108 protein-coding genes and 3 pseudogenes (2 of these 111 cut by a window edge) are annotated in these 112,217 nt (G+C 58.0%); 54 read left to right on the top strand and 57 right to left on the bottom strand.

Annotated elements, in window-relative coordinates:
* On the top strand, positions 1-751 hold the 3' portion of the coding sequence (locus tag RYB66_RS24120) for an exodeoxyribonuclease III (protein WP_002551505.1). The gene continues 29 nt to the left of window position 1, outside the view; 751 of the gene's 780 nt are visible here — the last part of the coding sequence; the start codon falls outside the window, past its left edge; it ends in the stop codon at positions 749-751.
* A gap of 68 nt (positions 752-819) precedes the next feature.
* Here RYB66_RS24120 and RYB66_RS24115 read toward each other — a convergent pair whose 3' ends face one another.
* Both RYB66_RS24115 and rph read right to left on the bottom strand, forming a co-directional pair.
* On the bottom strand, positions 820-1,188 hold the full coding sequence (locus RYB66_RS24115) for a DUF4870 domain-containing protein (RefSeq protein WP_003313990.1): 369 nt from the start codon (positions 1,186-1,188) through the stop codon (positions 820-822).
* 20 nt (positions 1,189-1,208) lie between these two features.
* Entirely contained in the window at positions 1,209-1,931 is a 723-nt protein-coding gene (rph, locus tag RYB66_RS24110; RefSeq protein ID WP_003313989.1) for a ribonuclease PH, read from the bottom strand.
* 310 nt (positions 1,932-2,241) lie between these two features.
* Here rph and RYB66_RS24105 point away from each other — a divergent pair, with 310 nt between their 5' ends.
* The 6 genes from RYB66_RS24105 (at position 2,242) to RYB66_RS24080 (ending at position 7,537) form a co-directional block, all read left to right on the top strand.
* Positions 2,242-3,105 (top strand): YicC/YloC family endoribonuclease, encoded by an 864-nt coding sequence (locus tag RYB66_RS24105; protein WP_002551502.1) that lies wholly within the window; start codon positions 2,242-2,244, stop codon positions 3,103-3,105.
* 13 nt (positions 3,106-3,118) lie between these two features.
* Positions 3,119-3,763, top strand: coding sequence for a guanylate kinase (gmk, locus tag RYB66_RS24100; protein WP_005744853.1), 645 nt, complete (start codon positions 3,119-3,121; stop codon positions 3,761-3,763).
* 147 nt (positions 3,764-3,910) lie between these two features.
* Positions 3,911-4,174 carry a DNA-directed RNA polymerase subunit omega gene (rpoZ, locus tag RYB66_RS24095; RefSeq protein WP_002551500.1) on the top strand — a complete coding sequence of 88 codons (264 nt, stop codon included), beginning with the start codon at positions 3,911-3,913 and terminating at the stop codon, positions 4,172-4,174.
* Positions 4,175-4,234: 60 nt separating this feature from the next.
* Entirely contained in the window at positions 4,235-6,340 is a 2,106-nt protein-coding gene (spoT, locus tag RYB66_RS24090) for a bifunctional GTP diphosphokinase/guanosine-3',5'-bis pyrophosphate 3'-pyrophosphohydrolase (protein ID WP_004655368.1), read from the top strand.
* Positions 6,341-6,364: 24 nt separating this feature from the next.
* Positions 6,365-6,745, top strand: a complete 381-nt coding sequence (locus RYB66_RS24085; protein ID WP_004655371.1) for a RidA family protein — start codon at positions 6,365-6,367, stop codon at positions 6,743-6,745.
* Between the two features lie 54 nt (positions 6,746-6,799).
* Positions 6,800-7,537 carry a hypothetical protein gene (locus RYB66_RS24080; RefSeq protein WP_004655373.1) on the top strand — a complete coding sequence of 246 codons (738 nt, stop codon included), beginning with the start codon at positions 6,800-6,802 and terminating at the stop codon, positions 7,535-7,537.
* A 51-nt stretch (positions 7,538-7,588) separates the two neighbouring features.
* Here the strand turns inward: RYB66_RS24080 and RYB66_RS24075 are convergent, their stop codons facing one another.
* The gene (locus RYB66_RS24075; RefSeq protein ID WP_005744854.1) at positions 7,589-8,437 is read right to left on the bottom strand and encodes an SDR family oxidoreductase; all 849 of its coding nucleotides are present in this window, start codon (positions 8,435-8,437) and stop codon (positions 7,589-7,591) included.
* 209 nt (positions 8,438-8,646) lie between these two features.
* On the opposite strand from RYB66_RS24075, the gene exbB reads away from it, so the two are divergent.
* The 6 genes from exbB (at position 8,647) to RYB66_RS24045 (ending at position 15,359) form a co-directional block, all read left to right on the top strand.
* Positions 8,647-9,600, top strand: coding sequence for a tonB-system energizer ExbB (gene exbB, locus RYB66_RS24070; RefSeq protein ID WP_046835111.1), 954 nt, complete (start codon positions 8,647-8,649; stop codon positions 9,598-9,600).
* A gap of 3 nt (positions 9,601-9,603) precedes the next feature.
* Positions 9,604-10,029 (top strand): TonB system transport protein ExbD, encoded by a 426-nt coding sequence (gene exbD, locus RYB66_RS24065; protein WP_002551495.1) that lies wholly within the window; start codon positions 9,604-9,606, stop codon positions 10,027-10,029.
* Complete coding sequence (locus tag RYB66_RS24060) at positions 10,026-10,772, top strand: energy transducer TonB (RefSeq protein ID WP_005731616.1); 747 nt, start codon at positions 10,026-10,028, stop codon at positions 10,770-10,772. The genes exbD and RYB66_RS24060 overlap by 4 nt, the downstream gene beginning before the upstream one ends.
* Before the next feature lie 92 nt (positions 10,773-10,864).
* Positions 10,865-11,788, top strand: a complete 924-nt coding sequence (locus RYB66_RS24055; RefSeq protein ID WP_002551493.1) for a hydrogen peroxide-inducible genes activator — start codon at positions 10,865-10,867, stop codon at positions 11,786-11,788.
* Positions 11,789-11,799: 11 nt separating this feature from the next.
* Positions 11,800-13,875 carry an ATP-dependent DNA helicase RecG gene (gene recG / locus RYB66_RS24050; RefSeq protein ID WP_005744857.1) on the top strand — a complete coding sequence of 692 codons (2,076 nt, stop codon included), beginning with the start codon at positions 11,800-11,802 and terminating at the stop codon, positions 13,873-13,875.
* A gap of 86 nt (positions 13,876-13,961) precedes the next feature.
* Positions 13,962-15,359, top strand: coding sequence for an aminoacyl-tRNA deacylase and HDOD domain-containing protein (locus tag RYB66_RS24045; protein ID WP_002551491.1), 1,398 nt, complete (start codon positions 13,962-13,964; stop codon positions 15,357-15,359).
* Between the two features lie 66 nt (positions 15,360-15,425).
* On the opposite strand, the gene RYB66_RS24040 is transcribed toward RYB66_RS24045, so the two are convergent.
* The gene (locus RYB66_RS24040) at positions 15,426-15,827 is read right to left on the bottom strand and encodes a GFA family protein (protein ID WP_005744858.1); all 402 of its coding nucleotides are present in this window, start codon (positions 15,825-15,827) and stop codon (positions 15,426-15,428) included.
* A 294-nt stretch (positions 15,828-16,121) separates the two neighbouring features.
* Here RYB66_RS24040 and RYB66_RS24035 point away from each other — a divergent pair, with 294 nt between their 5' ends.
* The 7 genes from RYB66_RS24035 to RYB66_RS24005 all read left to right on the top strand — a co-directional run bounded on the left by RYB66_RS24035 (position 16,122) and on the right by RYB66_RS24005 (position 26,525).
* Positions 16,122-17,429: a CitMHS family transporter gene (locus RYB66_RS24035; RefSeq protein ID WP_002551489.1), complete on the top strand. Its 1,308-nt coding sequence runs from the start codon at positions 16,122-16,124 to the stop codon at positions 17,427-17,429.
* 676 nt (positions 17,430-18,105) lie between these two features.
* Complete coding sequence (locus RYB66_RS24030; RefSeq protein ID WP_316895678.1) at positions 18,106-19,269, top strand: acetyl-CoA carboxylase biotin carboxylase subunit family protein; 1,164 nt, start codon at positions 18,106-18,108, stop codon at positions 19,267-19,269.
* 26 nt (positions 19,270-19,295) lie between these two features.
* Positions 19,296-20,381 carry a cupin domain-containing protein gene (locus RYB66_RS24025; protein ID WP_005744863.1) on the top strand — a complete coding sequence of 362 codons (1,086 nt, stop codon included), beginning with the start codon at positions 19,296-19,298 and terminating at the stop codon, positions 20,379-20,381.
* A gap of 5 nt (positions 20,382-20,386) precedes the next feature.
* A complete protein-coding gene (locus RYB66_RS24020; protein ID WP_316895676.1) occupies positions 20,387-23,755 on the top strand; it encodes an ATP-binding cassette domain-containing protein in 3,369 nt (1,122 codons plus the stop codon).
* A gap of 37 nt (positions 23,756-23,792) precedes the next feature.
* Positions 23,793-24,728: a hypothetical protein gene (locus RYB66_RS24015; protein WP_316895674.1), complete on the top strand. Its 936-nt coding sequence runs from the start codon at positions 23,793-23,795 to the stop codon at positions 24,726-24,728.
* Between the two features lie 12 nt (positions 24,729-24,740).
* Entirely contained in the window at positions 24,741-25,628 is an 888-nt protein-coding gene (locus RYB66_RS24010; RefSeq protein WP_005778484.1) for a hypothetical protein, read from the top strand.
* 48 nt (positions 25,629-25,676) lie between these two features.
* Positions 25,677-26,525, top strand: coding sequence for an aminotransferase class IV (locus RYB66_RS24005; RefSeq protein WP_316895673.1), 849 nt, complete (start codon positions 25,677-25,679; stop codon positions 26,523-26,525).
* A 60-nt stretch (positions 26,526-26,585) separates the two neighbouring features.
* On the opposite strand, the gene RYB66_RS24000 is transcribed toward RYB66_RS24005, so the two are convergent.
* Positions 26,586-28,079: a YifB family Mg chelatase-like AAA ATPase gene (locus RYB66_RS24000; protein ID WP_316886652.1), complete on the bottom strand. Its 1,494-nt coding sequence runs from the start codon at positions 28,077-28,079 to the stop codon at positions 26,586-26,588.
* 178 nt (positions 28,080-28,257) lie between these two features.
* Between RYB66_RS24000 and RYB66_RS23995 the strand changes: the two genes are divergently transcribed.
* Positions 28,258-28,800 carry a GNAT family N-acetyltransferase gene (locus RYB66_RS23995; RefSeq protein ID WP_057404318.1) on the top strand — a complete coding sequence of 181 codons (543 nt, stop codon included), beginning with the start codon at positions 28,258-28,260 and terminating at the stop codon, positions 28,798-28,800.
* 13 nt (positions 28,801-28,813) lie between these two features.
* On the opposite strand, the pseudogene RYB66_RS23990 reads toward RYB66_RS23995, so the two are convergent.
* The 3 genes and pseudogenes from RYB66_RS23990 to RYB66_RS23980 all read right to left on the bottom strand — a co-directional run.
* Positions 28,814-28,945 (bottom strand): annotated as a pseudogene (locus RYB66_RS23990) (oxidoreductase); the annotation flags it as partial.
* Positions 28,938-29,088, bottom strand: a pseudogene (locus tag RYB66_RS23985) (magnesium chelatase domain-containing protein); the annotation flags it as partial. The pseudogenes RYB66_RS23990 and RYB66_RS23985, both read right to left, overlap by 8 nt.
* A 367-nt stretch (positions 29,089-29,455) precedes the next feature.
* The gene (locus tag RYB66_RS23980; protein WP_057404317.1) at positions 29,456-30,136 is read right to left on the bottom strand and encodes a hypothetical protein; all 681 of its coding nucleotides are present in this window, start codon (positions 30,134-30,136) and stop codon (positions 29,456-29,458) included.
* 161 nt (positions 30,137-30,297) lie between these two features.
* Between RYB66_RS23980 and RYB66_RS23975 the strand changes: the two are divergent.
* Positions 30,298-30,462: pseudogene (locus RYB66_RS23975) on the top strand (permease); the annotation flags it as partial.
* 66 nt (positions 30,463-30,528) lie between these two features.
* On the opposite strand, the gene RYB66_RS23970 reads toward RYB66_RS23975, so the two are convergent.
* From RYB66_RS23970 to RYB66_RS23930, 9 genes are all read right to left on the bottom strand, one after another.
* On the bottom strand, positions 30,529-31,146 hold the full coding sequence (locus RYB66_RS23970) for a hypothetical protein (RefSeq protein ID WP_316895669.1): 618 nt from the start codon (positions 31,144-31,146) through the stop codon (positions 30,529-30,531).
* Positions 31,147-31,259: 113 nt separating this feature from the next.
* Positions 31,260-32,414 carry an acetylornithine deacetylase gene (gene argE / locus RYB66_RS23965; protein WP_316895667.1) on the bottom strand — a complete coding sequence of 385 codons (1,155 nt, stop codon included), beginning with the start codon at positions 32,412-32,414 and terminating at the stop codon, positions 31,260-31,262.
* Complete coding sequence (locus RYB66_RS23960; protein ID WP_316895666.1) at positions 32,411-33,088, bottom strand: DUF1028 domain-containing protein; 678 nt, start codon at positions 33,086-33,088, stop codon at positions 32,411-32,413. Before RYB66_RS23960 ends, argE (RYB66_RS23965) begins: the two co-directional genes overlap by 4 nt.
* Before the next feature lie 12 nt (positions 33,089-33,100).
* Positions 33,101-33,517: a RidA family protein gene (locus tag RYB66_RS23955; RefSeq protein ID WP_003408344.1), complete on the bottom strand. Its 417-nt coding sequence runs from the start codon at positions 33,515-33,517 to the stop codon at positions 33,101-33,103.
* A gap of 31 nt (positions 33,518-33,548) precedes the next feature.
* Positions 33,549-34,844 carry an NAD(P)/FAD-dependent oxidoreductase gene (locus RYB66_RS23950; protein ID WP_316895664.1) on the bottom strand — a complete coding sequence of 432 codons (1,296 nt, stop codon included), beginning with the start codon at positions 34,842-34,844 and terminating at the stop codon, positions 33,549-33,551.
* A 126-nt stretch (positions 34,845-34,970) separates the two neighbouring features.
* Positions 34,971-35,702, bottom strand: coding sequence for a class II aldolase and adducin N-terminal domain-containing protein (locus RYB66_RS23945; protein WP_316895661.1), 732 nt, complete (start codon positions 35,700-35,702; stop codon positions 34,971-34,973).
* Positions 35,703-35,760: 58 nt separating this feature from the next.
* Entirely contained in the window at positions 35,761-36,594 is an 834-nt protein-coding gene (locus tag RYB66_RS23940) for a transporter substrate-binding domain-containing protein (RefSeq protein ID WP_057405246.1), read from the bottom strand.
* Between the two features lie 26 nt (positions 36,595-36,620).
* Entirely contained in the window at positions 36,621-37,493 is an 873-nt protein-coding gene (locus RYB66_RS23935; RefSeq protein WP_044295729.1) for a phytanoyl-CoA dioxygenase family protein, read from the bottom strand.
* A gap of 24 nt (positions 37,494-37,517) precedes the next feature.
* Positions 37,518-39,038, bottom strand: a complete 1,521-nt coding sequence (locus RYB66_RS23930) for an amino acid ABC transporter permease/ATP-binding protein (protein WP_003435000.1) — start codon at positions 39,036-39,038, stop codon at positions 37,518-37,520.
* 475 nt (positions 39,039-39,513) lie between these two features.
* Between RYB66_RS23930 and RYB66_RS23925 the strand changes: the two genes are divergently transcribed.
* On the top strand, positions 39,514-40,428 hold the full coding sequence (locus tag RYB66_RS23925; RefSeq protein ID WP_316895658.1) for a LysR family transcriptional regulator: 915 nt from the start codon (positions 39,514-39,516) through the stop codon (positions 40,426-40,428).
* Between the two features lie 103 nt (positions 40,429-40,531).
* Here RYB66_RS23925 and RYB66_RS23920 read toward each other — a convergent pair whose 3' ends face one another.
* Positions 40,532-41,854 (bottom strand): 3-isopropylmalate dehydratase large subunit, encoded by a 1,323-nt coding sequence (locus tag RYB66_RS23920; protein WP_316895656.1) that lies wholly within the window; start codon positions 41,852-41,854, stop codon positions 40,532-40,534.
* Between the two features lie 157 nt (positions 41,855-42,011).
* Positions 42,012-43,256 carry an MFS transporter gene (locus RYB66_RS23915; RefSeq protein WP_019740751.1) on the bottom strand — a complete coding sequence of 415 codons (1,245 nt, stop codon included), beginning with the start codon at positions 43,254-43,256 and terminating at the stop codon, positions 42,012-42,014.
* 104 nt (positions 43,257-43,360) lie between these two features.
* Between RYB66_RS23915 and RYB66_RS23910 the strand changes: the two genes are divergently transcribed.
* On the top strand, positions 43,361-44,242 hold the full coding sequence (locus RYB66_RS23910; protein WP_316895652.1) for a LysR substrate-binding domain-containing protein: 882 nt from the start codon (positions 43,361-43,363) through the stop codon (positions 44,240-44,242).
* A gap of 41 nt (positions 44,243-44,283) precedes the next feature.
* Here RYB66_RS23910 and RYB66_RS23905 read toward each other — a convergent pair whose 3' ends face one another.
* Positions 44,284-44,550, bottom strand: coding sequence for an accessory factor UbiK family protein (locus tag RYB66_RS23905; RefSeq protein WP_316895650.1), 267 nt, complete (start codon positions 44,548-44,550; stop codon positions 44,284-44,286).
* A 99-nt stretch (positions 44,551-44,649) separates the two neighbouring features.
* Here RYB66_RS23905 and RYB66_RS23900 point away from each other — a divergent pair, with 99 nt between their 5' ends.
* The 5 genes from RYB66_RS23900 (at position 44,650) to sutA (ending at position 47,774) form a co-directional block, all read left to right on the top strand.
* The gene (locus RYB66_RS23900) at positions 44,650-44,772 is read left to right on the top strand and encodes a hypothetical protein (protein ID WP_255872753.1); all 123 of its coding nucleotides are present in this window, start codon (positions 44,650-44,652) and stop codon (positions 44,770-44,772) included.
* A 196-nt stretch (positions 44,773-44,968) separates the two neighbouring features.
* Positions 44,969-45,307 carry a P-II family nitrogen regulator gene (gene glnK / locus RYB66_RS23895; protein WP_002555808.1) on the top strand — a complete coding sequence of 113 codons (339 nt, stop codon included), beginning with the start codon at positions 44,969-44,971 and terminating at the stop codon, positions 45,305-45,307.
* Between the two features lie 33 nt (positions 45,308-45,340).
* Positions 45,341-46,678, top strand: a complete 1,338-nt coding sequence (locus RYB66_RS23890) for an ammonium transporter (RefSeq protein ID WP_004663188.1) — start codon at positions 45,341-45,343, stop codon at positions 46,676-46,678.
* Between the two features lie 242 nt (positions 46,679-46,920).
* Positions 46,921-47,346 (top strand): secondary thiamine-phosphate synthase enzyme YjbQ, encoded by a 426-nt coding sequence (locus RYB66_RS23885; RefSeq protein WP_005743175.1) that lies wholly within the window; start codon positions 46,921-46,923, stop codon positions 47,344-47,346.
* 98 nt (positions 47,347-47,444) lie between these two features.
* Positions 47,445-47,774, top strand: coding sequence for a transcriptional regulator SutA (sutA, locus tag RYB66_RS23880; protein ID WP_002555811.1), 330 nt, complete (start codon positions 47,445-47,447; stop codon positions 47,772-47,774).
* Between the two features lie 74 nt (positions 47,775-47,848).
* Here sutA and RYB66_RS23875 read toward each other — a convergent pair whose 3' ends face one another.
* The 6 genes from RYB66_RS23875 to lptM are packed head-to-tail and all read right to left on the bottom strand — an operon-like array spanning position 47,849 to position 52,422.
* Positions 47,849-48,541, bottom strand: a complete 693-nt coding sequence (locus RYB66_RS23875) for an HAD family hydrolase (RefSeq protein ID WP_004659608.1) — start codon at positions 48,539-48,541, stop codon at positions 47,849-47,851.
* Positions 48,534-49,433 (bottom strand): tyrosine recombinase XerC, encoded by a 900-nt coding sequence (gene xerC, locus RYB66_RS23870; RefSeq protein ID WP_005782331.1) that lies wholly within the window; start codon positions 49,431-49,433, stop codon positions 48,534-48,536. Before xerC ends, RYB66_RS23875 begins: the two co-directional genes overlap by 8 nt.
* A 2-nt stretch (positions 49,434-49,435) precedes the next feature.
* Positions 49,436-50,170 (bottom strand): DUF484 family protein, encoded by a 735-nt coding sequence (locus RYB66_RS23865; protein WP_002555814.1) that lies wholly within the window; start codon positions 50,168-50,170, stop codon positions 49,436-49,438.
* A gap of 13 nt (positions 50,171-50,183) precedes the next feature.
* Complete coding sequence (gene dapF / locus RYB66_RS23860) at positions 50,184-51,014, bottom strand: diaminopimelate epimerase (RefSeq protein ID WP_004659606.1); 831 nt, start codon at positions 51,012-51,014, stop codon at positions 50,184-50,186.
* Positions 51,015-51,018: 4 nt separating this feature from the next.
* A complete protein-coding gene (gene lysA / locus RYB66_RS23855) occupies positions 51,019-52,266 on the bottom strand; it encodes a diaminopimelate decarboxylase (protein ID WP_005743170.1) in 1,248 nt (415 codons plus the stop codon).
* A gap of 9 nt (positions 52,267-52,275) precedes the next feature.
* Positions 52,276-52,422 carry an LPS translocon maturation chaperone LptM gene (lptM, locus tag RYB66_RS23850; protein WP_002555817.1) on the bottom strand — a complete coding sequence of 49 codons (147 nt, stop codon included), beginning with the start codon at positions 52,420-52,422 and terminating at the stop codon, positions 52,276-52,278.
* Positions 52,423-52,660: 238 nt separating this feature from the next.
* On the opposite strand from lptM, the gene cyaY reads away from it, so the two are divergent.
* The 3 genes from cyaY (at position 52,661) to rnk (ending at position 53,771) form a co-directional block, all read left to right on the top strand.
* Entirely contained in the window at positions 52,661-52,993 is a 333-nt protein-coding gene (gene cyaY / locus RYB66_RS23845; RefSeq protein ID WP_002555818.1) for an iron donor protein CyaY, read from the top strand.
* Between the two features lie 2 nt (positions 52,994-52,995).
* The gene (locus tag RYB66_RS23840; RefSeq protein WP_044295754.1) at positions 52,996-53,226 is read left to right on the top strand and encodes a DUF1289 domain-containing protein; all 231 of its coding nucleotides are present in this window, start codon (positions 52,996-52,998) and stop codon (positions 53,224-53,226) included.
* A 137-nt stretch (positions 53,227-53,363) separates the two neighbouring features.
* The gene (gene rnk, locus RYB66_RS23835) at positions 53,364-53,771 is read left to right on the top strand and encodes a nucleoside diphosphate kinase regulator (RefSeq protein WP_005743168.1); all 408 of its coding nucleotides are present in this window, start codon (positions 53,364-53,366) and stop codon (positions 53,769-53,771) included.
* Positions 53,772-53,940: 169 nt separating this feature from the next.
* Here the strand turns inward: rnk and RYB66_RS23830 are convergent, their stop codons facing one another.
* From RYB66_RS23830 to RYB66_RS23800, 7 genes are all read right to left on the bottom strand, one after another.
* Entirely contained in the window at positions 53,941-56,787 is a 2,847-nt protein-coding gene (locus RYB66_RS23830) for a class I adenylate cyclase (RefSeq protein WP_316895647.1), read from the bottom strand.
* A gap of 183 nt (positions 56,788-56,970) precedes the next feature.
* Complete coding sequence (locus tag RYB66_RS23825; protein WP_002555822.1) at positions 56,971-57,219, bottom strand: TIGR02647 family protein; 249 nt, start codon at positions 57,217-57,219, stop codon at positions 56,971-56,973.
* A 217-nt stretch (positions 57,220-57,436) separates the two neighbouring features.
* Entirely contained in the window at positions 57,437-57,712 is a 276-nt protein-coding gene (locus tag RYB66_RS23820; RefSeq protein ID WP_005743165.1) for a hypothetical protein, read from the bottom strand.
* A gap of 91 nt (positions 57,713-57,803) precedes the next feature.
* Complete coding sequence (gene gltP, locus RYB66_RS23815; protein WP_002555824.1) at positions 57,804-59,135, bottom strand: glutamate/aspartate:proton symporter GltP; 1,332 nt, start codon at positions 59,133-59,135, stop codon at positions 57,804-57,806.
* A 456-nt stretch (positions 59,136-59,591) separates the two neighbouring features.
* A complete protein-coding gene (rimK, locus tag RYB66_RS23810) occupies positions 59,592-60,497 on the bottom strand; it encodes a 30S ribosomal protein S6--L-glutamate ligase (RefSeq protein ID WP_003318100.1) in 906 nt (301 codons plus the stop codon).
* Complete coding sequence (locus RYB66_RS23805) at positions 60,494-60,937, bottom strand: ATP-dependent zinc protease (protein WP_170947379.1); 444 nt, start codon at positions 60,935-60,937, stop codon at positions 60,494-60,496. Before RYB66_RS23805 ends, rimK begins: the two co-directional genes overlap by 4 nt.
* A 49-nt stretch (positions 60,938-60,986) precedes the next feature.
* The gene (locus RYB66_RS23800; RefSeq protein ID WP_002555827.1) at positions 60,987-61,769 is read right to left on the bottom strand and encodes an EAL domain-containing protein; all 783 of its coding nucleotides are present in this window, start codon (positions 61,767-61,769) and stop codon (positions 60,987-60,989) included.
* A gap of 170 nt (positions 61,770-61,939) precedes the next feature.
* On the opposite strand from RYB66_RS23800, the gene RYB66_RS23795 reads away from it, so the two are divergent.
* From RYB66_RS23795 to RYB66_RS23785, 3 genes are all read left to right on the top strand, one after another.
* Entirely contained in the window at positions 61,940-62,347 is a 408-nt protein-coding gene (locus RYB66_RS23795; RefSeq protein ID WP_316884784.1) for an RNA-binding S4 domain-containing protein, read from the top strand.
* A gap of 171 nt (positions 62,348-62,518) precedes the next feature.
* Complete coding sequence (gene hslO / locus RYB66_RS23790) at positions 62,519-63,421, top strand: Hsp33 family molecular chaperone HslO (protein WP_316884785.1); 903 nt, start codon at positions 62,519-62,521, stop codon at positions 63,419-63,421.
* A gap of 179 nt (positions 63,422-63,600) precedes the next feature.
* Positions 63,601-65,145, top strand: coding sequence for a phosphoenolpyruvate carboxykinase (locus RYB66_RS23785; RefSeq protein WP_005743163.1), 1,545 nt, complete (start codon positions 63,601-63,603; stop codon positions 65,143-65,145).
* 145 nt (positions 65,146-65,290) lie between these two features.
* Here the strand turns inward: RYB66_RS23785 and RYB66_RS23780 are convergent, their stop codons facing one another.
* The 3 genes from RYB66_RS23780 to RYB66_RS23770 are packed head-to-tail and all read right to left on the bottom strand — an operon-like array spanning position 65,291 to position 67,263.
* Positions 65,291-65,476 carry a T6SS amidase immunity protein Tai4 family protein gene (locus RYB66_RS23780; protein WP_316892709.1) on the bottom strand — a complete coding sequence of 62 codons (186 nt, stop codon included), beginning with the start codon at positions 65,474-65,476 and terminating at the stop codon, positions 65,291-65,293.
* 54 nt (positions 65,477-65,530) lie between these two features.
* Positions 65,531-65,953: a hypothetical protein gene (locus RYB66_RS23775; protein WP_081023582.1), complete on the bottom strand. Its 423-nt coding sequence runs from the start codon at positions 65,951-65,953 to the stop codon at positions 65,531-65,533.
* Between the two features lie 5 nt (positions 65,954-65,958).
* Positions 65,959-67,263 carry a DUF6402 family protein gene (locus tag RYB66_RS23770; RefSeq protein WP_316895645.1) on the bottom strand — a complete coding sequence of 435 codons (1,305 nt, stop codon included), beginning with the start codon at positions 67,261-67,263 and terminating at the stop codon, positions 65,959-65,961.
* 541 nt (positions 67,264-67,804) lie between these two features.
* On the opposite strand from RYB66_RS23770, the gene RYB66_RS23765 reads away from it, so the two are divergent.
* Positions 67,805-68,308: a GNAT family N-acetyltransferase gene (locus RYB66_RS23765; RefSeq protein WP_005782346.1), complete on the top strand. Its 504-nt coding sequence runs from the start codon at positions 67,805-67,807 to the stop codon at positions 68,306-68,308.
* A gap of 90 nt (positions 68,309-68,398) precedes the next feature.
* Here the strand turns inward: RYB66_RS23765 and RYB66_RS23760 are convergent, their stop codons facing one another.
* From RYB66_RS23760 to RYB66_RS23740, 5 genes are all read right to left on the bottom strand, one after another.
* Positions 68,399-69,106 carry a hypothetical protein gene (locus tag RYB66_RS23760; RefSeq protein ID WP_316895884.1) on the bottom strand — a complete coding sequence of 236 codons (708 nt, stop codon included), beginning with the start codon at positions 69,104-69,106 and terminating at the stop codon, positions 68,399-68,401.
* A 129-nt stretch (positions 69,107-69,235) separates the two neighbouring features.
* Entirely contained in the window at positions 69,236-69,685 is a 450-nt protein-coding gene (locus tag RYB66_RS23755; protein ID WP_046835163.1) for a hypothetical protein, read from the bottom strand.
* A 448-nt stretch (positions 69,686-70,133) separates the two neighbouring features.
* Positions 70,134-70,847 (bottom strand): cupin domain-containing protein, encoded by a 714-nt coding sequence (locus tag RYB66_RS23750; RefSeq protein ID WP_005745723.1) that lies wholly within the window; start codon positions 70,845-70,847, stop codon positions 70,134-70,136.
* A gap of 300 nt (positions 70,848-71,147) precedes the next feature.
* Positions 71,148-72,005 (bottom strand): GNAT family N-acetyltransferase, encoded by an 858-nt coding sequence (locus RYB66_RS23745; protein ID WP_005782352.1) that lies wholly within the window; start codon positions 72,003-72,005, stop codon positions 71,148-71,150.
* Positions 72,006-72,150: 145 nt separating this feature from the next.
* Positions 72,151-72,504: a hypothetical protein gene (locus RYB66_RS23740; RefSeq protein ID WP_223886690.1), complete on the bottom strand. Its 354-nt coding sequence runs from the start codon at positions 72,502-72,504 to the stop codon at positions 72,151-72,153.
* 35 nt (positions 72,505-72,539) lie between these two features.
* On the opposite strand from RYB66_RS23740, the gene RYB66_RS23735 reads away from it, so the two are divergent.
* The 11 genes from RYB66_RS23735 (at position 72,540) to RYB66_RS23685 (ending at position 85,557) form a co-directional block, all read left to right on the top strand.
* On the top strand, positions 72,540-73,208 hold the full coding sequence (locus tag RYB66_RS23735) for a haloacid dehalogenase type II (RefSeq protein ID WP_005745725.1): 669 nt from the start codon (positions 72,540-72,542) through the stop codon (positions 73,206-73,208).
* A gap of 66 nt (positions 73,209-73,274) precedes the next feature.
* On the top strand, positions 73,275-74,549 hold the full coding sequence (locus RYB66_RS23730; RefSeq protein ID WP_005782355.1) for an NAD(P)/FAD-dependent oxidoreductase: 1,275 nt from the start codon (positions 73,275-73,277) through the stop codon (positions 74,547-74,549).
* Positions 74,550-74,639: 90 nt separating this feature from the next.
* On the top strand, positions 74,640-76,277 hold the full coding sequence (locus RYB66_RS23725; RefSeq protein ID WP_044295762.1) for an ABC transporter substrate-binding protein: 1,638 nt from the start codon (positions 74,640-74,642) through the stop codon (positions 76,275-76,277).
* Positions 76,278-76,308: 31 nt separating this feature from the next.
* Positions 76,309-77,265, top strand: a complete 957-nt coding sequence (locus tag RYB66_RS23720; RefSeq protein WP_002555958.1) for an ABC transporter permease — start codon at positions 76,309-76,311, stop codon at positions 77,263-77,265.
* The gene (locus tag RYB66_RS23715) at positions 77,262-78,140 is read left to right on the top strand and encodes an ABC transporter permease (RefSeq protein WP_005782361.1); all 879 of its coding nucleotides are present in this window, start codon (positions 77,262-77,264) and stop codon (positions 78,138-78,140) included. Before RYB66_RS23720 ends, RYB66_RS23715 begins: the two co-directional genes overlap by 4 nt.
* A 2-nt stretch (positions 78,141-78,142) precedes the next feature.
* Complete coding sequence (locus RYB66_RS23710) at positions 78,143-79,984, top strand: ABC transporter ATP-binding protein (RefSeq protein ID WP_316895640.1); 1,842 nt, start codon at positions 78,143-78,145, stop codon at positions 79,982-79,984.
* Positions 79,981-80,292 carry a (2Fe-2S)-binding protein gene (locus RYB66_RS23705; RefSeq protein ID WP_002555955.1) on the top strand — a complete coding sequence of 104 codons (312 nt, stop codon included), beginning with the start codon at positions 79,981-79,983 and terminating at the stop codon, positions 80,290-80,292. Before RYB66_RS23710 ends, RYB66_RS23705 begins: the two co-directional genes overlap by 4 nt.
* Positions 80,271-81,680, top strand: a complete 1,410-nt coding sequence (locus tag RYB66_RS23700; protein WP_316895638.1) for an NAD(P)/FAD-dependent oxidoreductase — start codon at positions 80,271-80,273, stop codon at positions 81,678-81,680. The genes RYB66_RS23705 and RYB66_RS23700 overlap by 22 nt, the downstream gene beginning before the upstream one ends.
* A complete protein-coding gene (locus RYB66_RS23695; protein ID WP_004659574.1) occupies positions 81,677-82,831 on the top strand; it encodes an NAD(P)/FAD-dependent oxidoreductase in 1,155 nt (384 codons plus the stop codon). The genes RYB66_RS23700 and RYB66_RS23695 overlap by 4 nt, the downstream gene beginning before the upstream one ends.
* Positions 82,828-83,985: an acetylornithine deacetylase gene (gene argE, locus RYB66_RS23690; RefSeq protein WP_316895635.1), complete on the top strand. Its 1,158-nt coding sequence runs from the start codon at positions 82,828-82,830 to the stop codon at positions 83,983-83,985. Before RYB66_RS23695 ends, argE (RYB66_RS23690) begins: the two co-directional genes overlap by 4 nt.
* Before the next feature lie 114 nt (positions 83,986-84,099).
* Positions 84,100-85,557 (top strand): NAD-dependent succinate-semialdehyde dehydrogenase, encoded by a 1,458-nt coding sequence (locus RYB66_RS23685; RefSeq protein WP_316895634.1) that lies wholly within the window; start codon positions 84,100-84,102, stop codon positions 85,555-85,557.
* A gap of 192 nt (positions 85,558-85,749) precedes the next feature.
* Here the strand turns inward: RYB66_RS23685 and RYB66_RS23680 are convergent, their stop codons facing one another.
* Positions 85,750-86,679 (bottom strand): glyoxylate/hydroxypyruvate reductase A, encoded by a 930-nt coding sequence (locus RYB66_RS23680; RefSeq protein WP_316895632.1) that lies wholly within the window; start codon positions 86,677-86,679, stop codon positions 85,750-85,752.
* A 284-nt stretch (positions 86,680-86,963) separates the two neighbouring features.
* Here RYB66_RS23680 and gabT point away from each other — a divergent pair, with 284 nt between their 5' ends.
* The 4 genes from gabT to RYB66_RS23660 all read left to right on the top strand — a co-directional run bounded on the left by gabT (position 86,964) and on the right by RYB66_RS23660 (position 91,397).
* On the top strand, positions 86,964-88,268 hold the full coding sequence (gabT, locus tag RYB66_RS23675; RefSeq protein ID WP_005745738.1) for a 4-aminobutyrate--2-oxoglutarate transaminase: 1,305 nt from the start codon (positions 86,964-86,966) through the stop codon (positions 88,266-88,268).
* An 81-nt stretch (positions 88,269-88,349) separates the two neighbouring features.
* On the top strand, positions 88,350-89,006 hold the full coding sequence (locus RYB66_RS23670; protein ID WP_316895881.1) for a 2-haloalkanoic acid dehalogenase: 657 nt from the start codon (positions 88,350-88,352) through the stop codon (positions 89,004-89,006).
* Positions 89,007-89,053: 47 nt separating this feature from the next.
* A complete protein-coding gene (locus tag RYB66_RS23665) occupies positions 89,054-89,542 on the top strand; it encodes an Lrp/AsnC family transcriptional regulator (RefSeq protein ID WP_002555947.1) in 489 nt (162 codons plus the stop codon).
* Between the two features lie 358 nt (positions 89,543-89,900).
* Complete coding sequence (locus RYB66_RS23660) at positions 89,901-91,397, top strand: methyl-accepting chemotaxis protein (protein WP_057405259.1); 1,497 nt, start codon at positions 89,901-89,903, stop codon at positions 91,395-91,397.
* A 28-nt stretch (positions 91,398-91,425) separates the two neighbouring features.
* Here RYB66_RS23660 and RYB66_RS23655 read toward each other — a convergent pair whose 3' ends face one another.
* The 9 genes from RYB66_RS23655 to RYB66_RS23615 all read right to left on the bottom strand — a co-directional run bounded on the left by RYB66_RS23655 (position 91,426) and on the right by RYB66_RS23615 (position 104,398).
* Positions 91,426-93,009, bottom strand: coding sequence for an ABC transporter ATP-binding protein (locus tag RYB66_RS23655; protein ID WP_057405260.1), 1,584 nt, complete (start codon positions 93,007-93,009; stop codon positions 91,426-91,428).
* Between the two features lies 1 nt (position 93,010).
* A complete protein-coding gene (locus tag RYB66_RS23650; RefSeq protein ID WP_004663151.1) occupies positions 93,011-94,033 on the bottom strand; it encodes an ABC transporter permease in 1,023 nt (340 codons plus the stop codon).
* Complete coding sequence (locus tag RYB66_RS23645) at positions 94,033-95,100, bottom strand: microcin C ABC transporter permease YejB (protein WP_005745742.1); 1,068 nt, start codon at positions 95,098-95,100, stop codon at positions 94,033-94,035. Before RYB66_RS23645 ends, RYB66_RS23650 begins: the two co-directional genes overlap by 1 nt.
* A gap of 1 nt (position 95,101) precedes the next feature.
* Positions 95,102-96,985, bottom strand: a complete 1,884-nt coding sequence (locus RYB66_RS23640) for an extracellular solute-binding protein (protein ID WP_316895627.1) — start codon at positions 96,983-96,985, stop codon at positions 95,102-95,104.
* A 144-nt stretch (positions 96,986-97,129) separates the two neighbouring features.
* Positions 97,130-99,955, bottom strand: coding sequence for a TonB-dependent receptor (locus RYB66_RS23635; protein WP_316895625.1), 2,826 nt, complete (start codon positions 99,953-99,955; stop codon positions 97,130-97,132).
* Positions 99,956-100,054: 99 nt separating this feature from the next.
* Positions 100,055-100,456 (bottom strand): ExbD/TolR family protein, encoded by a 402-nt coding sequence (locus RYB66_RS23630; protein WP_002555939.1) that lies wholly within the window; start codon positions 100,454-100,456, stop codon positions 100,055-100,057.
* Positions 100,456-101,142 carry a MotA/TolQ/ExbB proton channel family protein gene (locus RYB66_RS23625; RefSeq protein WP_003435083.1) on the bottom strand — a complete coding sequence of 229 codons (687 nt, stop codon included), beginning with the start codon at positions 101,140-101,142 and terminating at the stop codon, positions 100,456-100,458. The genes RYB66_RS23630 and RYB66_RS23625 overlap by 1 nt, the downstream gene beginning before the upstream one ends.
* Before the next feature lie 74 nt (positions 101,143-101,216).
* On the bottom strand, positions 101,217-102,065 hold the full coding sequence (locus RYB66_RS23620) for an energy transducer TonB (RefSeq protein ID WP_410478420.1): 849 nt from the start codon (positions 102,063-102,065) through the stop codon (positions 101,217-101,219).
* A gap of 1,178 nt (positions 102,066-103,243) precedes the next feature.
* The gene (locus RYB66_RS23615; protein WP_005782396.1) at positions 103,244-104,398 is read right to left on the bottom strand and encodes a cysteine desulfurase family protein; all 1,155 of its coding nucleotides are present in this window, start codon (positions 104,396-104,398) and stop codon (positions 103,244-103,246) included.
* A 345-nt stretch (positions 104,399-104,743) separates the two neighbouring features.
* Between RYB66_RS23615 and RYB66_RS23610 the strand changes: the two genes are divergently transcribed.
* Both RYB66_RS23610 and RYB66_RS23605 read left to right on the top strand, forming a co-directional pair.
* On the top strand, positions 104,744-105,214 hold the full coding sequence (locus RYB66_RS23610) for an Lrp/AsnC family transcriptional regulator (protein WP_002555835.1): 471 nt from the start codon (positions 104,744-104,746) through the stop codon (positions 105,212-105,214).
* Positions 105,215-105,297: 83 nt separating this feature from the next.
* Positions 105,298-105,552 carry a hypothetical protein gene (locus tag RYB66_RS23605; protein WP_004659555.1) on the top strand — a complete coding sequence of 85 codons (255 nt, stop codon included), beginning with the start codon at positions 105,298-105,300 and terminating at the stop codon, positions 105,550-105,552.
* Here RYB66_RS23605 and RYB66_RS23600 read toward each other — a convergent pair.
* The 3 genes from RYB66_RS23600 to RYB66_RS23590 all read right to left on the bottom strand — a co-directional run bounded on the left by RYB66_RS23600 (position 105,549) and on the right by RYB66_RS23590 (position 108,079).
* On the bottom strand, positions 105,549-106,037 hold the full coding sequence (locus tag RYB66_RS23600; protein ID WP_005745753.1) for a DUF4411 family protein: 489 nt from the start codon (positions 106,035-106,037) through the stop codon (positions 105,549-105,551). The genes RYB66_RS23605 and RYB66_RS23600 overlap by 4 nt on opposite strands.
* Positions 106,037-107,173 (bottom strand): XRE family transcriptional regulator, encoded by a 1,137-nt coding sequence (locus RYB66_RS23595; RefSeq protein WP_057403965.1) that lies wholly within the window; start codon positions 107,171-107,173, stop codon positions 106,037-106,039. The genes RYB66_RS23600 and RYB66_RS23595 overlap by 1 nt, the downstream gene beginning before the upstream one ends.
* A gap of 231 nt (positions 107,174-107,404) precedes the next feature.
* A complete protein-coding gene (locus RYB66_RS23590) occupies positions 107,405-108,079 on the bottom strand; it encodes an HAD family hydrolase (protein WP_005782397.1) in 675 nt (224 codons plus the stop codon).
* Between the two features lie 459 nt (positions 108,080-108,538).
* Here RYB66_RS23590 and RYB66_RS23585 point away from each other — a divergent pair, with 459 nt between their 5' ends.
* Positions 108,539-109,429 carry a hypothetical protein gene (locus RYB66_RS23585; protein ID WP_316895620.1) on the top strand — a complete coding sequence of 297 codons (891 nt, stop codon included), beginning with the start codon at positions 108,539-108,541 and terminating at the stop codon, positions 109,427-109,429.
* 129 nt (positions 109,430-109,558) lie between these two features.
* Here RYB66_RS23585 and RYB66_RS23580 read toward each other — a convergent pair whose 3' ends face one another.
* From RYB66_RS23580 to RYB66_RS23570, 3 genes are all read right to left on the bottom strand, one after another.
* The gene (locus tag RYB66_RS23580) at positions 109,559-109,858 is read right to left on the bottom strand and encodes a hypothetical protein (protein WP_004659550.1); all 300 of its coding nucleotides are present in this window, start codon (positions 109,856-109,858) and stop codon (positions 109,559-109,561) included.
* A gap of 147 nt (positions 109,859-110,005) precedes the next feature.
* Positions 110,006-110,371, bottom strand: a complete 366-nt coding sequence (locus RYB66_RS23575; RefSeq protein WP_316884895.1) for a histone-like nucleoid-structuring protein, MvaT/MvaU family — start codon at positions 110,369-110,371, stop codon at positions 110,006-110,008.
* A gap of 442 nt (positions 110,372-110,813) precedes the next feature.
* Positions 110,814-112,217, bottom strand: the 3' portion of a protein-coding gene (locus RYB66_RS23570; protein ID WP_316895618.1) for a M10 family metallopeptidase C-terminal domain-containing protein. It continues 144 nt past the right edge of the window; the window shows 1,404 of its 1,548 coding nt (coding positions 145-1,548); its start codon lies off the right edge, out of view; its stop codon occupies positions 110,814-110,816.

The following is a 112,217-nucleotide window of genomic DNA, read 5'->3' as shown; positions in this document are numbered from 1 at the left end:
CATTCAGGCTGCGGTCGAGCGTGGTTTGCTCAGCTGGCTGCAAGCTCAGAATGCCGACGTCATCTGCTTACAGGACACCCGCGCCTCCACCTTTGAACTGGATGATCCAGCCTTTCAGCTGGACGGTTACTTCCTCTATGCCTGCGAAGCCGAGGTTCCCGCTCAGGGTGGTGTGGCGCTTTATTCGCGGTTGCAACCGAAGGCGGTAATCAGCGGTCTCGGTTTCGAGACAGCCGACCGCTACGGGCGCTACCTGCAAGCAGATTTCGACAAGGTCAGTATCGCTACCCTGCTCTTTCCGTCAGGGATGAATGGCGATGAAGACCTGAATCAGAAATTCAAGCTCATGGACGATTTCGGCAAGTACATGGACAAGCAACGCCGCAAGCGTCGCGAATACATCTATTGCGGATCGCTCTACGTCGCGCAGCAGAAGCTCGACATCAAAAACTGGCGTGACAGCCAGCAGTCTCCTGGCTTCCTGGCGCCTGAACGCGCCTGGATGGACGAGATTGTCGGCACCATGGGCTATGTCGATGCCCTGCGTGAAGTCAGCCGCGAAGGTGATCAGTACAGCTGGTGGCCGGATAACGAACAGGCCGAGATGCTGAATCTGGGCTGGCGCTTCGATTATCAGATACTGACCCCAGGCTTGCGCCGCTTCGTACGCAGCGCTCGCCTGCCGCGTCAGCCGCGCTTCTCGCAGCACGCGCCATTGATCGTGGACTACGACTGGACCCTGACTATCTGATCGTCAGGCGAACAGTGCACACGAAAAAGCCGACTTCAAGTCGGCTTTTTGCGTTGCCTGAAGTGATGCTACTTGATCAGGCGCAAAGTGAACGGATAGCGATAATCGACGCCGTCATTGGCTTTTATCCCGGCAATGATCGCAAGCACTGCGGCTCCGATCCCCACCAGGGTCAGTAATGCAAAGCCGATGATCAGCAGCACCAGCAGCATGCTGACGGTGGCCGCAATGGCGACTGTGATCTGAAAGTTCAGCGCCTCCTTGCCTTGCGCGTCGATAAACGGATCGGAGTCTTTCTTCAACTGCCAGATAATCAGTGGGCCCAGTAGATTGCCGAACGGAAACATCAGTCCGGCAAACGCCGACAAGTGACAGAACATCGCCCACTGGCGAGCGCTTTGGGGCGGTTTGCTGAACGGTTGCAAGCTGTCACTCATTATCGGACCCCTTCTGGATATCAGTCGGCCAACGCGGCGCGCTGCAATTCAAACAGCTCGGTCATGCCTTTCTGCGCCAGGGCGAGCATCGCGTTCAGCTCTTCAGGCTGGAACGGTGCGCCTTCGGCTGTGCCCTGTACTTCAATGAAGCCGCCTGCACTGGTCATGACCACGTTCAGGTCGGTCTCCGCAGCGGAATCTTCCAGGTAATCGAGGTCAAGCACCGGCTCGCCCTGATACATGCCGACCGAAACGGCTGCGATCATCTGCTTGAGCGGGTCACCGCCCTTCAGGCCGCCACGCTTCTTGATCACTTTCAAGGCGTCTGCCAGAGCAACCATTGCGCCGGTGATGGACGCGGTGCGAGTGCCGCCGTCCGCTTGAATGACATCGCAATCGACGTACAGGGTCACGTCGCCCAGCTTGGACATGTCCAGCGCAGCGCGCAGCGAACGACCGATCAGGCGCTGGATTTCGAGTGTACGACCACCCTGCTTGCCGCGACTGGCTTCACGCTGGTTACGCTCGCCGGTAGCGCGCGGCAGCATGCCGTACTCGGCAGTCAGCCAACCCTGGCCCTGACCCTTGAGGAAGCGTGGTACGCCGTTTTCGACGCTGACGGTGCAGATCACCTTGGTATCACCAAACTCGACCAGTACAGAACCCTCGGCGTGTTTGGTGTAGTTGCGGGTGATGCGGATCGAGCGGAGCTGATCGGCGGCGCGACCACTTGGACGTTTCATCTGGGATACCTGTACTGAGACGGAAAACTGCTGGGCATTATAGAGGTCACAGCTGCCGCTGGGCATCTCTAAAAGCCGCCAATGCCGATTTGCTACGAACAGAAGGCTCTGGATCAATACTTTCGACGCTCTGGCGTGATCGCAAGGAATGCCTTGTGTCACTTGTAACGCTGCCGGATTGGGAGCCTGCGCCGCACTGCGCTACAATCCTGCGCCTCTGCAGCCAGTCGGCTTTCACGACACCCATGAACGCCGATCCTGTGCACTCATGGGTTGAATCACGCTCCTGAATCGATAAGAGGTACTTCCCATGGTGCACAGCATGACTGCCTTTGCCCGCGTAGAGCGAGCCGGTGCCCAAGGCACACTGAGCTGGGAACTGCGCTCGGTCAATCACCGCTATCTGGAGCCGCACCTGCGCCTGCCTGAGTCATTCCGTGATCTGGAAGGTGCGATTCGCGAAGCGCTACGCCAGGGGCTGTCGCGTGGCAAAGTTGAATGCACACTGCGTTTTGTCGAGGAAACCGCCGGCAAACCGCTGCAAGTGGATCTTGAGCGTGCAGGCCAGTTGATCGCCGCAGCCGAATCGGTTGCCGGCCTGATCAAACAGCCTGCCGCGCTGAATCCCCTGGAAGTTCTGGCATGGCCCGGCGTACTGGTGGCCGACGCCAGCGATCCACAGGTGTTGAACACCGAGGCGCTGAAGCTGTTCAATGATGCACTGACTGAATTAAAGAGCGGGCGCGGACGCGAAGGTGCAGACCTGGCCAGACTGCTTGATGACCGGTTGTCTTCCATCGTCGAGGAGGTTGCCACCCTGCGCACCCTGGTGCCGCAGATGCTGGCAACTCAGCGCCAGAAAGTACTGGATCGCTTTGCCGACATGAAAGCCGAACTGGATCCGCAGCGCCTTGAGCAGGAAATGGTTCTGTTGGCACAGAAAAGCGATGTTGCCGAAGAGCTGGACCGCCTCAGCACACACGTCACCGAAGTGCGTCGCGTACTCAAGGCTGGCGGTCAGGCAGGCCGGCGCCTTGATTTCCTGATGCAAGAGCTTAACCGCGAAGCGAATACACTGGGCTCCAAGGCCTTTGACCCACGCAGCACGCAGGCTGCCGTCAACCTTAAAGTGTTGATCGAGCAAATGCGCGAGCAAGTGCAGAATATTGAGTAAGGCTGAACCTCACATGAACCATATCACTGGCACCCTGTATATCATTTCCGCCCCGTCCGGCGCGGGCAAGACCAGCCTGGTCAAGGCCCTGATGGACGCCCAGCAAGAGCCTCAGCACGGCGCGCAGGCGAAGATTCGCGTCTCGGTCTCGCACACCACCCGGGCCATGCGCCCCGGCGAAGTGAACGGCGTGAACTACAACTTCGTCGATCGTGCCGAGTTCGTGCGCATGATCGAGCACGGCGACTTTCTTGAGCAGGCCGAAGTCTTTGGCAATCTGTACGGCACCTCGCAGAGCCACCTGCAGCAGACCCTGGACGAAGGCCACGACCTGATTCTGGAAATCGACTGGCAGGGTGCCCGGCAGGTTCGTGCACAAATGCCGCAGGCCCGGTCGATCTTCATTCTGCCGCCTACCCAGCAGGCATTGCGTCAGCGTCTGACCAATCGTGGCCAGGACAGTGACGAGATCATTGAAGCGCGGATGCGTGAGGCGGTCAGCGAAATGAGCCACTACAACGAGTACGAATACGTTGTGGTCAATGACGATTTTGCCGGTGCACTGGAAGACCTCAAGGCAATATTCCGCGCCAATCGCCTGACTCAGCAGCATCAGCAAGAGCAATACAGCGAGCTTTTTCAGGAGTTGCTGGCTTGATCGAGTCGTTTCCAGACATCAGGCAACAGGTTAAAAGCATGCCGTTGGTGGCTTGCCGCTTGATGCCTGGTGCTGTCCGCTTGTAAACTATCGAGTCCGCTCGCCCATCCGGGCATCGCGCATCCGCATTTGCTACGAGGAATACCCATGGCCCGCGTAACCGTTGAAGACTGCCTAGAACACGTGGATAACCGCTTTGAGCTGGTCATGCTCTCTACCAAGCGTGCCCGTCAACTGGCAACCGGCGGCAAAGAACCAAAGCTGGCCTGGGAAAATGACAAGCCTACCGTTATGGCACTGCGTGAAATCGCGGCTGGCCTGATGGATTACGCTGTAATCGCAGAAGCCGAAATCGTTGAAGATGAACCATTGTTCGCAGCGTTCGAGGACGAGTCCAACGAGGCCGTCTAAGCCTATGCCAGGTCGACGTAGTACGGCGCAGGGTAAAAGCCATTGGCAAGGGGTAGCGCCTTGCCGAGCATAGACGCCCTCGCCGAAAGACTGTCGGCCTACCTCGGCAAGGACCAGGTCAACCTGGTGCGCCGAGCGTATTTCTATGCCGAACAAGCCCACGATGGCCAGCGCCGTCGCAGTGGTGAAGCCTACGTCACGCATCCTCTTGCGGTGGCGAACATTCTTGCAGACATGCACATGGACCATCAGAGCCTGATGGCTGCGATGCTGCATGACGTTATCGAAGACACCGGGATTGCCAAGGAAGCGCTCAGCGCGCAGTTTGGCGAGACTGTCGCGGAACTGGTCGACGGGGTCAGCAAACTGACCCAGATGAACTTCGAGACCAAGGCCGAAGCCCAGGCGGAGAACTTCCAGAAAATGGCCATGGCCATGGCGCGCGACATTCGCGTGATCCTGGTCAAACTCGCCGATCGCCTGCACAACATGCGCACGCTGGAAGTGCTGTCGGGCGAAAAGCGTCGGCGCATCGCCAAGGAAACCCTCGAAATCTATGCACCCATCGCCAATCGACTGGGTATGCACAGTGTGCGCATTGAATTCGAAGACCTCGGTTTCAAGGCGATGTACCCGATGCGCTCCTCGCGAATCAACCAGGCGGTCAAGCGCGCCAGGGGCAATCGCAAGGAACTGGTCAACAAGATCGAAGAGTCCCTTAGTCATTGCCTGGCCGTTGACGGCATCGAAGGGGACGTGAGCGGGCGGCAGAAGCATCTTTATGGCATCTACAAGAAGATGCGCGGCAAGCGTCGCGCCTTCAACGAGATCATGGATGTCTACGCATTCCGCATCATCGTCGACAAGGTCGATACCTGTTATCGCGTACTTGGCGCTGTACATAATTTGTATAAGCCGCTGCCCGGCCGCTTCAAGGACTACATCGCGATCCCCAAGGCCAACGGCTACCAGTCCCTGCATACGACCTTGTTCGGTATGCATGGCGTACCGATCGAAATCCAGATTCGCACCCGCGAAATGGAAGAGATGGCCAACAACGGCATCGCTGCACACTGGCTGTACAAATCCAGCGACGACGAGCAGCCAAAAGGCACTCATGCCCGTGCCCGGCAGTGGGTCAAGGGCGTGCTGGAAATGCAGCAGCGTGCGGGCAACTCTCTGGAGTTCATTGAAAGCGTCAAGATCGACCTATTCCCGGACGAGGTTTACGTTTTCACGCCCAAAGGCCGGATCATGGAGCTGCCCAAAGGCTCCACGGCGGTGGATTTCGCCTATGCGGTACACACCGACGTCGGCAATAGCTGCATCGCCTGCCGGATCAACCGCCGGCTGGCGCCGCTGTCCGAACCGCTGCAAAGCGGCTCGACCGTCGAGATTGTCAGTGCGCCCGGCGCACGTCCGAACCCGGCATGGCTGAACTTCGTCGTCACCGGCAAGGCGCGTACGCATATTCGTCACGCGCTCAAACTGCAACGCCGCTCCGAGTCGATCAACCTCGGCGAGCGCCTGCTGAACAAGGTGCTCAACGGCTTTGAATGCAGCCTCGACAAGATCACCCAGGAACGCATTCAGCTGGTGCTCAACGAATACCGGGTTGAAGTGCTGGAAGACCTGCTCGAAGACATCGGGCTGGGCAATCGCATGGCCTATGTCGTCGCCCGCCGTCTGCTGGGCGAGGGTGAGCAGTTGCCAAGCCCTGAAGGTCCGCTGGCGATTCGCGGTACCGAAGGCCTGGTGCTCAGCTACGCCAAATGCTGCACGCCAATCCCCGGCGACCCTATTGTCGGCCACCTGTCTGCAGGCAAGGGAATGGTTGTGCATCTGGATAACTGTCGCAACATCAGTGAAATCCGTCACAACCCGGAAAAATGCATCCAGTTGTCCTGGGCCAAGGACGTGACTGGCGAATTCAACGTCGAATTGCGTGTCGAACTCGAACATCAGCGCGGCCTGATCGCCCTGCTGGCCAGCAGCGTCAACGCGGCCGACGGCAATATCGAAAAAATCAGCATGGACGAACGCGATGGTCGCATCAGCGTGGTCCAACTGGTGGTCAGCGTGCACGACCGTGTGCATCTGGCTCGTGTGATCAAGAAACTGCGCGCCCTGACCGGTGTCACACGCATCACCCGGATGCGCGCGTAGGCCATCCCATCATCAGGAGTTCTCATGACCAAGACTGTCATCACCAGCGATAAAGCCCCTGCGGCAATCGGCCCGTACTCTCAGGCCATTAAAGCTGGCAATACCGTCTACATGTCCGGACAGATCCCGCTGGACCCGAGCAGCATGGAGCTGGTCGAAGGCATCGAAGCACAGATTACCCAGGTCTTCGAAAACCTGAAGTCTGTTGCCGAAGCGGCGGGCGGTTCCTTCAAGGACATCGTCAAACTGAACATCTTTCTGACCGATCTGGGCCACTTCGCCAAGGTCAACGAGATCATGGGTACCTATTTCACCCAGCCTTATCCGGCTCGCGCAGCCATCGGCGTTGCGGCATTGCCGCGCGGCGCGCAGGTTGAAATGGACGCGATTCTCGTCATCGAATAATCCCCCGACGGAGCGTGCCTTGCGCTCCGTTCTCCCTGAAGGAAGGAATCCGTTATGCGCTCCGCGCTCGCCATCTCGCTGCTCGCCGTCATTCTGGGCGGCTGCGCCAGCCACGCCGACCGCAATCCGGACGGCACCTGGATCAACCAGACCGCCATCGACGCCGCCGTCAAACAAGGCAACCTGCGTCAAGCCCTGCTCGCCAACGGCCCCAATCTGGAGTGGAAAATCAACTCCAAAGCCAATCAGGCCATCTATTCCAATGGTTTCGAGCTGGGTGAAGGCAAGATTGTCAGCGCCGCTGAAGGAAAGTTGCACATCGACTTCTACGGCAACTTCTTCGAAGACCTGAGCGTGAAAGGTGATGAGCTGGTTCAAGCTGCCAGCGAGTCAGGTCCTGAGCAGCACTTTCAGAAGCCCGAGAACCCGGCACCGGAAGGCGCTCAGCCTGGCACCAGTTTCGAGAAAGCCTTGTATGGTGCCTACATGGGCGGCAAATGGACCATCGTAGAAGGCGACGGCCAAGGCAGCACCGTGCAATTCATGCCTGACGGCAGTGTGCAGGGGCTTCCCGAAAACGATCGCTACGCACTATGCCTGGCGGGCGATTGCGCAGCCATGAGCGGCGAATACGACAGCATGTGGCTGGAGAAAGCCGAAAAAGGCAACCCGTGGATCTTTGCTCGCAAAGGCAAGCAGCTGGAGATATTCCAGGCTATGAACAATGCCGGTGCTGACCAGATGCCCGAGTTGCGTCCAGGCCCACGTCGCTGGTTGCTCGAACAGCAGTAAGCAACTCAAGCCTCGGGAGCGCCCTTCAAGGCGCTCCTGACTGCGACGTTTCTACCCCAACAAAGCCGCATAGCCAGCCCGATAATCCGGGTACATTGGCGTCCATCCCAGTGCGCGCGCCCTGGCATTGCTGCAACGCTTGCTGCCCACGCGCTGCACGCTGACCTCCTCCGACCATTCGGTCACCCCCAGATATTCACGTATCCACGCCACCACATCGGCCAGCGCGGCCGGATCGTCGTCAACGCCCAGATAGCAGCTCTCCAGTGCCACACCTCGTTGATCCGCCTGCAGCAGATGCTCCAGCAAGCTGGCGGCATCGTCGGCATGAATGCGATTGGCATAGACCGGCGGATCAATTCTGACACTGTGCCCCTGACGCACACGGTTCGACAGGTCACTGCGTCCGGGTCCGTAGATACCGGTCAGCCTCACCGCCGTGGCTGGCAGTCCGCTGTTCAGCGCGAGCTGCTCGGCTTCCAGCATCACAGTACCGGTGTAGTTGGCCGGTTCGGTGACGGAGTCTTCATCAACCCACTCCCCGTTCTGCTGACCGTACACACCGCTGCTTGAGACAAAGATCAACCGCTTTGGACGCTGCCCGGTCTGCTCAAGCCAACTCAATACATTGCGCAAGCCCTCGACATAGGCCATCCGGTAACCCGCCTCGTCACGCTGCGAAGGAGTTGCGCAATACACCATATAGTCCAGTGCCGCAGCGGGCCACAGGGCAGGCTTGCGGGTATCGAACAAATCGCCCGCCACACCGTGAACACCGGCAGGCAGCTCGGAAACAGTGCGCCGCAGCCCATGCACGGTCCAGCCGTGAGGCAGCAGGCGGCTAGCGAGTCGCGAACCGATGTCGCCACAGCCGGCGATTAGAAGCGAAGGGGCAGTCATTCGGTATCTCCATAACAGGTGGCGTCAGCGCCGTACAAAATGATCATCGACAGGCGAAAATTCGGGCGAATATGTAAAAAAGATACTGTATTACTTTTGTTAACAAGAACGATTTGCAATAATGGCAGCCCATTTGTTCCCCGTGAGCGTCGAGAGCACTGAACGACGCACTGGAACCATCCCCTATTTTTCTCTCAGGTCCGGCCAGCATGACACGCATTCAATCAATCGCTTCGCCTACCCGGATGCCTCGCCTGCCTCGTGCATGGCGCGGTGTCGCAGCCCTCGTCTTGAGCCTGATGTTCGTACCTATGGCGCTTGCAGATCAATCGGCACCTACTGCTGCACCTGCAGCCTCTGCCGCACCCGCGGCGACAGCTCCTGTCGCGCCTGATGCCGCTGCCCCGGTGCAGGCTCTGGAGCCTGCAGCCGAAGACAACAGCCTGGGCATGGCACATGACCTGTCGCCATGGGGCATGTACCAGAACGCCGACGTCGTGGTCAAAGCGGTCATGATCGGTCTGGCCATCGCATCGATCATTACGTGGACCATCTGGATCTCCAAGGGTTTCGAACTGCTGGGTGCCAAACGCCGGTTGCGTGGTGAAATCGTCAACCTGAAAAAAGCCCGCTCCCTGAACGAAGCGAGCTCGACCGCCAGCAAGGAAGGCACCCTCGCCCACCTGCTGGTGCATGACGCTCTTGAAGAGATGCGCCTGTCGGCCAACAGCCGTGAGCGCGAAGGGATCAAGGAACGTGTCAGCTTCCGCCTCGAGCGCCTGGTCGCAGCCTGCGGCCGCAACATGAGCATGGGCACCGGCGTACTGGCGACCATCGGCTCTACCGCACCGTTCGTGGGTTTGTTCGGTACGGTATGGGGCATCATGAACAGCTTCATCGGCATCGCCAAGACCCAGACCACCAACCTCGCTGTCGTGGCACCGGGTATCGCCGAGGCCCTGCTGGCCACGGCACTGGGTCTGGTTGCCGCAATTCCTGCGGTAGTGATCTACAACGTGTTCGCCCGCTCCATCGCCGGTTACAAGGCTCAGGTTTCAGATGCTTCGGCGCACGTTCTGCTGCTGGTCAGCCGCGACCTGGATCATCTGCCAGAACCGACCGAGCGCAATCAACAACAACCGCACATGGTCAAGGTGGGCTAACACGTGGGCCTGCATCTTAACGAAGGCGGCGATGACCTCGCCGAGAACCATGAAATCAACGTGACGCCGTTCATCGACGTCATGCTGGTGCTGCTGATCATCTTCATGGTGGCTGCACCGTTGGCGACCGTGGACATCAAGGTCGACCTGCCGGCATCCACTGCCACGCCACAGCCCAGGCCCGAGAAGCCGATCTTCCTCAGCGTCAAGACCGACAAGAGCCTGTATCTGGGTGAAGAGAAGGTTGCCCGCGAGCAGATCGGTCAGGTGCTGGACGCCCGGACCAAGGGCAAGAAGGACACCACGATCTTCTTCCAGGCCGACAAGGGCGTGGATTACGGCGATCTGATGGAAGTCATGAACACGCTTCGGGGTGCGGGTTACCTCAAGGTTGGTCTGGTGGGTCTTGAGACGGCTGGTAAGAAATGATCAGTACGCGCCAAAAACTGACGCGCTATAGCGGTAGTCTGTTGTTGGTGCTGGCCGTGCACGCTATCGCGATCATCATCGCCGTTCGCTGGCCCGCCTCTCAGGCGATTGAGCTACCGCCAGCGGCCATGATGGTCGAGCTTGCGCCTCTGCCTGAGCCCGCACCGCCGCCACCACCAAAAGTCGTTCAGCCACCTCCGCCGCCAGCCCCTGAAGAACCAGAGCCCATGCCGGAAGTCGCGCAAGCGCCGAAGCCGGAAATCGTGGTGCCCAAAAAGGTTGAAAAGCCCAAGCCAAAACCGCAGCCGCCAAAGCCGCAGAAGAAGCCTGAGCCACCTCAGGAAAAACCTGCTGACGAAAAACCGGTCGACACGCCGCCTACGACTGCCAAACCGGAAAAAGCAGCTGCTCCGAAGCCCGCTCCTGCGCCTGCGCCGCCCAGCAATGCGCTGCCAAGCTGGCAGGGTGACCTGTTAAGTCATCTGGGCAAGTACAAGAAGTATCCCGAGGATGCGCGTCGTCGTGGCATGCAGGGTGTTGCACGCCTGCGCTTCGTTGTCGATGCTGACGGCAACGTGCTGTCTTACTCGATTGCCAACAGTTCAGGCAGCCCGGCGCTGGATCGAGCGACCATGGAAATGATCCGTCGCGCTCAGCCACTGCCCAAGCCGCCCAAGGAAATCCTCAACAACGGCACCATTGAAATCCTCGCACCGTTCGTTTATTCGCTGGATAAACGCTGAATTGTACTTTTGTTACTTGTGAGTGCTTCTGATAACGTGCGTCTATCGATCGCACCCGCTATGCTGGGGTCGCAACTTCATGGACGCACGTTATGACTCTTACAGAATTACGCTACATCGTCACGCTTGCCCAGGAGCAGCACTTTGGCCATGCGGCTGAGCGCTGCCACGTCAGCCAGCCAACGCTGTCGGTGGGCGTCAAGAAACTAGAAGACGAACTCGGTGTGCTCATTTTCGAGCGCAGCAAGAGCGCCGTGCGCCTGACACCGGTCGGTGAAGGCATCGTTGCGCAAGCGCAGAAAGTGCTGGAGCAGGCTCAAGGTATTCGTGAGCTGGCCCAGGCAGGCAAGAATCAGCTGACCGCGCCGCTGAAAGTCGGCGCTATTTATACCGTCGGCCCTTACCTGTTTCCTCACCTGATTCCACAACTGCACCGGGTTGCGCCGCAGATGCCGTTGTACATCGAAGAAAACTTCACGCATGTGCTGCGCGACAAGCTGCGCAACGGTGAGCTGGATGCCGTCATCATTGCCTTGCCGTTCAACGAAGCCGACGTGCTGACCCTGCCGCTTTACGACGAGCCGTTCTCCGTCCTTATGCCGGCCGATCACCCCTGGACTCAGAAAGAGACCATCGACGCCTCGGCACTCAACGACAAGAGCCTGTTACTGCTGGGCGAGGGTCACTGTTTCCGTGATCAGGTTCTGGAAGCCTGCCCTACCCTGGGCAAAGGCAATGAAGGCGCCAAGCACACGACAGTAGAGTCCAGCTCGCTGGAAACCATTCGGCACATGGTCGCTTCCGGGCTGGGTATTTCGATCCTGCCGCTTTCGGCCGTTGACAGCCACCACTACGCGCCCGGCGTGATCGAAGTCCGCCCGCTGACGCCGCCTGTGCCTTTCCGCACAGTCGCCATCGCCTGGCGCGCAAGCTTCCCGAGACCCAAAGCCATCGAAATTCTCGCTGACTCTGCTCGCCTGTGCTCGGTGGCACGTCCGAAAACAGTCGCAAGTTAGGCAGAAAAGAAATGAGCGAGCTTTCCAGGGTCTCGGTCACGGCGCTCAAGGGCGTCGGTGAAGCGATGGCAGAAAAGCTGGCCAAGGTCGGGCTGGAAACCCTGCAGGACGTGCTGTTCCATCTGCCGTTGCGTTACCAGGACCGGACCCGCGTCGTACCGATTGGCGCATTGCGCCCTGGCCAGGATGCCGTGATCGAAGGCGTGGTCAGCGGCGCCGATGTGGTAATGGGCAAGCGCCGTAGCTTGCTGGTACGGCTTGGCGACGGCACAGGTGTCGTCAGCCTGCGCTTCTACCACTTCAGCAACGCGCAGAAAGAAAGCATGAAGCGTGGCACGCACCTGCGTTGCTTCGGCGAAGCGCGTCCCGGTGCTTCCGGCCTGGAAATCTATCACCCGGAATATCGGGCGATCACCGGTGATGAGCCCGCGCCCGTCGAACAGACCCTCACGCCGATCTATCCCACGACTGAAGGCCTTACCCAGCAGCGCCTGCGTCAGCTATGTCAGCAAAGCCTGGCGATGCTCGGCCCCAAAAGCCTGCCGGACTGGCTGCCGGATGAGCTGGCCCGCGACTATCAGCTGGCCCCTCTGGATGATGCGATCCGCTATCTGCATCACCCGCCCGCCGATGCCGATGTGGAGGAGCTGGCCCTCGGACATCACTGGGCGCAACACCGGCTGGCTTTCGAGGAATTGCTTACCCACCAGCTTTCCCAGCAGCGCCTGCGCGAAAGTCTGCGCTCACAGCGCGCACCGGCGTTGCCTGTTGCGAAAAAACTGCCGAAACAATTTCTCGCCAACCTCGGCTTCGCGCCCACGGGTGCCCAGCAGCGGGTCGGCAAGGAAGTCGCCTACGACCTGAGCCAGCCTGAGCCGATGCTGCGGTTGATTCAGGGTGACGTTGGTTCGGGCAAGACCGTGGTCGCCGCTCTGGCTGCCTTGCAAGCGCTGGAAGCAGGTTATCAAGTGGCGCTGATGGCCCCCACCGAGATTCTCGCCGAGCAGCACTACATCAACTTCCAGCGCTGGTTAGAGCCGCTGGGCGTTGGAGTGGCCTGGCTGGCGGGCAAGCTCAAGGGCAAGGCGCGCGCGACGTCCCTGGAGCAGATCGCCAGTGGCACCCCTATGGTAGTGGGCACCCATGCGCTGTTTCAGGACGAAGTGCAGTTCAAGAACCTCGCGCTGGTGATCATCGACGAGCAGCATCGGTTCGGTGTTCAGCAACGTTTGGCGCTGCGTAAAAAGGGCGTCGGCGGCCTGATGTGTCCGCATCAATTGATCATGACCGCCACACCGATTCCACGCACGCTGGCGATGAGCGCCTACGCCGATCTGGACACGTCGATTCTGGACGAACTACCGCCCGGAAGGACACCGGTCAATACCGTGCTGGTTGCCGACAGCCGCCGCCTGGAAGTCGTGGAACGTGTGCGCGCAGCTTGCGCCGAAGGTCGCCAGGCCTATTGGGTGTGCACGCTGATCGAAGAATCCGAAGAGCTTACCTGCAAAGCTGCTGAAACCACCTACGAAGAACTGAGCAGTGCCCTGGGTGAGGTTCGCGTCGGGTTGATACACGGGCGCATGAAGCCTGCAGAAAAGGCCGCGATCATGGCCGAATTCAAGCAGGGTGCGCTGCAATTGCTGGTGGCAACTACAGTGATCGAAGTTGGGGTCGACGTGCCGAACTCCAGCCTGATGATCATCGAAAACCCCGAGCGCCTCGGTCTGGCTCAATTGCACCAGTTGCGCGGGCGCGTCGGGCGCGGCAGTGCGGTCAGCCATTGTGTGCTGCTCTACCACCCGCCGCTTTCACAGATCGGACGGCAGCGGCTGGGCATCATGCGTGAAACCAACGATGGCTTTGTCATCGCCGAAAAGGACCTTGAACTGCGTGGTCCCGGTGAAATGCTGGGAACCCGACAAACGGGCCTTCTGCAATTCAAGGTCGCCGACCTTATGCGTGACGCAGACCTGCTACCGGCCGTACGCGACGCGGCTCAGGCCCTGTTGGAGCGCTGGCCCCAACATGTCAGCCCACTGCTCGACAGATGGCTGCGTCATGGCCAGCAGTATGGCCAGGTGTGATGCAGGCTACGCTTTGAACACCACGTGCGACCGAAAACGAATAACGTGGTTATACTTCAAAAAATGTAGGAATTTGGACATAGCTCATGACAGAAGTCGCCCACGTCAATGATCCGCAGCATGCGCCGTCGGTAATCCGGCAGTTGCTTGAAAAATTGGCTATCAGCTACAACGAAGTCATGGACAACAAAAGCTTGCCCCCGGCGCGCAAGGTTCAGGCTGTGCTGGTCGAGGACGCTGTCGGTGCGCTGCTTATCCTGTTCCCGCAGAGCCAGTTGCTCGACCTCAGCCGAATCACCGAGCTGACCGGGCGCCAGTTGACCGCTGTGCCGCATGATCGTTTGCAGCGCATGCTCACCAAGCACAACCTGCAAGTGCTGCCGGGGCTCCCGGCACTGACCAGCTCACCGTGCCTTTACGATGATCGCCTGCTGCAAGAGCCGACACTGCTGGTGGGCTCGGGCGAAAAGGGCCTGTTGCTGGAAATCAGCAGTGACGACTTCAAAGGCATGCTGAGCAAGGCCAGCGCCGCGCACTTCGGCCAGTCGGTCGCAGCCATTCGTCCGAACCTGGATCGTCCTGACGACGATCCGGCAGAAATCACCCAGGCCATGCATGTTTTCACGGCGCGTCGCATCCAGCAGCGTCTGGAAGCGACCCTGGAAATACCACCACTGGCCGGAACTGCACAGAAAATCATCAAGCTGCGGGTCGACCCCGATGCGACCATCGATGACATCACCGGCGTAGTCGAAACCGACCCTGCGCTGGCGGCACAGGTCGTGAGCTGGGCGGCATCGCCCTATTACGCGTCGACCGGCAAGATCCGCTCGGTAGAAGATGCAATCGTCCGCGTGCTGGGCTTTGATCTGGTGATCAACCTGGCACTGGGCCTCGCTCTGGGCAAAACCCTGAGTCTGCCCAAGGACCAGCCGCAACAGACCACGCCGTATTGGCAGCAATCGATCTACACCGCTGCAGTGATCGAAGGCCTGACCCGCGCCATTCCCCGCGCCAGTCGCCCGGAAGCTGGCCTGAGCTACCTCGCCGGTTTGCTGCACAACTTCGGCTACCTGCTGCTGGCCCATGTGTTTCCGCCACACTTCACCCTGATTTGCCGCCAGCTGGAAGTTAACCCGCACCTGCACCACAGTTTTATTGAACAGCATTTGCTGGGTATCAGCCGCGAGCAGATCGGTGCCTGGCTGATGCGCTATTGGGACATGCCGGATGAACTCGCCATCGCGCTGCGCTTCCAGCACGACCCGCACTACAAGGGCGAACATCACGTCTACGCCAACCTGGTTTATCTGGCCGTACGTCTGTTGCGGGTGAACGGCATCGGTGCCGGGCCAGAGCAGGAGATTCCTGACGAGTTGTTCGAACGTCTGGGCCTGAGTCGCGAAAAAGCCAACGAGTCAGTGAAAAAAGTGCTGGAGGCCGAGGTACTTCTGCGCGAACTGGCTTCGCAGTTCAGCAAGTAATGCGCTGATGTAATGTGCGAACAGTGCCTAAGGCTCTGGCTCAGGCACTATTTATCTCCTCAAACCTCAGAAAGGCTCGCCCTCTACCCCTGGCAGGTGCTCATCCAGGCGTAGCCAGGGAAGCCGGTTCTCTATCCAGATGTGTCGTGCGGGCGTTGCCAGCTCCGGTTGGTCAAGTGTCGCAATGGTGACGTCGATCTCGTCCGGGCTGTTGCGCGTGAACAACGCCAGGTGAGCGCCGCACTTGCCGCAGAAATAGCGTACGCAGCTGGGTGAGGAGTCATACGCACAGGGGCTGCCTGTCAGCCACGTGAACGAAGCCAGCGGCACACTTATCCAGGTTACAACCGTTGCACCCGAGGTGCGTCGACAGATGGAGCAATGACAGTGAGCGATGTCCCGCAACGGCGCATCGAACAGGTAACGCAGCCCGCCGCAATGGCAGCCACCCGAGTGTATCTCGCTCATCCATGCTTCTCCTTCATGCCCATAATCCGTGTGACAATAAAATTTCCACAATAGCTGATTGAAAGGTCGGTGAAAGCTTGGCCAATTAGCATCGCCTCACTTCCGGCAAAAAGACCGGCTAGCCAGGAACGGATTCCAACGTGTTTCAGGCCCAATTAACAACAATAATGGTGATTCCGATGCTTGCTGACTTCTCGTTCCACACCCTCCTTGCGCCTCCACTCCACGTACCGATCTGCTGAGCTGACTCGTTCATTTCACGTTCTGTAGCCGTATTACGTCTGGAGTATTCCCATGCTGACTTTCCTTGGCTTTGCCATGGTTATTGCGTTCATGTACCTGATCATGAGCAAGCGCCTGACTGCGCTGATCGCCCTGATTCTGGTTCCAATCATCTTCGCCCTGTTCGGTGGCTTCGCGGCCCAGATCGGCCCGATGATGCTGGCAGGTATCACCAAGCTGGCGCCGACCGGCGTGATGCTGATGTTCGCCATCCTTTATTTTGCGCTGATGATCGACTCCGGCCTGTTCGACCCGGCCGTGCGCAAGATCCTGAAAATGGTCAAGGGCGACCCGATGCGCATTTCGGTCGGCACCGCCGTGCTGGCGCTGGTGGTGTCCCTCGACGGTGACGGCGCGACCACCTACATGATCTGCGTCGCCGCCATGCTGCCGCTGTACAGCCGCGTCGGCATGAGCCCGCGCATCATGGCCGGCCTGATCATTCTGGCGGGTGGCGTGATGAACATGACCCCGTGGGGTGGCCCGACCGCTCGTGCGGCCAGTGCCCTGCATGTCGATGCATCCGACATTTTCGTACCGATGATCCCGGCAATGCTGGCTGGCGTGGTTGCGATCCTGGCAATTGCCTACTTCTACGGCAAACGCGAACGCGCTCGTCTGGGTGAACTGCACCTTAAGGGTGATGAAGTCGATCACAGCGAAATCAGCGTCTCGCAATTCCCGGATGCACGTCGTCCAAAGCTGATCTGGTTCAACGGCGCGCTGACCTTCGCACTGATGGTTGCCCTGATCATGGGCCTGCTGCCGCTGCCGGTACTGTTCATGATCGCGTTCAGTATCGCGATGATCATCAACTACCCGAACCTGCAGGACCAGAAGGACCGCGTATCAGCCCACGCAGGTAGTGTTTTGGCAGTGGTCGGCCTGATCTTCGCCGCAGGTATCTTTACCGGCATTCTGTCTGGCACCGGTATGGTCGACGCCATGTCGAAAAGCCTGCTGGCAGTGATCCCGGATGCGCTCGGCCCGTACCTCGCCGTGATCACCGCGCTGGTGAGCATGCCGTTCACCTTCTTCATGTCCAACGACGCGTTCTACTACGGCGTACTGCCAGTGCTCTCCGAAGCCGCTGCCCACTACGGCATCAGCCCGGTTGAAATGGCCCGCGCCTCCATCGTCGGTCAGCCGGTCCACTTGCTCAGCCCGCTGGTGCCATCGACCTACCTGCTGGTTGCCCTGGCCGGTATCGAGTTCGGCGACCATCAGCGCTTCACCCTGAAATGGGCGATTCTGGTGTGCCTGTGCATCCTGGTTGCCGCGCTGCTGATGGGGATCTTCCCGTTCTATAGCAGCATGTAAGCTTCTTTAGCTGTCCCAAAACTCGCCGTCGACTTGATCGTTGACGGCGAGTTTTTGCGTTTGGGCGGTCAATTAGTTGAGGGCCGATACTGCAACGCCTCGGCCAGATGACTGATCTCGCGGTTGATTCTGATTACACTTCTGACGGGTGTAAAAGGCCCGCCGAGGATCGCAGGCCCGGCGCATCGATTGTCATTAGCCCATTTCTATACTTGCCGAGGGATAGCCCATTCAGTTGGCAGACAGCGTTGACATTCAAACTGAACAATGAAACCATAGATGGCGCGTATGGAAAGCGCAAATAATTATAAATATCTAAAGGAATAGCATGCTTTATACCCTGCGTTCTCATTTGCACTCCCCTCAATTCAAGTGGCCCTCGAAAGTATCTCTTATACTGTCGGGCTCTGTGCGTCTCTCTTTCAACGATTATTATCATTCCGCCACCGGGGCGGGTTGATTTTCGACTGACTGAAATCTACTCACTATACAAACTCTCTACCGCATAGCGTTCTGCTATTTGTACGGTCGTGCACGCTACGTTTCTGTCGCAGAAACGTACGGCAACCGGTATTGAAAAAATATCAATACCGCCGCGTATAAACCACGGCAGAGGCCCAATGCGTTATTCCCTATGCGTTAATTTATTGGTCGGTTCGACCATGAAAGGTAGTGTATGAAGACTGTCGTAATGATCGGTGGCCATGATGAAACTTTTATGCATTATGATGGCTTGGGTTTTGACTTTACCGTGCTGCAATTGCCGGACTCGGTAGGTCCTAACCTCACCGCACTCACAGACAAAATTCATCTTGTCAGCGATTTCTCCGAGGCCATCGTACTCGGCAAAATCGATGAAATCCTTAAAAAGCAGACAGTCGATTTCATTTTTTCGTTCACCGAAGACGGACTGCTGGCAGCGGCACGAGCGAGCCAGCATTATGCTATTCCCGGCATGGACTTTGACGCATGCGAAGTCTGCATAAACAAGGCGCTGATGCGCACCAGGCTGGAAAATACAGAGTTTGCGGTCCATAGCGCAATCTGCAGAACACGCGCTGACGTTGAGCATTTTTTCAATTCCCGCAATGGCCCGATTGTCCTGAAAGACCCCACAGGCTCCGGGAGCGAAAACGTATTCATCATCAAAGATGCCACGTCTTTGCAGAGCACGCTGGAGGGGTTTTCTCAGGAAAATTTCGTTATGTTGGGGGAGGAGTTTCTGAACGGTCGAGAGGTCAGTGTCGAAACGTTGACCATCGACTCACAACATCGTGTTCTTGCCGTCACCAACAAGCGACTGTACAAGACCTCCCTGGCGGAAGAGCAGCACATCATCTCGCCAGATAATCTGGAGGCCGCGGTGTTCGAGCAGTTAGCTGGCTATTGCGAGCGGTTGTTGACTGCCCTCAATCATACACACGGCCCCTGCCATATTGAGGTGACCATCGCGGATGGACAGTTTCATCTCATAGAGGTCAATAACCGGGTCGGCGGCGATTATATTGGCTTGCTGGTTGAACTGACTACAGGCGTTGACCTGTTCAGGGAGACTTTGCAGTTCCATAGCTGTGCGGTGGATAAAAACAGTTTCGAACAGCCGGCCCGTTACACGTTCGCGGGCTCTCATCTTTTTTATGAGCCGCTGGACACTGCACTTCTTAATGATGTTTTACAGGAAGTGGATATCATCAGGTTGATCATGGGCGAAGCCAATCCGCCATTGAACAGATCGCACACCAATGATGACAAGGTCGGCATGGTGGTCATCGCTAGTCATGACCGGGAAAAGTTCTATGCCGCCATCGAACGTCTCAACACACTGAGTTCCGCCAACTAAGTTTATTACGCAAAGGAATAGCAGATATGGAAGTCATCTCTCGTAACGATATCGAGACCCTCAACAGCGTAGTGGTTGATGGCGCCTTGCACGATTTAGGCGTTGTGAAGATATTCTCCCAGCACCCTGCGCTGGCTGAATTCATCCCGTCCAACAGTGAGCTTGCTATCAGTTGGGTCCGGCTCGAAAAGGATCAGGAACTGTCGGTTCATCAGCATCCCGAAGCAAGCCTGATACTGATTTGTGATGGTTCGGGGGAAACGTTGGGGGCGACCGAGCGTGCGATAGAAGCGGGTGACATGGTTTTAGTGCCACCTCATGCCCTGCATGGCTTCAAAGGCACCCAAAATGGTTTTTGGGCACTTTCCATTCAGTTCAATGGCAAGGCCCTGTACGAAGACACGTCGCGACCGAGCGTCGTCTTCAAATCACAGGAATCCGATACCGCGAAGCCTGCCGATGTGCTGTTACGAGACAATCAGGCTTACCTGGATAGCTTCAAGAATAGTCGGCTGTTGTCGCTCATCAATTCGCCATCCATTGATCAACCGCAAGTGCGCGAAAAACTCCTCGACTGCCTGCAGACCTGGTCAGATATGTTTCAGGATTTGCTGCATATCCGAGTGGCGATGACGCTTGATCAGGCTCACAAAAAAATTGCTCTTGAGCACTTGATAGAAGAGCTGGGTCATAACAATAACCTGCGTCTTCAGCGCAACACCAACCCTTCCCCGGTTTCGGATGCAGCCTTTCATTCCACTATGGAATGGTTCAGGCACCAGATGCTTTATAAAAGCGATATGGTCAAGACGCTCTTGATGCACGTCGTACTGGAAGGCAGCGGTGAAATTTTCCACAGCGAAGCCGCTCGGGTATTCGCTGGCATGCCGCACTTTCAGGAACATGGCGAAGATGATGGTCATCACGTCAGTATGGGCATAGCGCTGCTGAACGACGCGTCGCCAAGAGAAGTCGAGGATTTACGCGTAGCGTTAAGTGAAGGCTGGGAGATGATCACACTGCTTTGCGATCGATTTGCCGATATTGCCTGTCAAGACTCACTGGGACGTGAGACCGTCACGGATCTTCAATCTGTGCCGGTATATAACTGATTCCTATGAAGATTGCAGAAGTCTTGAAAACCGTCCTTTGCTTCCGTACGCCTGAAGGCGCTCGAGGAGCGCATTTGGTCCACGCCTACCGCTGGCAACGCTGGTGCAAGGCCGCGATCGATGATGCAAGTAGAGCCGGAAACAGACGGCTTCATATCGAGATTTTTGCAGCCCTCAAACGGGATGTCATGTTAGCGCTGGTTGCAATCGGGGTGCATACTGCGGCGGCTTTTGGTGCCGCAGTCACCTTGAAATCATTGCTGATCCAACTGATGCGGGCTGACTCGTCCGTGCTCTCGAATATTACCCAAGGCACCACCTGTCTTCTGCTGATTTACTGTGCCTGGCTGGCGCTCAACCACACTTTCTTTCTGGCTGAGCTAGTCGGCGTAGGCAGTCGCTCCTATGTGGAACAAAGGGTATTAATCAAAAGGACTGTTGCGCAAAACGGCATCTTTGCGCTCAGCCTGACAACGTTGCTCGACCGAGAGGCCGCGCGTGTCGAATCCTCATGGTCAGGATTGATTACGATAGCGCTTGCGCTGGCAACGGTGCTTTTCACCTCCGCTTTTTTCTTTCTTGCTCTGGGCGCTAGTGCGGTGGCTGCCCTTGCGGTCATCGCTGGCAGTTCAATGATCGTGTTCTGGGTTGCTCAACGACTGGGCGCAACCTATGAACAGTTATCGTTGAGTGCGACTCAGCGCATAGAGGTGGGGGTATTCGCAACGAAAAATCGGCGTCAAGCTTGGCTGAAGAACTGGAATGCCGAACTGATCCGTGACTACGCCGCCAAACGAAACCTCGAAGAGGGCTCCTTGAAAAAAGCTGCTCGCCTGGTCGCGGCCATTAGTCTGATCTCGACCATGACGCCGATTACCGCACTGTTAAGCTCGGCGCTGCTACAACTAATCTATCTGGGCCAAGTCGATACACCAGGGGTGCTGGCCGCCATCGCGTTGATTGGGGGACTGAAGTCAGTCGCCAATAATATTCCAGACATTGTGCAAAGTATTTCCCAAGGCTTTGTAGGCCACCGTCATATCGAGCAATACCTTGACGCCCCTGAGCCCGTTAACCCCCCTTGCGCAACATCAATACCGCCCTCCACGAAGGCAAAGCATATTGCCATTGTCGGCGCCGCAGGCAGTGGCAAGACATCTATGCTGAGAAACTGTGCGCAACGCTTTCCCGGGGCTGACGATCAGGCGATTTTCATTCCGGACGAACCGTGGATATTCGCTGGCGGTCTTGGCGAAAATCTGAGTATCTATCGGCGTGAATTTTCAGACGAAGAGGTACAGGAGGCGATTGCGCTCGCACGCCTGCCCGGGGACTTTTATCTCGACTACATCAGAGAGCGGGATTGCGGCGCAATCAAGCAATGGGACGTTTCCAGAGGCCAGGGAAAACGAATAGAACTGGTCCGCGCCCTAGTGGCACGCACAGACTGGATCTACATCGACCAACCGACCTCAGGGCTGGATGACGCGCTGGCTGCGGGATTGTTGAGAACACTGCTGGATGGCCCATGGCGTGATACAAACGTAATGTTCGTCACGGATAAGCCGGAGGAAAGAGACACTGCCGAAGAAATCTGGACTGTTTCTGGCGGTAGGATTATCGACATAAAAACTCACCACGCTTGCGCTTCTTCGCGACCTCTCGCTTCACCGGTGGCAAGCTCTTTCTCTGCGTCCTCGCCGCCAAAGGCAGTACACAGTAAAAATGATTCGACAGAACAGCCTGAGCGGGTTTCCAGATCAATCACCAGCAGCCTGATAGCGTTCGGCACGGGCGCCATCACGTTGGTCGCATTCACCCTGATGGCACTCAAAGAAGTGCTCACTATTGCAGGCGACTACCTGATCGCTAGCGGTTATCTGGGTACGCATCTGAATGCATCTTTGCTCGGGCTGGCCGGCGTTTTGCTAGTGAGTGCTTTGCTGTCGATTTCCGGGGCGTTGGTCACGGCGAAGAAATGTATTGAGGCGGCGTCTGCACACTGTAATCGATACCTTTCTTATTTAATGAACCCGGGCCTTGATGAGCGTCTGACCCAGAAAATCAATCACGACAGCCAAAACAAGCTGACATGGGATCAGCGGCGCGTCGATGAAGTATTGCCCGTTCTGTTGCTGGAAACCATCGGCGCGGCAACCTTGCTGTCGGTCACGGCAGGGTATGTTGTGCTGAATAACATTTACGTACTGTTTCCGTTTGTTTTCATCAGCCTGTGTTATTGGCGGGGAGCACGACGCTCCGGCGAGTTACTAAAAAAATCCAACACTCGGGAAATCGACACCACCGCCCTATTGTTCACACGCATTCAAGCACTGAGTTGGGACGGCGGTCGATTTGAAAACATGGCCAGAAACTCCAGCATCCTGAACTGGTTGAGCGGCAACCTGGCCGCTCGAGCGTTTGCTTCTCTGGATAATGCTGCGATGCGTCGTTGGTATAGCTACAAACTGGATTTGATGGGTGTTTTCTTTCTTTCCGGCATCGTGGCATCAACCCTTTACTTTCACGCCATCGGCGTAGCCACGATGGCGAACGTTCTGGCTGTGAGTCTTTCATACAGCCTGATTGCGATTTTCGCGCGCTTGGGAAGGTGCGTGGTGGAGTTGCGACAAGTCCTCGACAGTGCCGATCGCCTGGTCGTGGCTGGCCTCTTGCCAACGGCAGCGCCGAGATGCCAATACGTTCAAAATGGTGCGCCATTGGTATCGTTTTCAAACGTCACATTCGTTAACCCTCACAGCGGAATAACGGTGCTAGAAGATTTCGACCATGCGTTTCACGAGAATGATGTCGTGGTGATCATGGGGGCAAGCGGTGTCGGTAAATCAACCTTCGCCAGTCTGGTAGTGGGCAGCCTGCTGCCAAGTCAAGGTCAGGTATCGACGCTGGGTGGCACTATCGGGTATCTGACACGGCCACATGCCGAAGACGTTCAGTTATTGACCTCCAGCCCGATATTCAAGCCGGGACCGCTGTTTGAACATTTCAATAGCACGTCTCAGGAAGAACTTTATCAGCAGGCCTCTTATCTGGGCCTCTCGAGCATTATCGAGCGCCTGCCGGAGGGCTTCAATCAAGAGGTTGCCTGGAGTGGTGACGTTAACCTAAGCAAGTCAGAGCTTCAACGACTTGCGCTGCTTGATTTGACCATCAATGCACCGTCCATCGCCATCCTCGACGAGGCCACCTCCGAGCTGGACAGCGTCGAAGAACTTCAGCTCATCAGGAAGTTGATGGCAGCCCTGCCAAAAACCTTGTTTTTCATCATTACTCATAACGCTGAGCTTTCTGCGCTGGGAAACAGAAACTTCACCTTCAACTCTGAAAAGCGATTGGTTGAAAAAACGATATAAGCCTATTCTCACACATTGTTATACAAGGATCGTAAGTATGGAGTTGCCTGCGCAGCGGAAGGCGTTTTGCATCAGTTATGGCGTCTCTAACCCACAGCTGCCCTTGAGCGGTATTGCCCACTGGGAGTCAATGCTCAAAGGGCTTGCGGAGCAAGACGGTATCCTGCATGAAGAGCAGGCCTATGTCGCACCCGGCTTCTTTTATATGCCTGTTACTGCGCAGCCGGACCCACCGTTCCTGAAGCAATTGATACGTCAGGCACATACAGCCGACTGGCTGTTGGTTCCCTCCCTGAAGAAAACCGATCACTCGCTGCGCCAGCAATATGAAACAGACATAATAGTGGTTCCCTTCATGCAGGTTGCCTATCTGCATGTTGAAGGAGAACTTGACGCTTGTTTGCTGACTGCCATGGGCAGAAAAGCATACAAGGAGATGGTACGCCTTACCCGAAGGACTGAAGAACTGTGCCATACGCGACTCTATCGCTTGGACGAACTGGTTGAAAACAATCAAGTATTGGAAGCGTTTTCAACACTGCAGTCGTTAAACGTGGACAAATACCAGCACGTGAGGAACCTGTACGCTCTTGAAACACTGCAGGCACTGGCACGCTCAACTGAAGGTCCAAAATACTATATAAAAATGAATTATGAAAAATTGAATAATGTCGCTGTCTACGGTTCCCTAAGCTACGCTGATCAGCAACAGGGCGTTTTCTCTCAGCTGGTGCAAGGTCAAGACCGCAGCCAGGTACCCCCCGGGCTCAACTTATACGTCAGCGATTACTATCAACTTTATAAAGTGGCTGATGAGCTTGGATTCAAGACAAGCTGTCTTGGCCGCGGCGCCATCGATATGAAAAAACGAATGGGTGCCAACCGGGTAGTCGACCTGGACAACTGGCTGATTCCTGTCAGAACGAATCGGCAAAAACAAATGCATGCATTTTCAGTCAGAGCATACGGTTAATAAGGAATTTTCGTGTCTTTCTTTGATCTCAATCGGCAACTTGATAGCCAGCACATAATAGAGAATGGTATCTCGATTATGGACTACTCGACATCGACCTTCGATTTGGCTGGTACACTTCAAAAAACGCTCGTCGGCCGCTATAAGCTCAGGGCTAACTTCCCGCTGGACAAGATTCACGAATGCCTCGAACACGAAGAAATCCAACGCCACCGAAAAGAGTCTGGCCACTGGTATGACCCGTTACAAACGCTGGGTGAGCCAATGATCAATGAATACTACACCTTTGTGAATGGGCTCAGTCAGCGTCTGGGTTTCGACTTTGTGTTCGAACATAACCCGCTGGTGCGCTACCACATTCCCACGACACTGGATGACCGTTACAGACTACCGGACGGCGAATTGTTTACTCACCACTCGGATACCTTACTGGGCGACTATTTCCAGCAAATCAATATATGGTTACCGTTCTGCGACGTTAAAAATACCGCAGCACTCAGCGTTTGCTCGAAGCGTGCCAGTCTGCGCGCTCTAAAAACGTTCGCCCATGAGCAGAGTTATAGCTACGACGAATATAAGGACAGTCGAATCGATTTCTTCGATTATGCAAAGCAACGTCCGCAGTTCATATCGGACCTCAGGATGGATGCCATGCCGACCAACCTTCGCTACGGCCAGTGCCTGATGTTTGATCCACGTGTACTGCACGGGACGGCAGAGAACTCGGAGAATGTAACGCGTGTGAGCATGGATTTCAGGATTATCCCGGTGGATGATTACGAGTCCATCATCAAGGAACTCCAGCTTCAAGGGGGTCGCCCTAATAGCTACGAAGGCGAAGGTTTGATCAAGGGCGAGTTCTACAACGCATTGACTGCACGTGAAGTCGTCAGCCGCTGATTCCTCTGCACTGTCATAACACCTCAATAATTAACCCGAGAACGGATCATGACGACGACAATCGCGTGGCTGGACGGCCAGTACCTCGAGATAGACAAAGTATCTTTTTCACCCGTCACTCACTCGCTTTCTTATGCGTCATCAGTTTACGAGGGTATGCGCAGTTACGGCTCAAGCATTTTCAAATGCGAGGAGCACTTGCAACGTCTGCAACGGTCAGCGCAGGTATTCAAACACGAAGTTAATTACAGCAACGCCATGCTGGCGGAAGCCTGTCATGAACTACTGAGACGAAATGAACTTATAGACGCTTACATTAAAATCGTCGTGTTCTATGACGATGTCGACGTCAGTTTTATGGGCCGAAACTGTCGCAGCAAAGTGGTAATATTTGTCCTTCCATTCGCCCCCAAATCCGCGACCACACCTTACCGGCTGACGATAGCCAATTGGCGTCGAGCCCCTGCTGCTTGTCATCCCTACCAAGCAAAAACCTCATCTACCTATGCGCTCAGTTTTTTGAGTTTTCGTGACAAGGGCGAGTGTTTCGACGACGTGCTGTTTCTTTCTACGATGGACACGGTCTGTGAGTCCAGCGGCTCGAACGTCTTTTTTGTGAAAGAAAACCTACTCATCACGCCGACCACTGACATGGCATTGGCGGGAATAACGCGCCAGGTTGTCATCGACGAGCTGTCTCAGTTACTGAACTTGCAAGTTGTGCAGCGGGATATTTCAAGCTTGGAGCTGAACCAGTTTGACGGTGCCTTTCTGTGCGGTACCGCTATGGAGATCACAGAGGTCAGTTGTATTGATGACGTCATCTACAAGAAAAATCCATGGGTCGAGTTATTGGCTACCGCGTATAAAAAAATGGTGATGAGCGCGTCGGGTTGACCCACACAGAAGCGAGTGCGCCCCTGTTGTTTATCCATGGTGGACTTACATTCTGCCGAGTCAATTATTCGAAGGCCGATATTGCAACGCCTCGGCCAGATGACTGCGGCTGATCGCGTCCACTTGCTCCAGATCCGCCAACGTCCGTGCCACTTTCAGCAGGCGATGCGCCGAACGTAATGAGAGAGTCAGGCGCTCGCAGGCCGTCTCCAGCCAGCGTTCATCGACACTGGACAGCGCGCAGTGCTCGCGCAGCCCCGGTAGGTCGAGAAAGGCATTGGCACAGCCCTGACGACGTTGCTGCCGTTCTCTGGCCTGCGCAACCACCGCTGCCGCGCTTGCAGTGTTCTCACTGGTGGTCGGGTCGGGGTTGAGGGCTGTGGCTTCGCGGGCAACGGTCAGGTGCAGATCAATCCGGTCCAGCAGCGGGCCGGACAGCTTGTTGCGATATCGCTGCACCTGCTCGGTGGAGCAACGGCAGCGCCCGGTCGGCTCACCAAGATATCCACAGGGACACGGGTTCATCGCTGCCACCAGTTGGAACCGCGCCGGAAAGCGCACGCGATCCCGAGCACGGGAAATCACGATATGCCCGGACTCCAGTGGTTCGCGTAAAACCTCCAGCACGCGGCGATCGAACTCCGGCAGTTCATCAAGAAATAAAACGCCGTGATGCGCCAACGTGATCTCGCCAGGTTGCGGACGACTGCCACCGCCCACCAATGCAGGCCCGGACGCCGAGTGATGTGGCTGGCGAAACGGCCGCTGCGGCCAACTGGTCAGCGGCACCTGACTGGCGACCGACTGAATCGCCGCCACCTCCAGCGCTTCGTGCTCGTCCAGCGGCGGCAACAAACCCGGCAGGCGGCTGGCGAGCAGCGTCTTGCCGGTGCCGGGTGGCCCACTGAACAGCAGGTTGTGCGCACCCGCAGCGGCAATCACCAACGCACGCTTCGCGGCGGTCTGGCCCTGCACTTCGCTAAGGTCCGGATACGGCTTGGGCTGATGCAGCAGGCCGCTGGACTGATACGGCGCAATCACCGTGCGCCCGTTGAAATGCGCGACCAGCTCCAGCAAGTGACTCACCGCAATCACCCGCAGCCCCGACGCCAGACAGGCTTCTTCGGCGTTCACCGCCGGAATGATCAGCGTCCGCTCCGCTGCACGTGCCGCCAGCGCAGCAGGCAGCACACCCTGAATCGGCCGAATCGCCCCCGATAACGCCAACTCGCCCAGACACTCGACATCCTGCAACGCAACCAGCGGCACCTGCCCGCTGGCGGCCAGCAAACCCAGCGCAATCGCCAGATCGAACCGCCCGCCATCCTTGGGCAAATCAGCCGGCGCAAGGTTGAGCGTGATCCGCCGCGCCGGAAAATCCAGCCCGGAATTGAGAATGGCACTGCGCACCCGGTCCTTGCTCTCCTTGACCGCCCCCTCCGGCAACCCCACCAGCGTCAGGGCCGGCAGGCCGTTGGCCAGATGCGCTTCAACAGTAACCGCCGGGGCTTCCACCCCGACCTGGGCACGACTATGGACGATAGCCAGCGACATGGATCATTCCTTGATATGAGCGATGGGCGGGTATCGTGCTTTATTTGTGGGATGGGGGTGAGGGGGGAATGGATACAGGGTGTGAGTGGGGCAAGGAAGACGGCTCTATATTTTGGATGTGTAGAAATGCCATGAACATTGCTTTAAATGCTCAAACACACCGAGCAGGAGCATTGATATGAGCATCCGCCTTGCCCTTCCCGAGGACTCGCTGCAAATAGCGACGATTCATCTGGAGTCATGGAGAAGTGCCTATGAGGGCATCATTCCCTCTGCCTATATCAATCGGATAACGCTTGAGGCAAGGCTGTCCCACTGGACCAAGGTGATCGCTTCGGGCGAATCTGGCCTGTACGTTAAAGTCGATAGGTTAGATCGAGTCTTGGGCTGGGTAGCCACGGGGGCTGACAGGGAACATCCCGAAGACCGCTGCGTCGCGGAAATACAGGCCATCTATGTCAGCCCAATGCACACACGCCAGGGTATTGGGCGAGAGCTGCTCGACCATGTGATGCCTCTCTTTCAATCCGCTGGCCGCACCAGACTTGTAGTCTGGGTGCTGGAGAGCAATGCCCCTGCCATCGATTTCTACCATCAGCAAGGGTTCGCAAAAGAGCCGATCAAAACCAAGACGATCGAACGAGACAATGCCAGGTTGGTCGAGATCAAACTTGAACAGCCCATCACGACACCGCCCTCAACTTTGCTCCGCTCACCTTAGTCAGGTCTGCCCCTCAATAAGCACGCCCCGTAAGCCGCACCACAATCTCGCTCACATCCGCCCCATCCGGCTGCTCGATCGCATAAACAAGCGCCCGTGCGATCGCTTCCGGTTCCAGCGCAACCGTTCGAAACGCTTTCATCGCTGGCGGCCAGCAAACCCAGCGCAATCGCCAGATCGAACCACCCGCCATTCTTGGGCAAGGCTGAGCGTGATACTTTGCGCCGGAAAATCCAGCCCGGAATTGAGAATGGCACTGCGCACCCGGTCGTTGCTCTCCTTGAGCGCGATTTAAAAGCGAGTTATTAACAGACAAAAATCAATAACTTTGCTGTCTTCAAGGAGTTTGACTGGAACGTTTCAGTCAGGGATGAAGGTCGGACCACAGGTAAATTTTGACACCTGCCAATACAGCTACTTCTAGTATTCTCGCCCACGCTTTCGACAAACCTATACCTGCCTGGTGGTTTGGTATTGGCGCAATAGTGTTGTTCTTTATTGTCTACGTCATCCTCCACGCCCGGTTACGCTCAACCAAAGTGGTGACCGCATTTAGATCTTGGGAAATACTCGCTTCGGTCGCCAATAGCAAACCTGCTCAATTTTTGATCACTACAGGCATTGAGGCTGTAGGCATATCATCATATCCTTGATATTAATATCTTACGTGGGACTCAACAAACGAATTGGCCTGTTCCAGTATTTTCTTCCAATCATCCAGGCAGCTACCTGGAATCGACAATATCATGAGTGCTTTCATGCTCTCACGGTAATACTCACCGTCGCAGCTACTTAATTCACCACTGGGAGAAGGTCTGCACATCATAAAAAACCAAGGGCGACCTTGCTCGTCGTTCGCCCAAAAGTATGAATAGGGCCTTTTCTCTACGCCGTGTGTACCTCTGTAGCCAAAAAGCGATTTTTTTGAATCGTATTGAACACTGTCTTTTTGCACCTGAGTTGCCGATGAGGTGTAAATGTCTTTCAGGTACCCCATGTCGGTCGGTGCTGTATCCATCGCTCTAATGGTCAATGATATTCTGTCACGAGCGGACGGGTTCGAAAAATAGCTTGCTCCTCCAGCAGGCATCATCGTTGGCCACTTAAAATGAACGGTGACCTCAGACGCTTGGTCTTCGCATGTAAGGTCCTTTTTTATTTTTGAGACGTTCCTACCCCAATAATCGACACCCTTCAGCGATGGCGGGAAGGCAAAATATTCTTTATCGATGCTGACTTTGTGATTGCCAACCGAGACACAGACTTCAGCCCCAACGCCCCAATTACTGAACATCAACAGAGCAAGGAAAACGGCTCCACGACCCACTATTTTCATCAATTCAAATCCTTTGATCGATGGTGCCTCCACTTGAGGCTTGCACCTTGACTCAGTATAAGGTGGCACAGCCCGATTGCGTTCAGGCGCCATGTGTTTTTTTGTTATATAAATTAGCTTTTTACTGCAATGGGTATCTAATCTTAAGTAGTAATCCATTAGTTATAGTTTTACACAAACGCCTCATCATCACGCACCGCACCGACATCACGCTCGGCTTGGAGACCCGTTTTCAGAACGAGGTATTGTTAAATAGGTACCTGAACTTCCTCCACACCGTATTATCCCCAACAACTGAGTTCACCGAAAAAGCCTGGACGTGGTAGCCGCCTTTGCAACCCACTTAATCGGGAGTGGGCCAAGTTCGCCAACGTGTCTGGTGCTGTCTGCAATCAGCGTCCGGGCGCGGCCAAACGCGCATATTGGTCCTGACTGATCCATCCAGTGAACGAACGATCATCCGCATTGATGAACTCGACCTGGGCCGCGCCATTCTTGAATGCCAGAACCCCGACTACGTCATCCTTGACGATATAAGCGCCTCGGGTGGCCTTGGCATTCGGCGTTTTCTGCAGCCAGGCCTTGTCCGCGGTGACGGTCACCAGACCTACCCACTGTTTGCTGGCGGTCCGGGTCAGATCCATGCCGGTGGCGATGTCCGGTACCAACACGTTCATGCAGCCAGGGTGCTGCCGGCCTTGCTCTATCGTTAGAACCACGCCATCAGCCGAGGCCTTCAGTGTTCCTGGGTAGACGTCATCAAGCCAGGACGACACCGCTGCGCCCTTCCCGGCCTCGACCTTGCCTTGCAGATAGAACGCACAGCTGAATGCCTCGCCGCGCGTCTCCAAGTAATAACCCTCGACCTGATGCTCGGGCGTTACGGCCAGCATCAACTGCTCGTATTTGCCGGAATGCAGTGCCGAGTCCTGAGCGAAAACCGACGTGCCAACACACAGCAATAGAGTTGCGGCCAGGGACCAGCGAGTAAGGGGAAGTTTGTCAGTCATGCTTCCATCCATAGAACGTTCGAATAGCCGGGAAGAGTGGCCAGTCCATGACTGGCGCGCCGAGTCGTTAGCGTATTTCGGCGCGCAACTGTATCACTGAAATCAGGGGCGATTCATGGCTGCGACGCGAACGCCAGTACACGTTTGAGCATCTCGTCACAGGCGTCAAGTTGCTCGACGCTGATGAATTCGTCCGGCTTGTGCCCCTGCTCCATGCTGCCCGGCCCGCAGACCACTGCCGGAATGCCTGACTGGTCGAACAACCCGCCTTCGGTTCCGAAGGCAACCGTGCCGAACGCCCGGGAGCCGCAAAAACCGGCAATCAATTCCGCAGCCTGGCTGTGCAGGGGAATATCCAGTCCCGGATAGCTCGACAATTCAGTGAAGCGAATCTCGCTCCGGGCACTGACCGCCTGCATGGCCGGCAACAGTTTTTGCGCGGCGTAGGCGTGCATGGCAGTGACGATCTGCTGCGGGTCCAGGGTGGGGAGCGCACGCACTTCGAAATCGAAACGGCACTGTTCGGGCACGATGTTCAACGCCGTGCCGCCGCTGATCACGCCGGTCTGAATGGTCGAAAACGGCGGATCAAAGCGCTCGTCAAGGGCATCAGCCACCCGTAACGCCTCGCCCAGGCGAACCAGTTCGCCGATCAACTGCGCCGCATATTCAATGGCGTTAACGCCGCTGGGCGCGTGGGCCGAGTGGCAGGCGGCACCCTGTACATCGCAGCGCATCGCGACCTTGCCTTTGTGGCCGAGTACCGGCTTCAGCTCCGTGGGTTCGCCAATCACGCATAGCATCGGCTTCACCGGCCGCGACCGCAGCGATGCCAGTAACGAGCGTACGCCCAGGCAACCCACTTCCTCGTCGTAGGACAGCGCGATATGCACCGGCATGTGCAGAGATGCCTGGGTCAGCGCCGGAACCAGCGCCAGCACGCAGGCAATGTAGCCTTTCATGTCCGCAGTGCCACGGCCGTAGAGTTTGCCATCCGCTTCGCTCAGTTCGAACGGCGGAAACGTCCATGGCTGGCCGTCAACCGGCACTACGTCAGTGTGGCCGGACAACACGATGCCTGGCACGTCAGCCGGGCCGATGGTGGCGAACAGATTGGCCTTGGTTTTCTGCGCGTTGTAGATCAACTCGCAGGAGACGCCGAAGCGCTCGAGGTATTCACCCACAAAGTCGATCAGGGCCAGATTCGATTCGCGACTGGTGGTGTCGAAGGCCACCAGCCGCGCCAACAGCTCGCGGCTGGAGCTCATCGCTCGTCTCCCGGCACGCCGTAGCCTGGTGCGCCAGCCGGGTTCAGGGCGCGGTCGAGGTAATCCTGCATTTGCGGCTGGTAGGCCTGCCAAAGACTTTTCAGCTCGCCTAGCGGGTCGTGCTCGGCCCAGTCCACGCGCAGGTCGACGATGGGCCAGGACTGCTCGCCCACGACTTTCAGCGCCGCCGAATGGACCGGCCCTGCTTCGCCGCCTGCTGCCAGACCGGCCTGCATCGCCTGTAACAAACGCTCTGCCAGGTGCCCGGTTGCCTGCTCGAAGGACTGAATCATCGCGTCGATGACGGCCTGGCCCGCGAGCATGTTGCCAGCCGCCACGCACTGATCGCCGCTGCCCGCGTTGTTGATGCCCAGTGTTTCGCTGCCGCTGAAATGCGCGACTCGCCCCTGATGATCAATCGCCGTGATCTGCCGATACTCACTGAACGGGCTGGCATTCATGACCTGGTCCAGCGATTGAGAAGCAGACATGCCCTGCTCCATCAGGTCCAGCGTTTGCGGTCCCAGGGCCGGCAGTGTGATGTTCTGCGACGACACCGCGCCGACACCCGCACGCAGCCAGGGGCAACGCGCGCCTACGGCAATGCTCGACGAGCTGATGGCAATGCCCAGCTGGCCGGTTTTGGCACAGCGGGCGGCAATGGAAAAAGTCATGGGCAACAGTCCTTATTCAGGGATCACGGCGATCACGTCGATTTCCATCAACCATTGCGGCTGCCCCAGCGCCGACACCACCAGCCCGGTGGAGATCGGGAACACGCCTTTCAGCCACTTGCCCACTTCGTGATAGACCGGCTCGCGGTAGCGCGGGTCGGTGATGTAAGTGGTGGTCTTGACGATGTGCGACAGGTCACTGCCCGCCTCTTCGAGCAATTGCTTAACGTTTTTCATCGCCTGCTGCGCCTGTGCCGCGGGGTCACCGAGGCCGACCAGATTGCCGTCGAAATCGGTGCCGACCTGGCCCCTGACGTACACGGTATTGCCCGCGCGCACCGCCTGACACAGGTCGTTGTTCAGGCTTTGATTGGGGTAGGTGTCCTTGGTGTTGAACATGCGGATACGAGTATGAGTCGGCGTAGTCATGGGTAACTCCTGTGGGCATTGAGCGCGATGATCAACCATTGACGTTGCGCAACGGCACGACGGGGGCCGTACGTTTGCCGGCGTCATAGGAACGGTATTTGTGCTGCGTGGCGATCTGATCGGCGACGTGTCTGGCGTCGTGCCATACGCCCCAGATAAACGCGGAGCCGCGGCGTGACAACCATGGCAGGCCGACGAAGTACAGGCCTTGCTCGCAGGACACGCCACGCTGGTGACGAGGTTTGCCTTTGCTGTCGAAGGCATCGACCTGCAGCCAGCTGTAATCCAGGGCATAGCCGGTGGCCCAGATGATCGACGTGACGCCTGACTCGATCAGGTCCAGCTCGCTGAGCGGATGGGTGATGCATGGCGCATCCGCCACCCGTTCACGGGCCGACGGCTCCAGCGGCAGGTCCAGGCCGTTGCGTGCAGCGTAGGCATCAGCGGCATCGAGCAGCGACAGGTAGTTCGCGTCGCCACTGTCGAGGTTGCTCACCAGATCATTCTGGAAGTGCACCTTGTTGCCGACGAAGCTTTCGGTCAGGCCCACGAGGTTCATTCCGGCCTGAGCCAGCCGGCGGAAGTCGACCGTGTAGCCGCCCCTTGCACCACTGACCGCGATGGTCACGTGCTCCTTGCCGGGCTGCATGGTTTCGCTGTCCCACAACCCCAGCACACCCATCCACCAGCAGAAGTCCCGGCCGCGATAGGCGCGCGGCGGACGGTCGTGAGGGCCGACCGACAAGTACACTTTGCGACCCGAGAGCAGCAGCTCCTCGGCGATTTGCACACCCGAGGAACCAGCGCCGACCACCAGTATGCCGCCCTCGGGCAGTTGTTGCGGATTGAAATAGTGCGCCGAGTGGATCTGATGAAGCGCCTCGTTAACCGGCGCAATCGGCGGGATGACCGGCTTCTGGAACGGCCCTGTCGCCGAGACCAGATGATTGACCACATAGGTGCCGGCACTGGTTTCGACGGTAAAGCCTGCACGCCCGGTATTGCGGGTAACGCGCTTGACCTCGACGCCGGTCTTGATCGGCGCATTGAATTTGCGGGCATAGCGCTCGAAGTACTCGGCCACTTGCTCCTTGCCCGCGAACCCGTCCTGATCCATGGCGAATTCAAGGCCGGGAAACCGGTCATGCCAGGCCGGACCATTGGCTACCAGCGAGTCCCAGCGGCCACTGCGCCACGCCTCGGCAACGCGGTGTTTTTCAAGCACCAGGTGCTCGATGCCAAGACGGCTCAGGTGTTCGCTGGTGGCCACTCCGGCCTGCCCTGCACCTACGACGAGCGTATCGATTTCTATGATTTTTTCTGTCATCTCGGCATCCCTCGACAGGTGGCTTACGACCTGTTGGACGTAATGAAAAGTGTTGAAACGTCGATGCGCGGGCGCAAAAATCCCTACGCCATCCGCAGACGCGCATCCAGTCAGTAGCAGGGGCGATCAGTCGACCAAAGAGGGGTCAGCCTGAATCATCAGCAGTTTCATTTCCTCGAAGTGCTGATGAGAGAAATCCGTAATCTTCTGCCAGTCACGAGCGGTCTTCTCGGCGACATCGTCCGCCAGCACCTTGAGCGGCTGGCCGGTGGACCAGGCCGTCACCAGAATCTGGCAGGCGCGCTCCAGGGTCCAGATGTCATCGAAGGCTTCGCCAACGGTGGGCGCGGTGACGATCACGCCGTGGTTGCCCATCAGCAAGCGGCTCTTGTCCTCCAGCAAACCGGCCAGTCGAGCGCCCTCGGCAGTCGTGTCGGCCATGCCGCCGTAAAGCTCGTCCACCGCGATGCGGTTGAAGTAGCGCGCAGTGTTCTGATCGATGGGCGGAATATGCGGCTTGGCCAGGCACGCCACGGCTGTGGTGTAGACCGGGTGCAAGTGCAGCACCACGCGCGCATCGGGCAGACGCTGGTGGACCTGGCCGTGAATGGACCATGCCGTCGCATCGACATCAGGGCGATGCGCTGCGTCGGCATCATCGGCGTCGAGCAGCAACAGATCGCTGGCACGTATGCGTGAAAAATGTTTCCACTTCGGGTTGAGCAAAAACTGTTTGCCATTCGCCGAAATGGCCGCGCTGAAGTGGTTGGCGACCGCTTCATGCATACCCAGATGGGCGATGATGCGGAACGTCGCGGCCAGGTCTATGCGCGTCTGCTCTTCGAAATTAAGGGCCATGCTAATTGCTCTCCGGTCGAGCGTGCCTGCCGAACCTGTCAGGCACGTCCTTTGGTTGTCAGGGCTTAGGCATCAGGGCGGCGATGTCATCGGCTGTCGGTGCCTGAAACTTGTATTTCTCCAGCAGCGCGGCGTATTCCGGGGTCTTGCTGTACTTCTCAAGGCCATCTTCCAGGGCCTTGCGGACCACATCGTTACCCTTCTTCACGCCAAAGCCGTTGAGCACCGGGTAAATCAGGGTTTCGGAAGAAATCACCACCCGGCTACCCAGTTTTTCGACCACGCCGCGTGCGACGGCTGCGTCAGTGATCTGCGCTTCGACGGCATGGGCCAGCATGGCCTGGGTGGTCTGTGGGTCGGTACCGTACTCGCTGATGGCAATCGGTTGCAGACCGTTTTTCACGCAGTAGTCGGTCGAGAGTTTCTGCAGTTGTTGCAGCCAGGAAGTGGCCGCCATGGAGCCGATCTTGTGGCCACAGAAGTCCTCTGGCGTCTTGGGCTGATAGGCGCTGCCCTTGACCGACAGAATCGCCTCACCGCTTTTCAGGTAAGGAATCATGTCGATGACTTTCAGGCGGTCGGCGGTGATGTACATCGACGAGTTGGTGATGTCGAAACGTCCGCCCTGCAGCCCGCCGATCAGATTGGGAAAGCGCGTGTCGATGTTCTCGGCCTTGAGCCCCATGACCTTCGCCAGACCGTCGAGAAACTCGATGTCGAAACCGGCTGGACGGTTTTTGTCCATGTATTCATAGGGGAAGAACGTCATGTCCGAGCCGGCGATGATCTTGCCGGGCTGCTGGAAGGCCGAAGCGGCAGACGAGGACATGGCAACCACCGCGCCCAGCAAAGCCAGGGCTACGGGACGAACAATCAGAGCTGACAGCTTCATAGGTATTCCTCGTGGGGTCATGGAGATCAGGCAACGGCGGCGTCTTTTCCGGCTTGCTGCACAAAAAATGAAGCACCCTTGGGTTTCTGCGGCAGGCGGATATGGTTCTCGGTGCTACGTACCAGACCGCTCTCCTGGCCTGCGACCATCAACCCGGCATGCTCGCTGGGCAAAGGGTTCTCACCGAACGGCAATGCGTCTTCAGCCGCATAGACGCTGATGAACAGCGTGCGCGGGAACTCGGTTTCATTGGGGCTTGAAGCATGCAGCAGGCGTGTGTGCATGAAGCACACCGAGCCCGAGGGGCCATAGCAGGCGACCGGTTGCTGGCAATGCTGTTCAACCACCGCATCTTCCACGGCACCGGTGAAACGCTCGTTCTGCCAATGCGACCAAAGCGCCTGCTTATGGCTGCCCGGCGCCACGTTCAGCGGGCCGTTTTCAGGGGTCACATCGCTGATCATCAGCAACGCGGTAACCAGGTCATCGTTGCTGTGCGGTGTGAAGAGGAAGTCCTGATGCCACTTCACCTGAGTCGCGGTGTGCGGCAGCTTGGAGTTGATCTTGCTGTGATGAAAACGGGTGCCATTGCCGCCGATCAGCTGCGCCGCGATGGCTGCCATCCGGGACTGGAACGCTGCGTGCTGGTAGGCCGGCGAGATCTCCGTGGGCGAAGCCACGCGGCGCAGCGACGGGTGATCCGGCCGATGATCGCTTTCGATGTCGAAGCGCGGACGCCCGTCCTGAGTCTGCCCCCACGCCTGATTCTGACTGCGGCTGTCGTCGACCCACTGGTCGAAGTCCTGCTGAAGCGCTGCCACTTCATCGGCTGCCAGCACGCCCTCCACTACCAGAAAACCCTGCTCGTGAAACTGGTCAATCTGCCATTGCTCGATCATGTTCCTCTCCTCTTCAACAAGGCCTCAGGCCAGTGAGACATCTTTAAGAAAGGCTTCCACGCGCGGGTGCTGGCCGTCGCGTAGCGCCTGGGGTTTGTCATCGCAGATCACGCGTCCCTTCTCCATAAAGACGATGCGGTCAGAGACCTTGAAGGCGAAGTTCATTTCATGGGTCACGATGACCATCGTGATGCCTTCCTGGGCCAGCGTTTCAATGACCTGCAACACCTCGTTGACCTTCTCCGGGTCCAGCGCCGAGGTGGGTTCGTCGAACAGCATGATTTGCGGGCGCATCATCAGGGCGCGAGCGATGGCGACACGTTGCTGCTGGCCACCCGACAACTGATGTGGGTATTTCCAGGCGTGCTCCAGCATCCCGACCTTGTTCAGCAATTCGTAGGCCTGCTGCTTGAGCTCGGGTACCGGCGCCAGGCGGTGATAACGCGGGGCCAGCAGCAGGTTGTTCAACACCGTCAGGTGCGGAAACAGGTTGAAGCTCTGAAACACCATGCCGATGTTCAGGCGGTAGGCGGCGTTCTCCACGTAACGCGGCTTTTGCGCGCCCTGGCGAACCAGGTGAATGAATGGCTGGCCGTTGATCTTGATGTCGCCGTTGTCGATCTGCTCAAGGCCATTGAGCAGCCGGATCAGCGTGGTTTTGCCCGAGCCTGATGGGCCGATCACCGACACCACCTCGCCGGAATTGATCTGCAGGCTGACCGCACCAAGCACTTCGATGTCGTTGTACGCCTTGTGCAGTCGTGTCGCTTGCAGTGCCGGCCCTTCGAAATCGATGACAGGACGAGCGACAACCGCCGATTTGCGGCTGGCCAGCTCAAGCATTTCGGCGTCCGGCGTGCGGGTCACCTTGTGCTGCGTGACGTCCAGATAGCGTTCCAGGCGTTTGAGCAGGAAGTCGAATACGGTCACGATCAGCACGTAATAGAACGCCACGGCCGCCATGGTTTCCATTACCAGAAAGTTCTGCGAATACAGGCGCTGACCGACCATCAGGATCTCGGTCAGCGAGATCACTGAAACCAGTGAACTGAGTTTGACGATGGAGATGTATTCGTTGGTCAGCGACGGCAGCGCCACACGCAGTGCCTGTGGGATCACGATCCGCCATTGCGTACCGACGAAACGCAGGCCCAATGCCCGGGCAGCTTCGGTCTGGCCCTTGGCGATAGACAGCAGGCCGCCGCGATGAATCTCCGCAACGTAGGCTGTTTCGCACATCACCATGGCAATCAGGCCGGCCCAGAACGGATTGGCCAGTACCGCAGAAGTGGCGGGCACTGCTTGCGGCAAGTTGTAGACAAAGATCAGCAGTACCAGTAACGGCAAACTGCGAAATAACCAGATATAGGCTTTGGCCGGCAAGTTGATCAGCGGCAACGATGATTGTTTGGCCAGCGCCAGAACAAAACCCAGAACAATACTGATAACCCAGGTCAATACACTGAGTTGAATGACCGTCCAGGTGGCCATCCAGAATTCCGTATCGCTGAACAGGCCAAACATGTATTTCCAATCAAACGTCATTGTCGGCTCGCTCGGCAAATTGAATAGTGATGGGCGACGTCCTGTTGAAGTTGAAACGGGACGCTGTCCGTTTGCCCTTCTGAAACCATCATGATTGATGCCAGGTCTGCCAGACAAATAGTAAGTTTTGGCCCGCAGCATAGGAAAATCCTAAGCAGAGACGCCGGTATTCATCTTCAGGGCTGCGTTGCGTTAAAACAGGTTAGTTGTGCTTTAGTGGCACAGCGGATTGATTGCACACTTTTAGGGCGATTGAATAAAGCGGCAGCGATAAGCGCTCGCAATAGGTGCGCAGCCCGGGTTTTCGGGCTTTTCTGGCAAGCGTCTATTATTTGCGGGTGTTACTGAGTGACCATGGCCAGCAGCGCGCCCGGTGAATCCGCCAAGGCGCGGGCGGCTGGCACGCTCCTCGCTAAGCATAGGTAAAAGCTATTCAAATGCAGCCGTTCAGCATTTGCTCATCACGAGGTATCACGTGGCTCACTTCACATTGAAACAGCTCAAGTATTTCGTGACAGCCGTCGAAGTGGACAGCATTGCCGAAGCCTCACGGCAGTTGCATATTTCACAGCCTTCCATCTCCGTCGCCATCAAGAACCTCGAAGAAGCCTTCAATCAGCCGCTGTTTGTGCGTCACCACGCTCAAGGTGTTTCGCTAACTTCCGGTGGCGGGAAAGTGTATGAGAAAGCCAAAGAGTTGCTGCGACTTTCCGAAGAGCTTGAACAAAACTCCCGGGCCGAAAACAAACACGTCTCCGGCACTATCGCCATTGGCTGTTTTGAATCGGCCGCCCCGCTTTACATGCCCAGACTGGTGGCCGGTTTCAAGCGCTTATACCCGGACGTCACCATTCAGCTCTATGACGGCGAGCAACATGAACTGATGCACGGGCTGCACCGTGGGCGCTTCGATCTGGCGTTTCTGTACGACCTGGAACTGGGAACCACGATCAACAAGGAGGAATTGAATGCACCGCACAAGCCCTATGCGCTGCTGCCGGCAGCCCACCCTCTGGCGAAGAAAAAAACCGTGACCTTGCTGGAGCTGAGCCACGAACCGATGATCCTGCTCGACGCCGTGCCCAGCAGGACCTACTTCATCAATATCTTCACGGAAAAGGGCTACACACCCGTAGTCGCTTACAGCTCCCCATCGATTGAAATGGTGCGCTGCATGGTCGGCCAGGGTCTGGGGTTTTCGGTCCTGGTCACACGCCCCAGAACCAACATGACCTACGACGGTGAGCTGCTGGTGCAGCTCGATATCGAAGACGACATGCCCGCCTCCACGCTGGTCATGGCCTACCTGCGCAACAACCAGCCAACCCGCGCCACTCGCCTGTTTATGGATTACTGCCGGACCATCGAACTGGCACCGCCTGCAGCCTGAATGGGCGCAGCAGTTCGCGTGCGGTCTGTGCAAAGCCTCGTCCACAGGAGGGTGCGAGCCTCGAAGTCAAAAAGGGTCAGATCCATAAAATGACGCCCCCCTGTCAATCGGCTCTGCAGGTCTGCAGCGCCGAGAAAGAGGAGATGTAACCTGCTATGGCGCTGGCCACTACGGTTAGCGGGCTTGCCAGCCATACTTGTCCCGGGCCGGAACGCCCTGGAAAGTTACGGTTGATGGCGCTGACGGTAACCTGATCCTTACTGGTCGAAGAGCCTGGGCCGCAGTTTGCGCACGCGCCGCATGCAGGCTGTAGCAGTTCTGCACCAAAGGTCTCGAATGCCGGAAGGTAGCCTTTTTGCTCACAGTAATCGCGCACGTCTACAGTACCGAACTGCAGATACAGCTTTACGTCGGGATGGCACCTCAGGTCATTTTCAAGCGCCCAGTTGATAACCTCGAAATAGTGATCGAAATCATCACGCTTGCCCGCCGTACAGGAGCCGCCATAGGCGATATCGACATGCACCCGATCTGTCAGATCGGTGAGTTGTCGTCCATTGCCAGGGTCTCCCGGAGAAGCAATCATCGGACGAACTAGATCGCAATCGAGTTCTATGGTGTCAGCATAGGCCGCATGCGGGTCACTGTGCATCCACGGTTCAAGAACGAAGTCGACGTTGCGTCGTTGCTTGAGAAAACTGACGGTTTCCTGATCGGGCACAACGATGCCGGTGAAACCGCCAAGCTCCGCGGTCATATTGGTGAGTGTTGTGCGCTCATCAGTCGATAAAAACGCGATGGCCGGGCCGCCGAATTCAAATACCTTGCCCACGCCATGACCTGCCCTGATACGCGCATCAGCCAGCAAGACCAGCACCAGATCCTTGGCTGTGACGCCTTCGGCCAATCTGCCGATCAGCGAAATACGCAGTATCTGTGGATACACGGCTCTGACCGAGCCCGTCATGAACGCGTTGGCCATGTCGGTAGTGCCAACACCAAACGCCAGACAGCCAAGCGCGCCACTGTGCGGGGTATGTGAGTCGGTACCCACTACAACTTGTCCAGGCAGCGCATAGTGCTCGGCCATCATCGCGTGAGAGATGCCCTCACTGCCCTCCGCAGGCAAGTAACCGTGTGCGGTGAGCTTATGCTTTTCGACGAAATCCCGGTGCGCGTGGGACAAGCCATCGAGCTCACCGACAAGATTTTGTTTCAAGTGCGCCGGGCTTCGATTTTTATAGGAAAGATGGTCCTCGAAAGCCAGTATGGAATCGGGCTCATACAGTTGAAAATCTTCGCCGAACGCATCATCAAGCAAGTGGGCGCACAGGCCTGTGTAATATTCGTGAATAAAACGCCAGTCCGCCTTTAAAAGGATCCCCGCGCCCTGCTCGACGCGTTGTGCACCATGCGCTTTGATCAAATGACGCTGAATGATTTTTTCAGCGAATGTCAGAGGCCCCATCAGTGCAGGGTGAGACGGGTCCGCAGGCAGCGCAGCCTCATGGCTCAGATGGTCGCGACCATAATTGAGTAGCCCGCCACAACTCAAGAAACAGCGGTCAGCAGGGGAATCGGTCTCAGGTTGAACGGGGTGCCAGTGCATAGCTTTTTTCAACGCGCGGGAACAACGGCACCGTCAACAGCGCGCAGAAGGCTGCTGCCAGCCACACCACTCCCCAGGAAAAGTGAGTCATGAGAGAGGATGCAGCGATGGGCGTTGCGAACAGCACCACAAACACGCAGGTATTGCCCATGGCCAAGGCTGTACCCGCCCGACTCGCACCCGCCAGTGTGGCAAGTTCGGTATAGGCGACACCGTGCCAGGCGGACACGCTGATTCCAGCAATGATCATGACGCCGATAATCAGACCGCTGGCCAGCGCAGTTTCACTCAAGCCATAGAACCCCGCTGCCGACACCAAGGTGCCCAGCGCCAAAAAAGTCAGGGTGCTTAACCAGGCACACGTCTTGAGGTAGGCACGTCGGTTTTTGTTTTTGTCGGTCCAGCGTCCGCTCCATATTCTGCTGACAATCGCGCCGACCTGGATAATCGCCAACGTGGTTGAAATCAGCGTGATGTCCATCTTGCTGAAATCATGGAAGAACACCGCCGCATAGGTGAGGATCGCGAATTGAGGCGCGCATAACAGACCGATGGCTAATACGATGCGCCAGACCCTCAGATCCTTTAACGGGCTCGCACTTGTCTCCATGCTCTGTTTTTTTGCAGCGCTGCTGGAGAAGTCGGGTTCATAGAGCCAGAACCCGGCGAACAACGCCGCTATCAGGCAGAACAAGGCTGATGCAGTAAAGACCTCTACAAACCCGTAGGTATAAGCGAGATAGGGCAGCACGATGGCCCCCAAGGCGTAACCGCCCGGAACGGCCGTCTGGCGAATGCTCATGGCCAACCCCCGTTCACCTTCTTTGAACCAGGCCATGATCGCTCGCCCACTGGCTCCGTTGACGCTGCTGCCAAGCAGGCCCACTACGAACAGGCCCAACGCCAGCAATACGACCGTCGGTGCGTAAGAGGCCAGCATGGCCAATATCAGCAATGCAATCCCCGAACTGAGCAGGCCAGTCAGCAGTACGGGACGGTCTCCCCAGCGGTCAGTCAGCAGCCCCCACGGGATCTCGCTGATGGCGATACCCAATCCTAAAACGCCGAGTACAAGCCCCAGCTCGCTGTTATCCAACTGGTAGGTGGCACGCATATAGACCGCCGTCGCGGGCAGCCCCCCTACGACGCTTGAAAAGCTCGCATTGGCGGCCACGCCGACGCCAAGCACTTTCCAACGGTGACCGTTATCGACAGTCATAAGAATCCCACTATTTAATTGGTTGTGGGTCGCAAGATTCTCATGAGAGTATCGTCTCGAATATCAAATTATTTTGCGTGTTCGTCCCAAAAAGCAGGATTGTTATGAGACCGGTGAATTTCGATTTAGATGTCATGCGCAGTTTTGTAACAGGGGTCGAATTGGGCAGTTTTGCCAAGGCCGCGCAAAAACTTGCCCGCTCTACGTCAGCCATTAGTGCCCAATTGAAAAAACTGGAAGCTCAGGCAGGCTCTCCACTCTTCAAGAAAGCCGGACGCAAGCTGGCGTTGACGGACACCGGGGAGGTGTTACTTAACTATTCCAAGCGCCTCTTGAGCCTTAACGACGAGACCATAACGGCAGTGTCGGAGCTCAAACTCAAAGGCTGGGTACGCCTCGGGCTTCAGGAAGACCTGGGCAGTTTCCTGCCGACAGTGCTTGGACGATTCGCCAGAGCCCACCCCGATGTTCGAGTCGAGGCACGTATTGCACGTAATGCAGATCTGTTGAACCGCATCGAAAATGGTTCTCTCGATCTTGCGGTGGCATGGGGAGGTGTAAAAAAGAATGGGTACCAAGAAACGATCGTAGAGCTGCCCATGCAATGGATCGGATCGTCACACCGGTATCTGGACTGGCGTGTCGAGTCAGGCAACCCACTTCCTGTGATTGCATTTGATGCGCCTTGTCCCTTCCATTCAAAGGCCACTGACGCATTGAACCTTGCCGGGATCCCTTGGCATCTTTCCTTTACCAGCTCGAGTCTCAATGGTCTGTCTGCGGCCACCGAGGCTGGATTGGGCTACACCATCAGAACGGCTCTTGGTCTTCAATCGGGCACTGAGCTTCTGAATATCGAAGACCGGGGTTTGCCGGCTCTGCCTTCGATAGCCCTGACGTTGCAAAGGCACGAGGCGAATCCCAATCCTCTGACCGAGCGATTGTCGAGCATGGTGGTACAAGCGATCAGAAGCGAGATCGCCTGATCGCAATGGCCTGACGACCGGCGAAGATATCAGGCCAGGAATTACTCGGCCTTTTCAACACCGCCAGCCTTCTCTTCCATCTCGGCCATCTTGGCCTCCAGCGCTTCCAGGCGGGCGCGGGTGCGGGCGAGGACGGCCATCTGGCTATCGAATTCTTCACGGCTGACCAGGTCCAGTTTGCTGAAGCCGCTTTGCAGCAGGGCCTTGAACTGGGCTTCGAATTCGCTGCGGGGTACTGGCGTTTCGCCGTTGAAAAGACGGGAAGCGTGGCCGCTGAGGGCGTCAAGAAAGGCTTTGGGCGCGAGCATGATGATTTTCCTGAATCAGAAGCCTGCAGTGTAACACGCAGTGTCTATAGTCAATTTGACGGGCCGAGTCGCACGCTTATGGAGCGCTGCGGCGTGCACATGAGCACCATTAGTGTGCATTACCTTGGTCGCGAAGCCGGTTTGACCCGGCAAAACCTGCCCAAGAGCCTGTATTCAATGAATATTCACGAGATGGCAAGCTTTCTGCTTAGTGGCTTATGACCCATGCACTGATGCAGTCGCTGTGACGAATGCAGTGCGGCAGGCGGAGCGGGGAAGTGTTTCGTCAGAAGCGGTTTTCTGGAGTTGGCCTGGCCTGATCAGGCGGCCGACACGTTACAAAGCCAGGCACTGCGCTTAGACTTGAGTCGGGTTTGTTTTCCTGGGGCAAGTCCACCAAATTCGGGAGAAAGTTTTCATGAAGCTAGTCACTGCCATCATCAAGCCGTTCAAACTGGATGACGTTCGCGAGTCGTTGTCTGAAATCGGCGTGCAGGGCATCACCGTCACTGAAGTCAAAGGCTTCGGGCGTCAGAAGGGTCACACTGAGCTTTATCGCGGTGCTGAATACGTCGTCGACTTCCTTCCCAAAGTGAAGATCGATGTCGCCATTGATGACAAGGATCTGGATCGTGTCATCGAAGCCATAACCAAGGCCGCCAACACCGGCAAGATCGGTGACGGCAAGATTTTTGTGGTCAATCTGGAACAGGCCATTCGCATCCGTACCGGCGAGACCGATACAGACGCTATTTAAGCCGCCAAACCCAACGCCCCAGGAGAAAACAATATGACTCTGCGTCAATTCGCAGGGCTCGGTGCCCTGTTGTCCCTCGCATTACCTGGTCTTGCCCTGGCGGCTGACCCAGTGGCCGAGCCGGTGCTGAACTCTGGCGACACCGCATGGATGCTGACCTCGACCGCTCTGGTCCTGTTCATGACCATCCCCGGTCTCGCGCTGTTCTACGGCGGTATGGTTCGCTCGAAGAATATTCTGTCCGTGATGATGCAGTGTTTCGCCATCACCGGTCTGATCAGCATCCTGTGGGTCGTGTACGGCTACAGCATTGCGTTCGATACAACCGGCATGGAAGCGGGCGTCGTCAACTTCAATTCCTTCTTTGGCGGTATGGGTAAAGCGTTCCTGGCAGGCATCACGCCAGCAAGCATTACCGGTCCTGCGGCGTTGTTCCCTGAGGCGGTGTTCGTCACCTTCCAGATGACCTTCGCGATCATTACCCCTGCCCTGATTGTCGGCGCTTTCGCAGAACGCATGAAGTTCTCCGCAATGCTGGTGTTCATGGGTATCTGGTTCACTCTGGTCTACGCGCCAATCGCCCACATGGTCTGGGGTGGCGTCGGTGGCCTGATGTGGGACTGGGGCGTTCTCGACTTCGCTGGTGGCACCGTGGTGCACATCAACGCCGGTGTAGCCGGTCTGGTGGCCTGCCTGGTACTGGGCAAGCGCAAAGGCTTCCCGACCACGCCGATGGCTCCGCACAATCTGGGTTACACCCTGATCGGCGCAGCAATGCTCTGGGTCGGCTGGTTCGGTTTCAACGCCGGTTCCGCCGCTGCGGCCAACGGAACTGCCGGTATGGCGATGCTGGTGACTCAAATCGCTACCGCTGCCGCCGCACTGGGCTGGATGTTCGCCGAGTGGCTGACCCACGGCAAGCCAAGCGCTCTGGGCATCGCGTCGGGCGTGGTTGCCGGTCTGGTCGCTATTACCCCGGCTGCCGGTACAGTCGGCCCGATGGGCGCTCTGATCATCGGTCTGGCGGCAGGCGTGATCTGCTTCTTCTGCGCTACCAGCCTCAAGCGCAAGCTTGGCTACGACGACTCCCTGGATGCGTTCGGCGTTCACGGTATCGGCGGTATCGTCGGCGCGATCCTGACCGGCGTGTTCGCAGCCCCTGCACTGGGCGGCTTCGGCACTGTGACTGACATCGGTGCTCAGGTCTGGATTCAGTTCAAAGGCGTCGCGTTCACCGTCGTTTACACCGCAATCGTGACCTTCATCATCCTTAAAGTCCTGGACGCTGTAATGGGTCTGCGGGTTACCGACGAGGAAGAGTCTGTCGGTCTGGACCTTGCGCAACACAACGAGCGTGGCTACAACTTGTAAGCAGCCGCAGATGCAAAAAAGAATGCCCGGTCTCCGGGCATTTTTTTTGTCTGACGTTTGCGGATATACCGCGGATTTTTGCTGTCATTGACTTTGCCCGCGTCAATGATTTCGGCACCGTGACGCAGCGCAGGTAACGATGTATCGACAGTCTTCGTCAACTTGCAGGGAAGCCGGTTTATTGCGCGCTTTGCTTTTTTCTCAGTCGAGTTAGAATGCGCGCCGAAGGTGCGGAGAACGGTATGTGGCATCAATCCAGAATTGCCTTGCGGGCCAGGCCCCGCGGGTTCCATCTGGTGACTGACGAAATAGTCGCGGGTTTGCCCGCATTACGCGATTGTCGTGTCGGGCTACTGCATGTATGGCTGCAACATACCTCGGCTTCGTTGACCGTCAACGAAAATGCCGATCCGGCGGTACGTCGTGACTTTGAGCGTTTTTTCAACCGTCTGGTGCCCCAGGGCGTGGACGGCTACGAACATGACGACGAAGGCCCTGATGACTTGCCAGCGCATTTCAAGGCCAGTCTGCTGGGCTGCCAGTTGGTTCTGCCGGTGACGGCAGGGCGACTGGCGCTGGGCACCTGGCAAGGTATTTACCTGGGCGAACATCGAGACGCTGGTGGGTCTCGTAACGTCCTCGCCACCCTTCAGGGTGAGTGGATATAACCGCTGGAGTCAGCGGTTATGGAATTTTTCCGATCGCCTTAGCATTTCCGGGCGGTTGGGCTATAACTAATCAGCTTTCGCAAGTCATGAGGTAGAACATGAGCGACGACGACGATACTAACGACGATCTGGTAGACGACCTGGAAGGCGAAGACGGTGAGGAGCTTGCAGCAGCCTCCCCGGAAGACGACGCAGCCGAGCCAGACGATTCCGACGTTCCGGCAGCACCCGCAAAAGGCAAGGCCAAGGCCGCTGTCTCGGTCGATGAACTGCCTAGCGTAGAAGCCAAGAACAAAGAGCGCGATGCTCTGGCGCGTGCCATGGAAGAGTTCCTGGCGCGTGGTGGCAAGGTGCAGGAAGTGGAGGCCAACGTGGTCGCCGATCCGCCCAAGAAGCCTGACAACAAATACGGTAGCCGCCCGATTTAAGGCTGCAGACGCTGTATGAGAAAAAGCCCGCCGTCGCTGCGGGCTTTTTCTATTGAGCGAACATCAGACCGTTTTCAGGCCCAGCGTGCCAGGACTTCCGGCAGCTGCGACAGGTTGTGGATCTCGGCATCCGGCAGCCGGTCTGCGTCCCAGGCCTTGCCTTGCGGGTTGTACCAGATGGCGCGCATGCCCGCCTGTTGGGCACCTGCGATATCGTCCTTCGGGTGATCGCCTACGTGCACGGCTGCGCTGGCATCGACTTTTGCGCGCCGTAACGCTTCCACAAACGGTGCGGGGTCGGGCTTACCGATACCCAGGTCCTCGGCGCACAGCGCGAAGGCAAAATAGTCAGCCAGCCCCAAACGACGCACATCGGCATTGCCATTGGTAATCACGCCCAGCGTGAAGGTCTTGGCGAGAATTTCCAGCATGGGTTGCACCTCAGGGAAAATCTGCACCTGATGGCGGCCATGCAGGAAGACTTCAAAGCCGCGGTCGGCAAGGTCCTGCGCCTCGTCCGGGTCGTAGCCGGCATCTTCGAGCGCATGGAACAGCACGCGGCGTCGCAAGGCGCTGATGCGGTGCTTGAAGGACGGGTCTTCAGCCACAAGGCGCGAGCGAATTTCCCACAGGTGCTCGACAGGAATCGCCCCCAGCTTTGGCGCGTGTTCGGCCAGCCAGTCACGCAGTGTGACTTCGGCACCGGCAATGGCAGGGGCGGTGTCCCAGAGCGTGTCGTCAAGATCAAACGTCACCAGCTTAATCATCTGCAGCTCCTTTACGTTTGGCTCGGGGATGGGCGCTGTCATAAACAGTAGCCAAATGCTGGAAGTCCAGGTGCGTATATATCTGCGTGGTCTTGATGTCCGCATGACCCAGCAGCTCCTGCACGGCGCGCAAGTCCTGTGACGACTCCAGCAGGTGGCTGGCGAACGAGTGACGCAGCATGTGCGGATGCAGGTTCTGCCCTAACTCCCTCTCACCAGCCGCCTTGAGCCGCACTTGAATCGTGCGCGGGCCGAGGCGCTTGCCTTGCTGGCTGACGAACACGGCGTCGTCCTGCGGATTGGTCAGGGCACGCAGCGGCAACCATATTTCCAGCGCCTGGCGAGCCTTGCTACCGACCGGCAGTACGCGGGTCTTGCTGCCTTTGCCCAGGACCTGCACCAGACCGTCGCGCAGGTCCAGTTGGTCCAGGTTCAGGCCCGTCAGTTCGGACAGGCGCAACCCTGATGAGTAAAGCAGTTCCAGAATGGCTTGATCGCGATGAGCCAGAAAATCATCTTCAACGCCACCGTCCAGTAATTGCGCGGTGCGGTCGGTGTCCAGCGTCTTGGGCAGACGCCGGTCGCCCTTGGGCGGTGACAGGCCGTTTGCCGGGTCGTGCTGGCAGATGCCTTCGCGATTGAGGTATTTGTAGAAACCGCGCACCGCCGACAGCATGCGGGCCAGACTGCGTGAAGACTGGCCCTGCTGGTGCTGGCGGGCGGTAAAGCTGCGCAGGTGCTGGATATCCAAATCATTCCAGCTCGACAGTTGCGCCTTCTGGCAATATGCCAGAACCTTGCCCAGATCGCGCCGGTAGGCTTCAAGCGTATGAGGCGACACCTGGCGCTCACTGCGCAGGTGCATGCAGTAGGCGTCCAGATGCTGTTCCATGGCTAGCGAACCGAGCGTAAAGAGTGAGCGAAACGCGGCAGCAGGCGGCTCAGGACGTCGGCGATGTAACTGAGGAACAGGGTGCCGACCGAGCTTTTGTAATGCTGCGGATCACGACTGCCGATGGCCAGCACGCCATGCAGGCCCAGGTGATTGAGGCTGGCGATGGCGGTAGAGCCCACTTCCTTGCCTTGCTCTGCGCCAAACAGGAACGCCAGTTCATGCTCACGCAACGCGCCGCAGATGATCTTCTCGCCAATCAGGCCGCCGATTGCTTTCTGTGCTTCGGCGCTGCTGACCCATCGCCCCACTTGCATCGGGCTGTCACTGAACAGGATCAGGCTGACGAAGGGCACCTGAAAATCCTGACGCAGGCTGTCTTCGACAGCGATGACAAGCTCGTCCAGGCTGGTGGCATCCATCAGGGCGAGGTTCAGGCGTCGGGTCTTTTCGAACAGGCGGTCGTTGTCCCGTGCGACGTCCATCAGCTGCGACAGGCGATGACGCATTTCGATGTTGCGCTCGCGCAGCAGCTTTAGCTGACGCTCGACCAGCGAAACGGTATTGCCACGCTGGTGCGGGATGCGCATCGACACCAGCAGCTCGTCGTGCTCGGCGAAAAAGTCCGGGTGCTCAAGCAGGAAGGCGATGACCGCCTCTGCTTCAAGGTCTGGCGCTGCGCTATCGACAGGCGATTCGCAGGGGGTGCCTGTTGAAGCGGGAGGTTGATCGGTCATGGCAGTTACTCACTCAAAGACGAACTTGGCCTTCATAAACCCTGACGGCGGGGCCGGTCATCATGACAGAATGTCCCGGGCCAGCCCATTCGATGGACAGGCGACCTCCGGGCAGGTCGATCAGCAGCGGCGAATCCATCCAGCCCTGGCTGATGGCAGCAACCGCCGCCGCACAGGCGCCGGTGCCACAGGCCTGGGTTTCCCCGGCACCACGCTCCCAGACACGCAACTGCGCACGCTGACGGTCCACCACGTGGAGAAAGCCCACATTGACCCGTGCCGGAAAGCGCGGGTGATGCTCGATCTTTGGCCCCAGCTCGTGGACCGGCGCGTTATTGATGTCATCGACACGCAGTACTGCATGCGGGTTGCCCATGGACACAGCAGCCAGTTCGATATTCTGCCCGTCTACCTCGACGTTGTAACGGGTGGCCTGCTCTGCGGCCTCGAAAGGTATTTCTTCCGGGACAAACCTGGGTGGCCCCATATCGACGCTGATCTGCCCGTCGCTGCGGATATCCAGCTCAATGATGCCGCTCTTGGTCTCGACGCGTATCTGCTTCTTGGCCGTCAGGCGCTTGTCGAGTACGAAACGGGCAAAGCAGCGCGCGCCGTTGCCGCACTGTTCGACTTCGGAACCATCGGAGTTGAAGATTCGGTAGCGAAAGTCCACATCCGGATTGTTCGGCGCCTCGACCAGCAAAAGCTGATCGAAACCGATACCGGTGTGGCGGTCGCCCCATTGTTTGGCATGCTTGGGCAAGATGTGCGCGTGCTGACTCACAAGGTCCAGGACCATGAAGTCGTTACCCAGCCCGTGCATCTTGGTAAAACGCAGCAGCATGGGATTACTCCGGCAGCAGGCTTTCGCCAGCGAACAGCTCGGCCACGGTTTCGCGACGACGCACTTCAAAAGCCTGGGAACCGTCGACCAGTACCTCAGCAGCACGGCCACGGGTGTTGTAGTTCGAACTCATGACGAAGCCATAGGCACCGGCTGAATGGACCGCCAGCAGATCGCCTTCGGCCAGCGCCAGCTCGCGCCCTTTGGCGAGGAAGTCGCCGGTCTCGCAGATCGGCCCGACGATGTCGTACGCACGAGGTTCGCTGTCACGCGGACGCACTGCTGTGACGTCCATCCACGCCTGATAAAGCGCTGGGCGGATCAGATCGTTCATCGCCGCATCGACGATGGCGAAATCCTTGTGCTCGGTGTGCTTGAGGTATTCGACGCGGGTCAGCAGCGCGCCTGCGTTGGCCACGATGAAGCGCCCCGGCTCGAACAACAGCCCCAGATCACGACCAGCCAGTCGCTCACGCACGGCTTTGATGTAGTCGGCCGCCAGCGGAGGCTCTTCGTCGCGATAACGCACACCAAGACCGCCACCCAGATCGATATGGTGCAGGTGAATGCCGCAATCGCCCAGGCGATCAACCAGGTCCAGCAGGCGATCCAGCGCATCAATGAACGGCTCGAGCGTGGTCAGTTGCGAGCCAATATGGCAGTCGACCCCGATCACTTCCAGGTTTGGCAGTTGCGAGGCGCGAATGTAAACGTCTTCGGCATCTGCAATGGCGATGCCGAATTTGTTTTCTTTAAGGCCGGTGGAGATGTAAGGGTGAGTGCCTGCATCCACATCCGGGTTGACCCGCAGCGATATCGGCGCACGAACGTCAAGCTCGGCAGCCACTTCCTGCAGGCGCTCAAGCTCGTCGGTGGATTCGACATTGAAGCAGTGCACACCAACTTCAAGAGCGCGACGCATGTCTTCACGGGTCTTGCCGACGCCGGAAAACACGATCTTCTCGGCTTTGCCGCCTGCGGCCAGCACACGCTCCAGTTCGCCGCGCGAAACAATGTCGAAACCGGCGCCAAGACGCGCCAGGACATTTAACACGCCCAGATTGGAGTTGGCTTTTACGGCGAAGCAGACCATATGCGGCATGCCGCTCAGCGCATCGGCGTAGGCACGGTATTGCGCCTCTATATGAGCGCGCGAGTAGACATAGGTCGGCGTGCCGAAGCGCTCGGCAATGGCAGACAATGCTACCCCTTCCGCGAACAGCTCACCGTCGCGGTAGTTGAAGGCGTCCATTGAATTCCCTTAAAGGTGCTTGTGCGATTGCGATTTGGCTTGTTCATCCGGAGTTTTGGTGTCATCCGGCAGATACAGCGGGCCTTTCTGGCCGCAGGCTGTAACAAGACAAGCGACCGCGACAAGCGCAGCAAGCGAAGAGATCAGGCGCTTCATGGCGAAATCCTTTGTAAAAGCATTAATTGCGCCCGAGTATACCGACCACCCGGCACCTTGCCTATGCGAGCGGCCTCCCGTCTGGCGTGCCTTTGACGTGAAAGCCGCAGCAGAGCGGTGGTTGATCGGGATTAAAGTGCTCGTGCATCGTCAATGATGAGTAAGCTTTGCATTTGCCTGGCTGCGTCCGTATCTTGCCCCTCTGCGCTATTTGCAGACACTTATCGAGGTTCCCGCAATGAGTTTGACCGAAGCCCGTTTTCACGACCTCGTCGATGCGACGCAGCAGGTGCTGGAAGATGTTTTCGACGAGAGCGGCCTGGATGTCGACCTGGAAAACTCGGCCGGCGTCCTCACCGTCAAGTTCGAAAACGGCTCGCAACTGATCTTCAGTCGTCAGGAGCCGCTTCGTCAGCTGTGGCTGGCAGCCCGCTCCGGCGGTTTCCATTTCGATTATGACGAAGAGAACAGCCGTTGGGCATGCGACACCAGTGATGAGCTGCTCAGCGAAATGCTTGCGCGCATCACCCTTGAGCAAGCCGGTGTCGAACTGGATTTCGACGAGATCTGATCGTGAGCCAGTCCCCCGTTCGACCGCCCAAACCGCTTTTCAGCAACGTCAGCCCGGCTGTACCGTCGCCCTGTATCAGCCTGTGCCGGCTCGATGAGCAGAAGGTTTGCCTCGGGTGCTTCCGTCATGTCGAAGACATCCGCGAATGGCGCTCGGCCGATGACCATCGTCGTCGACAGATTCGCCATGAAGCGGACCAGCGTCGAGCCACTGCGGGCCAGACCGCAGGCTGATGCCGCGTCGGGTTGTGTATTTACTGCGCTGTGTTAGTGTCGGACTCTGCTTCTCCAGATTGAGAGGCCCGTAGAACCCCGCCCACCCCGGCGGGGTTTTGTTTTATTCATGGAGAATAAAGGAGTCTGCCCAGACCATGACCACAGCACCTTCGATCATCCTCACCCGCCTCGACGTACAGCGTCTTGAGAGTTTTATCGCCAGCCAGGACGAAGACACGCCGGGCATCCAGGCGTTGCAGGCCGAACTGGACCGCGCCGATCAGGTAGTGGGCCACGATGAAGTGCCTGCGGGCGTTGTGACCATGAATTCGCGTGTGCATTGCCGTGAAGAAGTCAGCGGCAAGGACTATCACCTCAAGCTGGTTTATCCCCAGGATGCAGGCGCAGACGGCACCGTCTCGGTCCTCGCGCCAATGGGCTCGGCGTTGCTGGGTTTGCAGGTCGGCCAGCACATCGACTGGCCAGCACCGGGCGGCAAGACCCTCAAGCTGACCTTGCTGGCGGTGGAGTATCAGCCGGAAGCAGCGGGCGAGTACGAGTAATCGAAGGCGCTGCATCCGTAAAGCGCCTCCGCATTCAAGAGCGGACGCAGAGCGTCCAGAACGGCATTTCCACGCTGGAGCGTGCGGAACGAGAGGCGGCGCGCAGAACACCTATCGTGCCAGTGCTCGGCGTTGGAACGTTAGGCGCGCGGGGCAGGACAAGCGTACGTCAGGCCTGGTCCATCGCCTCGTTCAACAGCTTTTCCAGCTCGGCCTTGTGATGCAGGAAGAGGATGCTTTGTCCATGCCGGTCATCCAGCAGCCCGGACAGGTCCAGGTCGGTGATGTAACAGCGATAGCGCTGGGGTTCCAGGCGTTTGCCGAGAATTTGCCGGGCAACGGCGGCATACAGCTGATCGCCATATTCCAGCTCGGAAAACTCGCAGTTATCGCAGTACAGCGTGGCGCTCAGCTGTCCGGGCGAGGTTTCTTCGATGATTGCCTGCACGTCATAAAACGCCTTGTCCGCCGCAGTCGGTGCCAACCGATGTTCGACACGCCGGGCAAGCCCAGGGCCAGAAGGCAGCACTTGGTAATAAAGGGTTTCCAGCGAAACCGGCTCGGACGGGTCGTCCAGCGGCAATGACGCGCCTCGGCGATAAACCAGCGAGTGAAGAAAACGCTGCAGTGGCGTCAGCAGGCTTTGTTCGTCGTGATACGGCAGGCGCTGGTGCCAGAGCGAATTGTGTTCGTCCAGCACGTACACGTCGGCATCCGGCTCGTTGATTCGGTAGAACACCTGAATGCATTCAGGCTGACCAAGTGGCAGGATCAGGGCCAGATCGTGGCCATCGAGTGCGTGAGGGTCCAGATGCAAAGGGCTGTACAACGGCAGCTCTTCACCCAGGTAATTGAACAGGCCTGGCAGGCTGTTGACCACTACATGACCGACCTGCCCGGGTTTGATCTCCAGCACGTGATACTGCTGCTGCACTTGAATCAGATAACGATGGTTCAACCGCCTGGCGAGTAATAACCGGGCCGTGCTGATCAGTTCTTCAACCCGCTGAGCGATGGCAGGTGCCCGGTTATGACAGAAGCAGCGCACGCGAATCTGCGGCTGCTTACCGCTCTGCGGCAGGCTGCCGAGCAGTTCGCTCATGCAGTCGAGCAGGGCATGCGGGCCGTCATAGCGGCTGACCAGCGTTTCGTTCCAGGTATTGAGGGTGATCTGGTCCAGCGTCAGCACCAGATTCTCCCGGACACCCGCGTAACTGAGCGAGTCGGTGCGCTCGGTGGTCATCAGAATATTAAGGTCGCGGTGATGCCTGAGCGGGTCGACACCGACATTGACCAGCAACAGTATCTCGCTGGGTGTACTGGGCATGAGCAGCTCATCGTCGCTGACCTCGGGCAGCGGCAGTTCAATACTCTGCTGCAAGGCACCGAGCAGGTTGAACAACTCGAACTCGCTCAAGTCACTGGTGCCCGGATGCAGCGCCACGCGGGTCGTGGTGTCGATCACGTTGTTGCGGTGGCACCAGGTCAGCAGCTCGAGCAATTCCCGGCTGCGTTTGATCGGCGAAAAGTTCGGCCACTCGTGAATACCCAGGTTGCCGTTGTACAGGGCCCACTGATGCTTGCCTGGCTCGCGTTTATCAGGGGAATGCACCAGCGTCAGCGTATCTTCTGCAAGGTCCGGAGCGATGCCCGGATTGATGAACTCGACCTTGCCCGCCTTGCGCTCGAAAGCGGCATACAGGCGCCGACCGAGTATGGTCAGGTCACGAGCATTGAGCGCGTCGGCGGTGCTTTGCGTGCTGGCGAACCGGGTCTGAAAGCGATAGCTGTAATTGAGCTCGTTAACCAGTGCACGACGCTCGCTGGCCACCTGGCGCACTTTCCACTGGCTGCGGCTGTCGAGCAGCGCCAGTTGTCGTTCATCCCAGCCCCACTCAGAGGTCAGGCGCTCCAGCAGCAGGCGTTGCCAACCGGTGTGGCGCTGACGGCTCGAGCCGGTGAGCTTTTTGTTGACCTTCAGGTACAGGCTGCGCCGCACCAGTTCGAGGCGCTCTTGCTCGTTGCGTGCCTGCAGATGCTCTTCGATACGCCGGTACACAACCACGTACGGGTCCAGCTCATCCAGGTCCAGTTGGTTGGCAAACACCGCTTGCTTGAAACGCAGGCTCAGGCACTGCACGCGGGGATGTTCACTGGAGTAAACCTCGATCAGCAGCAGCTTGAGAACAGACTTGTAGGGCGACTCGATACCCTTGAACAACTGCCACAAGCCGGCACCAATAAATTCCGCCGCAGGAATGTGCGACATCGGCCCGAGGTCGAGCACTTCGCTGGCGCGAATGAAGCGTTTGCTCAGCAGGGTATGGGTGTAATCCTCATAGTTCTGCTCTTCATAGACTGGCACCAGCCACCACATCGGGGTGCGCCCTGCGAGCCAGATCGCCGTGCGATAAAACTCATCGAGCAACAGGTAATGCTGGGTAGTGCCGCAGTCGTCAGAGCTGAGCTGCGAGTCGCGGTCCCCACGCTTGAAACGTTGCGGGTCGATCAGGAAAAAGTGCGCCTCTGCCCCCATAGTGGCGGCCCAGGCTTCAAGGGCCTGGCATTTCCTGCGCAGTTCGGCGATGGCCTCCGGCTCCAGTTCGCTGTCGTGACAGACCCATACGTCCATGTCGCTTTGTTCAGCCTGGGCCAGCGTACCGAGGCTGCCCATCAGGAACAGGCCGTGAATCGGCTGAGGAGCGTTACCACGCCGGACCTTGTAAGAGAAGGAGCGTGTCAGGCGTTGCGCTTCGGCCAGCGCCAGCGTGTCCGGTTCGTACTGCGAGACGCCAGCAGGCGTGCCACCGGAAACGTAACCGGGCAGCAGAGGGTGGTTGACGTGAAAGAACAGCGGCAGCAGGGTCAGAACGCTTTGCTGGCGGGTCGACATGCCTTTGAGGGCACGCGCATATCGCCCGTCATTGAGCGACAGGAAACGGTTGCGCAACTGGCTGAGAACCTTGCGGTCGATGCCCTCATCCAGGTCGGGGCGAATTTCAGGATTACGCGTCATCGCAACTCAAGGCATCTGGCCTGTGCAGGCGTGGAATTACTGAGCAAAGATGGCGGAGAAGGTTTGCAGCCGAGAGAAAAGGATTCAGTCGGGTTGTTATTCTGACGCCAGAATCCTGTATCGACCGGCGTTCAGATAAGTGAAGGGCCTGCCACGCTTTTTTGTGCGCAGGCCCTGCGCCTGTCAGGCAGCTTGTTTGGAAACGTTGAGGATGGTCAACAGTGATTGGGCATGTTGAGCGGCCTCAAGCCCGAGGCTGGTCAGATAACCGCCATCGACCTGGGTCGTCAGTCCTTTATCGAAGAGTCTTTTTGCTGCTGCAACGGCAGTGGGTGCCGCTACATGGTGGACTTTCAGGCCTTCCTGGGTGTTTCCCAGATTGAACAGTGCAAGGATTTCCAGTTCGGCAACCAACTCAGGGGTATACGACATAGGTACTCCAGACTTTTTGTAGTAGTACGACCTCGCCGGCTGGCGGGTGCGCTCTGGAATCGACGTGTCCAATCTGCGCTCGTCGGTTCTGGATGACCGTTGAAGCCGGTTTGGCGTGGCAGCCCCGGAGGATCATGCGGCAGCGGGGCATTTGCAGTGTAGTCAGCGTCTGGAGTGTTTGCAGCATATATCTTGCTGGCACGATCTGACCGCAAGGTTACTTTTCCGGGGGCAGATCGGGCAGGGCCCGCAGCGCTGCTTCGTACCATTGCGTATCGAACGGACGGTCCTGCTCCAGCAAGGCGTCGATTTCGATGGCCAGGACGTGCGCCATCATTTCGAGAATGTCTTCACGCTCGTACTTAACCAGGGTAAGCATGTTGAAAACAGCCTTGGCCGCTGGCGGATTACCGGATTCGATCTGGTTCTCGATGGCTTCGATCAGGGTCGAGGCGGCAAATTCTTCTTCGTCATTGTCGAGTGCGTCGTTCATGTTCATTCCTCTGGTAAGGCAGGCAGTCTAACCGGCGACCTGAAAACAACAAACCCCGGAGGTCCGGGGTTTGTCAGCACATTGGCGAAGATCAGTCAGCCGTCGGCTGGCCCATCGGTACAGGTTCCTTGCTGCGCCAGTGCGGCAGGGAGTTCCAGTAGCGCTCGCCCTTTTCATCGTCGTACATGCCTTCCCAGCGCGAGATGACCAGTACGGCCAGCGCGTTGCCGATCACATTCAGGGCCGTACGCGCCATGTCCATGATCCGGTCGACACCGGCAATAAACGCCAGGCCTTCCAGCGGGATACCGGCGCTGCCCAACGTTGCCAGCAGTACCACGAAGGAAACACCCGGCACACCCGCGATACCTTTGGACGTGACCATCAGGGTCAGAACCAGCATCAGCTGCGCGCCAATCGACAGGTCAATGCCGTACAACTGAGCGATGAAGATCGCTGCGATGCTCTGATAGAGCGTCGAGCCGTCGAGGTTGAACGAGTAGCCCGTCGGCACCACGAAGCTGCAGATCGCCTTCGGCGCGCCGTAGGCTTCCATTTTCTGGATCACGCGTGGCAGTACGGTTTCTGAGCTGGCGGTGGAGTAGGACAGAATCAGCTCGTCCTTGAAGATGCGCATCAGCCTGATCACCGAGAAGCCGAATGCCCGAGCGATCAGCCCCAGCACCACGAAGGCAAAGAAGGCGATGGCCACGTACACCAGAATCACCAGCTTGGCGAGCGGCAACAGGGAGGCGAAACCGAAGTTGGCGACGGTCACCGCAATCAGCGCGAACACGCCGATCGGCGCGTAGTTCATGATCATGTGCGTGACCTTGAACATGGTTTCCGAGACGCCCTGAAACAGCTTCACCAGAGGCTCACGGACCTCTGCCTGCAGGCTGGAAAGCCCGAGACCGAACAGCACTGAAAAGAAGATGATCGGCAGCATCTCGCCACGCGCCATGGCAGCAAAGATGTTGGACGGGATCAGGTTGAGAATGGTCGCGATAAACGCGTGATCATGCTGAACTTCGGCCGTTGTCTGCTGGTATTTGGAGATATCCACCGTACCCAGCGTGCTCATGTCGATACCCGTGCCCGGATGGAACACATTGGCCAGCACCAGGCCCACCAGAATGGCGATGGTGGTCACGACTTCGAAATAGAGGATGGTCTTCAGACCGATGCGCCCCAGTTTCTTGGCGTCGCCCACACCCGCGATGCCTACAATCAGCGATGCGACAACGATAGGGATAACGATCATCTTGATCAGACGAATGAAGATATCGCCCGCAGGCTGCAGGAGATTGGTGATCCACCAGGCCTTCTCGGCGCTGAAATGGTTGAGCAGCGCACCCACCGCGATACCCAGTACCAGTCCGATAAGAATCTGCCAAGCCAGACTCAGCTTTGCCTTCTTCATATTATTACCCTTGTTCAAAGTGGCTTGGGCAAGTCCAAGACCGATGCGCCGAGCGTGCTTTTCAAAGCAGTTTCAGGGCAGGGGATCCCTTTGGAAATGTCCCGAGAAGGTCACCGCAGACGAGCATCCCGGCTCTGTAGCAGGCGAAAAAAGTCGCAACTATTCCCATGGCACGCGCATACGTCTAATGCCGTAAACGACTACCTCATGCTCAATCGGCATACAAATAAGCAGAAATGTGTTGATTTATGTCGCGAGGCGAGAGGGCGATTCGGCGCGAAGGTGGCTAAAACGTCGTCTTCGGCCTGATGGAGAGAAGCGGGTTTGCAGAAAGAAGATAGCGCTGCTGAATCGATTACTCGGCGCATTTAACAGATGTACGGTAGTGAAGTGCCCAGGCCAGCTTATCCGCAGACAAGCTCATGGCCTGAGCGATTGAGTCGAGTCGCCGCCCTGTCAGCCTTTTCCTTTGGTGCGGGTCATGTGCGGACCGCTGTTTTTCTCCAGATACTCGATAATCATCCCGGCCACATCCTTGCTGGTGGTGACTTCAATGCCTTCCAGGCCAGGTGACGAGTTGACCTCCATCACCAGCGGGCCGTGATTGGAGCGCAGAATATCCACACCCGCCACACTCAAGCCCATGACCTTGGCTGCACGCAATGCAGTCATGCGTTCTTCCGGGGTGATCTTGATCAGGCTGGCACTGCCGCCACGGTGCAGGTTGGAACGAAACTCGCCCGGTTTGGCCTGACGCTTCATCGAGGCGATGACCTTGTCACCGACAACGAAGCAGCGAATATCGGCACCGCCCGCTTCCTTGATGTACTCCTGCACCATGATGTCCTGCTTGAGACCCATGAAGGCTTCAATCACCGATTCGGCTGCCGTAGCGGTTTCGCACAGCACCACGCCGATGCCCTGAGTGCCTTCCAGCACCTTGATGACCAGCGGCGCGCCGTTGACCATCTGGATCAGGTCGGGAATATCGTCAGGCGAGTGGGCAAAGCCTGTCACCGGCAAGCCGATGCCCCGACGTGACAGCAGTTGCAGCGAGCGCAACTTGTCGCGCGAGCGGGCAATGGCGACCGACTCATTGAGCGGAAACACGCCCATCATTTCAAACTGACGCAACACCGCACAGCCATAGAAAGTCACCGAGGCACCGATGCGCGGAATCACCGCATCAAAGCCCTCCAGAGGTTTGCCGCGGTAGTGGATCTGCGGCTTGTGGCTGGCGATGTTCATATAGGCGCGCAGGGTGTCGATCACCACCATCTCATGGCCACGCTCGATGCCAGCTTCGACCAGACGACGGGTGGAATACAGACGCGGATTACGCGAAAGCACAGCGATCTTCATGCAACACCTGAGGAAGTAGAGGCCGGGAACACCGGCTTGTCTTGTACGTAAGTTATGCCCGGATTGACCACCAGTTGGCCGTCGATCAGCGCTTTGGAACCCAGCAGCAGTCGATAACGCATCGACTTGCGGCAAGCCAGTGTGAATTCCACTGGCCAGATACGATCACCCAGGGCCAGCGTGGTGCGAATGACGTAACGCACCTGCGCGTGGCCGTTGGAGCTTTTAATGGTTTTCATGGCGACCAGTTGCGCCTCGCAGCGGCGATGCCGCAACTGAACCACAGTGCCCAGATGCGCGTTGAAGCGCACCCATTTCTGGCCATCGCGCTCAAAAGGTTCGATTTCGGTGGCATGCAGGCTTGACGTGCTCGCACCGGTATCGATTTTTGCCCGCAGGCCCGCCACCCCCAGGTCGGGAAGCGCTACCCACTCGCGCAGGCCGATGACTGTCAGATGGTCGAATGTTTTCAATGCAATTCCGTATGTCTCAAGACTTCTGCCAGACGTCAGGTGCTATCTGCGCCAGGGCTTTGAATGCAGGTTTGGCGAACAGATAGCCCTGCATCAGGAAAATGCCGCAATCGGCGAGAAAGTCCCGCTCCTCAACCTGCTCTATACCTTCGGCAATGAGCTTAATCCCCAAGTCCGAACACATTGTGACAACACCCCGAACAATAGCCTGACGCGCGCGATCACGATGAATGTCGCGAATCAGGTTCATGTCGAGCTTTATCAGGTCTGGCTGAAAGTCCGCGAGCAGCGTCAGCCCGGAATACCCGGCACCGAAATCATCGATGGCGGTCATGAAGCCGAACTCGCGATACTCGCGCAGAATATTGCTCAAGTGCCCGTTGTTATCCACATGCTCGCTTTCGATTGTTTCGAAAATCAAACGCTCGACAGGAAAGTCATGCTGCCTGGCGGCCTCCAGCGTGCTGCGGATACACAGCTCGGGACGATACACGGCGTTGGGCAAAAAGTTGATCGATAAACGCTCGTTCATGCCTAGTTTCGCGGCACCGGCGATGGCGGTGGTCCGACAGGCCTGATCGAAGCGGTAGCGGTTCTGGTCGTTGACCTGACTCAGAACGGACATCGCACCTTCGCCATTGGGGCCACGAACCAGCGCCTCGTGAGCGAAAATCGACTGGTCGTGAAGGTTCACGATCGGTTGATACGCGTAGTCAAACGAGAAATCCAGTTCCGGACTGCCCGTGCATCCCGCGCACCCTTTTCTGGGGGCGGTCAACGAAGTTGGAAAATCTGTCACGTCGCGCTCCATGTAGGGGTCGGGCAATGAAAAGGGGAATAGCTGTTTTTGACAAGCAAGGATCGGTTACTTCATGTTCGTGTGGGTATGTACACATCAGGCGAGCGACGCAGTCGCGTTTCCTGATGAGCCCGATAACGTTCAGACTGCTGCACTGATGAGGAATTCAAATGGCGCAAAAGCCGGAAGAAGATGACAAGGTCCGTCTGGATAAATGGCTGTGGGCCGCACGTTTTTTCAAAACACGCGCATTGGCCAAAGCAGCTATCGAAAGCGGCAAGGTGCACTGTCGCGGCGAACGTTGCAAGCCCGGCAAGGAGCCTCGTCCAGGCGACGAGTTTCAGATTCGCATGGGCTTCGATGAGCGCACGATAGTGGTCGAAGCGTTGTCCACCGTTCGCCGGGGTGCGCCTGAGGCGCAGACGCTGTATAGCGAGACACCGGACAGCATCGCCAAAAGAGAACGCGCGGCCGCTCAGCGCAAGGCTGGCAACCTGGGTGTAACTACCGACGGAAAGCCCACCAAGAAGCAACGCCGGGAGCTTTTTGGTTTCCGTGCCAGCCACAACAACGACTGAAAACAGCGCATGGCGGCTCCGGCGATCAGCCCGAACGGCCAACCCGCTTGGAAGCGCACCGGATAGCTCCTAAAATGCCGGTCAATCCGCATGGCCACGGCGCTTTCGAGTGCCGGACGGTGCTTGCTCAGCCGCGTGCCATCCACTGTCATTACTTCAGATACCTTCCCTATGCATGATTTACCGGACACCGATTTCACCCAGCGCTTCATCTTCGACGAAAGCGACGTTCGTGGAGAGCTGGTAGCCCTTGAACGCAGTTATGCCGAAGTACTCGCCAAGCACCCGTACCCGGAGCCGGTCGCGCAGTTGCTGGGAGAACTGATGGCTGCCGCCGCTCTGCTGGTCGGCACCCTCAAGTTCGACGGACTGCTGATTTTGCAGGCGCGCTCCAGCGGCGCTGTACCGCTGCTGATGGTCGAATGCTCCAGCGAACGTGAGCTGCGCGGTATCGCCCGCTATGACGAAACGCTCATCACGCCAGACGCGGGCCTGCAGGACCTGATGCCTGATGGTTCGCTGGCATTGACTGTCGACCCGCACAAGGGCAAGCGCTATCAGGGCGTTGTGGCGCTGGATGGCGTCGACCTGTCGGAAAGCCTCTCTAACTACTTCGTGATGTCCGAGCAGTTGGGCACCCGTTTCTGGCTCAAGGCTGACGGTCATCGCGCCCGCGGCCTGCTGCTGCAGCAACTGCCTGCCGCACAGATCACCGACCCGGAAGAGCGCGATGCCAGCTGGGAACATGTCATTACCCTCGCCAGCACCCTGACTGCCGAAGAAATGCTCGGCCTGGACAACCAGACCATTTTGCATCGCCTGTATCACGAAGACCCGGTGCGCCTGTTCGACGCTCAGCCAATCTGTTTCCGCTGCAGTTGCTCGCGCGAGCGCTCGGCCAACGCACTGGTCAGTCTTGGCCTGGAGGACGCGCAGCAACTGGTCATCGAGCACAACGGCAGCATCGAGATCGACTGTCAGTTCTGCAACGAGCGCTACCTGTTCGATGCCACTGACGTTGCACAGCTGTTTGCTGGCGGCGGTGTCGATTCGCCATCTGACACGCGCCATTGATCAACGCGTAAAGCCCCTCAGAATACGGTATGGGCCCTTGTAATGCTGTTCTGACAGGAGGGTCCTACCATTTCTGGGCATTTCTGGCATAATCCGGCCCACTTTTACGCTGTAGTAGTGGTTGTTTTTTTACTACAAAACCGTTTGGAGCACTCGGCTACAGGCCGACGGGGAACCTCATGACGCAAATCAACAACGCTGTGCACACCGATCTGAGCACCGACGAACTGGTCAAGGAAGCCCTTGCCCGTAACGAAGGCGTACTTTCCGACACTGGCGCACTGGTTGTGGAGACAGGCCATCGTACTGGCCGTTCGCCGGTCGATCGTTTCATTGTTGAAGAGCCGAGCACCCAGGACGCCATCGCCTGGGGCCCGATCAACCGCAAGTTTCCGGCCGAGAAATTCGACGCCTTGTGGAACCGTGTCGGTGCATACCTGGCCGAGCGCGAGCGCTTCGTTTCCCACGTTCATGTAGGCTCCGATCCTGCGCACTACCTGCCCGTCAAGATGACCACCGAAACTGCGTGGCACAACCTGTTCGGCCGTTGCCTGTTCATCAACCCTGAACAGTACAACCCGGCTGGCAAGGACGAGTGGGAAATCCAGAACGCGCCATGGTTCGTTTGCGACCCTGAGCGTGACGGCACCAACTCCGACGGCACCGTGATCATCAACTTCGCAGCCCGCAAGGTGCTGATCGCAGGCATGCGTTATGCCGGCGAAATGAAGAAAGCCATGTTCTCGGTGCAGAACTTCCTGCTCCCGGCTTCCGACGTTCTGCCGATGCACTGCGCAGCCAACATGGGCGAAGAGGGCGATGTAACCCTGTTCTTCGGCCTGTCCGGCACCGGCAAGACCACCCTGTCCGCCGATGAAAGCCGTTACCTGATCGGTGACGACGAGCACGGCTGGGGCGAAGGCGTGGTGTTCAACATCGAAGGCGGTTGCTATGCCAAGTGCATCGACCTGTCCGAGAAGAACGAGCCGGTCATCTGGAAAGCCATTCAGCACGGCGCCGTACTGGAAAACGTCGTACTCGATCCGGTCACCAAAAAAGCCGACTACGCCGACAGCAGCCTGACCCAGAACAGCCGTGCGGCCTACCCGCGTGAACTGATCGAAAAACGCGCACCGAAAAACCTCGGCGGCGAGCCAAACGCCGTGATCTTCCTGACCTGCGACCTGACCGGCGTCCTGCCACCGGTGTCGATCCTCAGTGAAGAACAGGCTGCCTACCACTTCCTGTCGGGTTACACCGCACTGGTCGGTTCGACCGAAATGGGTTCGGGTTCGGGCATCAAGTCCACCTTCTCCACCTGCTTCGGCGCCCCGTTCTTCCCGCGTCCGGCTGGCGAATACGCTGAATTGCTGATCAAGCGCATCCGCGGCTTCAAATCCAAGGTCTACCTGGTCAACACCGGCTGGACCGGCGGTGGCTACGGCGTCGGCAAGCGCTTCAACATCCCGACCACCCGTGGCGTGATCGCAGCCATCCAGAGCGGCGCACTGATCGGTGCAGAAACCGAGCACCTGGACACCATCAACCTCGACGTACCGAAATCGGTACCCGGCGTCGACACCGGCCTGCTCAACCCACGCAACACCTGGGCTGACAAAGCTGCCTACGACGAAGCCGCCAAGGCCCTGGCTGGCCTGTTCGTGGAGAACTTCAAGAAGTTCGACGTGAGCGACGCCATCAAGGCTGCGGGTCCGAAGTTGTAATTAGCGTCCTCTAAAAAAACCGCCTTCATCAGGCGGTTTTTTTTGGTCCTGGAATTGAGTACTTGATATAGAACCGTTCAGATTGCGACTCGACGATTGAATAGCGTCCGCACAACCTCCGTGTAAATATCAGCGTTGGCGTCAGTCATTTATTATCTTGCCTGTAGGTAGGGCCCGGCTTTATTACAAACTTCTTTACCAGAGCATTGAGTTCTTTACCGGGGTAGAGATCAAGGCACTTCAATAAATAAAACTTTACGCCCTTTACTTCAGAGTCAATCAGAGGGCTCGTACAGTCTCTGGCTAAATCCTTATCAATGAGCGCTTCCACTGCATCAGGGCTTCTCTAATATCCGTAATAAGCCCATTCGTATGAGGACCAAAATTATAGGGGAAGCCTTGCCCGAATCCACTCCAAGCGTGTAGGAGGCATAGTGATTGCGTGATCTTTCTGCTCCTTGTCGTCTTGATAGGTAATACTGCTTTCAGAAAACTTAAGCGGCTCATGTCCGGGCTGGCCGTCCCAAAAGATCCTATAGTATCTCCTGGCTAACAGCTCGCCTTGATCGTCGAAGATAGTCAGCCGGACCCTCTCCATGCCATCGCCATTAAAAAGACTGTTGTTGAGTCCGGCTCCGCAAATATTTATTATAAATTTCTCATTGTCGAAGTTTTTTGTGCCTCCGTTTAATTCTTTAGTGTGGTTGTAGCTCTGGCAGTCAGTATTGTCTAGCACGTTAAATGCAGTGGAGTAAATAACCAAAGCAATAAATATAAAAACAAAGAAGAAAAAAGACCTGAGGTACATTTTTCTTACATGGGCTCTGAGGGTTTGCATAATGTATCCAGCTTTATGATAATAGGCTTTTTTAGTTTATGTATTTCAGGTCTGCTGTAAATCATAAAATCGCCACCCCGACCATGCTTTTCTCTCCACTCACTATAAGAGCTATTGTACACAGGCCAGTAAACATCTTTTTCCATAAATTTTCTGACAATACCTGTTCTTTTATCTACTGGCTTGTCAATCTGGCCGCCAGGCAAATCGTCCCAATTGATTTTAGTTTCAGTTATAGGAGTATTACCCATATTAGTATGAATTTTCTTACCGTCAACAAGATCACTGACAACGGCAGAGTAGGAAAGAATCATGTCATTTTTGTTCCAGTGCCCTAGATATTGACTATTGCCATCATTTTTGTCGTTAAAGGAATAGTTATCTTTCAGGTAGGTATATACACTAGTAATGGTCGCCGTAGCTTCAGCGCAAAAAGTTTTGGTTCTGGCTGTATCGTCATATCTGTAAAATTTTTCCACAGCAACTTCAACCCTGCCAATAGCAGCATAGATATTAAAATTTCCTAGCGTGGCAGTGAGGTCAGTTAAACTCATGCCGTCAAGAGTGTTACTTGTTGATATTGCCTGAAACTGAATTTGCCAGTCAATATGAAACTGCCTGATATCCCCTATCCAAGGAGACGTATCAAAGGAAAGATTTGCTGCCGAACTAGAATCATCGAATTTATTTTTTACATGCTTGAGGATTTTTTGTTTAGCACCTGCAATTGCTTTTTCAGAATGAATTTTTTCTTCAATTAATTCATTAAATTTTTCTGCTACGCTTCCATACTTAAAAGCCCATTTTAATGTCACTGTTGTGTCATTAATGGGTTGAACTGAATTGGGTTGGTCATTGTAGATATGCTTAGGGCTAGCGAACCACCGTTTGGCGATCTTGGCAGCTGTCGGCCAACCTATTTTGTCCATGGCCAAAGGAATATCCTGAAGATCAAACTCTGGAAGCTTTTCCTTATCTTCCGCATCGCGCTCTCGCGTATAGGGCTTTGAGGGTTTAGTTTCCCCGGAGGATGGTTTATTATTTTTAACTTCAGTAAGCGATCTCTTACCTCCCGCTTCTGTTTGTTGCGCCATACGTTGCTCTTTACTGCGCTCTGTGGGCTTTAAGACTGCTTGACCAGGCGCGCAACGATTATAGGAGATTTTTTGCGGAGTATTGATGGGGACAGCCCCCTCTAGGCCATCATTTTCTTTCCATACTTTGCCACGAAAAATAGACCGTTTCATCGTGTAGTAAGGTATTTTCTTTACGTCAGCCATAAACCCGTTCCTTGGTAAAACAATAAAATCCCAAATCCGCTCAGCACCTCTCGCGCAGCGGCAGAACTGCCGGAGCAACGTAATGCAGATCTGCATTGTTTAGCCTGTGTACCCAAACCGTCAATTTCGCTGCGCACCGGAGTATCGATTCTCTCTCTCCATGTGACTCGATTAACATTGTGAGCCCGCACGTCCGCGACGTTTGACCACATGATGGATGGCCTAGCCTATGCCGTTCATGCGTCGAAAAATCTGCTCATATGGCTATCGCTTCGGCCACAGCGCATTAGGCCAGTGATCAGCTCAATCGCGGCGGTCGGGAGTTGTCCACGGCCGGGGTTGGAGGGGCAAGACTGAATGCCTGATTCAACGGCAACCGTCGTAACTGCGAGGTCGCCGGAGCCATGTTGTAATTAAACATCTCCGTGTCCGTCCCCACATACGGACCCCGTAAATGCTCATGGAAATGCCTCGACTTGTCGGGGCGTTTGCTTGTCTGGAATACTCATTTCTATTTGTGACGATGGCAAGGAGGTGGTTTGTGACAGCGACCGGAATTCAGGTACGTCGTTTTGTGCCGAACGATGAGCAAGGTGTGTCGGCATTGATCCTGCCCATCCAGCGTGAAGAATTCGGTATCCCCATCACCGCCGAGGATCAGCCTGATCTGAAGGCGATTCCCACGTTTTACCAGACCGGCACAGGTGATTTCTGGGTCGCGGTGCAAGGTGATCAGGTCGTCGGCAGCATCGCGCTCAAGGACATCGGCTCTGGGCAGGCAGCGCTGCGCAAGATGTTCGTTGCCGCGCCGTTTCGCGGCAAAGAGTTCTCGATTGCAGCCAGGCTGCTGGACTGCTTGATCAAGGAGTCCAGCAGCAGGGGCGTTACTGAGGTGTTCCTGGGCACGACCGACAAGTTTCATGCCGCGCATCGCTTCTACGAGAAGCACGGCTTTCGGGAGATCGAGAAAAAGGACCTGCCAGCGAGCTTTCCGCTGATTGCGGTGGACAGCAAGTTTTATACGTTGGCCCTGAGCCACGACTAATGAAATGGCCGTTTTGTCGGCGAGCGGCAATTCGGCAGGACGCCGACAGCAATACCGGGCACGCGAAACCGCGTGCTCCGTCGTAGGCGCTCAAGCCTCCTGAATATCTGACTGGCTTTTCAGCGCGTTGAAAATGTCCATGGCCGAGCTGTCGTCCGATGTGATGAGCGCGGCGTAATTGGCGGGGTATTGTGCTTTTTCTATGGGTGGCAGCTGGTCGTAGTGGGCGAGAAGCATGACCAGCGTTTGAGTACTTTTGCCGGTTTCGTTGTATTCGTCGGTATAGCGTTTACACATCGCCCTGTTCCAGTTTTCCTGTTGAACATGGTTTTCGGACGAAGCCGCGCTTCTCTCATTAATGGTGAAGTCGCCACTTTCGTCATACATAACCAACCTCAATTGATCCTGAGATAAGCCTGCGAACGGGTTGGTGCCTGATCCATTCTTGAACGAAGTCGCTTGTATGGCTCTTTCGAGCAATGCAGGGTCGTCCGTATCCGGAATCTCTGCGTCGTGCAGTTTCCTATTGGCGTGATAGCTGTTGCCTGCAATTTTGTCACTAATACTGTTTGCCAGAGACCTCAGGCTTTTGAAGTCAAGACTGCTGTCGCGAGCCTGAGCTCGTGCGGCACTACTACTTAATTGACTGGACAATGTCGAGAAGGTGGCACCGTCAATAGCAGATGCAGAGTCAAGTTCTTTCAGGCTGGAGTTTAAAGTCGTGGCGGAGGTGCTTTTCTCGACAGTCGTTAGTGCAGTTTTATGGGTGAGGTGTGTGAGGGATGTTGTATCAATCATGCTGCGTCCTCGCGGCAGAGGCCAATCCATGGCTTTATATTCACTCTTTATATCGGCCCAGCCAGACACCGCTTTAGTTTTCCGCTGAAAAGCGTGCGTATCAAAATGCGACACGCACGCTCCGGGGGCTTATTTCATGGTGAATTCAGCAGCCCACGCGTAGGTGGACAGATTGGTGGCGCGAGACGTCGCCGCGCAGACAGCGCCGCCTTCAGAATTTGCAGTCCGGTTCCATTTCGGCACCTTGGCCCCGCCTGCACCGGGAAGCTTTATGAAGGTGGTCGAGAATACGCAAACCTTGGAACCCATGACGTAGCGAACACTGGCGTAGCTGGTATCCGGTGATAGAGTGCTTTGCATCGAGTAAGTATCTGAACCTCCCGGGGGGACTGCAGAGTTAATCGGTGATTTAGCATTCAGCCTGGCAGAGATCTCATTACGCGTAACGGGTTTATACTCCGCCACCTCAGAGCCCAGATTTTTAAATGTAACAGTGACTGCTGGTCCCGCTTGCGCCGTAACGCTGATGCACAGTGTTGCAAAAGCAAGGGAGGCCAATAAGGTCTTGTCGTTTTTCATAGGGAATAGTCCTTGAGTAAATGAGTAACTTCATAGCGTTTTAAATAAGATAAAAGCGCGACGAAACGGGGCAGCGGTCGTTCGTGCCCACATGGATCGTTCAGCTTTTAGAGTGTCGCGGAGGGATAGGCAGGGCGTGCGCACAGTGAATGCGTCGGTCAGATAAAGTACCTCCAGTCAATATAATAAATAAACGTTAAAGCGATGCATGAAGCGTACCGCTATCTTGCTGTGCTCGTCAGGAGCAAATTTTTACTTGCTGACATTTGTTGTGTTTTTTAACACAAGCGACACGGAAGGCAAGTAGGAAATTTCTGATTCTTCGTGCATTGGCGAAAGATATTTTTTATTCTTGTCTTTTAGCGCTGCATTGGATTAACTGCGCTGGCGAGAGCTAAACATGTAAGTATATTGCGCCCTGCAAGACTGAAGGGCGCAATAGCTTTCTTCACGTCACTGCATAAAACTTGCGCACATACCCCGTGCTGGTCCATTTGCAAGGCGCGCCCTGGGCGACGAATACGGTATCGCCTGTGTTCACGGTCAGGCTAGGGCCGTTTTCCAGGCTCAACACTACGCTGCCTTCGATCAGGTTCATCAGCTCATGGATTTTGTGCGGGCGCGAGATGCGCTCGTAGGGTGTGGAGTCCCAGACGCCGATACGCAAAGTGCTTGCGGTGTCTTCAAACAGGTTGTTGCTGCGGCACTGCGGCAGCGCGCTGATCATGATCGCCGGGTCTGGCGGTGAGGACGGTGTGAGCATGGCGAGGCGGTCCAGAGCGGTAATACCGGGTTTGTCGGGGCCATTGGCCTGAGTGGATACGCAGAACGCCCAGAGGCTGTCCGGTTGCGCTTCGATACGTACTTGCGTGCCACGACCGATCACGGCACTTTCGCCGGTGCTGATGGTGATGCTGCCGGTGCCAGAGGTCAGCGTGACGCTGCCGCGATGCATCACCAGCATTTCGGTGTAGGGGTAGGCCTCTATCGAGAGTGCCGTACCCAATTCAACGATGCCAGCCGCAATACCCTGTTCATCGACAAATGCCGTGCGGCGGCCACTGTCGAACGGGTCATGCGCATCAATGGGGCCGTTGGTGAATTCGGTATCTACCGGGCTGAGGTCAGCGCGGGCCAATAGCAGGACTGTGGGGTGGGGCATTGGGTTGGGCTCCTGGATGAGAATTTATGATTCATCGATGATCGTTCCAACGCGGTGCGCTTGGCGTTATACCCAACTTTTGTGGGAGCGGCCCGGGCGACGCTTCGCTCGTTCGCGAAAGGGCCGGTATATTCTTCGAAAATATATCGCTTGAATTATCGTCTTCGCGAACAAGTTCGCTCCCACTGCAGGTTTCTGCCCAGCCTGCCACTGCGGTTTCAGCCCCGCTTTTAGAGCTCATCCGCACTTTTGTGTAACGCTGAGCGCAGAGCATTGGCACGATGATGTTTTTCCGGGCGATCAGCCGATCGCCTGGGTAATCAGCGCAAACTGGCGCACGCCCTGGCTGGCTTGCGGAACTGCGCCCATGCTCATGCAGGTCACGCTATCGACACGCTTGAGGCCGGCTTCGTCCAGCCAGTCGGCCAGGCCGCAGTCGGTCGGGATGTCGATGCGTACAAAGGCGTAAGGCACTTTGGCCAGCAGTTGCTCGATCATGTGCCTGGCCTGTTCCACCGTCTGGGCGACGACAGGGCCGATGCACAGGCCACGGCCGAACGGGCGCAACAGGGCAAAAGCCTGCAACTGGCCATCGCGTTCGATGCCGACTGCGTGCTCAAGGTTATTCAGCACATCGCCCAGCGTTACCGAACGGTCCATACCCGAACCGGCATTGGCCAGTTCCAGCACGCGAGCATGGTCAGCCTCGCTCAACGCACGACTGCTTTCCTGTGCTTTCAATGCAGTTGTGTCAGGCAGTTGTGCCTGCCCCTGACGCTGTTGAACCTCACCAAAACTGACGAAGCCCATTTTTTCGTACAGCGGGGCGCCGGCAAGTGTTGCATTGAGGATGGCGGTGCGTGGAGGCACGCAGCCGACAGCAAGCTCCATCAATTTGCGGCCAATGCCCTTGCCTTGATAGTCGTCGCTGACAATCACCAGACCGATAGTGGAAAACTCGCCCTGATGGCAGGCGAAGGCACTGCCGATCAAGCGACCGTTGTGTACTGCAACAAAGCCTTGGGCGACCCGTTGCAGCATGGCCCAGTCTTCCAGTCGATGCGGCCACTTCAGGGCAATGGATAACTCATGAGCGTTACCGACATCGGCTGCGGTCATGGGGCGAAATTCAAAGTCGAGGCGTTGCTGAGCGAGCATGACGTGTCTCCGTCCAGAAGGATGCACCGGCAAATAAAAGGCTGCGGCAGGCTTGCTGTATCCCACCTGCTGCGGGCGCTGACAAGAGGCCTGCAAGCATTCGGCAGATTCCACAAACCGCCGTTCGCCAGACCACAGTTACTGCTTAAATCGGGTGGGCACCCGGCAGCAAATGCTTGTGGTTTTTCTTCGGTTTCAGGCTCTTTATATAGCCGCCGGAATTTGCTGCTCGCAGATCACTGACGCGGCGCAGTTTCTGCGGTGCAAACCCGCGTGTTTGAGCCCGAGCGCCCTGAAAAGGGTCAAAAAAGCGCCGAAAACCGGGCTCTGCCCAAGGCTGGAGCGCCCCGCAAAGTCTGCTGAGCGCGCACCTCAAAACGGTGGTTTCTATCAAGCAGCCATCACTTTTAACGCCATATGCTGATTTCACGGTGTTGTAATGAGGTTGTGCTGCAGCGTGCATCACCGCCCTTGGAAATGAGGCCGGATTGCTCGTCATGCCATGACCTCAACGAACTTTCAGGACCGCACACAATGAGCTTTCTTCGACCAAAATTCATTACGTTCGACTGCTACGGCACGTTGACCAATTTCCACATGGGCACCATGACGCGCGAGCTCTTCGCCGACCGCGTACCGGCCGAACATATGGATCAGTTCGTCAAGGATTTTTCGGCGTATCGTCTGGATCAGGTCATGGGTGACTGGATGCCGTACGACGAAATTCTCAAGGTTGCACTGGCTCGCACCTGCAAGCGCTGGAACGTTGAATACCGCGAAGAAGGCCAGCTGTATTACGACGCCGTGCCGACCTGGGGCCCACACGCCGATGTGCCCGCCGGTCTGTCGAAAATCGCCGACAAGATCCCGTTGGTGATTTTCTCCAACGCCAGCGACAGCCAGATCATGTCCAACGTCGAAAAGCTCGGCGCGCCGTTCCACAAGGTGTTCACCGCTGACCAGGCCAAGGTCTACAAGCCACGTCTGGCTGCGTTCGAGTTCATGCTCGACAACCTGGGTTGCGGCCCGGAAGACATCTTGCATGTGTCTTCAAGCTTCCGTTACGACCTGTTTTCCGCACACGACATGAAAATCAAGAACAAGGCATTCGTGGCTCGCGGTCATGAACAGCCAGCCAACAGCTTCTACGAATACCACCAGATCCCGGACATTGGCGGGCTGGCCGGGCTGGTCGGCCTTTAAACCGGACAACTTGCGCAACACCGGCATTTTTCAAGGTGCTCTTCTATGAGTGACAAGGGGAACAGAATGCGCAGTGAGTCTTACTGGCTCGATACGGCTCCAGACTTTACCGGCGCGCAGGACGGCGCAGTGGAGGGGCAGGCTGACGTTGTGGTGGTCGGTGGCGGTTTCACCGGTCTTGCGGCGGCGCGTGCATTGGCCTTGAAAGGTGCCAGCGTAGTGGTTCTGGAAGCTGGCCGGGTGATCGGCGAAGCGTCGGGCCGCAACGGCGGACAGTGCAATACCGGTGTGGCTCAGGACTACGCATCGTTGAGCGCGACCCTGGGGGCCGATCAGGCCCGCGAGTATTACAAGGCTTATGAAAGTGCGGTGCAGAGCGTGGTCACGGTGATCGAGCAGGAAAACATCGCCTGCGACATCAAGCGTAACGGCAAGCTCAAGCTGGCGGCCAAGCCAGGACATTACGAAGGACTGGCGCGTACCTGCGAGCTGATTCGTCGTGAGGTGGATGCCGACGTAGAGTTGCTGTCCGCAGAGGACGTGCGCGGCGAAATCGATTCAAACGAATTCCACGGCGGCCTTTTGCAGCGCAACGGTGTGCAGATGCACGTTGGCCGTTTCGGCCTGGGCCTGGCCGATGCAGCCGTGCGCCACGGCGCAAAGGTGTATCAGGGTGCCACGGTGAAGGACTGGAAAGCCAACCGTGGCGGCTTCGTAGTCAACACCTCGAAAGGCTCCATTCAGGCCGGGCAGGTGTTACTGGCGACCGGTGCCTGCCAGCACGGCGGGTTGGGCTGGTATCGCCGACGCATCGTGCCGGTCGGCAGTTTCGTCATCGTTACCGAAGTGTTGCCGCAGGCGCTGATTGACCAGCTGTTTCCCAACCAGCGCGCTTACGTGACCAGCCGTTTGATCGGCAACTATTTCCGTCTGACCCCGGACAACCGCCTGCTGTTCGGCGGGCGGGCACGCTTCGCCATGTCCAATAGCAGTTCCGATGCCAAGAGCGGCAAGGTGCTGCAAGCGGCGATGGTGCAGATGTTCCCGCAACTGGCGCACGTCAAGGTCGACTACTGCTGGGGCGGACTGGTGGACATGACGTCCGACCGTCTGCCGCGTGCAGGCGAACACAACGGCGTCTTCTACTCGATGGGCTACAGCGGCCATGGTGTGCAGATGTCGGTGCACATGGGGCGGGTGATGGCTGAGGTCATGGAAGGCAAGGCGTTGGCCAATCCCTGGAAAGACCTGAACTGGCCAGCCATTCCCGGCCACTTCGGCAAGCCGTGGTTTCTGCCGCTGGTAGGCGCGTATTACCGCTATCAGGACAGCCGCCACTGAGTTTTTGTTTAACCGTCGTGTGTGCTTGAAGGACGCTCCGGCCAACCGTGAGCAACTCGGAATTTCCCCTTTTCGACAGGTAGAACTGATATGGCTGACAAAAAAACCGACTCCCAGCTGATCACAGGCCAAGACAGCCTGCGTGTTTTCGAAGGTCTCAATCGTGGTCTGTCGCGGCGCGATGCGCTGCGTATGCTGGGTGTTGCAGGTGTGGTTGCGGCGGGCTCCACCAGCCTGTTCGGTGCAGCGGGCAAGGTTTTTGCCGATGACGCCGATGCGCCTGTCAAAGGCAAGCCAGGCGGGCGCATTCGTGTAGCGGGCATGTCCAGCTCCACCGCTGACACACTTGATCCGGCCAAAGGCGCGCTGTCTACCGACTACGTTCGCCATTTCATGTTCTACAACGGTCTGACCCGTTTCGACAGCCATCTGGTTCCGCACATGGAGCTGGCCGAAAAGATCGAAAGCGACAACGCCACGGTCTGGACCGTAACCCTGCGCCAGGGCGTGACCTTCCACAACGGCAAGGCATTGACCGCTGGCGACGTGGTGTTCTCCCTGTCGCGCCACAAGGACCCGGCCACCGGTTCTAAAGTCCTGCCGCTGATGGCGCAGTTTTCCGAGATCAAGGCCACCGGCCCGCTGGAAGTACAGATCACCCTCAGCTCGCCAAACGCCGAGTTGCCATCGATCCTCGCGGTTTCGCACCTGCTGATCGTGCCCGAAGGCACGACAGATTTCAGCAAGGGCATCGGTACCGGCCCGTTCACCGTCAAGGAATTCAACCCTGGCGTGCGTTCGGTCAGTGCGCGCAACCCTAACTACTGGAAACCAGGCCTGCCGTACCTGGACGAGATCGAATTCATTGCCATTGCCGACGAGCCGTCACGCGTCAACGCGCTGCTGTCCGGCGACGTGCACATGATCAACGAGGTCAACCCGCGCTCCACCACACGCATCGCGGCCAGTGCCAAGCACCGCGTTGTGGATGCGCCGTCCGGCAACTACACCGACCTGATCATTCGCCAGGACCAGATGCCCGGCAAGAGCCCGGAATTCACCGAGGCCATGAAGTACCTGCTGGACCGTGAGCAGGTCAAATCGGCCGTGTTCCGTGGCTATGCCCGCGTCGGTAACGACCACCCGATTGCGCCCGGCTCGCGTTACTTCAACACTGACCTGCCGCAACGCGCCTATGACCCGGAAAAGGCCAAATTCCTGCTCAAGAAAGCCGGCATGGAAAAAATCACCATGGCCGTAGCGGCATCGCCTGCTGCGACCGGTTCGGTGGACATCGCCGTGCTGCTGCAACAGTCGGCAAAACAGGCCGGGCTGACGCTCAACGTCAACCGCCTGCCGAGCGATGGTTACTGGTCCAACCACTGGATGAAGCACCCGCTGAGCTTCGGCAACATCAACCCGCGACCGAACGCCGACGTGATCTTCTCGCAGTTCTTCCAGTCCTCGGCACCGTGGAACGAATCCGGCTGGAAAAACGATCAGTTCGACCAGTTGCTGCTGCTGGCCCGCGGGGAAACCGACGACGCCAAGCGCGCCAAAATGTACGGCGACATGCAGACCCTGGTAAGCCAGAACTGCGGCATCGGCATCCCCGTGTTCATCAGCAACATCGACGGCGTGGACAAGCGCGTTCAGGGCTATTCCAGCAACCCGCTGGGCGGCTTCATGGGCTACATGTTCAGCGAGCAGGTTTGGCTGGACGCGTAAATGCAACGCTGAACCGAGCAGGAGGATGCAGATGAATAGCAACACACTCTGGTTGATCGTGCAGCGCTTCGGCGCGGCGATCGTGACGTTGTTGATCGTTTCCATCGTGGTCTTCGCCATTACGGCGGTGTTGCCTGGAGACGCGGCACAACAGGCCCTTGGGCAATTCGCGACGCCTGAACAGGTCGCCGCATTGCGTACAAAACTGGGCCTGGATCAGCCAGGTGTGGTGCGTTATCTGCATTGGTTGACCAACCTGCTCGGCGGCAACTTCGGTGAGTCAGTGTCCAACGCGATGCCGGTGTCCGAGCTGATTGCCGGGCGCTTTCCGAAAACCCTGATGCTGTCGGCAACCACCGCGCTGGTCTCGGTACCGCTAGCGCTGGCACTGGGCATTGGCGCAGCGATGTACCGCGGCAGCCGCCTTGATGGGGCGCTGAGTTTCATCACGCTGACCCTGGTGGCGGTGCCCGAATTTCTGGTGGCCACCCTGGCGGTGCTGATTTTCGCCGTTAACCTGGGCTGGCTATCGGCGTTGTCGTATGGCGGTGACGTCAGCTCGCCGTGGCAATTCATGCGCACTTACGCGTTGCCGGTGATGACGCTGTGCTGCGTGATCGTGGCGCAAATGGCGCGTATGACCCGCGCTGCGGTCATCGACCAACTGGACAGCCCGTATGTGGAAATGGCCCGCCTCAAGGGCGTCAGCCCGGTGCGTATCGTGCTGCGCCACGCCTTGCCCAACGCTATCGGGCCCATCGTCAACGCGGTGGCGCTGAGCCTTTCCTACCTGCTGGGTGGGGTGGTTATCGTTGAAACCATCTTCAACTATCCCGGCATCGCCAGCCTGATGGTCGATGCTGTAACCAACCGTGACATGGCGTTGGTTCAAGGCTGCACCATGCTGTTCTGCTCCGCTTACCTGGGTCTGGTGCTGATGGCCGACCTGTGTGCAATTCTTTCCAATCCGAGGCTGAGAACCCAATGACTCAATTCATTGCGAAATCGACGCCTGAAGCGCCGGCACCGGTGCTGCGCAAAAAAGCGTCCCGCCCCACCTCATGGCTTGGCCTGCTGGGCGCAACGGTCTGCTTCATCTGGCTGATGGTCGCGCTGTTCGGTCCTTGGCTTGCGCCGCATGCTGTCGGCGAAGTAGTTTCCGACAACATGTTTGAAAACATGAGCGCGCTTTATCCGTTCGGCACTGATTACCTGGGCCGCGACATGCTCAGCCGGGTGCTGATCGGCGCGCGCTTCACGGTGGGCCTGGCGCTGATTTCGGCGGTGCTGGCCAGCGGCATCGGCACGCTTTGCGCGCTGTTGTCAGTGGTCGCGCCAAAATGGCTGGACGAAATCATCAGTCGCCTGATGGACGCGTTCATCTCGATCCCCAGCAAAATGCTGGCGCTGATCATGGTCTCGGCGTTTGGCTCGTCCGAGGTGCTGCTGATCTGTACGGCGGTATTGAGCTACACGCCGGGAGCGTTTCGTATCGCGCGCAGCCTGGCGGTGAATATCGAAGCGCTGGAATACGTGCAAGTGGCGCGCACACGCGGCGAGGGTCGTATCTACATTGCCTGCCGGGAAATTCTGCCGAACATGCTCAACCCGGTCATGACCGACCTGGGGCTGCGTTTTGGCTTCATCGTGTTACTGCTCAGCGGCATGAGCTTTCTGGGGCTTGGTGTGCAGCCGCCCGATGCCGACCTTGGCTCGCTGGTACGCGAGAACATCGGCGGACTGAGTCAAGGCGCGCCGGCCATCGTGATCCCTGCGCTGGCCATCGGCACCCTGACCATCGGTGTCAACCTGTTCATCGACCGGCTCGCCTCACGGCGCGGTCGCCGCTCGGGAGGGCATTGAAAATGAGCCAGTTGATTCGTGTGCAAGACCTGCGCGTGGTTGCCGATGGCGATCAGGGCGAGCTGGAAATCGTCAAAGGCGTCAGCTTCGCGCTGGAAAAAGGCGAAGTGCTGGCGTTGATCGGCGAGTCCGGTTCCGGCAAGACCACCATCGCGCTGGCCCTGTTGGGGTATGCCCGACGCGGCTGCAAACTGGCCGGCGGTGTGGTTCAGGTGGGCGAGCACGACATGCTCAGCCTGCCCGAAAGCCAGTTGCAGGGCCTGCGCGGCAACCGTGTTTCCTACATCGCGCAAAGTGCCGCGGCGGCTTTCAACCCGGCCAAAAAACTTATTGATCAGGTTATCGAAGGCGCGCTGATTCATGGTCTGGGCAGTCGTGCAGACCTGCAAGCCAAGGCCGTAGAACTGTTCCGCGACCTGGCCTTGCCCAACCCGGAAAGCATCGGCCAGCGTTATCCGCATCAGGTTTCGGGCGGTCAGTTGCAGCGCGTGATGGCAGCCATGGCGCTGATCAGCGACCCGTTGCTGGTGATCCTCGACGAGCCGACCACGGCGCTGGACGTCACCACGCAGATCGACGTGCTACGCGCCTTCAAGCGGGTGGTGCGCGAGCGCGGTGCAACGGCGGTCTATGTCTCCCACGACCTTGCCGTCGTGGCGCAGATGGCTGATCAGATCGTGGTGCTCAATGGCGGGGGGATTATCGAGCAGAGCAGCACTGCAGCGCTGCTCAAAGGCCCGGAAGACGCCTACACCCGCAGCCTGCTGGCAGCGGCGCGGCCCGACAAAGTACTGAAACCGGCCAGCGAAGTGGTCAAGGACAGCACGCTGTTGACCATCAAGGGCCTGACGGCGGGCTATGGCAAAAAGAACCTGCAAGGCATGCCGATGATTCGCGTGCTGGAAGACATCGACCTGACCATTCGCCGTGGCCAGGCCATTGGCGTGATCGGCGAGTCCGGTTCGGGCAAGTCGACCCTGGCCCGTGTGGTCGCCGGTCTTCTGGACCCGGCGCACGGCAGCCTGACATTCGACGGTGCCGACTTGTCCGGCACCTTGGCGGGACGCACCGAAGAGCAATTTCGGCGCATCCAGATGGTGTTCCAGAACGCCGACACCGCGCTCAACCCGATGCACAGCATCAGCGCAATTCTGGCGCGCCCGCTGAAGATGTATTTCGGCCTGAAGGGCAAAGCCCTGCGCGATCGCATCGACGAACTGATGGACCTGGTGCGCCTGCCCCGTGAACTGGCAGAGCGGCGCCCCAACGAACTGTCGGGTGGCCAGAAACAACGCGTCAACCTGGCCCGCGCGCTGGCGGCCAAGCCGGACCTGATCCTCTGTGATGAAGTGACCTCAGCGCTGGATACCGTGGTGGGCGCGTGCATCCTTGAACTGCTCGGCGAACTGCGCCGCAAGCTGGGTGTTTCCTACCTGTTCATCAGCCATGACATTTCCACCGTCCGCGCGCTGTGCGACGACATTGTGGTGATGTACAGCGGCCACAAGGTCGAAGAGGGCAGCCGCGAAGCGTTCAGCCGTGTGCCGTTCCATCCGTACACCGACCTGCTGGTGCACTCAGTGCCAGAACTGCGTCAGGGCTGGCTGGAAACCTGTGGTGTGACCAGCGGCAAGCTGCCACCCATCAGCGCCCCGGCCAACAACCCCGAACTGTGTACCTTCCTCAACCGTTGCCCGGCCCGTGTCGAAGGCCTGTGCAACAAGACTGCCCCGAGCCGTCGCATGATCGCAGGCGGCAGCGAAATCCTCTGCCATCGCGACAGCGACGAGCTGCAGGCCGTGCAAGAAAACCTTAATCCTGTGACCGTGGGAGCCTACGCATGAGTGGCCGTTTTGTGAGACTGGGCGAACGTGATCGCCCAGTTGTGAGCCTGATGGTCGATGGCGCGCCCATAGAAGCATTGCAGGGCGACACCTTGATGGTGGCGTTGCTGACCCGCAAAGCCACGCTGCGCCAGTCCGAGTTCGACTCCGGACGTCGTGCCGGGTTTTGCCTGATGGGCGCCTGTCAGGATTGCTGGGTCTGGACCCGCAACGGCGAGCGCCTGCGCGCCTGCTCCAACGAAGTCCGCGACGGACTCGATATCGTCACCACCCAACCGGAGGCGAAATGGCCACTTCTTCACGGTTAGACGTTCAGAACCCTGCCAGCCCGAGAGTCGTCATCATTGGCGCTGGCCCAGCGGGCACCCGTTGCGCCGAAACCTTGCTGGCGGCGGGCATCAAACCGATTCTGATCGACGAAAACCGGCGCGACGGCGGGCAGATCTATCGCCGTCAGCCAGAAGGCTTCAAGCGCGATTATTCAGCGTTGTATGGCACCGAAGCAGCCAAGGCGCGTGACCTGCACGAAAGCTTTGATCGCCTGCGCGCACAAATCGACTATCGCCCCGACACACTGGCCTGGAACCTCACGCATGGCGAGCTGTGCTGTGCCAGCCAGGGCGTGCATACCGTGGTGGAATACGACGCACTGATCCTGTGTGCCGGGGCCACCGACCGGCTGATGCCGATCAAGGGCTGGCAACTGGCAGGCACCTACAGCCTGGGCGGCTCGCAGATCGCGCTCAAGTCGCAGTCGGTGTCCATCGGCAGTCGGGTGGTGTTCATGGGCAGCGGACCGTTGCTTTACCTGGTCGCCAGCCAGTACGTCAAAGCCGGTGCCGATGTGGCCGCCGTGCTCGACACCTCGCCGTTCAGCAAGCGCATCGGCGCGATGCCCAAATTGCTCGCGCGCCCTGGCTTGCTGTTCAACGGCATGAAACTGCTGGCCCAGTTGTACAGCGCTAAAGTGCCGGTGCACCTGGGCGTGCAGCCCGAAGAAATTATCGGCAGCGAGCAGGACGGTGTGACCGGCGTGCGCGTGAAGCTCGCCAACGGTAACTCGCTGACCGTCGATTGCGATGCATTGGCGCTGGGTTATCACCTGCGCCCGGAAACTCAACTGGCTGACCTGGCCGGATGCCAACTGCGTTTCGACGACGCGTCCGGGCAATGGGTGCTGGCGGTCGACGAAGACGGTCGCACCTCGGTGAGCGGCGTTTATGCAGCGGGCGACGGCGCAAAAATCCGTGGTGCCGATGCTGCCGAACAGGCAGGGCGATTGGCGGCAATGGCGTTGCTGGACGATCTTGGCCGGCCTGTGGATAACTCGCGCCGCGAAGAAGTGCGCAAGAATCTGCAGGTCATGGACCGCTTCCGTGTCGGGCTGGCCGAAGCGTTTCCCTGGCCTGCTGCCCAGGCAGCTGCGTTGCCCGATGAAGCGATTGTCTGCCGCTGCGAGATGATCAGCGCCGGTGAATTGCGCGGCGTGGTGCGTGAAAAAGGCGCATGCGAAGTCAACCGCGCCAAGGCTTTCAGTCGCGTTGGCATGGGCCGTTGCCAAGGCCGTTATTGCTCGCAGGCCGGTGCCGAAGTAATCGCTGCCCAAGCCGGTGTGCCGGTCGAGCAGGTCGGTCGTCAGCGCGGGCAGGCACCGGTCAAACCGCTGTCGATGCTGGTGGACGAGGTGGCCTCATGAAACAACCGAAAGTGGATGTGCTGATTGTCGGTGGCGGCTTCATGGGCTCGGCGTCGGCGTTCTTTCTGCGTCAGCGCGGCAAGTCGGTGACCCTGCTGGAGCGCGACGTGATCGGCCAGTACGCCAGCGGCGTCAACTTCGGCAACGTGCGGCGCCAAGGCCGGCATCTCGGTCAGCTGGAACTGGCCAACCGCTCCAGAGCACTGTGGCAGCGGTTGCCTGAGCTGATCGGTGAAGACCTGGAGTTTCTGCCCAGCGGGCACATGCGCGTCTGCTATCGCGAGGATGAAATCGCTGAGCTGGAAGCTTATGCAGCGGCCCCGGAAGCCCGTGAGCTGGACCTGAAAATCTACAGCGGCAAGGCACTGCACGAGCGTTTCGGGTTTCTCGGGCCGGACGTAAAGGGCGGCTCCTACGCGCCACACGATGGCCACGCCAACCCACGTCTGGCTGCACCGGCTTTTGCGCGCGCAGCGATTCGTGCCGGGGCGCGCATCGAAGAGCGTACCGAAGTGGCGCATGTGGAAAAGGTCGGTAACGAATTTGAAGTCACTACCACTGACGGGCGCATTTTCACTGCCGATCAATTATTGATCACCGCAGGTGCCTGGGGGCAAAAACTCTCCGCGCAGTTTGGCGAGCCCGTACCGCTGGAAACCAATGGCCCGCAGATGGCTGTGACCGAACCGGTGCCTTATGCGCTGCCGACCGTCATCGGCGTGTTCACCAAAATCCCTCACGAAGTGATCTACTTTCGGCAGATCGCACGTGGCAACATCGTCATCGGCGGTGGTTTTCGCAGCAAGCCGGACATGGTCAACCGCCGCGCCTACGTCGAGCCGCGCAGCATCATCAATCAGGTGCAGCAGATGCGTCGGCTGTTGCCCGGTGTCGGCAACCTGAACATCATCCGCGTGTGGAGCGGCATTGAAGGCTACACGCCGGACTCACTGCCAGTGATGGGCCGCAGCGGTAAGGTCGATGGCCTGTTCTATGCATTTGCCTTCTGCGGTCACGGCTTCCAGCTCGGTCCGGGCGTGGGCGACGTGATGGCTGAACTGATCAGCACCGGCACCACCAGCACCTCGATCAGCCCGTTCGACATTCGCCGTTTTGAAATCGTTACCGAACAAGCGAGTAAAGCCTCATGAGCCCCCGCGCCCTGGAAATTCTCAAACGCCTGATCGCCTTCGACACCGTGTCGTCGGAGCCGAACATGGCACTGATCGAATACGTCCGTGAACTGCTGGCCAGCAAGGGCATCGAGTCGTTGATCGTCAAGGACGAGACCGGCAAGAAGGCCAACCTGTTCGCCAGCACCGGCCCGCGTGATGTACCCGGCGTGCTGCTGTCCGGCCACACCGACGTGGTTCCTGCTGCTGGCCAGGCGTGGACGTTGCCGCCGTTTCAGGCCACCCTGCGTGACGGGCGTATCTACGGCCGTGGCACCTGCGACATGAAGGGTTTCATTGCCCTGGCCATCGACGCGATGCTCGATGCCGCGGACATGACCCTGATCCGTCCGCTGCAACTGGCGTTGTCCCATGATGAAGAGATCGGCTGTGTCGGCGTGCGGCGGCTGCTGGATGTGTTGCATCTGGCACCGATGCGCCCGTTTCTGTGTGTGGTAGGCGAACCGACGCTGATGCAGTTTGCCGTAGGGCACAAGGGCAAGGCGTCCTATCGCACCTTCTGCCGAGGCCAGGAGGCGCATTCGTCGCTGGCACCCAGAGCGGTCAACGCGATTCATCTGGCCAGCGATTTCATCGCCGAACTGCGCAACAGCCAGAAGCAGATCGAGCAACAAGGCGCGCGTGACGAGGGTTACGACATCCCTTACAGCACCGTGCACATCGGCCGTATCGATGGCGGCAAGGCGCTGAACATTGTGCCCAACCTGTGCACCATGGAATTCGAATACCGCAACCTGCCGGGCGACAATCCCGACGTGCTGCTGGAGCAACTGCGCGAGCGCGCCGAAGTGCTGGTACGCGAGGCGAAACAATTGTCGGGCGTGGCCGCTATCGAAATCGAAGTGATGAACGAGTACCCGGCGCTGGAGACTCATCCGAGTGTTGAAGCAGTGCGCATGCTGCACGCATTTGCCGAACCGGGCACTCAGCACATCAAGGTCTCCTATGGCACTGAAGGCGGTCTGTTCGCCGGGCGGCTCAACGTGCCGGTGGTGGTGTGCGGGCCAGGCTCTATCGAGCAGGCACACAAGCCGGACGAGTTTATCGAGGAGAGCCAGATGAAGGCGGGTGAGCGCTTTCTGCAAACCCTGCTGGGCTCGTTGAAGCAGTAGAGGCTGCCGTCCGAGAGCAAATTTCAGCATCGGACGCTGCCGTTATCCTGCTTTCAGCATCCTGGACTGCGGCGCCTGCCTAGACTGGCAGGTATTCCGAAACAGGACTCGACCATGCTCAAGAATCAGTTGAAAGACCCCAGCCTGCTGGTAGACCGCGCCTACGTCGATGGGCAATGGATCAGCGCTGACGATGGTGCAACGCTGACCATCAGCGACCCGGCGACCGGCGAAACGATCGCGCAGGTTCCGGCCCTGAATGGCCCTGAAACCCGTCGCGCCATCGAAGCTGCGGATCGTGCCTGGCCCGCCTGGCGCGCACGTCCCGCTGCCGAGCGCGCGGCGCTGCTGGAGCGCTGGCATCAGGCAATGCTCGATAACGTCGAAGACCTGGCGCTGATCATGACCCTTGAGCAGGGCAAGCCGCTGAACGAATCACGCGGCGAGATCCGCTATGGCGCCAGCTTCGTCAAATGGTTCGCTGAAGAGGCGCGCCGCTCCTACGGTGAAACCATCCCCGCGCCCAGCGCAGACCGCCGTTTGATGACCCTCAAGCAGCCGGTGGGTGTGTGCGCCGCAATCACCCCGTGGAATTTTCCCAACGCAATGATCACCCGCAAGTGCGCGCCAGCCTTGGCTGCCGGGTGCCCGATCATCGTCAAGCCATCGGACCTCACGCCTTTGTCGGCGCTGGCGCTGGCGGTATTGGCCGAACGCGTGGGTATTCCTGCCGGTGTGTTCAACGTCATTACCGGCATGCCCGCAGGCATTGGCGAAGAACTCACCGGCAACCCGGTGGTGCGCAAGATTTCCTTTACCGGCTCGACCCCGGTCGGCCGCTTGCTGATGCGCCAGAGCGCCGAACACATCAAGCGTCTGAGCCTCGAACTGGGCGGCAACGCGCCCTTCATCGTGTTTGACGACGCGGACCTGGAACAGGCGGTGACGGGCATCATGCTCAGCAAATTCCGCAACGCCGGGCAGACCTGCGTGTGCGCCAACCGGATTCTGGTGCAAGACGGCATCTACGACCGTTTTGCTGCACGGCTGGTGGAGGAAGTGAGCAAACTCAAGGTCGGCAACGGCCTGGAAGAGGGCGTGACCATTGGCCCGCTGATCAACCCGGCGGCGGTCAGCAAGGTTACCCGGCACATTGATGATGCGCTGAGCCAGGGCGCGAAGTTGCTGCATGGCGGCCGTCCCGATGGCACCAGCCAATTCGTCCAGCCAACGGTATTGGGCGAAACCCATGCGGGCATGCTGCTGGCCAACGAGGAAACCTTCGGGCCTGTTGCGCCACTGATGCGCTTCACCGACGAAGCCGAAGCGCTGGCACTGGCCAACGCCACGCCTTATGGCCTTGGCGCGTACTACTTCACCCAGGACCTGCGTCGCTCATGGCGTTTCGGTGAGGCGCTGGAGTTCGGCATGGTCGGCCTCAACACCGGCATCATCTCCATGGAAGTCGCCCCGTTCGGTGGCGTCAAACAATCCGGCCTGGGCCGCGAAGGCTCCAGCTACGGCCTGGATGAATACCTGGAAGTGAAGGCGTTTCATGTGGGGGGGTTGTAGTGTTCAGAACGGCGTACCAACGCGGAGCGTCGGCACGATAGTTGAGATTATCGTTCCTCACGCTCCAGCGTGGGAATGCAGGTCGTGACGCTCCGCGTCACAAATCCACAGAGCACAGCACGCTCAAGATCGGACGCGGAGCGTCCAGAACTGCATTCCCACGCGGAGCGTGGGGAACGATAATCCAACGCATCAGTAACCCTGGCCGCGATCCACCTGCCCCTGCATTGCTTCACCACGCTCAAAGCGGCGAATGTTATCGAGCAGGCCAGGAAAGGCGCTTTCCGGTTGGGTCATGGCCGCGACATGCGGTGTCAGCATGATCTTCGGGTGTTGCCAGAACGGATGATCAGCCGGTGCCGGTTCCTGTTGCAGTACATCCAGCACCGCAGCGCTCAACTGGCCGCTATCCAGTGCTTCAAGCAGGTCCGCTTCCACCAGATGCCCGCCACGGCCCATGTTGATCAATGCTGCACCTGGGGGCAGGCGCTCGAAAAGCTGGCGATTGAGGATGCCTTCAGTTTGCCCGGTCAGCGGCAACACACACAGCAGAATGTCGCACTGACCAAGAAACGCACTCAGCTGTCCTTCACCCGCATAACACGTCACGCCGTCTACCTGATGCTCGCTACGCGCCCAGCCCGACAGCTCGAAACCGAATGGTTTTAGGGTCGACAGAATATGCTGCGCCTGCAAGCCCAGCCCCATCACACCCACGCGACGCTTGTGCGCCGGTACCAGCGGATGAGCTTTCCAGACGCCCTCGACCTGCTGCTGCCGATAACGCAGCATTTCCCGGTGCAGGCTCAGTACCGCCAAAGACGCGTACTGACACATCCCGTGACTGATGCCGGGGTCCAGCAGACGAACCACCGGCAAGGACTCGGGAATACGGCTCAGGTCCAGTTGATCGACGCCCGCAGACAAGGCGAACAGCACCTTCAGGTTGGGCAGCAGCTCCTGTAGATCGTCAGGTGCCAGCCAGGAGCCCAAGTAGTGGATATCGGCCGGGTCGCCGATATCCGGCCACACCCGCCATTCAATGTCCGGCGCATGCTCGGCAAACAGGACACGCCAGCGTTCGGCGCGTGCGGGGTCGGCTTTATAGAGCAGGGCGGGCATGGGCGTTTCCTGAGTGTGAAAGTGGAGCCCCATCATGCCGCAAGTCGAAAGCAGGATCTGTCGAAACAGCCTTTTGCAGAGCATCGGGATGACTGAAAAGCAGCGTTGCCCGGCAGATTGCGTGGTGCTCGCAAGGCATGAAGGAATCTGCCGTTTGCGAGGCGAAAAACAGTTGATCTGGACATCTGAGAGGGCAAGTTCGGCGTAGATCATTTCGCTGAACGCTTAACCTGAACAGCATCGCAGCCACCCCGTCGGCTGCCAGGCCCACGACAGGTAAAACCATGAACAGCAAAGTCGACGAAACACCTCATCTGCTCCGCCAGCGCGATCAGTTCGTGCCGCGAGGCATTGTCACAGCCCATCCGCTGGTCATCGACCGCGCGCAAGGTTCTGAACTGTGGGACGTCGATGGCAAGCGCTATCTGGATTTCGTCGGCGGTATCGGCGTGTTGAACATCGGCCACAACCACCCCAACGTGGTCGCGGCGATTCAGGCGCAACTGACCAAGGTCACCCACGCCTGCTTCCAGGTGGCGTCCTATCAGCCCTATCTGGATCTGGCCAAACGCCTGAGCCATCTCATCGCGGGCCAGAGCGGCATCGATCACAAGGCCGTGCTTTTCACCTCTGGCGCCGAAGCGGTCGAAAACGCGGTGAAAATCGCCCGCGCTCACACCAATCGCCCGGCAGTTATCTCGTTCCGCGGCGGTTTTCATGGCCGTACACTGCTTGGCACCACGCTGACCGGCATGAGCCAGCCGTACAAACAGAATTTCGGCCCGATGGCCCCCGAAGTGTTCCACACGCCGTACCCGAACGAGTATCGCGGCGTGACCAGCGAAGTCGCGCTGGCGGCGTTGCACGAGCTGTTGGCCACCCAGGTCGCACCGGAGCGTGTGGCGGCGATTCTGATCGAGCCGATGCAGGGCGATGGCGGCTTCCTGACTGCGCCGGTGGAGTTCATGAAGGCCTTGCGTGCGCTGACCGAGCAACATGGCATCGTGCTGATTGTCGATGAAATCCAGTCCGGTTTCGGGCGTACCGGCAAATGGTTCGGTTTCGAGCATTCGGGTATCCAGCCTGATCTGGTGACGGTTGCCAAGAGCCTCGCGGGCGGCATGCCGCTGTCAGGCGTGGTCGGTCGTGCCGAGATCATGGATGCACCGCTTCCGGGCGGTCTGGGGGGCACTTACGGCGGTAATGCGCTGTCCTGTGCCGCGGCACTGGCAGTGATCGATACGTACGAACAGGACAATCTGCTCGCGCGTGGCGAACAGCTGGGCGAACACTTGCGTGCCGGTCTGCTCAAGCTCAAGGACCGTTACACCTGCATCGGCGACGTGCGCGGCACCGGCTTCATGCTCGCCATGGAACTGGTCAAGAACGACGCCGCACGTAGCCCGGACGCTGATCTCAATCAGAAGATCATTGATCAGGCACGCATTGGCGGTCTGCTGGTGATCAAGTGTGGTGTGTACCGCAACGTGTTGCGTTTCCTCGCACCGCTGGTCACCACAGAGCAGCAGATCGATGAAGCACTGACCATTCTCGATGCCGCCTTGGCACGAGTATTGAAGTCCAGCTGAGCGTAGACGTGGTCGCGGTTGTCGCGAGACGCTGCGACCACCCGCGCTGGGGATCATTGTTGAATGGAGACGTTGCCTGCCATGGGGCTTATTGATTACCGCGCACTGCTGATCGATTGTGATGAGGTTCTGGTGGACCGTGATTCGGGTGTCTGGGCGGCGTTGCAGCCGTTGCTGGAAAACGGTCTGAACACACCGGATAAAGACTCGGTCCTGACCGAATTCAATGATGTTGTGCGCACGCTCTATCCGCGCTTCGACGAATTGGGATTCAGCGGCCTGCTGTGCTTTGCGCACCGGCAACTGGCCGAGCGCCTTGGCATCAAGGCCAGTTGGGAAGAAGGTATGACCTTCGCCCGTTCCGTGCCGAACTGGACGCTGTTCGAGGATGCACCCGGCGCGATGCTCTACCTGCGCAAGTTCTATCGGCTGCTGGTGTACGCCGACCGGGACCTGCAGGATCGCGGCATCCTGTGCGAACGGCTGGGGCTCGAGCCCGACAGCCTGCTGTCACTGACCACCCACCCGCTGGACGACACGGCGTGGCTTGCCGACATGGATCTGGAGCCGCGTGACACCCTGATAGTGTCACGCCCACCGGCCTCGGCGCTGAGCACTGGCGGGCTGTGCCTGATCCGCCGCAGCCGCGAACAGCACCGTCAGCCATGCACTGCCGACCTGTGCATCAACAGCATGGCCGATCTCGTCGCTCAGCATCAGCTGTCTTTACGGCGCTGATTTTGCTAGAAGGTAGGCACCGTGAATGGCAATACAAGAGGTAGGTAATGGAAGGCTTGGTCAAACTGGATCGGATTGATATCAATATCCTGGTAGAACTCCAGAAAGACGGGCGCATGACCAACGTCAGCCTGGCCGACGCCGTCGGGCTTTCCGCAAGCCCTTGCCTGCAACGCGTCAAACGTCTGGAGTCGGCAGGTTATATTTCCAGCTACAAGGCGCACCTTAATCTGGCCAAGATCACCGAATCGGTCACAGTGTTCACGGAAATCTCCCTCAGCGACCACAAGCGCGAAGACTTCGCCAAATTCGAAGCCAACATCCGTCACGTCGACGAAGTGCTGGAGTGCCACCTGATCAGCGGCGGCTACGACTACCTGGTGCGCTTCATGACCCGCAGCATTCAGCACTATCAGGAAGTGATCGAAGAACTGCTGGACAAGAACATTGGCATCTCCAAGTACTTCAGCTACATCGTCATCAAATCCCCGGTCATGAAAGACGGCGTGCCACTGCGCAAACTGTTGCGCCACTGAATCTCTAGCTCGGAGAGGACGCAGAGCGTCCAGAACGGCATACCCACGCGGAGCATGGGCACGATAGTGTTTGCCCGGCCACCGCGTGGGCCGCCCGTTCCGCGATCCCCCAGACACTTATCGTTCCGCACGCTCCAGCGTGGGAACGCCCTTCGTGACGCTCTGCGTCACAAATCTGCGTAGCGCCGCTTGCTCAAGCCAGAGAGATCGTCGCGCCTCAACACTGACCGAATAATATATTTCTGAAATTCTGGCATAGGGCCACCATCCAGATGGCACGTTGGCCGGGGTTTTGCTCGTGCAGATCTGAAAACCGACGGGGCCCCCTGTCGCCATGGATTTCAAAAGGATGTGTTCGATGCCCGTAGCCCCTCGTTTCCTGGACCATTACCGCAAGGCCGACCGGATCATGCTGGGCCTGATCTGGCTATTGTTCATCTACGCGCTCGGGTTGGCGTTCTGGTTTGATACGTTCACCCAGGCAGTCGTGGTCGGTGGCGGCACCGCGGTGGTGCTGACCGGGCTGTATCGTGCCATCGGCGGCACCCGATTGATGCGCTGCTGTGTGGGTGTAGGCCTGATGGTCATGGCCGCGCTGCATATCAATCAGGCGCACGGGCTGATCGAAATACATTTCGGCATCTTCGTCTTCCTCGCCGTGCTGACCTTCTACCGCGACTGGCTGCCGATTCTGGTCGCTGCCGTCACCATTGCCATCCACCATATCGGTTTCCACGCCCTGCAGCATGCGGGCTTCCCGGTTTACGTCATGCACCACGGCGGCGGCTGGAGCATGGTGATGGTGCATGCGGTGTACGTCGTTGTAGAAAGCGCGATTCTGGTCTATCTGGCCGTGCAGAATCAGGCTGAAGCGGTCGAGAATCAGGACATGCTCGATCGAATGCTGGCCACCACCAATCAGTTTTCGCCCAATAGCCAGACAAGCGAGCGTTCGGCCAAACGCGTGCCGCTGGCGCAACGTTTCGAGCAGTTTCTGGAGCAGATCACCAGCCTTGTCGACGGCGTGGTGCGCGACACACGCGGGCTCGGCGAGCTGGGTCATGACCTTGCCAAGGCCAGCGGTACGCTGGAAGCCGGAGCACAGCATCAACTCAGCGAGATCGCCCGCATGACCGGCGCAATGCAGCGCATGGGTGATGCCATGAACGATATCTCCAGCCATGTTGCGCAAGCCGTGCAGCGTGCCGGTGATGCAAGCGATCAGGTGGCTCACGGACGCGACAGCGTCGACCGTGCGCAGAGCGAAATCACTCAGCTTGCCGCGCGCATCAACACCACCGATGAAACCGTGCAGGCACTTGCCAACCAGTCAGAGCAGATCGGCAAGGTGCTGGACGTGATCGGCAGTATTGCCGAGCAGACCAACCTGCTCGCGCTGAACGCAGCGATTGAAGCTGCACGAGCCGGAGAGCAGGGCCGGGGCTTTGCCGTGGTGGCCGACGAGGTGCGCAATCTGGCGCAACGCACAGCGTCGTCGACCAAGGAAATCCAGACCATCATCGAAGACCTGCAAAAGGGCAGCCGTCAGGCCGCTACAGCCATGAACGACAGCCTGCAAGGCGTCGGGCGTTGTGTGGAAAACAGCCAGCGGGCGTCGGAATCCCTGCGTGCAGTCGGCGAAGGTATCGGTCATATCACCCAGCTTAACGGCCTGATTGCCACGACCACTGAACAGCAGTCCACCGTCAGCCGGGAAATCGCCGATCAATTACGTTCGGTGCAGACCATCGCCGAGCACACCGCCGCCAATATCGGTGTGCTGGCGACCAGCAGCCAGAGCCTGTCGCCGCTGGCCATACGCCTGGAGGCGCTAGGCCAGAGTTTCCACAACTAGCTTTCGTACCTGGCTTTCAAATTCAGGCTCAGGCAAACACCAGCCCGGAAGAACGCAGCAGTTCCTGAGTATAGGCCTGCTGCGGCGCGGCGAAGATCTCGCGGGACGGGCCTTGTTCGACCACCTTGCCGTCCTTGATCACAATCAGGTCATGCGCCAGCGCATGGACAACCGCCAGGTCATGGCTGATGAACAGGTACGTCAGGCCATGACGGATTTGCAGGTCACGCAGCAGGGCGACGATCTGTTTCTGCACCGTACGGTCGAGCGCTGACGTCGGCTCGTCGAGCAGGATCAGATCCGGCTCAAGCACCAGCGCCCGGGCGATGGAAATGCGCTGGCGCTGACCGCCGGAAAACTCGTGCGGGTAACGATGCCGGGTTGCCGGATCCAGCCCGACTTCCTGCAACACCCGGATCACCGTCTGCTCACGCTCTTTCGGCGTGCCGATATTGTGCGTCACCAACCCCTCGGCGATGATCTGCTCCACGGTCATGCGCGGGCTGAGGCTACCGAACGGGTCCTGAAACACCACCTGCAACTGACGACGCAACGGGCGCATCAGGTGCTGGCTGTGCAGGCTCAGCTCCTTGGTGCCGAAACGGATGCTGCCCTCTGAATCGACAAGACGCAAAATCGCCTGGCCCAGGGTCGATTTGCCCGAGCCGGACTCGCCGACAATCCCGAGTGTCTTGCCCTTGAGCAGCTCGAAACTCACCCCATCCACCGCCTTCACATACTGCGGCTCGCGCTTGAACCAGGCTTTGCCCAGCGGAAACCAGACTTTCAGGTCCTGCACCGACAACAGCGTGTTGCTGTGCGTGGACGGCACCGGCTCGCCGTCTGGTTCTGCGTTGATCAGCAAGCGGCTGTAAGGATGCTGCGGATTGTCGAACAGCGTCTGGCAATCGGCCTGCTCGACGATTTCGCCCTCACGCATCACGCAGACCCGCTGAGCGATGCGCCGCACCAGATTGAGGTCGTGGCTGATCAGCAGCAGCGACATGTTCAGCCGCTGCTGCAAGGATTTGAGCAACTCCAGAATCTTCACCTGCACGGTCACGTCCAGCGCGGTGGTCGGCTCGTCGGCGATCAGCAAGTCGGGCTCGTTAGCCAGTGCCATAGCAATCATGATGCGCTGGCGCTGCCCACCCGACAGTTGATGCGGATATGCCTTGAGGCGTGACAGCGGGTCGCGGATGCCGACCAGTTCCAGCAGCTCCAGGGTGCGGCTCAGCGCGGCCTTGCCTTTGAGGCCCTTGTGAGTGACGAGAATTTCGCCGATCTGCTTTTCGACCGTGTGCAGCGGGTTCAGCGAGCTCATGGGCTCCTGAAAAATCATCGCCACACGGTTGCCACGCAGGCTGCGCAATTGCTTGTCGCTGGCAGTAACCAAGTCGAGCCCGTCATAGCGAATCGAGCCCTGGGTGCTGACGGTTTTGGCCGGCAACAGACGCAGAATCGAATGCGCAGTGACCGACTTGCCCGAGCCGGATTCGCCGACCAGCGCCAGGCACTCGCCACGGCGGATGTCGAGGCTGACGCCATGCACCACTTCATGGCCGTTGAAGGCGACCCGCAGGTCGCGAATTTCAATCAGGTTGTCTTGCATGTCAGCTCCGAGGATCAAACGCGTCGCGGCAGGCTTCGCCGATGAACACCAAAAGAGAAAGGATCAGAGCCAGCGCTACGAACGCGGTCAGCCCCAGCCAGGGCGCTTGCAGGTTGCGCTTGGCCTCGCCGATCAGTTCGCCCAGCGAAGCGCTGCCAGCGGGCATGCCGAAGCCGAGAAAGTCCAGCGCGGTCAGAGTAGCGATGGCACCGGTGATGATGAACGGCAGGTACGTCAGGGTGCTGGTCATCGCGTTGGGCAGGATGTGCCGCCACATCAGCGCGGCATCGGTCAGGCCCAGTGCGCGGGCGGCTTTCACGTATTCAAGATTACGCCCGCGCAAAAACTCGGCACGCACCACGTCCACCAGCGAAAGCCAGGAGAACAGCGCCATGATGCCCAGCAACCACCAGAAACTCGGTGACACGAAGCCGGACAGAATGATCAGCAGATACAGCACCGGCAAACCCGACCATATTTCCTGAATGCGCTGGCCGATCAGGTCGGTCATGCCGCCGTAGTACCCCTGAATCGCCCCGGCGCAGACACCGATCACCGTGCTGATCGCGGTCAGCAGCAGCGCGAACAGGATGGAAATCCGCGCGCCGAACAGCACACGTGCCAGCACGTCACGGGCCTGCTCGTCAGTGCCCAGCCAGTTAGTGCCGTCGGGCGGGCTGGGCGAGGGCGCGTCCAGGTCGTAGTTGATGGTGTCGTAGCTGAACGGGATCGGTGCGAACAGCATCCAGCCGTCTTTGGCGGCGATCAGCTTGCGCACGTAGTCGCTTGAATAGTCCGGTTCGAAGGGCAGTTCGCCGCCGAAATCGGTTTCCATGTAGGTGCGCAACACCGGGTAATACATCTGCCCGTCGTAGCTGACCAGCAGCGGCTTGTCGTTGGCGATCAGCTCGCCGCACAGGCAGACCAGCATCAGGCCGATGAAGATCCACAGCGACCACCAACCGCGACGGTTGGCCTTGAACAGGTCGAAGCGGCGCCGGGTCTGGGGAGAGAACTCGAACATCAGGCGCTCCTCGCGGAAAAGTCGATGCGTGGGTCGACCAGCGTGTAACACAGGTCACCGATCAGTTTGATCAGCAGGCCGAACAGCGTGAACAGGAACAGCGTGCCGAACACGATGGGGTAGTCCCGCGAGACCGCCGCCTCGTAACTCATGCGCCCCAGCCCATCGAGGCCGAAGATGGTTTCGATCAGCAGCGAGCCGGCGAAAAACACTTCGATCAACGCCTGCGGAATGCCCGCGATGACCAACAGCATGGCGTTGCGAAACACATGGCCGTACAGCACGCGATGCTCGGTCAGGCCCTTGGCGCGTGCCGTGACCACGTACTGACGGCTGATTTCGTTGAGGAAGCTGTTCTTGGTGAGGATGGTCAGCGTGGCGAACCCGCCGATTACCAGCGAGCTGACTGGCAACACCAGGTGCCACAGATAGTCTTTCACCTTGCCCCAGGTGCTCAGGCTGTCGAAGTTCTCCGAGAACAAACCCTGCGCCGGAAACCAGCTCAGGTAGCTGCCTCCGGCGAACACCACAATCAGCAGAATGGCGAACAGAAACGCGGGCGTGGCGTAGCCGATGATCACCAGCGTGCTGCTCCAGACGTCAAACGCACTGCCATGCCGCACCGCTTTGCGTATGCCCAGCGGGATGGAAATCAGGTACGTGATCAGCGTCGCCCAAAGCCCGAGTGACAGTGACACCGGAAGCTTCTGGGCAATCAGTTCGGTGACCGGCGCGCCACGGAAGAAGCTGGTGCCGAAGTCCAGCTGTGCGTAATTCTTGAGCATCAGCCAGAGTCGTTCGTGCATCGGTTTGTCGAAACCGTAATGTTCCTTGATCTGCTCGATCAGCGCCGGGTCGAGCCCGCGCGTGCTGCGGCTGGCGGTGCCGCTTGCGGCTACTTCGCCACCGCCGCCACCAACACCATTGGGGCTGAAACCCTGAATGCGCGCGATGGCCTGCTCGACCGGGCCACCGGGGGCGGCCTGCACGATCAGGAAGTTGACAATCAAAATGGCCAGCAGCGTGGGAATGATCAGCAGCAGGCGTCGAATCACATAAGCCAGCATTTCAATACTCCTTGGCAGCGGCGGGCTTGCCGGTCAATGCAGCGGCCTGAGCGTTGGTCAGCGGGGTCGGGCTGATCTGCCACCAGGTTTCCAGACCAACGTCATAGGTCGGTGCCACATCAGGCATGCCGAAACGGTTGGCGAACACCAGTGGCGTGCCCTTGGAGTAGTAGTTGGGAATCATGTAGTAGCCCCATTGCAGGACCCGGTCCAGCGCCCGCGCGTAGAGCACCATATCGTCGCGCGTATTGGCGCTCACCAGCCCGTCGATCAGCGTGTCCACCGCGGGATTGCGCAGCACCATGGCGTTGGAGCTGCCCACTTCGGTGGCGCTTTGCGAGCCGTACAGGTTGTACAGCTCACGGCCAGGGGAAATGATCGGATTACCGTTTTTCGGCAGGCTGACCACGATCATGTCGTAGTCCCGCGCATTGAGCCGGTTGATGTACTGCGCCGAATCGATGCGCAGGAAATCCAGGGTGATGCCGATCTGCGCCAGCGTGCGCTTGAAGGGCAGAATCAGGCGATCGAAACCGCCTTGACCATCGATGAAGCTGAACACCATCGGCTCGCCCGCCGCGTTGACCAGCTTGTTGTCCTTCGGATGCCAACCGGCTTCGGCCAGCAGCTTGAGGGCCTGCAACTGTTTGTCACGGATGTAACCGCTGCCGTCGGTTTTCGGTGGCTGATAGACCTTGCTGAACACCTCTTCCGGCACTTGGCCGCGCAAGGGCTCGAGAATTTTCAGCTCGGCCGGGGTCGGCAGCTCGGTGGCGGCCATGTCGCTTTTCGGAAAGTAGCTTTGTTCGCGCACGTAGAAATTGCGCATGACCCGGCGGTTGATCCAGTCGAAATCCCACAGCAATGACAGCGCCTCACGCACGCGGCGGTCCTTGAAGATCGGGTTGTCCAGATTGAACACAAAACCTTGTGCGGCGACCGGACGTTGCCGGGCGAGAATGCGCTTTTGCAGACGCCCATCGTCAATCGCCGGGCCGCTGTAGCCGACCACAAAGCCGGAAGATGAGAACTCGCGGTTGTAGTCGAACATCCCGGCCTGCAGCAGCTGGCGAGCGATTTCGGTGTCGCCGTAGTAGTTCACGGTGAGCGTGTCGAAGTTATACAGGCCACGGCTGACCGGCAGGTCCTTGCCCCACCAGTCCTTGACCCTTTCAAAGACCACGCTGCGCCCGGCATCGACCTTGGCGACCCGGTAGGGCCCGTTGCCCAGCGGTGGCTCGAAACCGCCGCCGTTGGCGAAGTCGCGGGTCTTCCACCAGTGCTCGGGGAGGATGTGCAGGCTGGCGATGTCCAGCGCCAGCATGCGGTTGAGGTTGTTCTTGAAGTCGAAGCGAATCTGCAGCGGCCCTTCGATGGTCACCTGTTTGACGTCGGCGAACATAGGGCGATAGCTGAAGCTGGCCTTAGTGGTCATCAGCTCGAAGGTGTAGCGCACGTCTTCGGCGGTGACGGGCTTGCCGTCCTCGAAACGCGCCTTGGGGTTGAGGAAAAAACGAATCCACAGACCGTTCGGGTCCATCTCCATCTTTTCCGCGATCAATCCATAAACGGTGTACGGCTCATCCAGCGAGCGATAGGCCAATGGTGAGTAAACCCAGGTATCGACCTGCACCACATTGATGCCCTGATCGACATAAGGGTTGAGGTAGTTGAACTGGCCGATTTCTTCCGCCGAACGGGTCAGTGAACCGCCTTTGGGGGCGTTCGGGTTGACGTAGTCAAAGTGCTGGAAGCCAGCCGGGTATTTCGGTGCCTCGCCATAGACGGTCAAGGCGTGAGTCGGGGCGGCCTGAGCGACCTGCCAGCAACTGCACAGCGCAACACCCAGAATCAGGCGCCGCAGAAAACGGATATGACGCAACATGATGGGGCTTTCCTCGTACGCACTGAATGACGATGAGTCGCGAAAAAGCCCCCGGCCGGGGAAGGTGGATGAAACCTGGGCCGGAGGGGGCGAGCTCGCAATCTGACGTGGCCCAAGGAGCGTGTATGGGCCACGTCGTCACACTCAGAAGTGGTAAGTCGCGCGTGCGAACAGGGTGCGGCCCAGCGGGTCGGCGTAACGAGGGTCGTAGCCGGACTGGAAGTTGTAGGCCTGGTTGGAGAACGGCGGGTTGCGGTCGAACATGTTGCGCACACCCGCGTCGATATCCAGCACCTTGTCGAAGGTATGACCCACCGACATGTCCCACAACGCATACGACGCGACGCGCGCATTGGTGGTGCGGTCGTAGTCGTTGTAGCCGCTGGTGAAGCGGTTGGTGATGGAAGCGCGGGTATCGCCCAGTGCCCAGGTGCCGGTCAGAACGTGTTTCCAGCGCGAGATCACGCCGTCGCCCTGGAAGTCGCCGACCTTGTCGGTGTACGGGCCGTCGATGATGTTCTGGAAGTCATAACGGGTCACATAGGTGCCGGTCATGCCCAGACCGAACTGACCATAAGGTGTGTTCGGAAAGCGATAGTCGAGCGTTACGTCGACGCCGCTGGTCTTGACGATACCCAGGTTGGCGTTGCCGGTGACGATGTTGGCAATCGAACCATCAGCAGCGCGCACGTAGCGGTCGGCGTAGGTGTTCGGATCATCAAACACAGTCGACTCGGGGAACGCCTGGATCTGGTTGGAAATGTGAATCCACCAGAAATCCAGGCCCATCGACAGGTTGTTGACCGGCTGATAGACGAAGCCCAGCGTCATGTTGCGGGCTTTTTCCGGGGCCAGATCGGTGTTGCCTCCACCATTATTGAGGAATTGCTGCTGGCAATCACGACCAGCGTTACCACCCGGCTGAACGACGCCACCGGCACACAGAACCGGGTCGTTGTAATAGCCCTGAGTGAAAGTCGTACTGCGCGGGGCATACAGCTCGTAAAGCGACGGCGCGCGGAAACCTTCGCTGTAGGCACCGCGGACCACCAGTTGCTTGAACGGCTGGTAGCGGAACGAGTATTTCGGATTGGTGGTGCTGCCGAAGTCGCTGTATTTGTCATGACGAACGGCGGCGGTCAGTTCAAGGCTGTCCAGCACGGGGACATTCAGTTCGGCGTATTGCGCCTTGACGCTCCTGTCACCTTCGACGCTACCGGCGGCATCTGCGCCCAGGCTGCTGATGTCGTTGACGTAGGCTTCGTACTGCTGATGCATTTTCTCTTTGCGGTATTCGCCGCCCAACGCCAGACCCGCAGGGCCTGCACCGAACCAGTCACCGATTTCCCGGCTGATGCGCGCATCGAGCCCGGCCACCCGGCCCACAGCGCTGGAGTACTGGCCGTGATATTCGCTGGCATCGATCAGCGCCTGACCGGCAGTGGTTTGCGGGCCGAACGGGTTAAGGGTGCCATTGGCCAGGCCGTTGAGCATTGCAGCGTCACTGACATACCCGTTGGTGAGCGATGACAGGACTTTGTTCTGGTTGTAAGAAGCACCTACGTTGTAGTCCCAGCCGCCCACCAGGCCGTCGAAGTTCAGCAGAAAACGCTGGCTGGTGTTCTGGTCGCTGGACCCGCGTGGCCCGGCCGCCGTTTCTCGCCAGGCTGTGCTGATCGGTTGGGTCGGGTCGAGAGTAAAGTCGGTCGGTGCCGGAGTGATGCCGTTGCCGGGATAAAAAGGCGACGATGAGTCCAGAGACAGGCCGGTGAGAGGCGCTGGCCCGATATCGGTATGGTTGTTGTTACGCGCCCAGAAGTATTCGAGGCTGACGTTATGATCGTCTGCCAGCTTGCCGGTGGCCTTGCCAAAAAACGAGGTCTTTTCGGTTTGCGGGATCAGGTCGATGTATTCACGGGTGCTGAACCGGCAGATGCCGTTGCTGGCGATCAGGTTAGGGCCGCCGCAGTTTCTGCCCAGCGGGTTGGCAGAGTTGTCACCCTGGAAGTAATTGCCGGGATAGGCCGTACCGGAGGTCTGATTGAGCCCGCGTCCTGGCACGTAATCTCTGGCAAACGAGCGGTCGTTGGCGTCCAGGTTTTGCTGCTTGTTGTAGTTGAAGACACCCATGACGTTGAAGCGGTCTTGCTCCAGATCGCCAAAGCCCCAACTGGCGCTCATGTCCTTGGTGGCACCGCCGCCGCTGGCGGTCGGGGTTTCTCCACCCAGGGTCAGGCTGCCGTCGGTCAGGGATTTTTTGGTGATGAAGTTGATCACACCGCCAATGGCGTCAGTGCCGTATAGCGCCGAGGCGCCGTCACGCAATACTTCCACACGGTCGATGGCGGCAAACGGGATCATGTTCAGGTCGATGGCGCTGCCGTTGGGCGTGCCCACACCCGACAGTGCGTTATTGGCCAGACGGCGGCCGTTGAGCAGCACCAGCGTCTTGTTGGCGCCGATACCGCGCATATCGGCAAACGAGGCACCTCCTGTTCCTGCACCGACCGAGCCTGCGCTGTTGTTGATCGACTGGCTGCCGGTGATGCGCTGGACCATTTCCTGGGTGGTGGTCACGCCCTGTTTCTTCAAGTCGTCAGCGCGCAGGATGGTAATTGGCACTGCGGTTTCGGCATCGACCCGGCGGATCGCCGAACCGGTCACTTCTACACGTTGCAGCTGGGTCGTGGCAGGCACAACCGCTGCGCTGGTGGACACGGCCGAGCCGCTTGTGTCCGCGTCGACGGCGTCTGCCGCCTGAGCACCGCTCATGCCCATGGCCAATGCACAAAGCAGGGCACGTGGATGACGCCGGACCGCGAGGGCCAGTGGTTTGAGGGTGCAACCGGGAAGATTCATCAGCATGGTTAGTTCCGACTTGGTCCAGACGTTATTGAAATGGCCTTGTGAGCCCTCTGTTCCCGACGCGGTTGTGCCGAGCGGGAGTTCCACTTCTTCTTTTTCCAGCAAGCCGCTCCCCTCCAGAGGCTTTTCAGCCCACGGACAACCGCATTTACGGGGGTCGGGTCAGACGGCTTCGCGCGGCGAAGCCGTCAAATCACCTGAGGGTCATTTCGCCGTCATGACGGATATCTTCGTAATGCCCGAACGCTCGATGGACGCCATGGCCTTGGCCACCTGGCCATAATTCACGGCGGTATCAGCCTGCAACTGGACGCGGATTTCCGGGTCCTTGGCCTTTTCGTCCTGCAGGCTTTTTTCCAGCAGTTCCGGGGCGATTTCCGATTTGGCGAGGTAGAACTTGCCGTCCTGATCAACGCTGACCACCACCGGGTTTTTCTTCTCGGCAGGGGCGACCGCATCAGTCTTGGGCAGGTTGACCTTGATCGCGTTGGTCATCAGCGGCGTGGTGACGATGAACACCACCAGCAGCACAAGCATCACGTCGACCAGCGGCGTGACGTTCATTTCGCTGAGTACTTCATCGCTGTCCTGAGTGGAGAAAGACATTAGCTGGCCTCCCGAACGGCATGGCCATTCTTGCTGGCGATGGGCTGACGGGTGACCGCGAAGGCGCTGCGCTGGGCGAGGGCGTCGAAGTCGTGGGCGAAGTCATCCATGTCGGCCACGGCGAGCTTGAGGCGGCGCAGGAAGAAGTTGTAAATCAGCACCGCAGGCACCGCAACGGCGATACCCACGCCGGTGGCGACCAGCGCATGGCCGATAGGGCCGGCGACCGCTTCCAGGCTGGCCGAGCCGGTCACGCCGATGCTTTGCAGTGCTTCCATGATCCCCCAGACCGTACCGAACAGGCCGATGAAGGGCGCGGTGCTACCGATACTGGCGAGAATTGCCTGACCACTTTCCAGTGCGCGGCGCTCTTTTTGTATCTGCTGGCGCAGGTTGCGCTCCAGGCGGTCCGAGCGGTTGATGGTGTGCGCCAGTTGTTGCGTAGTGCGCGGCGACTCATCGACCGCCATTGCCTCAAAACCGCTGTTGGCAATACGTGCCAGCGCTCCAGGATATTGTGCAGAGTGCTCGGCGGCGGTCAGCAGGTCCGGCGCGCTCCAGAACGCCTTGGTGAACTGTTTGTTCTGCGATTTCTGACGCACGTACTGCGCCGACTTGATCAGCAACAGTGCCCAACTCAATACGGAAAACAGAATCAATGCCCAGAGCACGGCCGGGACAATCATGGAAGAGAGCGATGCGTTCATGGTTTAAACCTCACCAGCTTTAATAATTGAAGTGTCGGTTGTCAGGTGCCGGATCATTCCGGCAACTTGAAGTCGATGGTCTGCGTCGCGAAGCCTTCTATCGGCGTGTCACCCCGTTTGGCCGGAATGAACTTCCAGTTGCGCACGGCCTCAACGGCGGCTTCGTCCAATACCGGTTTGCCGCTGGATTTGGTCACCTCGACAGCGCCAGCGCGGCCGTTTGGCAGCACCTTGATGCGCAGAATCACGCGACCTTCCCAACTGCGGCGCAAGGCCAGCCCCGGGTATTCCGGCGGCGGGTTGCCCAGGCTGGCGAGCCCGGATACGGCAGCGCTTTCCTTGGCTGGCGCAGGTGGCGCAGCAGGTGCCGGAGGTGCGGGCGCAGGTGCGGGCGGCGCAGGCGGGCTGGGCGCGGCAGCAGGCGTTGGCGGGCTGGGCGCGGCAGCAGGCGTTGGCGCAGGTGGCGTCGGCTTTTTCACCGGCTCGACTTTCTTGACCGGCTTGGGCTTCTCGACCTTTGGCTTCTCCACCGGTTTTGGCGGCGGCTCTACCGCGTCCGGGTCCTCGACCGGTTGTTCCGGCTCGGGTGGTGGCGGCGGAGGTGGCGGAGGTGGCGGCTCGGGCGGCGGCGGTTCCGGGGCGGGAGGTGTCGGGCTGGTCAGCTCAATAGTCATTTCCGGAACTTGTGGTGCAACTTCCGGCAGGTCTGGCTGGGCAGTTTGCATGTACCACCAGATCACGCCATGGATAAGTACTGACGCAGCAATCAACACCATTACTTGTGGCTTGTTAAGGCCACCCGGTCGTGACGTATTGGCGCTGAAAGGAATGCCCTGCCACGCCGTCGAAGTGTCATCGGGCGAGGGAGAGGGAACCGCTTTCATTATTACCGCATCATTCATTAACGCTCCCTCGGGTAGTTAAAGGGCAATAAAAATCCGTTCGAATATTTTTGTGAATATTCGACTGAGGGCGGCCTGCACACTGTTTATATGCAGCGCACCGCGGTGCCTGCGCGCGGCAGGCTTAAACAGGGAAAAGCGGTGTACATCAGGGCGCTGGCATTGCTGATCCTTGCTTCTTATCGTCATGTACGGGGACGTACAGCGATGTTCCTGAATGCTTACATTGCAACCGCTGTGCCAGAAAGCCCACGCAGGGACCGTTGATTCAGAGCGGGTGTCGCATTCATGTAACTATTTATCGAATCCCGATTTCATGGACTTCGAAGGTATTCAAATGAAGGACTCCTTAAACAAAACAGCAGACAAATTCGTACCCTCTGCTGTGCCAGACGCGTTCGAAACTCGTGACCTGCTAGTCACTTTCCTGAATGCACCAATACTGTGTAACGAGGATCAAGTTGGTGCGCTAGTTACTCAAGACTTCATAAAGGACTGCTCCATGTGGGTCCGTGTTTATATGATCAGTAACCGTTAAAGGGAAAAAAGCCATCGCACGAATGATGGCCAAATGAAACCACCTCAAATAAAGTGTCGGACAATCTTTATATGTGGGTTGCCCGTCAATTAAAAAACAGGGGGTTTATCCTTATTGCGCGCACAGTTCTGCAAGGCCCTGATTAATCGTCAGAACATTCAAGGGCACACGCAAAATGACTTACGTCCAGACGTGCAGAGCCGTCGAAAAACAACATGTAGATCTGGATAACGCGAAGGCGACCGGGCAGGCACCGTCCAAGGCAGGCAATGCCTCAGGGGTAAGCAGCCAGCGTAACGGTGGTCTGACACAAGACTGATAGAGCACGGCTAGATTCCTTTCCTGGCGAGGAGAAAGACTTGTGGTCTGCCCTCCTGCACTGTTTGTGGACGCTCTGGCGTCCGTTAACTGCACTTTGGTGCGTGTAGGCACCCCTTGAATGCAGCGTGCACCAATGGTTTATGGCACGACCGTTCCACTTGAAAGAACTGTGCCAATTTGTGTCTTTTTGTATCTGGAGGGGTACATTTTATTTAGCGGCACGCTGCAAATGGCGAGCTACAAGGCAGCAGCTTTGGCGGGAAGGGAAGAAATGGAAGCAAGCCGCCCGCTGAAAGGCCGGCTTGAGAGGCGTTGCAAATTACCAGAACGCAGCAGGTGCGCTGAGCGCCTTGCTGAATACCTCAATGGCACGCTCGACGTCTGCCTGCGTGGTGTAGCGGCCAAGGCTGACACGCACGCTGGCCAGGGCCTTGGCTGAATCCATACCCAAAGCGAGCAACACATGCGAGGGTGCATTGCTGGCCGAGTTGCACGCGGATGTAGAAGACAACGCCAGGCTGTGGGATAGCTGCGAGCTGGTGAAGCCACTGCGGGTGATGCACAGGTTCAGGGTGTGCGGGATGCGTTGTTGCGGACAGCCGTTGAGCTGCACATCCGGCAGGCTCAATAAGCCTTCGCGCAGGTGGCGACTCAGCTCTTCGATACGGCGGTTTTCAGTGTCGGCCTGGCTGATCGCCAACGCAAAGGCTGTACCCATGCCAACGATCTGATGGGTGGCCAAGGTGCCCGAACGAAAGCCGCCTTCATGTCCGCCGCCGTGGATCTGCGCTTTCAGCAACGAATGCGCGCGTGGGCCCACGTACAGCGCGCCAATACCCTTGGGGCCGTAGGCCTTGTGCGCCGAGAACGACATCAGGTCGACGGCCAGACTCGCCAGATCGACCTTCACCTTGCCGACGCCCTGCGCAGCGTCCACATGAAACAGCGCGCCGTGCTCGCGCACCAAGGCGCCAATGCTGGCGATATCGGTCAGCGTGCCCAGCTCGTTGTTCACCAGCATCAGTGATACCAGCAGCGTGTCTTCGCGCAGGGCAGCCTGAACCGCCTGCGGCTGGATCAGGCCCTGGGCGTCCGGTTTCAGCCAGGTGACGGGAAAGCCCTGACGCTCCAGCGTGCTGACGGTATCGAGCACTGCTTTGTGCTCCAGAACACTGGTAACGATGTGCCGACGCTGCGCGCTGCTGTCGTGAGCGATGCCCTTGATCGCCAGGTTGTTGGACTCGGTAGCGCCGGAGGTCCAGACGATGGTATCCACAGGCGCACCCACCGCATCGGCCACCTGACGCCGAGCCTGCTCGACGGCCTGCCGCGCAACCTGCCCGTAACCATGCCCGCTGGATGCCGGGTTACCGAAATGACCTTCGCGGCCCATACAGGCAACCATGGCTTCGATGACCTGTTCATCGACAGGCGTGGTAGCGGCGTAATCCAGATAGAGCGCAGAGGTGGTCATGGGCAATTCACTTTGTAATCGAGTCAGAATCAAGGGCTGGCGGTACAAGGCCGATTGCTTGAAAGATTACTGATGCGCACGCGAAAATTTATTGATATTTACCCGGGTGTTAGCGCTCAATGCGAAAAATTATTCGCTTTCAATTGGATTTAAACGATTAAAAATCCTAGGATGCTGTTTCAGACGCAGAATCGCATCCAGACACCCCTCACCGTTGTGTGACGCAGAGCGTCACGAAAGGCATGCCAACGCGGAGCATTGGCACGATAGTCATCGCCCAGACATCGATCGTTCCTCACGCGTGAGGAACGATCAGTGTAGAGCGACTAACGCAGGAAACCGCTAATGGACAAATTCGACCGGGCAATTCTCGACATCCTGCAAACCGACTGCACTCGCTCGGTGGCGGACATCGCCGAGCGCATCGGCCTGGGCAGCACCGCGTGCTGGCGACGCATCCAGAAGCTGGAAGAGGCCGGCATCATCGACCGCCGGGTTGCCCTGCTCAACCCGCAACGTCTGAACGTGTCGGTCAGCGTCTTTGCAGCCATCCGCACCAACCAGCACAACGCCGCCTGGCTCGAACAGTTCCACGCTGCCGTCGGCGAACTGCCTGAAGTGGTCGAGTGCTACCGCATGGCAGGCGACACCGACTACATGCTGCGCATCGTCGTGGCTGACATCGCAGGGTACGACGCGGTGTACAAACAACTGATCAGCATCCCCGGGATCAGCGACGTAAGCTCCAGCTTCGCCATGGAACAGATCAAGTTCACCACCGGCCTGCCCTTGCAATACGCATCGTTTGGCGGCTGAGCGCAGCCACGCTCATCGATTGAATCGAACCCTCAGCCCGATGCCACGTCCACTTTCTTTGGCAAACGAAAAAGGTGGCTGACATGACAACCGATCACATACTCACAAACAGCGTGCCCAAAGAAGACCCCGCCAGCCCGGAACTCGGCCAATACGACCGCGAAGCCGACCCGGTACTCGCCATGAACTCAAACAAGCCCGGCGTCGGCTCTGCCAAAGGCGATGAAGTGAAGAAGCGTACGGAAAATGACGAGGCCTACGAAGACGATGAGCCGGAAGTCTATTCGGATGACCCGGATATCGTGGCAGATGAAGGTGGTGGTGTTTCGCCGGGTTAAGGAAGTACAAACCTGGCGTTGAGGTGGTGTAACAGCTCAAACGTGTTCATGTAAGGGACGTTGAGCTGCTCACACAGGTTGGGGATGATGAACTTTCGCTTTGCGTCCAGATTACGCACCTCATGCGTAACTACGGTTGCTCCGGATGTCAGGGCCTTGGCGATCAGCCATGGATCGGCCCCCTTAAGAAACTCCTCCATTGCTCCAGTCTTCATGCCTTGCGCTTGTGCTACCAACGTAGCGACTTTCACGAATTCGGCCTGAGTCTTTTCATCCGAAATGCTTTGGAAAAAAGTCGAATTATTTTTTGCCCAGTCAGCCAGCTCATCATGGCCTTTGGTAAGTTCGTCTTTAACAGGACCGATACTGGCCAAGAAAAATGTCTGGTTTTGAAGCAGCAACCATTGCCAATAAGCCGGACAAATCGTCATACCGTAATAGCGATTCTTGGCTTCAATCAGGGTGTTGGAGTCCATCAGAAACATCACCGGGCCAGTGTCTCCGCCAGCGTTCTTAACTTGGCTGGCTGTACACCGAGAAGACTACCTGCCTCACGCAACAGCATCCGCCCACTCAGGGTTTCGGTCAGTACAGCCTTACTCAGCCGCGTACTGTTTTTGGCCGTTGCATTGCGGTAGTAATCCCCGGCACCGCCTTTCTCTTCCCGGAATGCCTTTAGGACCTTCTGGTAATAGAGGCCGTACTGCTCTTGCGTAACGTAGCCCAGGTCCATCGCGCGTCGGCCAATAACAAGCTTGCTGACATGAAACCTCGTAGCGAGAGGGGCCAGATTACTTTCCCATTCAATACCAGCGTTCCATACAGCTCGAAAAAGCTTTTCGGGTACAAGAAACTCACCCGCCACCGCGTTGCAGAATCGCTCTTCCTCTCGACCATTCGCAGTACCCGCGTCAGAAACGCCGCTGCTGCCAATCCAGAGATGAGCGAGTTCGTGCATCAACGTAAATAACCGAGCTGTCGGAGCATCCGAGCTGTTGATAAACACCACAGGAGCCAGCGAATTACTGATGGCGAAGCCTCGAAATTCACTGACCTCCAGTTTGCGATGGGTGTTGCCCAGCGCGATGCCACTGCGCATGACAAGCACACCAGCCACTTCGGCAGCATCAATCAGCGCGCGGCTGTATTTATCGTAATCAAGGCGGGACTTTTCCGGATCGACACCGAGAGTTTGCCGAATATCACTCACAACCGTCTTCACCGGCGTCCGGCTGTCGAAGCGACCGACGAACGGAAGAGGCTGGTGCTCTTGTACGTGAAGGTATTCCAGATACCAGTCCTGTTTGCGAATTGCGTCTTTTACTGTGTCCACAAGCTCCAAACTTGGCCGCAAGGGTGCCGAGTTACCAACTGTGCGCAAGTCTGGTAGCGGCAGCTGTTCGACAGGAGGCTGAGGCAAGAACAAAAACCCAAAGGGAACATGCGCAACGCTCGCCCACTTCTGGGCTTGCAAAAAGGTTGGTCTCGCCTTTCCTGCTTCCCACTCCTTGATACGCTCAGGTTTCACAGGCAGCTTTCTGGCGACCTGGGCGGCAGACAGGCCTGCCCGCTCGCGGGACCACGTGAGGATGCTTGGGTTAACGAACGCGGCTTGGCTCATGGCAAATTTGGAATATCAGAGAGGAGTGTGTCGGGCCAGTGCAAGCGCGGGCTACTGTGCATTGCCTTTTCCTTGGCTATGACGAGCACCGCAGAATACAGCGCGTGCACGTACACTATGGGCTCGCAACGCTACGGTCAATGACGGCAGCGAGTGATATGGGAATGATGAACCCGATTTTCGCGGGCATGTAGGTAAATAATTACCTCATTTGCCACGCCAGCCGATCATTCAAGGGCGAGAAGCGATCTCGTCCAGATGATTCAGCAGATCCAGCGGGTCTTCATAGACCCTCAAGGCACCTGCGCGCTCAAGCTCGCCTATGTCATAGCCACCCGACAGCAGGCCGACGCCGGTTGCCTTGCAGCGACGTGCCGCCAGCATGTCCCAGATCGCATCCCCTATCACCAGACACTCGTCAATTGGAGCGTTTATCTTCTTTGCAGCCGCCAGAAACAGGTCGGGGTCAGGCTTGCCATAGCTCACGTCATCGCGCGTAACGATGTTGATCTTTTTGATGTCCAGTTTCAGCGCTTTCAGGTTGATCGTCGCCGTATCAATCCCGCCGCTCGTGGCGATGCACCACTTGAGGTTTTCCTTATTGAGCGTCTCAAGCAGCTCGACAGCGCCCGGCAGCGCAATGATCTGCCCCTGTAGCCGCTCATACGCCTGAGCGTGTTTTTCGCTAAGTCGTTCGGCTTGTTCTTCACTGATATCCAAGCCGGTTTCACGCGACAACGACTTCAACATCAGCCCGCCGCTCATGCCGATCTTGCGATGAATACGCCACATCGCAAGCGGGATATTTTCTGCATCCAGCGCTTCTTTCCAGGCAGCAACGTTTTGATAAACGCTGTCGGTCAGCGTGCCGTCCAGGTCGAAGATGAAGGAGGTTTGCGGTCTCATAGGGTTACTCTTTTTGAATTCGGGTTGACCATCTGGCGAGGTCCGGAGCGCTGTGGTCGACACCTGATCGGCGGTATCGGAATGTGGCGTTCATCAATGAAGCGAGGGCTGTACCGGGGCTTCGAACACGGAATTGCCAGATGGAGGGAAAGGGCCGGTTTTTGAGGTCACACACTTTCGAGTGTGCGTGGGAGTGGCGGTTCGATCTTTCGCGCGGGGGGCAGCTTGGTAGCAGAAAATCCTGATGGCTTTTCAGCCGCGTTGAAGACTCTCCAGCCGCGTTAACGCTTTAAGTAATCTTTCACCAGCGCCTATCCGCGCCGCCTCATCATGGATAACCGGGTTATAAACAATCATCGACAGAACGCCCACAGGCACGCTGCTTTTTACAATTCGTTTAATTACGTTACCCAACAGGCGGCTTAAACTCGTGCGTTTGCCATGCAAGGGAAGCAAACGATGAGCATCAACCAGCTGCGTAAAGATGTAGAAGAACACTTTCAGCGGTTTGAGCGGGCACCTTTCAAAGAGGCTTGGCGTCGGCGGGATGCCCGTATCTGTCTGATCTGGATGGCTGCGTTGATATTGGCATTTTCAGGTGCGCTGATATTTTTACCTGCGCCTACCCTGACTGACTACGTTCCCGCGTTGCTGCCAGTCCTGCTGACTTCCCTGATATGCACAGTACATCTGGGAGAGGTGTACGCGCGGATCAGAGCAGAGCGGATGGGCGCCGCTTCAATTACTACGCCCTCCGAAAGGTTAAAGCTGAAACAGGACTGGCTATGCACACGCTATAACTGCGGACCCGGCGAGCTTGTCGATAAAGCGAGGGCGCTTAGACATCTGTGGGAGGAGCGTCAGGAGCTCAAGCAACTGGCCCGTCACGACACAATGGGGCCACGTATTGCTGCGTTCTTCCGGCTACCTGACCCTGGCAGATTCATTGCAGCACTCTTCACTATCGCCGCGATATTTACAACGATGGTGACCTTGGGCAGCAGCATCGACGCTATCTTCGAAGCCTTGCAAGACTGGCGAACGATAGGCGCCACGGTTGTGATTGTCACCTTCCTGTGTGGCGAAATCATATTGCTCTGGATCATGGTCACCAGCATGGTCCGCGAGGTGGGCCCTTCGATACTTGAGCAGATCGGGCTGCTGCCGATGAGTAGCCGTCGGGTGTATCGGTATTTGCTTGCCGTCCATGATGCGAGTGAGCCTGTTATGACCATTCGCAGAGATGTGCCTGGAGTGCTGAAGCTGATTTCGGTGTTTTTTATGCCGGTTGGCGAGATATTGGCGAAGGTGCGGGCTCGCTTTATGGCCGGCTCGGCAGCCGGGGCCTGAATGAGACGTTGAGCTGACTATCGTGCCAATGCTCCGCGTTGGCATGCCGTTCGTGACGCTCTGCGTCACACATCTACAGTCTGGCAACGCAGCCCAAGGCCCCTACAGAATCGCGTGTAATCAGCGTGATTACTGGTGAGTGTCCGCATTCTCAGCTGGATAAAACTCACCCTTGCTTCCCATCCTTTCCAGCCGCTCACGAACGAGCACCTCGACGCTGGCCACTGCAGCCCGGTCGTCAGGGTTGACCAGTTGCAAGTGCAGGCGACTATTGTTCTGATCGTGGGTACCCTCGCTGAGCATGTCGTGTGTGACGACTTGTTCGCCACGCCACAGACACAGCTGAGTATGGGTATCACCAAGCCATATCTCTTTAACTGATCTGAGGTCAGTTTTAGCCAGTTGGTCCACGGTGATTGTCTTTTCCATTGCGCTGTACCTTTTCAGTGAGTCGATAGAGGTCTGACGTACTGGCGAAGCGGGTCGTTCCCGACATCGTCAGTTCGACCGCGCGAACGGTGATTAGCCGATACTCCAGATCAACCCCGGTCAATCAACCGTTGCATGGCGCAAGGCTTATTTCTTCAGCCAACTCTCGACGACATCAGCACCGTGTTCTGCTTTCCACTCCTTCAAGGCTCTGTGATTCCCACCTTTGGTTTCGATCACTTCACCGGTCTTCGGATTCTTGTACACCTTGAGTTCACGCGGCTTGCGCGTGCCCGCAGGTTTATCCGCGACCTGGCGACGCGACGAGTTCTGTGGGTCCAGCAGATTGACAATATGCTTGAGGCTGAAGCCATAGTGCTCAAGCAGCTTGCGCAGCTTGGTTTCGAACTCGATCTCCTTCTTCAGGCCATCGTTGCCTTTCATGGTCTCCAGCGCCTGAAGTTGCTCGGCGAGGTGTTTTTCCAGCTGACGGTATTCTGCGAGTTTGGACATGATATTTTCCTTATAAACAGGTGTGCGTAGTTATTGAGAGAGATAGCGCCCGTTACAAGTTCAGCCTATTTTCCGCAGGTCGGCTGGCTTTCAATACGTTGGAGCAATGCCATAAGCCGGATTGCCCGGGCTTCCGGTTATTTTCAAAAATGCGGTTTTTCGCGCACAGAATTAACAGCGGTTTTTGCCCATCTGTTCTGCAAGCCAGTGGACAGTTTTGATTGGTCTATTTCCTGACGCAATAAAACAGCGACTCCATCTATTGACTGCGCGCCAGCGAAAAGCAAGCGCGGAAGGCGAGCGCTTTGACAGCGAACCAGGCCTGGTCGCGTTGAAAATGCAGGAGCAGTGGGCATCAATAACGCTCACTGTTCCTGCCTTGTAGGCGTCCAGGCAACTAAAGGTGGGAAGGGGAGCCCACACGCTAGCTGTTCAGGTGATATCAGCTCGCGAGGTCGACGGCGGTTTGACCCACGAGCGCCACGTCTGCCGTATCGGCAACCACCAGGTCGGCGTTGGTGAGCTCTCGCGTGTAGTCGAACCCTGCTAGCGTGACCTGAAACGCATGCCCATCGGCGCCTGGCTCGCTACTGCGCAGGTAGGTACGGTCGGTGTTTTCATCGTAGGTCATGCTCAAGGTGCCGTCGCGGCCGTTGCCAAAACCGGTCACGCCGAGCGCAGCGACGTCGAGCTTGTCCTGGCCCCAGATGAAATCAGTGATCAGGTCGCTGCTGCCCGCATGGCTGTCGGCGCTGCTGGTGAACACGAAACGGTCGTTGCCTGTGCCGCCGGTGAGTTTGTCCGCGCCCACCCCACCGGTCAGCACATCGTCGCCGGCGTTACCCTCGAGGGTGTCGTTTCCGGCACCACCGACGAGGGTATCGTTGCCCCAGTAACCATAAAGGGTGTCGGACTTGTCACCGCCTACCAGACTCACCGACGTGATCGGCTGCGGAGTGGTCACAACCGTCGCATCACTGGGCGGGGCGAACAGCACAGTGCTGGCGTTGAGCTCATTGACATGGTTGCCACTGAGCAGAATTTCAAAGCGGTTACCGTTGGCATCGGCCTCTAATGATTTAAGCGCGGTGGCATCGCCGGCCAGGTTGAGGACCACCTTCAGCGTACCGTTGTAGCCGTTACCCAGCCCGGTGAAGCCCAAAGCGGACACGTCGATCATGTCATGGCCGTTGCCACTGAAGTCGGTGATCAGGTCGCGGCTGCTGTAGCTGCCACTGGCATCGTTGCGGTAGCTGTCGCTGAGCCGGGTATACACGAAGCTGTCGGCACCCGCGCCGCCGCTCAGAGTGTCGCCGCCGGTGCCACCGAACAGCCGATCATTGCCCGCACCCGCTTCGACGTTGTCGCGGCCAGCGCCGGCTTTCAGGGATTCGCTGGCGTCTGTGCCTTCGAGCAGATCGTTGTGCGAAGTGCCGTTGATCAGCGGCTGGAAGTTGGCATCGGTAATAAGGCCGCTACTGGCCAGGAACTGCACGGCAAAATGTTTGCCATTACCGTCTCGCTCGTAGCTTTCCAAAAAGTAAATGCCGCGCAGAGGCTCGCTACGGATGTGCAAGGTATCGCCATAGCCATCGCCTAAATGGCTATAGCCCAGGGCCGACACGTCGAGGGTATCGTGGGCGGGGTCAAAATGGCTGATGGAATCGGTGTGCTCGCCTCCGCCATTGATATAGCTGTCGCCGATGCGGTCGAAGCGGAATACATCATTACCGGCGCCGCCGTCCATACCGTCGTATCCGGCACTGGAGACCATCACATCGTTGCCACCCCCGCTGACTAGCTGGTCGTTGCCGCCACCACCCATCAGCAGTTCATTGGCCAGCCC

It is taken from the genome of Pseudomonas syringae group sp. 243L2 (genome assembly GCF_032587875.1).
Classification (GTDB): domain Bacteria; phylum Pseudomonadota; class Gammaproteobacteria; order Pseudomonadales; family Pseudomonadaceae; genus Aquipseudomonas; species Aquipseudomonas amygdali.
Note: the sequence above shows the minus strand (reverse complement) of the source record. Positions and strands in the feature narration are given on the sequence as shown.

What these genes read in the sequence shown, in the direction of transcription:
- rnk (WP_005743168.1), top strand. Translation starts at nt 53,364, where the DNA reads ATGACCACAGCACCTTCGATCATCCTCACCCGCCTCGACGTACAGCGT.
- RYB66_RS23830 (WP_316895647.1), bottom strand. Translation starts at nt 56,787, where the DNA reads ATGACGCGTAATCCTGAAATTCGCCCCGACCTGGATGAGGGCATCGAC.
- RYB66_RS23650 (WP_004663151.1), bottom strand. Translation starts at nt 94,033, where the DNA reads ATGTTCGAGTTCTCTCCCCAGACCCGGCGCCGCTTCGACCTGTTCAAG.
- rpoZ (WP_002551500.1), top strand. Translation starts at nt 3,911, where the DNA reads ATGGCCCGCGTAACCGTTGAAGACTGCCTAGAACACGTGGATAACCGC.
- gabT (WP_005745738.1), top strand. Translation starts at nt 86,964, where the DNA reads ATGAACAGCAAAGTCGACGAAACACCTCATCTGCTCCGCCAGCGCGAT.
- gmk (WP_005744853.1), top strand. Translation starts at nt 3,119, where the DNA reads ATGAACCATATCACTGGCACCCTGTATATCATTTCCGCCCCGTCCGGC.
- RYB66_RS23775 (WP_081023582.1), bottom strand. Translation starts at nt 65,953, where the DNA reads ATGTACCTCAGGTCTTTTTTCTTCTTTGTTTTTATATTTATTGCTTTG.
- RYB66_RS24080 (WP_004655373.1), top strand. Translation starts at nt 6,800, where the DNA reads ATGCGCTCCGCGCTCGCCATCTCGCTGCTCGCCGTCATTCTGGGCGGC.
- RYB66_RS23915 (WP_019740751.1), bottom strand. Translation starts at nt 43,256, where the DNA reads ATGACTGTCGATAACGGTCACCGTTGGAAAGTGCTTGGCGTCGGCGTG.
- rimK (WP_003318100.1), bottom strand. Translation starts at nt 60,497, where the DNA reads ATGAAGATCGCTGTGCTTTCGCGTAATCCGCGTCTGTATTCCACCCGT.
- RYB66_RS23595 (WP_057403965.1), bottom strand. Translation starts at nt 107,173, where the DNA reads ATGAGCCAAGCCGCGTTCGTTAACCCAAGCATCCTCACGTGGTCCCGC.
- RYB66_RS24060 (WP_005731616.1), top strand. Translation starts at nt 10,026, where the DNA reads ATGATCAGTACGCGCCAAAAACTGACGCGCTATAGCGGTAGTCTGTTG.
- RYB66_RS23750 (WP_005745723.1), bottom strand. Translation starts at nt 70,847, where the DNA reads ATGCCCCACCCCACAGTCCTGCTATTGGCCCGCGCTGACCTCAGCCCG.
- RYB66_RS24020 (WP_316895676.1), top strand. Translation starts at nt 20,387, where the DNA reads ATGAAGATTGCAGAAGTCTTGAAAACCGTCCTTTGCTTCCGTACGCCT.
- RYB66_RS23785 (WP_005743163.1), top strand. Translation starts at nt 63,601, where the DNA reads ATGACGCAAATCAACAACGCTGTGCACACCGATCTGAGCACCGACGAA.
- RYB66_RS23865 (WP_002555814.1), bottom strand. Translation starts at nt 50,170, where the DNA reads ATGACCGATCAACCTCCCGCTTCAACAGGCACCCCCTGCGAATCGCCT.
- RYB66_RS24000 (WP_316886652.1), bottom strand. Translation starts at nt 28,079, where the DNA reads ATGTCGCTGGCTATCGTCCATAGTCGTGCCCAGGTCGGGGTGGAAGCC.
- RYB66_RS23900 (WP_255872753.1), top strand. Translation starts at nt 44,650, where the DNA reads ATGAGCACCATTAGTGTGCATTACCTTGGTCGCGAAGCCGGTTTGACC.
- RYB66_RS23745 (WP_005782352.1), bottom strand. Translation starts at nt 72,005, where the DNA reads ATGCTCGCTCAGCAACGCCTCGACTTTGAATTTCGCCCCATGACCGCA.
- RYB66_RS23665 (WP_002555947.1), top strand. Translation starts at nt 89,054, where the DNA reads ATGGAAGGCTTGGTCAAACTGGATCGGATTGATATCAATATCCTGGTA.
- RYB66_RS23620 (WP_410478420.1), bottom strand. Translation starts at nt 102,065, where the DNA reads ATGAATGATGCGGTAATAATGAAAGCGGTTCCCTCTCCCTCGCCCGAT.
- RYB66_RS24015 (WP_316895674.1), top strand. Translation starts at nt 23,793, where the DNA reads ATGGAGTTGCCTGCGCAGCGGAAGGCGTTTTGCATCAGTTATGGCGTC.
- RYB66_RS24040 (WP_005744858.1), bottom strand. Translation starts at nt 15,827, where the DNA reads ATGAGCGAGATACACTCGGGTGGCTGCCATTGCGGCGGGCTGCGTTAC.
- RYB66_RS23940 (WP_057405246.1), bottom strand. Translation starts at nt 36,594, where the DNA reads ATGAAGCTGTCAGCTCTGATTGTTCGTCCCGTAGCCCTGGCTTTGCTG.
- RYB66_RS24055 (WP_002551493.1), top strand. Translation starts at nt 10,865, where the DNA reads ATGACTCTTACAGAATTACGCTACATCGTCACGCTTGCCCAGGAGCAG.
- RYB66_RS23795 (WP_316884784.1), top strand. Translation starts at nt 61,940, where the DNA reads ATGGCGCAAAAGCCGGAAGAAGATGACAAGGTCCGTCTGGATAAATGG.
- RYB66_RS23615 (WP_005782396.1), bottom strand. Translation starts at nt 104,398, where the DNA reads ATGACCACCTCTGCGCTCTATCTGGATTACGCCGCTACCACGCCTGTC.
- RYB66_RS24085 (WP_004655371.1), top strand. Translation starts at nt 6,365, where the DNA reads ATGACCAAGACTGTCATCACCAGCGATAAAGCCCCTGCGGCAATCGGC.
- RYB66_RS23575 (WP_316884895.1), bottom strand. Translation starts at nt 110,371, where the DNA reads ATGTCCAAACTCGCAGAATACCGTCAGCTGGAAAAACACCTCGCCGAG.
- RYB66_RS23995 (WP_057404318.1), top strand. Translation starts at nt 28,258, where the DNA reads ATGAGCATCCGCCTTGCCCTTCCCGAGGACTCGCTGCAAATAGCGACG.
- RYB66_RS23945 (WP_316895661.1), bottom strand. Translation starts at nt 35,702, where the DNA reads ATGGCCCTTAATTTCGAAGAGCAGACGCGCATAGACCTGGCCGCGACG.
- hslO (WP_316884785.1), top strand. Translation starts at nt 62,519, where the DNA reads ATGCATGATTTACCGGACACCGATTTCACCCAGCGCTTCATCTTCGAC.
- RYB66_RS23685 (WP_316895634.1), top strand. Translation starts at nt 84,100, where the DNA reads ATGCTCAAGAATCAGTTGAAAGACCCCAGCCTGCTGGTAGACCGCGCC.
- RYB66_RS23740 (WP_223886690.1), bottom strand. Translation starts at nt 72,504, where the DNA reads ATGACGAGCAATCCGGCCTCATTTCCAAGGGCGGTGATGCACGCTGCA.
- argE (WP_316895667.1), bottom strand. Translation starts at nt 32,414, where the DNA reads ATGAGCTCCAGCCGCGAGCTGTTGGCGCGGCTGGTGGCCTTCGACACC.
- RYB66_RS24030 (WP_316895678.1), top strand. Translation starts at nt 18,106, where the DNA reads ATGAAGACTGTCGTAATGATCGGTGGCCATGATGAAACTTTTATGCAT.
- RYB66_RS23660 (WP_057405259.1), top strand. Translation starts at nt 89,901, where the DNA reads ATGCCCGTAGCCCCTCGTTTCCTGGACCATTACCGCAAGGCCGACCGG.
- glnK (WP_002555808.1), top strand. Translation starts at nt 44,969, where the DNA reads ATGAAGCTAGTCACTGCCATCATCAAGCCGTTCAAACTGGATGACGTT.
- RYB66_RS23955 (WP_003408344.1), bottom strand. Translation starts at nt 33,517, where the DNA reads ATGACTACGCCGACTCATACTCGTATCCGCATGTTCAACACCAAGGAC.
- RYB66_RS23935 (WP_044295729.1), bottom strand. Translation starts at nt 37,493, where the DNA reads ATGATCGAGCAATGGCAGATTGACCAGTTTCACGAGCAGGGTTTTCTG.
- RYB66_RS23680 (WP_316895632.1), bottom strand. Translation starts at nt 86,679, where the DNA reads ATGCCCGCCCTGCTCTATAAAGCCGACCCCGCACGCGCCGAACGCTGG.
- argE (WP_316895635.1), top strand. Translation starts at nt 82,828, where the DNA reads ATGAGCCCCCGCGCCCTGGAAATTCTCAAACGCCTGATCGCCTTCGAC.
- RYB66_RS23670 (WP_316895881.1), top strand. Translation starts at nt 88,350, where the DNA reads ATGGGGCTTATTGATTACCGCGCACTGCTGATCGATTGTGATGAGGTT.
- RYB66_RS23610 (WP_002555835.1), top strand. Translation starts at nt 104,744, where the DNA reads ATGGACAAATTCGACCGGGCAATTCTCGACATCCTGCAAACCGACTGC.
- RYB66_RS23705 (WP_002555955.1), top strand. Translation starts at nt 79,981, where the DNA reads ATGAGTGGCCGTTTTGTGAGACTGGGCGAACGTGATCGCCCAGTTGTG.
- RYB66_RS24025 (WP_005744863.1), top strand. Translation starts at nt 19,296, where the DNA reads ATGGAAGTCATCTCTCGTAACGATATCGAGACCCTCAACAGCGTAGTG.
- lysA (WP_005743170.1), bottom strand. Translation starts at nt 52,266, where the DNA reads ATGGACGCCTTCAACTACCGCGACGGTGAGCTGTTCGCGGAAGGGGTA.
- RYB66_RS23770 (WP_316895645.1), bottom strand. Translation starts at nt 67,263, where the DNA reads ATGGCTGACGTAAAGAAAATACCTTACTACACGATGAAACGGTCTATT.
- RYB66_RS24045 (WP_002551491.1), top strand. Translation starts at nt 13,962, where the DNA reads ATGACAGAAGTCGCCCACGTCAATGATCCGCAGCATGCGCCGTCGGTA.
- RYB66_RS24115 (WP_003313990.1), bottom strand. Translation starts at nt 1,188, where the DNA reads ATGAGTGACAGCTTGCAACCGTTCAGCAAACCGCCCCAAAGCGCTCGC.
- RYB66_RS24035 (WP_002551489.1), top strand. Translation starts at nt 16,122, where the DNA reads ATGCTGACTTTCCTTGGCTTTGCCATGGTTATTGCGTTCATGTACCTG.
- exbB (WP_046835111.1), top strand. Translation starts at nt 8,647, where the DNA reads ATGACACGCATTCAATCAATCGCTTCGCCTACCCGGATGCCTCGCCTG.
- RYB66_RS23980 (WP_057404317.1), bottom strand. Translation starts at nt 30,136, where the DNA reads ATGAAAATAGTGGGTCGTGGAGCCGTTTTCCTTGCTCTGTTGATGTTC.
- RYB66_RS23725 (WP_044295762.1), top strand. Translation starts at nt 74,640, where the DNA reads ATGGCTGACAAAAAAACCGACTCCCAGCTGATCACAGGCCAAGACAGC.
- RYB66_RS23720 (WP_002555958.1), top strand. Translation starts at nt 76,309, where the DNA reads ATGAATAGCAACACACTCTGGTTGATCGTGCAGCGCTTCGGCGCGGCG.
- RYB66_RS23960 (WP_316895666.1), bottom strand. Translation starts at nt 33,088, where the DNA reads ATGACTTTTTCCATTGCCGCCCGCTGTGCCAAAACCGGCCAGCTGGGC.
- RYB66_RS23585 (WP_316895620.1), top strand. Translation starts at nt 108,539, where the DNA reads ATGAGCATCAACCAGCTGCGTAAAGATGTAGAAGAACACTTTCAGCGG.
- recG (WP_005744857.1), top strand. Translation starts at nt 11,800, where the DNA reads ATGAGCGAGCTTTCCAGGGTCTCGGTCACGGCGCTCAAGGGCGTCGGT.
- RYB66_RS23625 (WP_003435083.1), bottom strand. Translation starts at nt 101,142, where the DNA reads ATGATTGTCCCGGCCGTGCTCTGGGCATTGATTCTGTTTTCCGTATTG.
- RYB66_RS23930 (WP_003435000.1), bottom strand. Translation starts at nt 39,038, where the DNA reads ATGACGTTTGATTGGAAATACATGTTTGGCCTGTTCAGCGATACGGAA.
- RYB66_RS23655 (WP_057405260.1), bottom strand. Translation starts at nt 93,009, where the DNA reads ATGCAAGACAACCTGATTGAAATTCGCGACCTGCGGGTCGCCTTCAAC.
- lptM (WP_002555817.1), bottom strand. Translation starts at nt 52,422, where the DNA reads ATGAAGCGCCTGATCTCTTCGCTTGCTGCGCTTGTCGCGGTCGCTTGT.
- RYB66_RS23910 (WP_316895652.1), top strand. Translation starts at nt 43,361, where the DNA reads ATGAGACCGGTGAATTTCGATTTAGATGTCATGCGCAGTTTTGTAACA.
- RYB66_RS23605 (WP_004659555.1), top strand. Translation starts at nt 105,298, where the DNA reads ATGACAACCGATCACATACTCACAAACAGCGTGCCCAAAGAAGACCCC.
- RYB66_RS23630 (WP_002555939.1), bottom strand. Translation starts at nt 100,456, where the DNA reads ATGTCTTTCTCCACTCAGGACAGCGATGAAGTACTCAGCGAAATGAAC.
- gltP (WP_002555824.1), bottom strand. Translation starts at nt 59,135, where the DNA reads ATGAAGAAGGCAAAGCTGAGTCTGGCTTGGCAGATTCTTATCGGACTG.
- RYB66_RS23970 (WP_316895669.1), bottom strand. Translation starts at nt 31,146, where the DNA reads ATGACTGACAAACTTCCCCTTACTCGCTGGTCCCTGGCCGCAACTCTA.
- RYB66_RS24105 (WP_002551502.1), top strand. Translation starts at nt 2,242, where the DNA reads ATGGTGCACAGCATGACTGCCTTTGCCCGCGTAGAGCGAGCCGGTGCC.
- RYB66_RS23590 (WP_005782397.1), bottom strand. Translation starts at nt 108,079, where the DNA reads ATGAGACCGCAAACCTCCTTCATCTTCGACCTGGACGGCACGCTGACC.
- sutA (WP_002555811.1), top strand. Translation starts at nt 47,445, where the DNA reads ATGAGCGACGACGACGATACTAACGACGATCTGGTAGACGACCTGGAA.
- rph (WP_003313989.1), bottom strand. Translation starts at nt 1,931, where the DNA reads ATGAAACGTCCAAGTGGTCGCGCCGCCGATCAGCTCCGCTCGATCCGC.
- RYB66_RS23645 (WP_005745742.1), bottom strand. Translation starts at nt 95,100, where the DNA reads ATGCTGGCTTATGTGATTCGACGCCTGCTGCTGATCATTCCCACGCTG.
- dapF (WP_004659606.1), bottom strand. Translation starts at nt 51,014, where the DNA reads ATGCTGCTGCGTTTTACCAAGATGCACGGGCTGGGTAACGACTTCATG.
- RYB66_RS23715 (WP_005782361.1), top strand. Translation starts at nt 77,262, where the DNA reads ATGACTCAATTCATTGCGAAATCGACGCCTGAAGCGCCGGCACCGGTG.
- RYB66_RS23825 (WP_002555822.1), bottom strand. Translation starts at nt 57,219, where the DNA reads ATGTCGTATACCCCTGAGTTGGTTGCCGAACTGGAAATCCTTGCACTG.
- RYB66_RS23755 (WP_046835163.1), bottom strand. Translation starts at nt 69,685, where the DNA reads ATGAAAAACGACAAGACCTTATTGGCCTCCCTTGCTTTTGCAACACTG.
- RYB66_RS24005 (WP_316895673.1), top strand. Translation starts at nt 25,677, where the DNA reads ATGACGACGACAATCGCGTGGCTGGACGGCCAGTACCTCGAGATAGAC.
- RYB66_RS23700 (WP_316895638.1), top strand. Translation starts at nt 80,271, where the DNA reads ATGGCCACTTCTTCACGGTTAGACGTTCAGAACCCTGCCAGCCCGAGA.
- RYB66_RS24075 (WP_005744854.1), bottom strand. Translation starts at nt 8,437, where the DNA reads ATGACTGCCCCTTCGCTTCTAATCGCCGGCTGTGGCGACATCGGTTCG.
- RYB66_RS23760 (WP_316895884.1), bottom strand. Translation starts at nt 69,106, where the DNA reads ATGATTGATACAACATCCCTCACACACCTCACCCATAAAACTGCACTA.
- RYB66_RS23695 (WP_004659574.1), top strand. Translation starts at nt 81,677, where the DNA reads ATGAAACAACCGAAAGTGGATGTGCTGATTGTCGGTGGCGGCTTCATG.
- RYB66_RS23890 (WP_004663188.1), top strand. Translation starts at nt 45,341, where the DNA reads ATGACTCTGCGTCAATTCGCAGGGCTCGGTGCCCTGTTGTCCCTCGCA.
- cyaY (WP_002555818.1), top strand. Translation starts at nt 52,661, where the DNA reads ATGAGTTTGACCGAAGCCCGTTTTCACGACCTCGTCGATGCGACGCAG.
- RYB66_RS23820 (WP_005743165.1), bottom strand. Translation starts at nt 57,712, where the DNA reads ATGAACGACGCACTCGACAATGACGAAGAAGAATTTGCCGCCTCGACC.
- RYB66_RS23885 (WP_005743175.1), top strand. Translation starts at nt 46,921, where the DNA reads ATGTGGCATCAATCCAGAATTGCCTTGCGGGCCAGGCCCCGCGGGTTC.
- RYB66_RS23905 (WP_316895650.1), bottom strand. Translation starts at nt 44,550, where the DNA reads ATGCTCGCGCCCAAAGCCTTTCTTGACGCCCTCAGCGGCCACGCTTCC.
- RYB66_RS23730 (WP_005782355.1), top strand. Translation starts at nt 73,275, where the DNA reads ATGCGCAGTGAGTCTTACTGGCTCGATACGGCTCCAGACTTTACCGGC.
- RYB66_RS23580 (WP_004659550.1), bottom strand. Translation starts at nt 109,858, where the DNA reads ATGGAAAAGACAATCACCGTGGACCAACTGGCTAAAACTGACCTCAGA.
- RYB66_RS23735 (WP_005745725.1), top strand. Translation starts at nt 72,540, where the DNA reads ATGAGCTTTCTTCGACCAAAATTCATTACGTTCGACTGCTACGGCACG.
- xerC (WP_005782331.1), bottom strand. Translation starts at nt 49,433, where the DNA reads ATGGAACAGCATCTGGACGCCTACTGCATGCACCTGCGCAGTGAGCGC.
- RYB66_RS23710 (WP_316895640.1), top strand. Translation starts at nt 78,143, where the DNA reads ATGAGCCAGTTGATTCGTGTGCAAGACCTGCGCGTGGTTGCCGATGGC.
- RYB66_RS23875 (WP_004659608.1), bottom strand. Translation starts at nt 48,541, where the DNA reads ATGATTAAGCTGGTGACGTTTGATCTTGACGACACGCTCTGGGACACC.
- RYB66_RS23600 (WP_005745753.1), bottom strand. Translation starts at nt 106,037, where the DNA reads ATGTTTCTGATGGACTCCAACACCCTGATTGAAGCCAAGAATCGCTAT.
- RYB66_RS23950 (WP_316895664.1), bottom strand. Translation starts at nt 34,844, where the DNA reads ATGACAGAAAAAATCATAGAAATCGATACGCTCGTCGTAGGTGCAGGG.
- RYB66_RS23640 (WP_316895627.1), bottom strand. Translation starts at nt 96,985, where the DNA reads ATGTTGCGTCATATCCGTTTTCTGCGGCGCCTGATTCTGGGTGTTGCG.